Genomic DNA, 112,982 nt, shown 5'->3' on the forward strand with positions numbered 1-112,982 from the left:
GTTCCTCGACATTGACGAAGACGATGTCCAGGAACTGCTGGAAAATATCGAACAGCAGGCGCGCCAGCGCATCGCGGCGGCAGGCCGCCGCTGACAGCGCCCTCCCGGCCGCGGGTTAGAGATCGCCGGTAAGATACTGCGCGACCCCGCGGCCAAAACTCCAGTCGCCTTTCTGGTTGCTGATAATCGACACCATCACATCATCCCCGCTCAGGCCGCAGTGCTCCGCCAGCTCCTCCTGCAGAATGGCGAAGAAACGCTGCTTCTGCGCGTCGCTGCGCGGGCTGGTATAGACCCGCACCACCACCTGATCCCGCGTGCGGGTCAGTCCGAGGCCGGTGTCTTCAATCACCATATGGTGGGCTTTGTTTTCGTGAACAATCTGGTAGCGGTCGCGTTCCGGTACCTCGAAGGCGCGCAGCACGGCGCGATGAGCGGCATCCAGCAGGGTTCTGATCTCCTGTTCCGTACGGCCTTCAATCAGGTCAAATGTCAGTAATGGCATGCAGGTGGTCCTTATCGTTAGGGAATAATCGCTGTCTGATATGGATGCTAGCCGATGCCGTCGCGGGCAAAAACCGCTATAGTTGAATACATTGTTTTTACTGGTGAACAATCAATATGAGCGAGAGTCGTCCGGAGAGTTACTGGGCCCATCTCTACTGGCTGACGGTGCTGGAAGAGCAGAAAAGCTATACCCGGGCCGCGGAAAAGCTGGGGATCAGCAAGTCGGCCATCAGCCAGAAAATCAGCGAGCTGGAGCGGGTGACCGGTAAAACGCTGGTCCATCGCACCACCCGCAGCGTCAGCCTCAGCGACGACGGGCTGCGGCTGGTGGCGGAGCTCAGTGAGCCGTTTGGCCAGCTGCGGGATATTTTCACCGGCGCCTGCGATGAGGGCGGACCGCTGCGGGGGACGTTGCGCCTGACGGCGCCGGTGGCCTTTTCCCGTCAGCAGCTGGTGCCGGCGATCGCGCCCTTTTTACATCAACATCCCCAGCTGCATCTGCAGCTGGAGGTGACCGACCGGCTGGTCTCTCTCGGCAGCGAAGGGTTCGACCTCGCCATCCGCCACTGTCGGCGCGAGGCGCTCCCGGACACCCACGTCGCCTGGCCGCTGTGCCACACGGCCACGCTGATCGTCGCATCCGCCGACTATATTCGCCGCCATGGCCGCCCGGAGACACCTGACGATCTGCGTCAACACCAGTGCCTGACCTATCCCCGTGGGCCCCAGCGCCCGCAGTGGACGTTCGCCTCCCGCCAGACGCCCGATGAGCGGGTGACCATCAACGTGCAGGGGCCGTTCGCCACCAACAACAGCGAGTCGCTGCGCGATGCGGTGCTGGCGGGGTTGGGGGTGGCGCTGCTGCCGGATTTTAGCGCCCGGGAGGCTATCGGCCGCGGGCTGGTGCAGGAGCTGCTGGCGGCGTGGCAGCCGGTGGAGGTGTTCGCCGATCGGCTGTACGTCATCCGGCCCTATACTCCGCGGGTGTCGCGCGCGGTGGAGACCTTTAGCCGCTACCTGAAAGCGACCTTCAGCGAGCCGCGTCCAGCTCCCGGGCCAGCGCCTCGCTGAAGCGGGGGAGCAGATGGCGCTCGCCGGGAAGTAACTGCGCCAGGGTGACGGTTTTGTCGGCGCGGTAGACCCGCCCGCTGCCGAGCTGCGCTTCGAAGGCGTTCGCCGCCTGATGCGCCGCGCTAAGGTCGGCGTCAATAAGGATCACCGCATGGGCCAGCACCACATGGCCGCCGCTCGCCGTCTGCGGCCGCCAGTACTGGGCGGTACCGACAATCTTGCGCGCCTCCTCTCCCTCTCCGCAGGCGAGGTTATACCGGCCATCGCAAAAGGAACCGCTCACCGCCCGGGCGTGGCTGGCAACGCCGAAGCGCGCGAGGGTGCGCTGCAGCACAGCGCACAGCGAGTGATAGATGGGTTCGGCGGCCTCGCCGAGCGGCTGCTGCACCGGCCAGGCGAGGCTGAGGTTGATAATCCCCGGCCCCTGGGGCACCAGACCGCCCCCGGAGCGGCGCAGCCATACCGGCCAGCCCCGCGCGGCAAAATGCGCGCTGACCGCCGGCAGGTCCGCAAACTGACGATAGCTCCCCGGCACCACGAATCCCTGCGGCGCCTGCCAGAGCTGGGCGACGGCCTCGCCGGCGCCGGCTTTGGCAAACAGCGGTTGTTCCGCCTGGGTGGGGTCCTCGCAAAACTGCAGCGCCAGCGAGGCGGGGGTAAAGCGGCGTGGCCAGCAGTCGGCCAGGGGCAACAGAGACATGCGTTCTCCTTACCGGAGGGCGCGGGTCGCGCCCTCCGAAGGCTGGTCAGTCGACGGTATGCTTTTTCATCAACAGCGCGGTGAGCGCTGACAGCAGGCATCCCGCGGTCAGATAGAGGGCCACGCTGTGCCAGGAGCCCCCGGAGAAGGTGACCAGCGCCGCGGCGATAAAGGGCGTAAAGCCGCCGCCGACCACGCTCGCCACCTGGTAGCCGACGCCGGCGCCGCTGTAGCGATAGCTGGCGCCGAACAGCTCGGTAAACATCGGCTGCTGGACGCAGACCACCATATCATGGGCGATATTGGCCAGCATCAGGGCGAAGAACAGGATCCAGAAAACGGACTGACTCTCCAGCGCCATAAAGAACGGAAAACCGCTCAGCGTGCCGATCAGCGCCCCGGTAATATAGATCCGCCGACGGCCAAAGCGGTCTGCCAGCCAAGCGAAGCAGGGGATAGTCAGACAGCTGAGGCCGCCCACCAGCAGGCCGATGTTGAGGAACAGCTCGCGCGGCAGGCCGAGGTTTTGCGTCGAGTAGTTGAGGGCGAAGGCGGTGACGATGTACATGGTCAGCAGTTCGCACAACCGCAGGGCAATAATCAGTAAAAACGCCCCGGGATGGCGAAGCAGGGCTTCCACCACCGGCAGTCGCTTTTTCACCTGCGGCGCGTTGGCCTGGCTCTGCTGGGCTTCAAACTCCTGCGATTCGGCCATACCGTTACGGATCCACAGCGCAATCAGGACCAGCGCCACGCTGAACAGGAAGGGTAAGCGCCAGCCCCAGCTGAGGAACTGCTCGTCGGTGGTCAGGCTGCTGATCAGCGATACCAGCCCGGTGGAGAGCAGCAGGCCGACGCCGTAGCCCACCTGCACCCCGCTGCTGTAAAAGGCTTTTTTTCCCTTCGGCGCGTTCTCCACCGAGAGCAGCGCCGCGCCGCCCCATTCGCCGCCGACGGCAAAGCCCTGAACCGCCCGCAGGAACACCAGCAGCACCGGCGCCCACCAGCCGATCTGGCTGAATGAGGGGAGCAGGCCGATGCAGGCGGTGGCGATACCCATCATCCAGACGGTCATCATCAGCATCCGCTTGCGCCCGAGACGGTCGCCGAAGTGGCCAAAGATAATCCCGCCCAGCGGGCGAAAAAGAAACCCGACGCCGAAGGTGGCAAACGCGGCAAGGGTGCCCATCGCCGGGCTGATTTGCGGGAAAAATTCGCGGTTGAACACCAGCGCGGCGGTAATGCCATAGAGAAGAAAATCGTACCAGTCGACCACGGCGCCGGCAAAGCTGCCCCATGCCGCCCGCCGGGCCCGATGCAGCGAATCCGGCGCCTCGCCGGGCTGCACGCTTATTGTTGAATCCATACCCTGTCCTGTCAGTCACGTAATTCGTTGTTATTGGAATGAGACGCTTTTAGCGTAGCGTCTGCACTGAGACTACCGCGCAGCGGCCGTGGAGGAAAGTAGTTTGCCTGCTAAGCGGCGAGCTGGTGCAAAAATAAGCGACCGGAAAGGCGGGCGAAATCACACCCTTTACTCAACATTCTGGCAATTTGCCAGCAAGCTTATACTTTTAATTAAATCAACGGATAACAAAGAGGAGCACCTTTTAAGAATTGACGTAAATGGTTTACACTTAACATGTCTCCTTCTCTGGAATGGTGAGTTAAATGCGTCTACTTCTTGCAGTTTTATTTTGTTCTGTCATGTTGCCTTCTGCTTATGCTGAAAAACTGCCTGCGCCGACAGGAAAACCTGTACTGACCATTTCCGGCAAAATCGGAAATACGAACGTCGGTGACAAGGCGGTTTTTGATCTCGCGATGCTGGAAAAGCTGGGCATGAAGACGGTGGAAACCACCACCCCCTGGTACACCGGCAAGGTCCGTTTTGACGGCATTCCCCTTAATAAACTCATGGATTTAGTCGGCGCTAAAGGTCAATCCGTCCGCGTGCTGGCGCTCAACGACTACACCACCATTATCCCGATGGACGATTTTTATAAATTCCCGGTCATTATGGCGTTAAAAATGAACGGCCAATATATGCGCGTTCGGGATAAAGGCCCGTTATTTATCGTCTACCCTTACGACAGCAGCGCTGAATTACAGAACCAGATCTATTATTCCCGATCGGCCTGGCAAGTTTCTAAGATTATAATAGAGTAAGGGTCGGATCTTGAATCGAATACTCACGGCTATTATTTTGTCGTTGTTTATTGTGACTGGATATATTACTTATCTGGTGCATGAGCGACAAAGTGAGTTGCAAAAATTTACCCGCTATACGGACTCGTGGTCAATGTCGCAGATGGTATCGGAATATATGCGACTGGAGTCTCGTCTGGCGGGAATGGCGATTGGGGCCGAAGGGGCGGACCACGATGAGGTGCGCCTGCGCCTCGAGATCATGATGAGCCAGATCGAACTCCTGCAGGAGGGCGATCTGGGTCGCTTTATTAATAAAAGCGAACAGCGGAAGGCGGTGGTCGCCACGCTGATCCGCAATCTCCATTTGCTTGATAAACAAGTTGATACCATGACGCCGGCGCAGGTTAAAGCGATCCTGCCGGTGTTAAGCGAGCTGGATGGCCCCCTGACCTCAATGGCGGCCGCCACGCTGACGCAAGATATTAACATCGTTAATATCACCCATGATAAAATTCAGCATCTCTATTATATCTACTCGGTGATCTCCATTCTGCTGATCGCCATGTGTATTTCCCTCGGGCTGCTGATGCTGCGGCAGAATAATAACCTGCGGCGCGCCCACGTTCGTATGAAAACCCTGGCCAACGATCTGCAGGCCTCGAAAGAGAAGCTGCAGGTGCAGAACCGTCGACTGCAGTACGATGCCTACCATGATTCGCTGACCGGTATGCCAAACCGTCTCTCTTTCTGGCAGCGTCTGCAGGAGATCGTCAATCAGGTGCGCCCCTATAATGGCTGCGCCGTGGTGATGCTTTTCGACCTCGACAGCTTTAAGGATGTAAACGATACCCTCGGGCATGACGCCGGCGATAAGCTGCTGCAGGATCTGGCCAGCCGCCTCTCTTTTTTCCGTAAAACCTCAGAGACGCTGTATCGTCTCGGCGGCGATGAGTTCGCGATGCTCTCTTACGATCTGACCGAAGAGATGGCGCTCGAGCGGGCCAATGTTATCCGGGAGAAGATCAGCCAGCCCTATCTGATCTACGATGCGCAGATTAATATCGACGCCTGCATCGGGATCGTGATCTCTGATGGCGAAAGCCGGACCGATTATCTGTACAAGTGCGCCGACCTCGCCCTGTATGAGGCGAAAAAAGAGGGCAGCGGCCATGTGCAAATCTTCCGGCCGGGAATGCTGCAGCGTCTGCAGGAGAATAAATCGTTTGAAGACGATCTGCTGCAGGCCCTGGCCCATGACGAATTCAAAGTCTACTACCAGCCGATCGCCGATACCGTTACGCGCGAAATCTACGGTTATGAAGCGTTGGTTCGCTGGTTCCATCCGGTGCGCGGCGCCGTGCCGCCGACGGTGTTTATCCCGGTGGCAGAGAAAATCGGCCTTATCAATGCCCTCGGCGAGTGGGTGCTGAAAACCGCCTGTGCCGAAGCGGCCAGCTGGGCGACGCCGCTCAAGGTCTCGGTTAACGTTTCACCGATTCAGCTGATGAACACCTCGCTGACCGACACCATTATCAGCGTATTGCAGCAGACTGGACTCGATCCACGACGGCTGGATCTGGAGATCACCGAGTCGGATGTGTTCAATGAGAACACCCGTTCGCTGGAAATTCTCAGCCAGCTGCGCGAGCAGGGCATTCAAATCTCCATCGATGACTTTGGTACCGGCTATTCTTCGTTGTCGCGTTTAAGCTACTTCCCGTTCGATAAAATCAAAATCGACCGCTCGTTTGTTATCAATATTCCGGAGCAAAAAGACGATCTGGATATCGTGCGCCTGATTATCAGCATGGGAAAGAGCCTGCATATGCGCATTGTGGCTGAAGGCGTGGAGACCGAAGAGCAGTTGGCCTCGCTGCAGGCGCTGGGCTGCGACCTGGTGCAGGGCTATTTAATCGGCAAACCGAGTCCGCTGCGCTAAATGGAATATGAATGCCCTTAAAGATATTATTCCGGGCGATTTCAGCAAGCTGGAATCGCCTTTTTTATTTTCTCTTAGCGCTAATCCCAGAGGGGTATAAAAAGGAGTAGAGATAAAATTCGCCAGGAAAATAATATCCTTCACCTTTGAAAGAGGTATATGATATGCATCATATAGGCTATTTCTGACCGTATCCTTTGCGACGGTAAAGTGAGGCGCAATCATGCAGCGAATTATTATTCCCACCCATTACGTTCATACCCGCAGCACGCCGCTGTGGACTAAGGAGACCGCTCCGGCCTCTATCTGGCGCCGCCATCTGGACGCTGGCACCCGCCAGGGGGTCTATCCCCGGCTGTCGGTGATGCAGGGGGCGATCCGCTATCTCGGCTATGCCGATGAAACCAGCCCCGAACCGGTTGAAACGCTGACCATTGAAGCCGGCCAGTTTGGCGTTTTTCCGCCGGAAAAATGGCACTGCATTGAGGCCCTCTCGGAGGACACGGTATTTAATGTCGACTTCTATGTTGATCCGAAAATTCTCATCGAGGGATAAAATTATGAGCAGTGAAAATAAAGGTTATACCTTAGCGGTAAAGAATGGCCGGCTTCAGCGGAAACAAGAAAAAATATTCCTCAAACCGATGGTCTTGTATATTCCGCAGCAGGCGGTAGAGGCCGTTAATGGGCTGCTGAGCGCTCTGCCGGACGACAATTTAGAGGGGGAGTTTGTGCTGACGGTCACCAATAACAATAACGGCGTCTCGGTCGATAAAAGCTTTTCCTCGCTGGCGGCGCTGCGCGACCCGCTTACCGCGGCCGATGCGGTGAAGGAGCTGATCAATATCGTCCGCGGCTATGAGTCCGACGAAGAGACCAACGTTTGCGGCTGGTAAGGCCGCTATCCCGCTGCCGGCTGGCCGCTATCCCGCTGCCGGCTGGCCGCTGTCGCCCAGGGCCATCTGACCCACCAGCCACTCCCGCAGCGCGATAATATCCGCCCGCTGCGCTGCCGCTTCGGTGGTGACCAGATAGTAGCTGGCGCCCGGCAATGCGCCGCTGAATGGCGCGGATAATACCCCGCGCTGCAGCAGATCCCGCGCCAGCAGTTCGCTGGCGATCACCGCCCCCTGGCCGGCCACCGCCGCCTGCAGGGCATGGGTTTCATCGCTAAAGGTTAACCCCGCGTCAATATTCAGCGTCGGCGGTCCATAGCGGCGACGCCAGTTCTCCCAGCTCGGCGAATCGGCCGGTACGTGCCGGTTGGCGACGTGAAACAGCGTCACCTGCGCCAGATCGTCAGGCCGGCTGAGGGCCAGCGTCGGGCTGGCGACCACGATAAAGCGATCCTTATGCAGCAGGGTACAGCACAGATCCGGCTCGGGCGTTTCGCGATAGCGAATCGCGGCGTCCACCGTGCCCAGATGCAGATCCACCCGTTCGACGCTGGTGTGCAGACGCAGGTCGATAGCCGGAAAGCGGGCGGTGAAGTCCGCCAGTCGTGGCACCAGCCAGTGGGTGAGAAAATTGGAGGTGGTGGTGACGGTTAAGGATGGCGGCTGGCGGGCCTGGGCTATCTGGACGACGGCCTGCTCCAGGGCGCTGAAGGCGCGCTGGGTGGCGGCGTAGAGGATCTCGCCATCGGCGGTCAGGCTGACGCCCTGCGCGCTGCGTTCGCAGACCCGGCACTCCAGGACCGATTCCAGCAGTTTAATCTGATGGCTGACCGCCGTCGCGCTGACGCCGAGCGCCCCGGCGGCCAGTTTAAAACTACGCTGGCGGGCGACGGCGTGAAAGGCGCGCAGGGCGCCCAGCGGCGGCAGGCGGGGGGTTCTCATGGCTGATTTTTTCTCATCTATGGCTGAAAACTATGCGTTTGTGTGTCCCTGTATAGTGGCGATAGGCTACGGGCATGTAAAGACGATGACATGAGTTATTTTCATGCCGTTTAAAGTGTCAGGAGCTGAATATGCACGTTTTACACCACCATGCCGCCGCGAACGCGGGGGGAACCATCGACCCGCGCGGCCGCGCCATCGCCCTCAGCGTGGTCTTCGCCGCCGGGGCCTTGCTGTTTATCATGGCCCCCGTTATCGGGGCGAGCGGCACGCTGGGTCTGCTGGCGCTCCTGATCGCGGCCTTCGGCGCCGGATGGGGATTCGCGCGCGCGCAGCCCTGGCTCTATCGGGCGCCCCTGACGGCGACGCGCTGGGCCTTCCTGGTGTCGGCGGCCGGCTGGCTGCTGGCGCTGGTGGCCTGGTATGGCGGCCAGGCCTGGCCGTCGCTGCTCCCCGGCGTGATGTTCGGCAGCGCGGGGGCGGCTGTCGCCTGGCGCGTTGCCGCGGGACGGGCGGCCCTGTCGGGTCGCCGCGTCAGCGGCGCCACGGCGCTGAGCGTGGCTGTCGCTATCGCGGCGACGCTGCTGACCTGGCACACCGCCGGGGCAGGACGCGGCGGCGTGAACTTTGCCTTCGCCGTGCTGCTGGACTGGGCGCTGCTCGGCGCGCTGATTGTGCGCATCCGCCAGCAGGAGAGTGCGGCGTAGTAGCCGCCGCTTGCCGGGTTCAGGCGAGCCGATCAAGCGAAACGGGATAAGTCGTCCGGCGGGGTGATAAATTTCTTCTACACTGTTACTGGCATCACATTCCTGCGCGGCTGGCATCTCAGCCGGCCGCCGTCGGCATTCAGTCCAGGCACGGGCCTGCAGGCTGGTTATCCTGAAAGAGGAGTCTGTAACATGGCATTTGTCACCACCCAAGACGGCGTCAATATTTACTTCAAAGACTGGGGTCCAAAGGAAGCTCAGCCGATTGTTTTTCATCACGGCTGGCCGTTAAGCGCCGACGACTGGGATAACCAGATGTTGTTTTTCCTTGCCGAAGGCTTTCGGGTCATCGCCATCGACCGCCGGGGCCATGGCCGCTCCGATCAGGTCAGCGAGGGGCATGATATGGACCATTATGCGGCAGACGTCTCGGCGGTAGTGGAGCATCTGGATCTGCACAATGCGGTCCACGTCGGGCACTCCACCGGCGGCGGCCAGGTCGCCCGCTACGTGGCCCGCTACGGCCAGCCGCAGGGGCGGGTGGCGAAGGCGGTGCTCATCAGCGCCGTTCCGCCGCTGATGGTCAAAACCGAACAGAATCCTGGCGGCACGCCGATCGAGGTGTTTGACGGTTTCCGCAAAGCGCTGGCGGCTAACCGCGCCCAGTTCTATCTCGACGTCGCCTCTGGCCCGTTCTATGGCTTTAATCGTGACGGAGCGGAGGTGTCGCAGGGGACGATCCAGAACTGGTGGCGACAGGGGATGATCGGCAGCGCCAAAGCCCATTATGAAGGTATTAAGGCGTTTTCAGAAACGGATCAGACCGAAGATCTTAAGTCGATTACGCTGCCGGTGCTGGTCATGCAGGGCGATGACGATCAGGTGGTTCCCTATAAAAATGCCGCTATCCTGCAGGACCAGCTGCTGCCCAACAGCCAGCTGATCGTTTACCCTGGCTTCCCGCACGGGATGCACACTTCCCACGCCGATACCATCAACGCCGATCTGCTGGCGTTTATCCGCGCCTGATCTTCCCTTTCGCCGTGCGGAATGCCGCAATGGCCTTCCGCCAGCGCCCCGGCCGCCCGTCGCCGGGGCGCGCCGGTTGACGAGCAGGGGAAATCTGCTTAACTCATGGAATACCTGACGACTATTTTTCCCCTGGCAGGATAAAACGCCGGGTTTCCCGCGGGAAGCCCGGTGGAATTCTGCGCAAGAGACAAGAGAGAGACAATGAAATTAGCCGGACTTCATCCCGACGAGCAGCGTCGCCTGCAATCGCTTCGCTCTTCCGGGCTGTTGAATAGCGGAAAAGAAGAACGCTTTGATCGCCTGACCAGGCTTGCCCGTTCGCTGTATAACCTGCCGGTGGCGTCCATCAGCCTGGTAGGGGAAGATCTGCTGCATATCAAATCCTGTGCCGGTCTGGATGTGGACACGGTGCCGAGAGATATTTCATTTTGCGCCCATACCATTTTGCAAACCGACCCGCTTATCGTTAACGACATGCAGCAGGACGAGCGTTTTCACGACAACCCGCTGGTGATCCAGGCGCCGTTTATCCGCTTTTACGCCGGGTACCCGGTGCAGCTGCCGGATGGCGCGACGGTGGGGTCTTTTTGCCTGATGGACCATCAGCCGCGTTCGTTTTCCGCGCATGAAATGCAGATCTTAAGCGATCTGGCGGCGATCGTGGAGGATGAGTTCAAGGTGCTGGATGCGGCAACCTCTGATGAGCTGACGGGACTGTTTAACCGCCGGGGATTCCTCACCCTGGCCGAGTATGCCCTGCTGACGGCCCAGCGCCGTCATGAGCCGGTCAGCCTGGCGTTTGTCGACCTCGATCGCTTTAAGCACATCAACGATACCTGGGGGCATGAAGAGGGCGATCGCGCGCTGATCGCCATCGCCGATTTGATGAAAGCCGCCTTCCGTGAATCCGATATCCTCGCCAGGCAGGGGGGCGATGAGTTTATTATTCTGTTCGCCAATACCAGCCGCCACGATGCCGCGGCGGCGATGGAGACGCTCAGCCACAACGTGGCGCGTTTCAACCAGCAGGCGGCTCACCCCTGGCAGTTGGCGTTCTCCTGGGGCTGCGTGGAGTACGATCCCGCCAGCCACCCCAGTCTCAACGCGCTGGTGGCCACTGCCGACCGCCTGATGTATCAGGCGAAGCAGAAACAGGGGCGCGAGCGCCGTTAATCCTTTGCGGCGGCGGCATTCAGCAGGTACTCCTGCGCCTGCTGCCGCTTCTGCGCATAGTCACCGAGCAGCGCCTGCTGCGATTTCCCCGCGTTGTCATAAAACAGGCCGCCCTGATCGGCGATAAAGTCATAATGCTGTTCCAGCTGGCCTATCACCCAGTCGATACGTTGCAGGGTGAGCAAGGTGCAGGACTGGCCATGCAGGTCGTCTTCAATATCCAGCACGTGTGAGCGGAAGGCCTCCAGGGCAAATAACCGGCTCAGCGCGGCAGGGTCCGCCAGCGCCGTTTCCCAGCGCGCCGTTATCTGCTGAAAATGAGCCTGCACCTGCGGAGATGCCCGCCGGGCGCGAAGCCAGACCAGCTTGCGCCGGTAGCTTTCGACCGCCAGCCGCTTCATCTCGCGATACTGCGCCAGCTGCTGTTCGGCATCGGGCACCCGGGTCATCAGCCAGCTAAAAAAGAAGCGGGTCTCAAAGCGCTCGACAAAGTGAAACAGGGGATCGGCCAGACCGTTGCTGTTGAATTCTCTCAGCGGGTCGAAGGGATACATATAGCCAAAATCGAACAGCCACAGCTGCTCCTCCCGGTCCACCAGCAGGTTCCCGCTACAGAGATCCCACTCCATCAGCCCCTGCTCCTCACAGGCTTCCAGCGTGGTGAACAGCTGAGCGATCAGCGGCGGGGTGAGCTGGTGAATCGGCTCGCCATCGATCCAGGGGGAGAGGAGGATGCCGAGGCGATAATCGGCATACAGCGTCGGGACGATGTGGGTGAAGCGCGGCGCGGTATTTGGGTCATCCTTCAGCCGTTGCAACGCCTGCCGGCGCTGTACCTCGTTTAAAAACGACAGCTGGCCGTTAAGGTTGGCAACGCCGGCGACGGCGCGTCGTTTCTTTAAATTGTACTCCTTGCCGGCGATGCGCAGCCGGTAAACCTCGCCGGTCAGCCCCGAACCGTATACCTGCACCACATAGGGTGAATCCGCAGCCAGCGCGGCGAGGGTCTCCGGCGGCAGTGGACAGTGATTGACGTCGCCGACGATAAGAGGTTCTCCGCTGCGATCGAACGCCTGCTGCTGCTGTTGTCTGAGGTTCATGGCGCCTCCTTTAAAGACATGGGACAGAGTGATTTATCCACGCTATCTCACCCGCAAGCGTCAGCAAAATCATCCTACCGCCGGGCGCTTTTTCAGGCTGAGCGGTGGCGCGTTCATGGAGGATACCTGGGGCGTAGGGCGGCGGCCCTGACGCCGTTGTCAATGAGGTGTTTGCCAGGCTGGGTGCGATTCAGAGTTAACGACAGAGACGCAAGAAAGCAAAAAGCCTGCTCGAAAGCAGGCTTTTTAAATTTGGCTCCTCTGACTGGACTCGAACCAGTGACATACGGATTAACAGTCCGCCGTTCTACCGACTGAACTACAGAGGAATCGTGTGGAGTCGTATCTTAGCGGCGAAAAATCTTTTGTCAAACATCAATTCGCCCGTTCAGGTGCAACTGCCGCTTCCATCAACAATTTGTTGTCATTTCCGACAATGATTACGGAAAAATACTTTGCAGGATATCCATTTCTCGATCATCATTTGAAATGTTGTTTCAACATCTCTCACTAAGGTCTCTCTTGAACGTCACCTCCGCCGTACGCCAGGCCGTCGAACGGACATCCTGGTTTAAAAAACGTCAGCGTTATCGTGTGCTGTACTGGCGCGAAATCAGCCCTCTCGCTGTGCCCATTCTGCTGGAAAATGCCTGTGTGCTGTTGATGGGGGTGTTGAGCACCTTCCTTGTCAGCTGGCTGGGCAAAGAGGCCATGGCCGGGGTGGGCCTGGCCGATAGCTTTAACATGGTGATCATGTCGTTTTTTGCCGCTATCGATCTGGGTACCACAGTGGTGGTGGCCTTTAGCCTCGGCAAGCGAGATCGGCGGCGGGCGAGAGCGGCCGCACGCCAGTCGCTGGCCATTATGACCCTGTTTTCCATTGTGCTGGCGGGAGTGATCCACGCTTTTGGTCAGGAGATTATTAATTTTGTCGCCGGCGATGCCACCCCGCAGGTGAAGGACCTGGCGCTGACCTATCTCGAGTTGACGGTGCTGAGCTATCCGGCGGCGGCGATTGCGCTAATCGGCAGCGGGGCACTGCGCGGCGCCGGGACCACCAAAATCCCGCTGTTGATCAACGGCGGGATGAACATCCTCAATATCCTAATCAGCAGCGTGCTCATCTATGGCCTCTTCTCCTGGCCGGGGCTGGGCTTTGTCGGCGCCGGTCTCGGGCTGACCATTGCCCGCTATATTGGCGCCATCGCCACTATCTGGGTGCTGATGGTGGGCCTCAATCCCGCGCTGCGGCTGTCGCTGAAGGGCTACTTCAAACCCTTTAACTTCGCCATTATCTGGGAGGTGATGGGGATCGGCATCCCGGCCAGTATCGAATCGGTTCTGTTCAATGGCGGTAAGCTGCTGACCCAGATGTTTGTCGCCGGGATGGGCACCAACGTTATCGCCGGCAATTTCATTGCTTTTTCGGTGGCCTCGCTGATTAACCTGCCGGGCAACGCCCTCGGCTCCGCCTCGACGATCATTACCGGCAAGCGGCTGGGGAAAGGGCAGATTGGCCAGGCGGAATTCCAGGCCTGGCATGTGTTCTGGCTGTCGACCATTATTCTGACGCTGATTGCCTGGGGCAGCGCCCCGTTCGCGGGCTTTATCGCCTCGTTCTATACCCATGAAGAAGACGTAAAAGAGGTGGTGAAGCAGCTGCTGTGGCTCAACGCCCTGTTTATGCCGATCTGGTCGCTGTCGTGGACTTTACCCTGCGCCTTCAAAGGCGCCCGTGACGTACGTTATACCATGTGGGTGTCGATGCTCGGCATGTGGGGCTGCCGGGTGGTGGCGGGCTATACGCTGGGTATCGTGCTGGGGATGGGCGTGATCGGCGTATGGTTAGGGATGGTGCTCGACTGGGCAGTGCGCGGCGCGCTGTTTTACTTCCGCATGGTGAGCGGCCGCTGGCTGTGGAAGTACCCGCGGGTGAAGGCCTCAACGCCGGAAACCTGATCCGTTTGCCGGATAAACGCCATTTTTTGCGCAAAGTGAGGAATAATTCGGCAAACGATTCATTTTATTAAAAACAGGCTTTACAGCGTCCGGCGTCATCGTTAATATGCGCCCCGTTCACACGATTCCTCTGTAGTTCAGTCGGTAGAACGGCGGACTGTTAATCCGTATGTCACTGGTTCGAGTCCAGTCAGAGGAGCCAAATTTAAAAAAGCCTGCTTTCGAGCAGGCTTTTTGCTTTTCTGTCTGTCCGTTTCCTTGCGGACTCATAATCCGCAGCCACCGCCGGGACGTTTGTTTCGCTCACCCGGGCACTGACGCTCCCCTGCGGGGAACGCCAGCGTTTTCCTCTCTCTTCCCCCGTCGCCGGTTAGCGGAACGGCGGTTCGTTGAAGGTGCGTAGCTTACGCGAGTGCATATGATCCCCCTCGGCGCGCAGCAGGTCGATGGCCCGAATGCCGATCTGCAGATGCTCAGAGATGGCCCCCTCATAGAAGCGGTTGGCCTGACCGGGGAGCTTGATCTCACCGTGCAGCGGCTTGTCCGAGACGCAGAGCAGCGTGCCGTAGGGGACGCGGAAGCGATAACCCTGGGCGGCGATGGTCGCGCTCTCCATATCGATAGCCACCGCGCGGCTGAGATTAAAGCGCAGCGCGGAAGCGGAATAGCGCAGCTCCCAGTTACGGTCGTCGGTGGTGACCACCGTCCCGGTACGCAGCCGCTGCTTCACTTCCTCGCCCGGCATCCCGCTCACCTGCTTGGTGGCGTCGTACAGGGCGCGCTGCACTTCGGCAATGCTGGGGATGGGAATATCCGGCGGCAGCACCGCATCCAGTACATGGTCGTCGCGCAGATAGGCGTGGGCCAGCACATAGTCGCCGATGGCCTGGCTTTCACGCAGGCCGCCGCAGTGGCCGATCATCAGCCAGACATCCGGGCGCAGCACCGCCAGGTGGTCGCAGATGGTTTTGGCGTTGGCCGGGCCGACGCCAATGTTAATCAGGGTGATCCCTTTGCCGTCGTGGGTGATCAGATGCCAGGCTGGCATCTGGTGCTTCTTCCACGCCAGATCGGAAATGGCCTGCTCCGGCGCTTCGGTTTCGGCGGTGATCCAGATCCCGCCGGCGCAGGAGAGGGCGATATAGGGGCTGTCAGGATCGAGGATCTGGCTGCAGCCCCAGCTGACAAACTCATCCACGTAGCGGGTATAGTTGGTGAACAGCACGTAGGGCTGGAAGTGTTCCGCCGGGGTGCCGGTATAGTGCCGCAGACGCGCCAGCGAAAAATCGACGCGCCGGGCGTCAAAGTGCGACAGCGGATAGAACTCGGTAGGATGGAACAGGCCGTCCGCGGTCTCATCGCCAATCTGCGACAGCTCGGTGGTGGGGAAATAGCGCGTCAGACCAGCGCTCATCGAACGGTCAAGGGTCAGGGTGGAACCGTCTATCACGTAAGGGTAGGGGATTTCATGCTGCGACAGCTCGACGCTAATATGGGCGCCATAGTCCTGATAGAGCAGGGTCAGCTGTTCGAGTAAATAGTGGCGGAACAGTTTCGGGTTGGTGATAGTGGTGGTATAGCACCCGGCATGGGTGAAACGTCCCCAGGCGCGCGTTTTAAGGGCTTTATGATCGGCGCCGTCCCAGGAGACCGACAGCTGCGGATAGACAAAAAGGCCTTCCGCGCGGGCTTCGGTATCAGGGAGCGTATGATGGTCAATATAGTCGCCGATGGCTTTGCGCAACGCCGTGACCGAGGCTTCATAACGCGCTTCCAGCTCGGCAAGCGCTTGTTCCGGGGTCAGACTGGCGGCCTTGTTATTCATGATTCGCTCCTTGTTTCAGGTCTGCTGACATTCCCGATAGTATGTCACAGCGGGAAAAGGGCGAAGGGGAATTTATCTGTCAGTTGCGAAGATACTCAGATCAATACCGGCACAGGGGCCGGACTCGATTTATTTACCGGCGTTTGCCCAGCGCGCGCTGCTATAATGGCTGGCGTTGCGGATCTTCAATGTCTGCGCCGGATTATTATTCAGACAATAGCGCGCATCGGCCAGCGGTGTGAGTTTATCCCCTTCCCGCAGGCGGAGGCGACAGGCTTCAATCTCAGCGATCATCTCCAGTGCGCCGCTCTGGAGCACGACGCGGCAGGGGCTGGACGGAGAATTATCCTGGACTTTTTTTACCCACCACTCCATCTGTTTTTTTCCTCTCCTGGTGACACATCCGCCGATAATTCATGTTTCTTAAAAATCTGACAATAAGATTATCCCGCTGGTTTATGCAGTGTTTAAAAACAGGCGACCAAACGTTGATCTCAGCGGTAGGTTTTTTTTCGCCGGCAAGGAATGATCTGCCGGGTTTAATTTGCCGGAAGCGATGACTATGCTGAAAAGCAGACCGTGAGAAGCGCCTGTCAGGAATAGGGCAGAACGCGTTCGGCTACGCGATAAATATCAGAGAGAGCGTTATGAAGCATCTATTACGACACTGGCGAACGTCGGGCGCCGTTATCGGCTCACTGCTGAAAAAAGGGAGCATTGCGGTGCTGGCGCTGCTGGTGGTGTTTCTCGCCGGACGGATCTATGAGTCGCAGCGCGGCCCGGCGCTGCATCGCTGGCATACCTGGCGCGGCAATGAGATGGCGGCCAAAGAGATCGACCAGGCGACCTTTGCCCAATATCTGGCGCGGGAGAAGACCATTTTCGCCGATCTCCAGCGCGAGGTGACGGATGCTTTACCGGAGGAAGATAAAACCCCAGTCAACCGCTTTTATCGCCACAGCCGGGTCTGGCCGGGACAGTTTACGCAGGACTGGAACCGTTCTTTTATACTGTTGCCGCAGGGCAAGCCGCGCGGCAGCGTGGTGCTGCTCCATGGCCTGACCGATTCGCCCTACAGCGTGCGCTATCTGGCGCAACTCTGGCGGCAGCGGGGCTATGTGGCGGTGGCGCCGCGTTTGCCGGGCCACGGCACCGCGCCGGGGGCGTTAACCGCCGTTGACTGGGAGACCTGGCTGGCGGCAACGCGTCTGGCGGTGCGGGAAGCGACGCGTCTGGCCGGGGCGGACGTGCCGCTGCATCTGGTCGGCTACTCTAACGGCGGCGCGCTGGCGCTGAAGTATGCCCTCGATAGCCTGGAGGACAGCCACTTGCGCCAGCCGCAGCAGATTATCCTGCTGTCGCCGATGATCGGCGTGACGGCGTTTGCCCGTTTTGCCGGTCTCGCCGGGCTGCCATCCATCTTCCCGGCGTTTGCCCGCGCGGCCTGGCTGAACGTGGCGCCTGAGTTTAATCCGTTCAAGTACAACTCGTTTCCGGTAAAAGCGGCGAGACAGTCCTGGCTGTTGAGCCAGGCGCTGCAGCAGCAGATTATTCGCGCGTCCCGTCAGGGGGCGCTGAAAGCGCTGCCGCCGGTCCTCACCTTTCAGTCGGTAATGGATTCCACCGTCAGCACCCGGGCGGTGGTGGAGTCCCTGTATCGCTACCTGCCGGACAACGGCAGCGAGCTGGTGGTGTTCGACATAAATCAGGCGGCGGATCTCCGGGGCCTGTTCCGTCCCGCGCTCTATGCGGCGGTGAATACACTGTTGCCGCCAGCGCCGCGGGCCTATACCACGACGGTGGTGACCAACGCGACGGCGCACACCCTGCAGACCATCGCCCGTACGACGCTGGCGCAGGAGCGGGAAGAGCATCGTTATCCTTTACACCTTGCCTGGCCGGCGGATATGTACTCCCTGTCGCATGTGGCAGTGCCGTTTCCCCTGAGCGACTCGCTGTATGGTCGCGAGCCGGACGAGAAGAACCGCTACGGCATTAGCCTGGGCACCATTTCACTGCGCGGAGAGACCGGGACGCTGAGCGTGGGGCTGGAGACGTTAATGCGCGTCACCTCCAATCCTTTCTTTCCGTGGATGCTGGCCCGCGTCGATGAGCATATCGCCTGCGGCGAGCAGGCGGCGGTGGTGGCCTGCCTGAAGGCGCAGGCCAGCGCGGAGGCGTTAAAAGAGGATCAGGTGCAGGACGGTGCGCAGCAGAATGCCGACGATCGCCGCGGGAGCCACGAAGCGAAACAGGCGGACAAACCGTGAGCTGATGCCGAGGAAAATACCGATTCCGGGCAGATCGAAGGTTTGGATCAGCAGGCCTGCCGAGGTGTTGACCTGGCTGACGGTGACTTTGCCCTGCTGGATCAGCTCGGAAATGACGCCAAAATAAGCGGTGCCCCCGGCGACGCACTTCACCAGCGCCGGCAGGACAAAGTTCTGCGGAATATGCAGCCAGCCGAGCACCGGTTTCAGCAGCTGCTGCAGCAGGTCGATGACGCCAGCGCCCTGCAGCAGTCCGACGATGGTTAACGACAGGATCAGCATCGGCACCGCGCCGAGCGCCAGGCGGATGGCGTCGGAGCCGGCGCTATTGATCACCGCCAGAATGCCCTGACTGTTCTGCTCGGCGTTGGGCAGCGCTTCCGCGCGAGGGTTCTCGGCGACCGATAGGCGCCGTCCGGTGACGTGCCAGGCGACCGCCGCCGCGCACAGGCCGCCGACCACTGAGATAACGATCGAGGCCAGCCAGTGCAGGCCGAAAGGGGTGAGGGGATAAAAGACGTTGCCTTGCCCCATGGCGAAGACCATGGCCAGGGTGGCGGCCATTTGCCGGTCAGAAACGCCGCGTTTGTCCATAATCGACAGCGTGGCCAGCGGGGCGGCGAAGCTGACAAAGTTAATCTGGATCAGGGCGAAGGCGCTCATCCCGGTTAAGCCGAAGGGCTTCAGCAATGGCGCAACCCAGCGCACAATCACATCGAGGATGCCGCGGACCTCCAGATATTTCATGATAATCAGCATGATCACCATGATCGGCAACAGCGTATACAGCGCGACGTCAACGGACGATTTGCCCGCCGCCATAATGATGCTTATGACATCCATTTACGTTCTTTACCACTCGCAAAGCCATTCGTTCGCGTCATCATAATCCCGTGGGGAAGGAAATGATATGTCAGGATCGCCCCGGGGACCGGCGCCGTGGGGCGCCGGGAGGAGAGGATTACTGGCCGATATTGACCAGCGTGCGGCCATGAATATTGTTGCTGAGGAAATCTGCGGCATACGCTGGCGCCTGCTCCAGCGTGATTTCGGTGGCTGCCTGTTGATAGTAGCTTTCCGGCAGCAGCTGGGCCAGACGCTGCCACACCGCGTCGCGTTCTGCGGTGGGCACCATCACCGAATCCACCCCCTGCAGACGCACATTGCGCAGAATAAACGGCATCACGGTGGTTGGCAGATCGAAGCCCCCGGCCAGACCGCAGGCGGCGACGCAGCCGCGATAGTGCGTTTGCGCCAGCACTTTGGCCAGCATCGTGCCGCCAACGGTATCCACCGCGCCCGCCCACAGCTGTTTCTCCAGCGGGCGGGTCTCTGCAAAGTCGCTGCGCGGCAGGATGGCGTCGGCCCCGAGCTGGCGAAGGTAGTCGTGCGTCGACTCGCGGCCCGATACGGCCGTCACCCGGTAGCCGAGCGCTTTCAGCAGGACCACGGCGGTGCTGCCGACCCCGCCGCTGGCGCCGGTGACCAGGATATCACCGCTTTCCGGGGTGATGCCCGCGCTGACGAGGGCATCGACGCACAGCATCGCGGTGAAGCCGGCGGTGCCGATGATCATCGCCTGGCGCGCGCTGAGCGCCTCCGGCAGGGCTACCAGCCAGTCGCCTTTGACACAGGCCTCGGTGGCCAGACCGCCCCAGTGGTTTTCGCCCACGCCCCAGCCGGTGAGGATCACGTCCTGGCCGGGAACAAAGCGCGGATCGCGGCTTTCACTTACCCGGCCGGCAAAATCAATCCCCGGCACCATCGGGAACTGGCGGATGATTTTGCCTTTGCCGGTGATCGCCAGGGCATCTTTATAGTTGAGACTCGACCAGTCGATGGCGACCCGCACGTCGCCTTCGGTAAGGGCGGGCAGGTCAATCGCTTTGACGGTGGCCACGGTGCGGTTGTCAATCTGGTCCAGAACTAATGCTTTCATGACTGAGTATTCCTCGTCTGAAGGGAGTTATCGGCGCTATCGCCGTCCTGTGCAGGTGTTATTGTCATCATAGTGTGCGCAAAGAAATCCCAGTACTGGTTAAGGGGAGCGGCGGACTGGACCAGCCTGGCGCGCATCACCGCGCCTTCCCAGCCGATCCAGAACACCTGGGCCAGCGTCTCCGGTGAGGTGTCGCTGGCGATCGTCCCGGCAGCCCGCGCCTCGTGCAGGCAGCGGGCCACGCGCGCCTCCCATGCCGCCAGGATGGTCTGCAACCGCTGGGGAAATGCCTCGGGCAACAGGGGAGCTTCCTGCAGCAGGTTGCCTACCAGGCAGCCGCGACGAAACTGGTATTTCTCCATTCCCTGACCGGCATCACGCACGAAGGCCGCCATCCGTTCCAGCGGCGGCACGGCGTCGTCCAGCAGGAATTTATCTAATTTATGCGCAAAGTAGTCGCCATAGGCGGCAAGCACGGCGAGGCCAAAGGCCTCCTTGCTTTTGAAACAGTGGTAAAACGACCCCTTCGGCACGGCGATGTTCTTGATCACCGCATCAATACCCGCTGCGAGATAGCCCGTTTCGGTCAGCACCTCCAGGCCCGAGCGGATCAGCGCCTGTCGCGTGTCGACAAACTGGCGATCGGCCTTTGGCGGTCGGCCGCGGCGGGGCTTCTGGTTGGCGGAGGTAGCGGGATTCATCATTTAGACCGTATGGTTTAATTGTTTGTCAGGGTACCCCCAATCCCGGTGGGGGGCAAGCCATGTATGGCAGAGAAGGGCGGGATTTCGAGGCAGTCGGCTTATGAAGGCGACGCGGATTATCATCAATTATTAATGCGTGGTTCTCCGCGCGGCTGCTGCAAAGAATATCAATCCGCTGACCATATATCTCTCTGGTCGCCACGGAATGATAAGGATGAATGGTAGCGATTATATTGCCGGGCTGGCGATGATTGGCAGACCCTGGCGGATTGACAACTCCGGCATGATAAAACACATTGTCCCCTCTGAAGGGGCGCCGGTTGCCAGCTCAGTTTAAATAAAAACGCCGCAAGACAGGAAAGCCTGTCCTTTATTATCGGCGTCTGGATAAATAACCCGCCGCCGAAACCACACCTGCGAAAAAGGAATAACAGCCTGATGTACAGAATGAATATTGCCGTCAAAGGAGGGGATGAATGTCGCTAATCGCTATTGTGCTGGTCTTTATGATGGCCATCGTGGTGACGGTGTTCATTTCCCATCTTCTGCCCGTTAAAGTGCCGCTGCCGCTGATCCAGATCGCTGCGGGCGCCGCGCTGGCCGCCGGTGGTTTTCAGGTCGATTTCGATCCGCACATCTTTTTGCTGTTGTTTATCCCGCCGCTGCTTTTCCTTGATGGCTGGCGGATCCCGAAAGACGCGTTTTTCCGCGATATGAAGCCGATTCTGTCGCTGGCGATAGGCCTGGTGATGGTCACTATCCTCGGCATTGGCCTGTTTATTCACTGGCTTATTCCGGCGATCACCGTGGCGGCGGGGTTTGCCCTGGCGGCGATTCTGTCACCCACCGATCCGGTGGCGGTATCGGCAATGACCGCCAGCTCGCCGCTGCCTTCCCGGATGGCGCATATCCTCGAAGGGGAATCGCTGTTAAACGATGCTTCGGGCCTCGTCGCTTTTAATTTCGCCATCGCCGCGGTGCTGACCGGCAGCTTCTCCCCGGGAGAGGCGGTGATGAAGTTTTTCCTGATGGCGTTCGGGGGCATCCTCAGTGGGCTCGTGGTGGTGTGGGTCACCGGCAAATGTAATAACTTTCTGGTGCGGCGCACCCGCGAGGAGCCGGCCATCCAGATCCTGATCAGCCTGCTTATCCCCTTCGCCGCCTACCTGCTGGCCGAGGCGTTCCATGTCTCCGGCATTCTTGCCGCCGTCGCCGCCGGCATTGCGATGCACTATGAACAGCTGTCGGGGCCCCGGCTACCCGCGACGCGCATGAAAAGCAGCGCGGTGTGGTCCATGCTGCAGACTACCCTCAACGGGATGATCTTCCTGATGCTGGGCGAGCAGTTGCCCCGCATGCTCAGGACGTTGCCGGCGGTAGCCAGCCAGGCCGGCGTCCCTTCGCCCTGGTATCTGCTGCTGTACGCCGTGGCCATCACCCTCGCGCTCGGTCTGATGCGTTTCGCCTGGGTATGGCTGTCGATGACGCTGACCATTTTTCGCCGCAAACGCCGGGGCAAAGCCATCACCGTCCGTCCGCGATTCAGCATCCTCGCCGTCATGGCGCTGGCTGGGGTCAAAGGCTCCGTGACGCTCGCCGGTATTCTGACGCTGCCGGCGGTGCTGGCGGATGGTTCACCATTCCCGGGCCGCGAACTGCTGATCTTTCTCTCAATGGCGGTGATCCTGATGTCGCTGGTGGTGGCGGCTATCGGCCTGCCGTTCATGACCCGCTATCTTGCCGATGATTTACCCCATGACACCGGCAAAGACGATATTGGCGCCGTCATGACCGAAGTGGCTATCAACCGGCTGAATGCGCTACTCGACGAGCCGGTGGAAGATCCGACTGAGCAGGCTCTGCGGGCTGATGCCGGCAATATGCTGCTGGAAACCTACCAGCGACGACTGCACTATAACGACAATGACGAAGGGCAGGACGTCGGGCTGGAGCTGGCTAAGCGCGCCAGGCTGGAGAAATATATGCAAAGAGAGGTCATTATCGCCCAGCGTCAGGAGCTGTTCCGGCTGCGTCGCGCCCACAACATTAGCGATATCACCTTTTATGAGGTGCTGCGAGAGATAGACCTGAAGGAAGAGAGCTTGCGCTAGGGGCGCCATCGCCGGAGGGGGGATCCTTCGCCTTCCGGCAGCGCAGCTGGCGCGGAAAAGCAAAAAGCCTGCTCGAAAGCAGGCTTTTTAAATTTGGCTCCTCTGACTGGACTCGAACCAGTGACATACGGATTAACAGTCCGCCGTTCTACCGACTGAACTACAGAGGAATCGTGTGAACGGGGCGCATATTAACGATGCCACCCGGCCTTGTCAAAGCCTGATTCAAAGAATTGCGTTCGACTGCTGACAATTTCAGCAACCCCCGCGCATGCGCTGTTTTTTTCACCAGATTGCACCGTTGTAGTGCGAATGTACCCCTTATGGGGCATACCACAATCTGCTTACCGGGCAAATAAAAACCGGATTGCTATCACTATCCCTTATAACACCGCCTGTGGCGGGCAACGGCAGCGGAAATGAAAAGCTGGCAAGCAAATTGCAAAACCAGTTTCATCATACTTCCAGCGTCGACGCTGGCGTTCCTTACAGGAGGCAAAATGAACTTAAGACGACTGAAATATTTTGTGAAAATCGTCGATATCGGCAGTCTGACCCAGGCCGCTGAAGTCTTGCACATCGCCCAACCGGCCCTCAGCCAGCAGGTCGCGACCCTGGAAGGTGAAATGGACCAGCAGCTGCTGATACGCACCAAGCGAGGGGTCACGCCAACGGAAGCCGGTAAAATCCTTTATACCCATGCGCGGACCATCCTGCGCCAGTGTGAGCAGGCGCAGCTGGCGGTCAATAACGTCGGCCAGACGCTGCGTGGCCAGGTCTCGATCGGCCTGGCGCCGGGCACAGCGGCCTCCGCCATTACCATGCCGTTGCTGCAGACGGTGCGTAATGAACTGCCCGAGGTGATGGTCTATCTGCAGGAAAGCAGCGGCACTGCGCTGAATGACAAGCTGCTGGCGGGCCAGCTGGATATGGCGGTGCTGTATGAGCGTTCGCCGGTGGCCGGCATCGTCAGCCAGCCGCTGCTGAAAGAAGACCTCTACCTGGTCGGCACCCGCGACTGCCCGGGGCAGAGCGTGGACCTCACGGCGGTGGCGGAGATGAACCTGTTCCTGCCGCGAGATTACAGCGCGGTACGGGCGCGGGTCACCGAGGCGTTCACCCTGCGTCGTCTGTCGGCGAAAATTATCGGCGAGATCGAATCCATTACCACCCTGACCGCGGCCATCGCCAGCGGCATGGGGGCGACGGTCCTGCCGGAATCCGCTGCCCGCTCCCTGTGCGGCGCGGCGAACGGCTGGATGGCGCGGATTAGCACGCCGTCAATGAGCCTGTCGCTGTCGCTGAACATGTCGGCGCGCGGCGGTTTGTCGCCGCAGGCGCAGGCGGTGAAGGAGATCCTGCTGTCTCTGGTGAGCCGTCCGTCGCTGGAGAACCGCGAACTGCAGCTGGTTAGTTAAGCTATATTCTCTTAAGGAATAAGTTGCTGGTTTTTATTATTTGTTACCCGGGACAACAGACTTTAACAATAGCAGATACGTTAAGTCCATTGGCCCGGAGGAAAGGGTGAACTTCCAGCAACTGAAAATTATCCGTGAGGCGGCCCGTCAGGATTACAACCTGACGGAAGTCGCGAATATGCTCTATACCTCGCAGTCAGGCGTCAGCCGCCATATCCGGGAACTGGAAGAGGAGCTGGGGATTGAGATCTTTATCCGTCGCGGCAAACGCCTGTTAGGCATGACCGAGCCGGGTAAAGCGCTGTTATCCATTGCTGAGCGGATCCTCAATGAAGCCAGCAACGTCCGGCGGCTGGCGGATCTCTTTACTAACGATGCCTCCGGCGTCTTAACCATCGCCACCACCCATACCCAGGCGCGCTACAGCCTGCCGCCGGTGATTAAAGCTTTCCGCGAGCTGTTCTCCGACGTTCGCGTCGAGCTGGTGCAGGGCACCCCGCAGGAAATCGAAGCGCTGCTGCATAACGGCGGGGCGGATATCGGCATCGCCAGCGAGCGTCTGAGCAACGACCCGACGCTGGCGGCTTTCCCCTGGTTCCGCTGGCATCACAGCCTGCTGGTACCCAAAGACCATCCCCTGACCCAGGTGTCTCCTCTGACGCTGGAGGCGATTGCCCGCTGGCCGTTAATCACCTATCGCCAGGGGATCACCGGCCGTTCGCGGATCGATGAGGCCTTCAACCGCAAAGGGCTGATGCCGGATATTGTGCTGAGCGCCCAGGATTCCGATGTGATCAAGACCTACGTCGAGCTGGGGCTGGGCGTCGGGCTGGTTGCCGAGCAGTCCGGGGATGCCCGCGAAGCGGACACCTTTACGCGGCTCGATACCCGCCATCTGTTTGATGCCAATACCGTATGGCTGGGACTGAAGCGGGGTCAGCTGCAGCGTAATTACGTCTGGCGCTTTATCGAATTGTGCAATGCCGGACTGTCGCTGGATGAGATCAAGCGCCAGGCGATGGAGCCGGAAGAGGCCGCTATCGACTATCAGATTTAAGGAAATGCTCGCCAGCGGATCGGGGAGAGGAAATGCCGCTATAATTCACACACGAGAGTCGCGACTGAGGAAGGGAAAATGACGATGCGGCGTGTGACATTACTCTGTTCGGCGCTGATGCTGTTCGCCAGCCACAGCGCGCTGGCCGTCAGCTATCCGCTGCCGCCGGAGGGGAGCCGTCTGGTGGGCAGCGCTTTTACCATTGCCGTGCCGGAGAACAACACTCAACCACTGGAAAGCTTTGCCGCCCAGTACGGCCAGGGGTTGAGCAATATGCTGGAGGCTAACCCCGGCGTCGATGTCTATTTGCCGCACTCCGGTTCGACGCTGACCATTCCGCAGCAGCTGATCCTGCCTGACACCGTGCGTGAGGGGATCGTTATTAACGTCGCCGAGATGCGCCTCTATTATTACCCGCCGCTGGGCAATAGCGTGGAAGTCCTGCCAATCGGCATTGGCCAGGCGGGACGCGAAACGCCGCGTAACTGGGTGACGGCGGTAGAGCGCAAGCAGGAAGGGCCCACCTGGGTACCGACCGCCAATACCCGCCGTGAATATGCGAAAGAGGGCAAAACCCTGCCGGCGATGGTACCGCCCGGCCCCGATAATCCGATGGGGCTGTATGCGATCTATATCGGCAGGCTGTACGCCATCCACGGCACCAATGCCAACTTTGGCATCGGGCTGCGCGTCAGCCAGGGATGCATCCGCCTGCGCAATGACGACATTAAATTCCTGTTTGATAACGTGCCGGTGGGGACGCGCGTCCAGCTGATCGATCAGCCGGTGAAGTACACCGTGGAACCGGATGGCAGCCACTGGCTGGAGGTGCACGAGCCGCTGTCGCGCAACCGGGCGGAATTTGAATCCGACAGAAAAGTCCCCTTGCCGATGACCTCGGCGCTGCGCGAATTTACTCAGGGGCCGGGAGTGAGTCCTTCGCAGGCCGAGCAAACCCTGCAGCGCCGCTCCGGAATGCCGGTGAATATCAGCGCCACAGCGGCGCAGGGGAGTTTGTAGGGGGTCGTTTAGCCTGATTAACGGCTATTGTAAGAAGGCTCTTTTGCTGTCGATTCATTCAACGTTGTTGGGGATAAGGATCGGGAAACCGATCCTTAACTTATCAACAGTGGCGGTGATGGCGTGTTAATGAGGGCGCCAGGAGAGGCTCAGGCGGAGATGATAAAGTCTGCAAATATATCTATGGACTTAATATTGTTACTGAGGATCTTTTTTTTGGCTGCCATTGTCCATGAAAGCGAAGATCCCCGTTATGATAGCCATTATCCAGAATATAAGACGGATGAGTTCTGCTGAATCCCTATTGTCAAAACACGCCTGACCACAGTCACTACTACTGACCCACATCGTCGTTGGTAAGCGAATCAGGGGGCTGGGATGTCGTTATTTATTGTTGGCAATCGGGACATGCTGCTGCATCACTTCAACGATCCAGTCAATAAAAACGCGCAGCTTGGCGTTGACATGGCGGTTCGGTGGAAACGCCAGGTACAGAGGCATTGGGCTAATCCGCCATTGTGTAAATAACGGAATCAAAGCGCCAACGGCCTGATGCGCTGCCGCCATATAGTTGGGCAGCGCAATCACGCCTAAGCCAGCTAACCCAGCTTCGAGGTAAGCATTGCCATCATCCACGGCAAGGACGTAGTTGCCCGTGATTTCAATACGTTCATTCTCACAGCGCAGTACCAAAGGATCAATCTTACTGGTGCGTGAGGACAAGAATCCCACTATGCAATGGTCAGTATTTTGCAGCTCTCGCGGGTGTGCGGGAGCGCCAAGGCGTTCCACATAACGGGGGGCGACGTAGACGCCGATTGGCAAATCGCCGACATGGCGTGCGATTAGGGACTGGTCGGTGATTTCGCCCCCGCGCAGGACGCAATCCACGTTGTCGCCGATCAGATCTACCTTCCGGTCGCTCACGCCCATGTCGAACTGAATATCAGGGTAGCGGGCGTGGAAAGCCGGTAGCGCCGGCACCAGGATGAGGCGGGCTAGCGGACTGGGCACATCCACCCGTAGCCGTCCCCTGGGCGTCATCGCCGCACTGGACAGGCTGTTTTCAGCATCCTCCATGTCCGCCAGCAGGCGGATGACGCGCTCGTAGTAGACCGCGCCATCGGGAGTCACTCCAAGCTTGCGGGTGGTGCGATGGAGCAATTTGACGCGCAGTCGCGCTTCCAGTTGCTGAATGAGTTGCGTCACCGTGGTTTTGCTCATATGAAGCGTTTGGGCAGCCTTCGTGAAGCTCCCTGCCTCCACCACCCGAGCAAAGGCGCGCATCGCATCGAAACGATCCATTTCTTATCCTGTCTTTCATCGATTGTTTGGATACTACAAACAATGAGGGACAAAGTCGCTTGTTTATCCGCCCGATCTGGCCGTTGTACAGTGTCTTTACATTCACCGGGCTGAATTCGCCCCAGCATAAAGGTACAAACATGACAGCACGCGAAGCCGTTTTTCCCCTCGGTCGGCAGGCGCTCTATGAGCGCAATCGTTATTCACCGGCCATCAAATCCAATGGTTTCTTGTTTGTTTCTGGGCAGGTGGGTAGCCACGAGGATGGTTCGCCTGAGCACGATCTGAAAGCACAGGTCAGGCTGGCGTTCAAAAATCTTAATGCTGTGCTCGCAGCGGCGGGCTGCACGTTTGGGGACGTGGTTGACGTTACCCTCTTTGTCGTCGATCCTGAGTCAAATCTCGACGCTATCTGGAGTATCCTGCCAGAATATTGGGGAGAAGCGCCTTACCCTACGCTGACCGGGATCGGCGTGACGTGGCTTTATGGATTTAAGTTCGAGATTAAGGTTATTGCCAGGCTACCCTAAGCGTTACGGGTCTTTCCGCCAGTTGGGCAGCCCGCGCTGTCTGTAGCGGTAACTGGCGAATCGGGATCGTCTGCTACCCAGCGCCAGACCCAGTGGATACCGTCGGATCGAAAGTCGGTAGCCATAAGGTTGGGAGCAGCGGCGCTGCTTTTCACCTGCGGGGATCGCATACGGAACGTTGGACGGTACCTACGGTACGATGCTGCTTATACCCGCTGGCGGGGGGCTCACGGAAAGCAAAAAGCCCGCTCAGGTTTCCCTGAGCGGGCTTTTTAAATTTGGCTCCTCTGACTGGACTCGAACCAGTGACATACGGATTAACAGTCCGCCGTTCTACCGACTGAACTACAGAGGAATCGTGTGAACGAGGCGCATACTACTGGCCCGGCATTTTTGTGTCAACACTAAAATTAACTTGCTGATTCAAATGGCTAAATTTAGCTCAACACGTTGTTTTAGTGAACAATGCGCCGCTCGTCTTCGTCCTGCAGGCCATTTTCACGTCTGCGCGCCAGCGGATCCTGGCGGTAAAAATGGCAAAAACGCTGCCACAGGGCCGGGAAGCGGGGCGCGAACAGTTCAGGCGCGCTGAAAAAATATTCCGAAAGGACGGCGAAGCACTCCGCAGGATCGGTGGCGGCATAGGCGTCAATGCTGGCGGCGCTTTCCCCTACCAGATCTATCTCATCCTGAATGTTGTTCATCGCCGCGTGGAGATCGTGCTCCCAGCCGGCGACTTCGCGCAGTGGGATCAGCGGCACCCCGCTGGCCCGATCGCCATTCCGCGCATCAAGCTTATGCGCCACCTCATGCACCACAAGGTTAAAGCCTGACGCATCAAAGGAGTCCTGAATATCCAGCCAGTTCAGCACTACGGGACCCTGCTGCCAGCTTTGCCCCGACTGCACCACCCGCTGGTTGTGGACCAGACCAATATCATCCTCCCATTCATCATCCACGACAAACGGGGCAGGGTAGATCAGCACTTCATGAAAACCGTCCAGCCACTCAATCCCCAGCTCAAGTACCGGCAGGCAAAAGAGCATAGCTATCCGCGCCTGGTGCAACGGAGTCAGCTCCAGCCCCTGAAGCGCCACCAGACGTTTTTGCTGTAAGAAACGGGCAGCCATCTGCGTCAGCTTGTGTTGCTCAGCGGGCGAAAGGTGGGCTAAAACCGGAATGGCAAGCGCTTGCTCCCAGGGCATCTCTGCGTTGCCGGACTCATCATCTGCTTTCCAGGGCCATTTAAACATCATATTGCTCGCAAAGTCGTCACTTGAACACGATTACCGAAACGGGAGCTATTAAAATGCCAAAGATCCTGGCATTATAGCAACCACAACAGCGGAGAGATGCCGGAGCGGCTGAACGGACCGGTCTCGAAAACCGGAGTAGGGGCAACTCTACCGGGGGTTCAAATCCCCCTCTCTCCGCCAACTATTCTTTCTCTGACCATTCCCCTTCAATAACACCGTTAGCTTCAGGTATAACGCCTGCGCTGGGGTATCGCCATCATCATCGTCCTGGTTTCAGCGTAAAGACGCGGTAGTGCGCCTTGTCCTTTTGTGGTCTTACCGCCGCAATTTGCCCGAACGAGCTTAAACGCATCATAAAGAGGGAAGGTACGCCTGGAAAGCGGCAATGTTGAAAAGAGTGATCTCAACGGAGCGGGAACAAGAAAAAGCCCGCTGAGCGCGGGCTTTGATGGGGATCAGAACTGGTAAACCAGACCGAGGGCCACGATATCATCGGTCGAGATACCGTTGTTGCGGTAGAAGCGGTCGTCTTCATCCAGCAGGTTGATTTTGTAATCCACATAGGTGGACATATTTTTATTGAAGTAGTAGGTCATGCCGATGTCGACATACTTGACCAGATCCTTGTCGCCATAGCGAGAATAGTTGTAAAGATCTTTCCCCTTCGATTGCAGATAGGCCACGGATGGACGCAGCGGTAAATTATACTCATCGAACTGGTACTGGGCGACGACTTCAAAGTTCTGCGTCTTGTTGGCAATAGCGCCGTTGCCGTAGAAGGTCATGTTGCGGGTTTCCGCATACATGGCGGCCAGATAGATGTTGTTGGCGTCATATTTTGCGCCGACGGTCCAGGCCTCGGCTTTATCACCGTTAGCGTAAATATGGCTGCTGCGTGCTGCCGCCAGCTGGTTATGGGTACGGTCGGAAGCCGAGTAGGCGGCCCCGAAGCTGATGCCCATATCGAGATCGTAGTAGCTGGAGATACCAAACCCGTCGCCATTTTCCCGCGCCAGTTTACGAGCGCCGCCGTTGTTTGTGCCTTCGCCAGAACCGGCGTTTTCATTATTCCCCTGATACTGCAGGGCGAAATGCAGGCCGTCGACGAGGCCGAAGAAATCGCTGTTACGGTAGGTGGCCACCCCGTTGGTGCGGCCGGTCATGTAAACGTCGGTCTGTGTGTAGGTATCGCCGCCGAATTCCGGCAGCATATCAGTCCAGGATTCGATGTCGTACACAACGCCGTAGTTACGGCCATAGTCCAGTGAGCCATAGTCAGCAAACTTCAGACCGGCGAAGGCCAGACGAGTCCATGAATTCGCGCCTTCCCCTTCGCTGGTGTTCGCCTTGACATTGTATTCCCACTGACCGTAGCCGGTTAACTCGGAAGCGATCTGCGTTTCGCCTTTGATGCCTAAGCGAGCATAGGTCTGGTCGCCGTCCTCGCTGGTGTCGTCAGAGAAGTAACGCAGGCCGTCGACCTTCCCATAAAGGTCCAGTTTGTTGGCGTTGTTGTTATAAATTTCTGCAGCATTAACGGCATTGACCATGAGTAATGCCGGTACCATGAGTGCCAGTACTTTTCTTTTCATTATATATTCCCTTTTAATAATAATTTCTGTGAATTATGACAATCCCTCCGGAATGCCTGTCAGATACTAACGACTAAGTTCATTTTTATTTAAAATAAAATATGTAAATAAATAATGTAAGATATTACAAAATATTTCTATGTGGTTCATTATATTAAATTTAAATGAATCTGTTTTAATGATTATTTTGTTGTATAGCAATAGGTTATGTTGCTGTGTTGCGATCGTGGTTAACTGAATGAAATTATTTGTATTAATTTACAGTGAGCTGGTCATTCAGCCTTTAAATATAATTTATTAGTCAATTCCGCCGGCGGAGGGATAATTTAAATACACGGCATGGCTGGGTGTCGTTAATGTTTAAGCCCGTGGGTAAAGAATAAAAAAAACCACCCCTGCGTATTTCCATTGGCAGAATAAGTGATAAGTGGGTGCAGAAGACAAGGATGAAACTGCTGCCTGTGGCGCAGCATGGCGGTATAATGTGATGAGTGTCACGTTTTTGAGTGGCGGTAGTATGATTTGTCACGGAGAGGAATGAGATGGAAGAGCAGGCAAAACGCAGCCCGGGCGGCAAACTCGCGCTATGGGCGTTGTATGCCTTTTGCGGATATTGTGTCTGGGTCATTGTGCGTTACTGGTGGGTGGTGGGAAAAATTCACAGCGTCCCCGGCGCCAGCGCAGAGGGCGACTTTGGCACCATGGCAGGGAAATGGCTTGGCGCCCTGTTGGGAATGCTGGTGCTCGCCGGCATTGGCGCGATCCTCGGCGCTGTCGTCTGGTATACACGGCCCTCCGGAAGCGGGCGGGATCATCGGTCGTAAAGTTGCTATGCTCGAGGCTGACCTACAGATAAAGGAACGCCTATGAACCTGGTTGACTGGCAGCAGCGATTTGAGCACTGGATACTGACGCACCACGCCCGGGAGGATGCGGCGCACGATCTGTCCCATTTTCGTCGCGTCTGGGCCACCGCCACCCGGCTGGCCGCCGGGGAGGAGGAGGTCGACGGGCTGGTGCTTCTCACGGCCTGCTATTTTCATGACATTGTCAGTCTGCCTAAAAATCATCCGGAGCGAAGCCGCTCCTCGATGATGGCTGCCGAGAAAACCCTGGCTATTTTGCAGTCGTCGTTTGCCGATTTTCCCGCAGACCGGTATGCGGCGGTCAGCCACGCTATTGAGGCGCACAGCTTCAGCGCGGCGATCCCGCCGCGCACGCTGGAGGCGAAAATCGTCCAGGACGCCGACCGTCTCGAGTCGCTGGGGGCGATAGGCCTGGCGCGGGTCTTCGCCGTCGCCGGCGCCCTGAATACCATTCTGTTTGATGCCGACGATCCTTTCGCCGACCGGCGAGCGCTGGATGACAGAAAATATGCCCTCGACCATTTCCAGTGCAAGCTCCTGCGCCTGCCGGAAACCATGCAGACCGCCGGGGGAAGGGCTATGGCGCAGCATAATGCGCGCTTCCTCGTCGAGTTTATGGCCAAGATCAGCGCGGAGCTGAAGGGGGAACCCCTGGCGCTGGATGAGGCGGTTTTACGCCGCTTTGCACCGCAGCCGTCAACCGACCAGTGATTTATGGTACTCTCTGCAAAAATCGTCCGCGCTGGTTGAGGATATGCCACAAAAGTTAAGCAAGGAAAACAGGTCGTTGTCATTGACGGAACAGGCCGGTGAAGAGGCTCAGGCGCTGCTGCGCCAGCTGATGACGATCTACGATGTAAAAACGCTGGTCGCCGAACTGGTGAGCGTCGGGGAGCAGCACTGGAGCGCGGCGATCCTCAAGCGCGTGGCGGCCCTCAGCCGCGCGGCAGCGCGTTTGCGTCCGCAGGAGGTCGCTCATCTGGCGACGCTGCTGCCGTCGCCGCCGGCCCATCATCCGTACTATGGATTCCGTTTTGTCGATCTGTTTGCCGGTATCGGCGGGATCCGCAGCGGTTTTGAAGCTATCGGCGGGCAGTGCGTCTTTACCAGCGAGTGGAACAAGCATGCGGTGCGCACCTATAAGGCCAACTGGTATTGTGATCCGCAGCAACACCGTTTCAATGAAGATATTCGCGATATCACCCTCAGCCATCGCCCCGACGTTAGCGATGACGAGGCGGCGCAGCATATCCGCGAGACTATCCCGCAGCATGATGTGCTGCTGGCCGGCTTTCCCTGCCAGCCTTTCTCACTCGCCGGCGTGTCGAAAAAAAATGCCATGGGTCGCGCCCACGGCTTTGCCTGCGAAACCCAGGGGACGCTGTTTTTTGATGTGGTGAGAATTATCGCTGCCCGTCAGCCGGCGATCTTTGTGCTGGAGAATGTTAAAAATCTCAAAAGCCACGATCAGGGGCGGACCTTCCGCATCATCATGCAGACGCTGGATGAGCTGGGGTATGAGGTCGCTGACGCCGCGCATAGCGGGCCGGACGATCCGAAGGTGATCGACGGGCGCCATTTCTTACCGCAGCACCGGGAGCGCATCGTGCTGGTGGGCTTCCGTCGCGATCTGCAACTGCACGAGGGGTTTACGCTGCGCGATATCGCGGCGCTGTACCCGACGGTTCGGCCAACATTTGGCGAGCTGCTGGAGCCGACGGTGGATGCCAAATTTATCCTCACGCCGGTACTGTGGAAATATCTTTATCGATATGCCCGCAAGCATCAGGCGCGGGGCAATGGCTTTGGTTATGGCCTGGTGGACCCCGCCAATCCCCACAGCGTGGCCCGGACGCTCTCCGCCCGCTACTATAAAGATGGCGCCGAAATTCTCGTCGATCGCGGCTGGGACCGGCCGCTGGGCGAGACGCATTTTGACGATCCGCAGAATCAACAGCGGCGTCCTCGTCGGCTGACGCCGCGGGAGTGCGCCCGGTTGATGGGTTTCGAATCGCCTCAGGGGGCGCGTTTCCGCATCCCGGTGTCGGATACCCAGGCCTATCGTCAGTTCGGCAACTCGGTGGTGGTTCCGGTCTTCGCCGCGGTGGCGAAGCTCCTGGCCCCGCGCATCGCTCAGGCGGTGGCGCGTCGCGAAGCGGGTGATAACGATGGCGGATGTTCACGATAAAGCCACGCGCAGTAAAAATATGCGGGCTATCGCCACGCGCGATACGGCGATCGAGAAGCGGATAGCGGCGCTGTTGACTCAGGCGGGATTCACCTTTGTTGCCCAGGAGCGCGAGCTGCCGGGACGCCCTGATTTCGCTTTACCCGATTACCGTTGCGTCATCTTTACCCACGGCTGTTTCTGGCATCACCATGACTGTTACCTGTTTAAGGTGCCGGCCACCCGGACCGCGTTCTGGCTGGACAAGATCGCCGGCAACGTGGCGCGCGATGCCCGTGACCGGCAAAAGCTGGCCGAGCAGGGCTGGCGGGTGCTTATCGTCTGGGAATGCGCCCTGCGCGGTCGGCTGAAGCTGAATGACGAGGCGCTCACCGAGCGTCTGGAAGAGTGGATCTGCGGCGCCGGACACGACGCGCAGATCGACACCCAGGGTATCCGCGAACTGGCGCTTATTTCGACGCCTTACAAGGGGTAGCTTCGCTGCGAACCGGGAAAAGGTATTTCCCCAGCGTCACCAGCACGACGGCAAAAATAATCACCGCCAGCGCCAGCCACTCGATCAGGGACAGGCTTTCGCCACCGAATCCGGTACCAAGCAGAACCGCCACCACCGGGTTGACATAGGCGTAGCTGGTGGCCACCGCCGGGGTGACATTGCGGATCAAAAACATATAGGCGTTGATGGCAATCAGCGAGCCAAAAATAGCCAGGTAGGCCACAGCGGCGATCCCGGACCACGACGGAACACGGGTTAAGGTTTCGCCGCTTAGCCATGACGCGGCCAGCAGGACGATCCCGGCGGCGAGCATCTCGATTGCCCCCGCCATCATGCCGGTCGGCAGCTCGATCCGCGAGCCGTAAACCGAGCCGAAGGCCCAGCTCAGGGAGCCAATCAGGATCAGCAGCGCGCCCCAGGGGTTGCCGTTCAGGTTGCCTCCGCTGTTAAGCATCACAATACCCGCGAGTCCAATGGCAATCCCCAGCCATTCCAGTTTACGAGTGGCGATGCCGAAAAAGCGGCTGAAGCACAGGGTGAACAGCGGAACGGTGGCGACCATGACCGCGGCGATCCCGGAGGGAACGTGCTGATGTTCGGCCAGGGTGACAAAGCCGTTGCCGACGGCCAGCAGCAAAACCCCGATCAGCGCGGCGTTAAGCAACGGTCCGCGGGCCGGCAGTTTATGGCCGGTGGCCAACAGCCATCCCAGTAGCAGCACGCCGGCAGAGAGAAAGCGAATTCCGGCCATCATCAGCGGCGGCCAGCTGGCGACGCCGACGGCGATGGCGAAATAGGTAGAGCCCCAAATGATATACAGCGCAAACAGCGCCCCGATAAGCGGTAACAGCTGACGGGTAGACATACTTCCTCACGACGGTGCAGAGATAGAAAGGGGACATATAGTAAACGTGAAAACTATCCTGCTGGCGAGCGCTTAATTTGCGTCAGGTTGTTAAATTTATATTGACTAATTGTAACTTGGGCAGCGGCCGTTTTTTAACGCATACTCGAGGGAGACATTGATGAAAAGAGAAGGAAAATCATTTTGGCAGGAAGTAGTCTTTTAACATTACTCGATGATATCGCCACGCTGCTGGACGATATTTCCATGATGGGCAAGCTGGCGGCGAAAAAAACGGCGGGGGTGCTGGGCGACGATCTCTCCCTCAACGCCCAACAGGTGACCGGCGTGCGGGCAAATCGTGAGCTGCCTGTGGTCTGGGGCGTGGCGAAAGGGTCGTTCGTCAATAAAATCATCCTCGTGCCGCTGGCCCTGCTAATCAGCGCCTTCATTCCCTGGGCGATTACGCCGCTGCTGATGTTGGGCGGCGCGTTTCTCTGTTTTGAAGGGGTGGAAAAGGTGCTCCACAGTCTGGAAGCGCGTAAGCACAAAGAGGACCCAGCGCAACGGCAGCAGCGTCTTCAGGCACTGGCGGATCGTGATCCGCTGGCCTTTGAGCGTGACAAAGTCAAAGGGGCGATCCGCACCGACTTTATTTTGTCCGCGGAAATTGTCGCCATCACCCTCGGCATTGTCGCGGAAGCGCCGCTGCTGAATCAGATCCTCATTCTGTCGGGGATCGCGATTCTGGTCACCGTCGGGGTCTATGGCCTGGTGGGGGTGATCGTCAAACTGGATGACATGGGCTACTGGCTGGCAGAGAAACGCAGTACCCTGGCGCAGTGGCTGGGCAAAGGGTTATTGACCGTGGCCCCCTGGCTGATGAAAGTGCTCTCTATCGTCGGGACGCTGGCCATGTTCCTCGTGGGCGGCGGGATTGTGGTTCACGGTATTGCGCCGCTGCACCATGCCATTGAGCACTGGAGCGCGGGGCTGGGCGGCATGTTGGCCGCCTTGCTGCCGATGGTGGCTAATCTGGTGCTGGGTTTTATCATCGGTGCGGTGGTGCTGGCGGGCGTCAAGGCGGTCAGTCGCCTGCGTGGCGCGGTGAAGTAGTCAGGTGCGGCGCCGCATGACGGCGCCGCGTGGTCTACGCTAAAAGCGCCTCCGGTATCGACAGAGACCGGGCGTGCTGACGACGTCAGATTTGCGCAACGTACTGCGAGAGAAAGATGGAAAAGCCACTACGGTTGAAGTTGAAAAAACTCTACCACCTGACTCGCCCGGCGCATGTGGTTAACATTTGTTTTATCGTGGTGCTGTTTTTCTCCACGCTGCTGATCTGGCGCGAAATCAATGTCCTGGAAGAGGCCTACGTGGCGAACCAGCGCAATAATCTGGCTAACGTCGCGCATGAAATGGATGGCCTGCTGCAGTTCAACATCGACAGGATGATGTTTTTTCGCCACGGTATGCAGTCCGCGCTTGAACGCCCGCTCGACGTCGATGTGTTGCACGAAGCCAGCCAGCGCTATCTGAGCCAACGCCACCAGGAGACCTGGCGGGTGGCGCTCCCCAACCGCCGGACGCTGCCGGTGTTTGGCGTCTCGGAGGGCGTCGTCAGGGATCACCCGCTGCTCTTGCCGGACGATCCGCTGGTGGTCAATGAACTGATGGCGACGCTGGAGCTGGGTTATCTGTTAAACCTGACGCAGCATGACCGCGATTTTGCCGAGCGGATGCAATATATCTCCCGCAGCGGTTTTTTCACCTCGACCCTGCCGCTGCGCGATGAATCGCAGGTGAAGACCTACTATTCGCGCGCCATCAGCGCCCTCTGGTTTACCCGGCAGACCCAGCGGAACAATCCGCACCGCGGCGTTATCTGGCAAACCTTTCCTGACGATGACCCGCAGCTGGAAGAGCAGGTGGTCACCGCCTCGATACCGCTGGATTTTGCCGGTTACTGGCGCGGCGTGCTGGCGATGGATTTCTCAGTCAGCGAAATAAAAGCATTTTTAATCAGCGCGATGCAGGGCGGGCAGGAGGGGGAATACCAGCTTTACGACAGCCATCTTAGCCTGCTGGCCTCTTCTGCGCCGGGGAATGTCCTGACGCTGCTGTCGCCGCGCGAACAGGAACTGCTCAGCCGCGCGTTTGCCCATGATAATCAGGGCGGTCTGCGTCTGCTGACGCGCTATATCAGCTGGGCCAAACTGCGCAATTTTGATGGCGTGCTGCTGCGGATCCATACTCTGCGGGAAGGCGTACGCGGCAACTTTGGCACCATCACCATCGCCCTGACCCTGATGTGGATCCTCTTCACCTTAATGCTGCTGCTCTCCTGGCTGGTGATCCGCCGTATGGTCCGCAATATGAGCGTTCTCCAGACCTCCCTGGAGTGGCAGGCCTGGCACGATGCCTTAACCCGCCTGCTCAATCGCGGGGCGCTGTTTGAGAAGGCGATGGCGGTAGCCAGCGACTGCCAGCGCAGCGGACGACCGCTGGCGGTCATCCAGCTCGATTTGGATCACTTTAAGGGCATTAACGATCGCTATGGCCATCAGGCGGGTGACAGAGTGCTGTCGATGGTGGCCAGTACGCTTGCCGGCACCGTCCGGGACGGTGATTTGCTGGGCCGCGTGGGCGGAGAGGAGTTTTGTGTCGTGCTGCCGAATACCACGCTGCAGGAAGCGGCGGCGGTAGCGGAGCGGCTACGCCTGCGTATTCATGGCCGGGAGGTCTTTTTGCATAACAACGTGACGCTGCGGGTCAGCGCGTCGTTAGGGGTGAGCGGCAGCGAAGAGCGAGGGGAGTATCACTTTGAAGCTCTGCAGTCGGTCGCCGATGGTCGACTGTATCTGGCCAAGCAAAATGGCCGCAACCAGGTCTGGTATCGCAGCGAAGCGTGAGCAAAACGTTTCGCCCGAATCAGGCAAAATGAGATTTTTCTTAAAGTGTTCGACGGGGATCGCGCTAACGAATGAAACCGGTTTGCGGCTAAGCCTTATCGCATCAGCCCTGCAGCCCTTTCTGCTGCGAAGCGCCAACTTTCTCAATATTTTGCGCCATGAATATCGCTTGTCATGCAAAATAATTGAGGATAATGTTTCAACGCATCGGATTTCCCGGTGTAACGAATTTTCAAGTGCTTCTTGCATTAGCAAGTTTGATCCCGACTCCTGCGAGTCGGGATTTTTTTCGCCCATCGCTAGCGGTTGGCTTCACTGGCGCTGAAATCATGAATATCGAGTTCAAATGCCTCCGCCAGTTCACGCCAGGTATGCGCCCCGCGGCCATCGATACTGGCGCGCTGTGGGTCATCGAGGATGCGATGGACTTCGCTTTCGCTGATCTCATTAATCGCCGCCAGCAGAGCATCAACGTTGACATCAACGTCGTTCCCGGTCTGGTCTGTCAATCGGTTCTTCATCATTACCCCCCCTCGCTGAGCGTCGCTCAAGCCTCTTTAAGTATAGTCGGTCTAAAAAAACGCCAGTCACTGCCCGCGACGCTGCGAGCGGCGTGGTTTTGTTCTACACTGGCTGGAAATAGAGAGGAGATGGATTATGCAGGTGAACGATCGTGTCACGGTGAAGACCGACGGTGGCCCACGTCGATCGGGCGTAGTGCTGGCAATTGAGTCGTTTAGTGAAGGGACGATGTATCTGGTTTCGCTGGAAGACTATCCCCTGGGGATCTGGTTTTTCAATGAAATAGGGCACCCGGATGGGATCTTCGTGGAAAAAGAAATCTCGTAAAACCGAACTGGCGGGACCACCGCCAGTTTGTTTCAGCGTAGATTCACCTGAATACCGCTGGTAATGTTTTCGGTCAGCCGAACGATGTGGTAAATCACCTGCTTATTATGCGTCTGTATTTTCTTTTTAATATTGCCTTTATGCGATGATACCGTTTTCGCTTTGATGTTCATTTGCGTTGAAATTTGCGAAGTACCATGCCCGGCCATCCACATTTGCAGCATATTTGATTCTGTTTTGCTCAGCGACAACGTCGGTAAATTTAACTGCCCCAGACTCGTGTTCTTGTATTTAAGATAATTAACCAGAATGACATCAAGGTCTTTTGGAGTGATCGATTTTGAGCTGATTAGCAGGTTCTTACGCACCCGTAGATAGCGGTCAAAATGGATGTTCGCCAGCGACATAAAAATCACAAACAACGTCGCCGGATTTTGCGTGATGATCTGGCGAATAATGCCATTACTTTCATCATCATGCACAAAGCAATCTTCATTCAGAAACACCACCGCCGGGCAACATGACGCACAATGCCTGTGCAGATCCTCAGCGCAGTTGACCTCAACGATTTCCTGTTTTTTAATTCCCCGACTGGTCAGATATCCCGTTAGTCCCAACCGGGTATAACTGCACAAATCCATAATCATCGTTGACATGACCCATCCTCAATCAACACGTAACGATATACACTTCACACTGGCTGTGCGAAGCAGTCCTTGCAGGCGGTGATAATAGTAGGTTTAAGAAAGAACCCATTAGTTCCATTAAACTATTCCGCATCTCTGTATATAATTTGCCAGGAAAACTCTTAAAGTAAAGTCAAGAACCGGTAGTGTGAGCGAATTAAAAACAAAAAGTGCCCGCGGATGCTATGGTTAGGCCCCAAAGATTCTTTTACTTTCAGAATTTCCTTATTTCAAATGAAGGCTGCGATGCCTGGCCGTGTTTTGCCCGACTTCTCCGCCTGCGGCGGGGGTGGAAGGCTTAACGCTTTAATGCCACAATACTTTTTTATCAGCTTGTGGGATGAATGATGAAACAGTTAGTTTTTGCTGGCATGGTGCTGGCGCTGGCCGGATGCGTGCAGGTTGATCGTTACGAAGACGTTGTTAAAGCGCCAGCGCCGGCAGGCCTGGAAGGCTACTGGCAGACGAAAGGGCCGCAGAGTGAGATGATGAGTCCGGACGCCATCGCCAGCCTGATCGTCACCAAAGAAGGGGACACCTTCGACTGCCGCCAGTGGCAGCGTGTGATCGCCCAGCCGGGGAAACTGATGAACCGCGATAGCGATATCTACAACGTGACCGCTTCCCTGGATATCTACCCGATCGAGCGCGAGGGCAACACCCTTTCCTACGATCGTATGACGTTGACCCGCGTTGAACGTCTCACCCCGGAGTGCGAGAAGGCGTGGGCTAAAGCGCGTGCCGCCGCTCCAGTCAGCGCGCCGACCACCGCGCGCTAAGGTTCCGGCGGGCCACTGCTGGCCCGTCCGGCGTCAGATGACTACAGCACCGCCTCCAGCACCCACACGCTGACGCTTCCCCCGTTACAGGTAAAGGTTGCGCAGCCTTCGTCGTCGGTTTCGACAATCTCTTCCCGGTTGCCCAGGAAATCCCGCCAGCGTTTGTTGCCATAGTTCTCGCCCAGCGTCAGGGTCTTTTCTCCCTCATCACCATTGGACATCACCACCACGCAGCCGGGATCCTCGTCGGTGCCGCTGCGGCTGAAGGCAATGCAGTTGGGGTGATCGAACCAGAGAGTCTGCACGCCGTGGGCAAAGCGCTGACGGGCGTCGATCAGTTCGTGTAGCTGCTCGATGACGGGCATTTCTATGGCGTAGGTTTGTCCGTCGCCGCCGGTATCTTCATAGGAAGCGCCGAAGAGATCGGCATAGAAGACCGAGGGCACGCCATTTTCACGCAACAGGATCAGCGCATAGGCCAGCGGTTTAAACCATGGCTCAACCGGCGCCTCGAGCGCCTGCAGCGGCTGGGTATCATGGTTGGTGACCAGGGTGACGGCATGGAAGGGGTCGGCTTCCACCAACGTCCCGCTGAAAATCTGGCTCATGTCGTAATCGCGCCCCTGGCGGGACGCTTCATGAAATTTCATCTGCAGCGGGGCATCGAACAGCATCGTCTTGCCCTCGACGAGGTCGATATACTGCTGGAGCTTTTCCACTTCATGGGACCAGTATTCCGCGACAATAAACAGCGGCTGCGGGGCCACCTCCTGAACATGTTCGATCCATGCTTTGTAAAACCAGGCGGGGATATGCTTCACGGCGTCAAGGCGAAAACCGTCGCAGCCGGTCTGCTCCATCACCCAGCGCGCCCAGTATTTGATCTCTTCGGTGACGGCGTGATTACGAAAATCGATATTGGCGCCCATCAGGTAGTCGAAGTTGCCAAGCTCATCATCGACTTGCTCATTCCAGCCTTCGCCGGTGTAGTCGTTGACGATTTTAAATACACCGTCTTCCGTCGGATTCTCGATGTGGTCAATGCCGCTAAAACACTTGTAGTCCCAGACAAACTGCGAATACTGCCCGGCGCGCACCGGGAAGGTATAGCGAGTCCATGCCTCGCACTCTATGATCGCCTCGTCAATTTGCGTGCGATCCTGCTCATCGACGCGCTGCACGCGCAAGGCCTCTTTTTCATCGGCGCCCATTTTATGGTTCACCACCACGTCCAGCAGCACGGCGATGTCGTGCTCCTTCAGGGCGTTGACCGCCGCCAGCAGTTGGGTTTTATCGCCATATTTGGTGGCGACAGAGCCCTTTTGATCGAACTCGCCGAGGTCGAAGAGATCGTAGGTGTCATAGCCGACGGAATAACCGCCCGAGGCGCCTTTGTAGGCGGGTGGCAACCAGACCATATTGATGCCGATTTCGTTAAGACTGGGGGCCAGCGCTTCGACTTCACGCCACAGTTCGCCGCCGGCGGGGTAGTACCAGTGAAAACATTGCAACAAGGTGGGGTTTTTCATCTTCCATGCTCCAGACGTCAACAGGCTGACCTTTGCAGTATGGGAGATATCCCGCAAAACGGGTGAGGAAAGCCCTGAATTTCGCTATACCCTAAAGCGGATCATATATAATAAATTTGCATAAGATGTAGCGTAACGATGTTGGTGTCGGGCCGTTAAGCGCCTTACACTACAGGAAAATCCTAATCTTCGGGGTATCTATGAAATTAGCACTTCTGGGTCGTCAGGCGCTGATGGGCGCAATGGCCGTTGTTTTGATGGCTGGCGTTAGCGTGAAAACTTTTGCGGCGGAAAACCTGCTCAATCAGATTAAAGAGCGCGGCACGCTGCGCGTGGGCCTCGAAGGCACCTATCCTCCCTTTAGCTTCCAGGGCGATGACGGCAAGCTGACCGGCTTTGAAGTGGAGTTCGCCAACGAGCTGGCGAAACATCTGGGCGTGAAGGCCGACCTCAAACCGACCAAGTGGGACGGTATGCTGGCCTCGCTGGACTCCAAACGCATTGACGTGGTGATTAACCAGGTCACTATCTCCGATGAGCGTAAGAAGAAATACGATTTCTCTACCCCGTACACGATCTCCGGTGTGCAGGCGCTGGTGAAGAAAGGCAACGAAGGCGCGATTAAAACCGCGGCGGATCTGAAAGGCAAGAAAGTGGGCGTCGGGCTGGGCACTAACTATGAAGAGTGGCTGCGTCAGAACGTCCAGGGCGTGGATGTCCGCACCTATGACGACGACCCGACCAAATACCAGGATCTGCGCGTAGGCCGTATTGACGCCATTCTGGTTGACCGTCTGGCGGCGCTGGATCTGGTGAAGAAAACCAACAATACGCTGGCGGTCACCGGCGAAGCGTTCTCCCGTCAGGAAGCTGGCGTTGCGCTGCGTAAAGGCAACGATGACCTGCTGAAAGCGGTAGATGGCGCGATTGCGGATATGCAGAAAGATGGCAGCCTGAAGGCGCTGTCCGAGAAATGGTTTGGCGCTGACGTGACAAAATAACGGCCAGCGGTGAAAAAAGGCGCTCCTGGAAGCGCCTTTTTTTATTTAGCGCGTAACTGTGTGCATAATGAAGCATAACTGAGTCAGGAGGGGCCATGTCACTGCAAAATTTAACCCGCTTTCCGCGTCTGGAACTGATCGGCGCGCCGACGCCGCTGGAGTATCTGCCGCGTCTGTCCGATCACCTCGGGCGCGAAATTTTTATCAAACGTGATGATACGACGCCGCTGGCGATGGGGGGCAACAAACTGCGTAAGCTGGAGTTTCTCGCCGCCGATGCGCTGCGCGAAGGGGCGGATACCTTAATCACCGCCGGCGCGATCCAGTCTAACCATGTGCGCCAGACGGCGGCGGTCGCCGCCAAACTGGGCCTGCACTGCGTAGCGCTGCTGGAAAATCCCATCGGCACCCGGGCGGAGAACTATCTGAGCAATGGCAACCGCGTGCTGCTGGATCTGTTTAATACCCAGATTGAGATGTGCGATGCCCTGACCGATCCCGCGGCCCAGCTCGACGAGCTGGCGACCCGTATCGAAGCGCAGGGGTACCGCCCGTATGTCATTCCGGTCGGCGGCTCTAACGCACTTGGGGCGCTAGGCTATGTGGAAAGCGCGCTGGAAATCGCCCAGCAGTGCGAAGACGCAGTGGAGATTTCGTCGGTGGTGGTCGCCTCCGGGAGCGCCGGCACCCATGCCGGACTGGCGGTCGGCCTTGAACAGCTGATGCCGCAGGCGGAACTGATCGGGGTGACGGTGTCGCGCGCTGTTGCCGACCAGCTGCCGAAAGTGGTGGCGCTGCAGCAGGCCGTGGCCAACAGCCTTGAGCTGCAGGCGAAAGCCGACATCATCCTGTGGGATGATTACTTTGCACCGGGCTACGGGACGCCAAACGAGGAAGGGATGGCCGCCGTGAAGCTGCTGGCGCAACTGGAAGGTATTTTGCTTGACCCGGTCTATACCGGCAAAGCGATGGCCGGACTTATCGATGGCATTACGCAGAAGCGCTTTAAGGATGAAGGGCCGATTTTGTTCGTCCACACCGGCGGAGCACCGGCGCTGTTTGCCTATCATCCTCACGTCTAATATAGAAACCACAGCATGCAAGAAAGTATCCAACTGGTCATCGATTCCGCGCCTTTTCTGCTGAAAGGCGCCGTCTTTACGCTGCAGCTGAGCATTGGCGGGATGTTTTTCGGCCTGATGCTGGGCTTTATCCTGGCGCTGATGCGCATGTCGCCCCTCTGGCCGGTAAAATGGCTGGCGCGCATGTATATCTCCATTTTTCGCGGGACACCGCTTATCGCCCAGCTGTTCATGATCTACTACGGTTTGCCGCAATTTGGCATTGAACTTGACCCGATCCCGGCGGCGATGATCGGCCTGTCGCTGAACACGGCGGCCTACGCGGCGGAAACCCTGCGCGCGGCCATCGCCTCGATTGACAAAGGGCAATGGGAAGCGGCGGCCAGTATCGGTATGACCCCGTGGCAGACAATGCGTCGGGCTATTTTACCCCAGGCGGCGCGGGTCGCTTTGCCGCCGCTCTCTAACAGTTTTATCAGCCTGGTAAAAGATACCTCGCTGGCGGCGACGATCCAGGTGCCGGAGCTGTTCCGTCAGGCGCAGCTTATCACCTCGCGTACGCTGGAGGTCTTCACCATGTATCTGGCAGCCTCTCTGGTCTACTGGGTGATGGCGACGGTGCTCTCCTCGCTGCAGAACTATTTTGAAAACCAGCTGAACCGCCAGGAGCGTGATCCGAAATGAGTGCGATTGAAGTAAAAAGCCTGGTGAAAAAATTCCATGGCCAGACGGTGCTCCACGGTATCGACCTGGAGGTGCAGGAAGGCGAAGTGGTGGCGATCATCGGTCCCAGCGGCTCGGGGAAGACTACCCTGCTGCGCAGCATTAATCTGCTGGAGCAACCGGAGAGCGGCACTATCCGCGTCGGCGATGTGACGATCGACGCCGGTCGCAGCCTCGGGCCGCAAAAAGGGCTTATTCGGCGGCTGCGCCAGCACGTGGGTTTTGTCTTCCAGAACTTTAACCTGTTTCCCCACCGGACGGTGCTGGAGAACATTATTGAAGGGCCGGTCATCGTAAAAGGCGAAGACAAGCAGGAGTCGATGGCGCGGGCGCGCGATCTGCTGGCGAAGGTAGGCCTCAGCGGCAAAGAGAACAGCTATCCGCGCCGCCTCTCCGGCGGTCAGCAGCAGCGGGTCGCCATTGCTCGCGCGCTGGCCATGCGTCCGGACGTGATCCTGTTTGATGAACCGACCTCGGCCCTTGATCCTGAGCTGGTAGGGGAGGTGCTCAATACCATCCGCCAGCTGGCGCAGGAGAAACGCACCATGGTTATCGTGACCCATGAAATGAGCTTCGCTCGCGACGTTGCCGATCGGGCGATTTTTATGGATCAGGGACGCATCGTTGAACAAGGCGAGGCCAAAGCGCTGTTCGCCTCGCCTCAGCAGCCGCGTACCCGCCAGTTCCTCGAAAAATTCCTGATGCAGTAGAGCAGGCGCTGGCGCGGCGGCGCTCCATCGCGAGGGCCGCCGCGTTCAGCCCGCTTCCACGCCGGGGGAACGCCCCATCATCACATTTTCGTGCTATTGACTCCCCTGGCCGTATACACCGCTTCCCATCCCCCCGTGTAGGGTGTAGAAAATGAAGGGAGGGCCTTAGTTTCAGCGCAGCGAGCGGAAAAAAGGCAAGCCTTCAGGCTAATAAATGCGACAGCTACGATATTTTATACATATAAATAAGATTTATGTGTTAGTTTTCTGTATTTATAATAATGATTATCAATCAGGAGTTATTTGCACAGCTATGAGGGACAATGATTTTTTCAGCTGGCGGCGGGATATGCTGCATCAATTTCAGTCCATGGCCGCCGGTGAGGAGGTTTATAATCTCCTGCAACGAGAAACAGAAACGCTGGAATATGATTACTACACGCTTTGTGTGCGTCACCCGGTGCCTTTCACTCGCCCCCGCGTCACGTTTCAGTCGACCTATCCCCGCGCATGGATGTCTCATTACCAGGCAGAGAATTATTTCACGATAGATCCCGTGTTACGCCCGGAGAATTTTATGCGTGGCCATCTGCCATGGGAAGATGGGCTGTTTCGCGATGCGCAGGCATTATGGGACGGGGCGCGCGACCATGGTTTGCAAAAAGGGGTGACACAGTGTCTGACGTTGCCGAATCATGCTCAGGGTTTTCTCTCCGTCTCCGCGAACAACCGTTTGCCGAACGCTTATCCTGATGATGAACTGGAGCTGCGTCTGCGAACGCTGACGGAGTTGAGCCTGTTGACGCTCTTGCGTCTGGAAGATGAGATGGTGATGCCGCCGGAGATGAAGTTCAGCCGGCGCGAACTGGAGATCCTCAAATGGACCGCGGAAGGAAAGACCTCGGCGGAGGTGGCGATGATTCTCTCGATTTCGGAAAATACGGTTAATTTCCATCAGAAGAATATGCAGCGGAAATTTAACGCGCCGAATAAAACGCAAATTGCCTGTTACGCCGTGGCGACAGGGCTAATCTGAATGCGCCTGCCGTTCTGCGTGCCAGACGTGATACCGGCTGTCAGTCATACTTTCAGCCGGTACAAGATTACTGCCGGTATGCTTGTTTAATTTGCTTAACGGTGCTGGAGAATACGGCGGCCTGAGCCTCATCTTCCATCTGCGCGATCTGCTTTTCCATTTTAATAATCACGCGACCCGCGTCTGCCTGACCCATCGCCTGCAGCATTAGCGTCATCAGCGCTTTCAGGCAGGAGACTTCCTGCGCCAGTTCTTGATTATTTTCTGCAGTGGAAAAATCTGGTGTGCTCATCGATATCCTCGTTTGCTCGCTGCGCTATTGCGCCTGTCTGAATGTGAAGGCCGCGCAGTATACCACAAGCGACAGAAAAAAAAGGAGTGCTTAATTTCTGTTCTCTCATCTGAGTTGTGAATGATTTTATGCATCAGATAAGACGTAATAGCTGTCAGCAGCGCAATAATTTCCCCTAATTATTTAGCACGTTAATAATTGTTACATATTTTGCCTCGTATTTATGCGCTACGTAATCTGTTGTGTTTTTTGTGCCTTCTGTATGAGGATTGTTAAAAAATAAGCCCCGGGCAACTGATTGTTCGCAATGACTTTCCACTCAGTGTGCACAGACATTGCCATAAATGAGAGCCAAATCGAGGGGACGGCATTTTTTTGCCTTTTAAATTAGCAATAAAACCCGGTAATATGTGGGAGATAAAGTATCAGTAGCGTTATCCCTCATTCTGGAGATTATTCCTTTGATCAACGTTCTTCTTGTTGATGACCACGAACTGGTGCGCGCAGGGATACGACGCATTCTGGAAGATATAAAAGGGATTAAAGTCGCTGGCGAAGCCTGCTGCGGCGAAGACGCCGTCAAGTGGTGCCGGGCTAATTCCGCTGATGTCGTCCTGATGGACATGAACATGCCCGGGATCGGTGGTCTGGAAGCGACGCGCAAAATCGCGCGCTCGGTAGCGGGCACGAAAGTGATCATGTTGACCGTGCATACCGAGAATCCTTTACCTGCCAAGGTCATGCAGGCAGGGGCGGCAGGGTATCTCAGTAAGGGCGCTGCGCCACAGGAAGTGGTGAATGCGATTCGCTGCGTCGCGTCCGGGCAACGTTACATTGCCTCCGATATTGCTCAGCAAATGGCGTTAAGTCAGATTGAACCGGAAAAAACAGAATCGCCGTTTGCCAGTTTGTCTGAACGCGAATTGCAGATTATGCTGATGATCACCAAAGGTCAGAAGGTGAATGAGATCTCAGAGCAGCTGAATCTGAGTCCTAAAACGGTTAACAGCTATCGCTATCGGATGTTCAGCAAATTGAACATTCATGGCGATGTCGAGCTGACCCACCTGGCAATTCGCCATGGCCTGTGTAATGCGGAGTCGTTAGCAAGCCAGTGAGTGATGTTTTTGACGCAAAAGCTTTCCTGAAAACGGTAACCAGCCAGCCCGGTGTGTATCGGATGTATGATGCTGGCGGAACCGTCATCTATGTTGGCAAAGCCAAAGATTTGAAAAAGCGGCTCAGCAGCTACTTCCGCAGCAACCTCGCGTCGCGTAAAACGGAAGCGCTGGTGGCGCTGATCGCGCAAATCGACGTGACCGTCACCCATACCGAGACGGAAGCGCTGCTGCTTGAACACAACTATATCAAGCTGTACCAGCCGCGGTACAACGTGCTGTTGCGCGACGATAAGTCGTATCCTTTTATCTTCCTCAGCGGCGATACCCATCCGCGTCTGGCGATGCATCGTGGCGCCAAACATGCGAAGGGCGAGTATTTTGGTCCTTTTCCCAACGGCTATGCCGTGCGCGAGACCCTGGCGCTGCTGCAGAAAATCTTTCCCATCCGTCAGTGTGAAAACAGCGTCTACCGCAATCGCTCCCGTCCCTGTCTACAGTATCAGATTGGCCGCTGCCTGGGGCCGTGCGTGGCGGGGCTGGTCAGTGAAGACGAGTATGCTCAGCAGGTGGAGTATGTGCGGCTGTTTCTCGCCGGCAAAGATGATCAGGTGCTGACTCAGCTCATCGCGAGGATGGAGAAGGCGAGTCAGAACCTCGAGTTTGAAGAGGCGGCGCGCATTCGCGACCAGATTCAGGCCGTCCGCCGCGTGACGGAGAAACAGTTTGTCTCTAACACCGGCGATGATCTTGACGTGATCGGGGTTGCCTTCGATGCCGGAATGGCCTGCGTCCATGTGCTGTTTATCCGCCAGGGTAAAGTGCTGGGCAGCCGCAGCTACTTCCCGAAAGTGCCGGGCGGCACCGAGCTGGGCGAGGTCGTGGAGACCTTTGTCGGCCAGTTCTACCTGCAGGGCAGCCAGATGCGCACGCTGCCGGGAGAGATTTTGCTCGACTTCAACCTCGGGGATAAGACGCTGCTGGCCGAGTCGTTGTCGGAGCTGGCGGGGCGCCGAATTCATGTGCAGACTAAACCGCGCGGCGACCGGGCGCGTTACCTTAAGCTGGCGCGCACCAATGCCGCCACGGCGTTAACCACGAAATTGTCTCAGCAATCGACCATTCATCAGCGTCTGCAGGCGCTGGCCACCGTGCTGGAGCTGCCGGCCGTGAAGCGGATGGAGTGCTTTGATATCAGCCACACCATGGGCGAACAGACCGTCGCCTCCTGCGTGGTATTTGACAGCAATGGCCCCCTGCGCGCGGAGTACCGGCGCTACAATATCGCCGGCATCACCCCGGGCGATGACTATGCGGCGATGAATCAGGTCCTGCGCCGTCGCTATGGTAAAGCGATTGATGACAACAAGATTCCGGATGTGATCCTGATAGACGGCGGCAAGGGGCAGCTGGCGCAGGCGAAAGCGGTGTTTGCCGAGCTGGACGTCCCCTGGGATAAACATCATCCGCTGCTGCTGGGCGTGGCGAAAGGTAGCGATCGTAAAGCTGGCCTGGAAACGTTATTCTTTGAACCAGAGGGCGAGGGGTTTAGCCTGCCGCCGGATTCGCCGGCCCTGCACGTGATCCAGCATATCCGCGATGAATCGCACGATCATGCGATCTCCGGACATCGCAAAAAACGGGCGAAAGTGAAGAGCACCAGCTCGCTTGAGACTATCGAGGGGGTGGGGCCGAAGCGTCGCCAGATGCTGCTGAAGTACATGGGGGGGCTGCAGGGGCTGCAGCAGGCCAGCGTCGAAGAAATTGCCAAAGTACCGGGCATCTCTCACGCTCTGGCAGAAAAGATCTTCTACTCGTTGAAACATTAGGGGCTCTGTAGCAACATAGGGCTAATTTTTACTTACAACAGATAGTTACCCGTCACTATGCAATTTAATATCCCTACGTTGCTTACTCTGTTCCGCGTCATCCTGATCCCGTTCTTTGTGCTGGCGTTTTATCTGCCTTTTAGCTGGGCGCCGTTTGCCTGCGCGCTGATTTTCTTTGTTGCCGCCGTGACCGACTGGTTTGATGGATTCCTCGCCCGTCGCTGGAACCAGAGTACCCGGTTCGGCGCCTTCCTCGATCCGGTGGCCGATAAAGTCATGGTGGCTATCGCCATGGTGCTGGTCGCTGAGCACTATCACACCTGGTGGGTCACGCTGCCGGCGGCGACGATGATTGCCCGTGAAATTATTATCTCCGCGCTGCGCGAGTGGATGGCGGAGCTGGGAAAACGCAGCAGCGTGGCGGTCTCGTGGATTGGCAAAGTGAAAACCACCGCACAGATGACTGCCCTGGTGTGGATGCTGTGGCGTCCTTATCCGTGGGTGGAATGGGCCGGGATCGCGCTTTTCCTCGTGGCGGCGGTGCTGACGCTGTGGTCGATGCTGCAATATTTGAACGCGGCGCGCGGCGATTTGCTTGATCAGTGATCGTTTCGCCGTTATTTTCAGCAAACGATGCAAAGTTGCGAAAAATACCGTTGACTCACCGCGAGAGATAAGTAGAATGCAACGCATCGAACGGCGGCACAGTCTTCCAGACGATAACAAAATCAAGTGATTAGCAAATAACTTGATGATGCGGGAATAGCTCAGTTGGTAGAGCACGACCTTGCCAAGGTCGGGGTCGCGAGTTCGAGTCTCGTTTCCCGCTCCAGATTAACAGCATCGGCAGTAGCGGGTGCTTCAGAATTAAAGGCGCGTTAGCAAAGCGGTTATGTAGCGGATTGCAAATCCGTCTAGTCCGGTTCGACTCCGGAACGCGCCTCCACTTTATATCCCGAGCCCGGATGGTGGAATCGGTAGACACAAGGGATTTAAAATCCCTCGGCGTTCGCGCTGTGTGGGTTCAAGTCCCACTCCGGGTACCATTGGGATAAAAGCAGAATAATCAAAGCAATAAGCAGTGTCGTGAAACCACCTACGGGTGGTTTTTTTGTTTCAAAACCACCCATTTCATAATATCACTTCATAATATTTTTCCTTTCCACCTGTCCATCTACAACCGGAACTACCGCGATCTTTCTGTCATACCGGGCAGTTTGCTCAACGTTCTTGTGCCCTGATATTGCCTGTTTCTCGTACAGATTGCCCTTGAGATCAGATATCCCTTTTGCTTTTAAATCGTGGAACGTGAAGTCAAAAGAAAGGTGAGGGTACAGCTCCTGCGCCTCAATTTTTGCTTTTCTCCAGCGACTGTTAAAGCCGTCCCGTGTGTATTTTCCACCTGCTGGTTGATGGATGACATACAGACTGCTCATGCCAGAGTTAAGAGGCAATTTTTTTGCCAACTCAAGTGCAGCGTTCAAGCGAGGGCTCCATGCTTTTATCTGAGCAACAGACGTTTTACTTTGCTTTATCAGGATACCTTCTTCCATAAATTGGCTTTTTTTCATCTCCAGTACATCGTTCTGTCTGGCACAGCAGAGGTAAGCGAGTTCCATGGCGATTTTCACAATGTCTGGAGCTACAGAGTACAGCGCTTGGTATTCCTCATTTGTAATATAGCGATCTCGGCTAACCTCTTTATATTGGCGAACACCCTTTGTTGGGTTCCCTTTAACGAATCCGCGTTCATAAGCCCAGCGATACACGCGTGACATAAAAGCTTTTTCTCTATTAGCTTGTGTCCTGCTTTTTATTCCCCGCTTGTCCATATAACGCCGAATATGTTCAGGTTTGATAGCGTCCGGCGGCATTTTCCCAAATACATCAATAATTTTTTTTGAATACTTTCTATAGTCTTTCTGGGTTTCCAGAGCCAGTTCGAAAAATTCACCAGATTTAAAGAAGCGTTCAATAAGCCCTTCCAGCATGGAGTAGTCCGGGCGATCGTTCATTAGCGCTTCCCATGCACTCCATACCTGAGCCTTTGTACTGGTTTTGTCACAGAGGCGGATATTGCCGCCTCCTTTGGGATGATATTCATATGCTGACCTCCCGAGGTAAACCCTCGGTGGCATCCAAGCATCGTCTTTATTTTTTCTCGGACGTGGCATTAATCAAGCGCTCCAAAATTGGGCTGCAGCAAATTATCGACGTTATTCTGTCGTAATCTCTGAGCTAAAGGATTATTGAAATGCGCCCAGGTTGTGCGTGGTCTTCCGTCTCGCCCTTCAACAAAGAAAATCCCGGCATCACGTAAACACTGTGATTGCTTTGAGGGGATCTTGTATCCAGTAATTCGTTCGAGGTCTGCGTTTGAAATGATCTCGTTATCAAGATTCATAGTGTATCTCCACAAGTCCGGCTGCAACCGGCTTAACTTCTACAATTCTTTTCTCCGGGCCAGTCGTCACTCGATAGGCTTGATGGTGTCGAGCAGCAGCCGGCGGCGCGTATTTTCTGCAAAATGACGGCATCCGGTCGCTTTGTGGTAAAACTCGTTTTTGCCAACGACCCACATCCGCTCTGTCTGATGCAGTTTTTTAACCTTCGGACCGTCTTTGGTGATCACGGTACCGGTATGGGTTTTTATGATTGTCATACGGACTCCCCAAGTACCCAACGGAGTGCGCTTGCATACTCACCTTCGGCAGATTCCAGGGCTTTAGTAATTTCTTTGCGGGTTTTCAGACGCGGCTTTTGCTCGCCGAGAATCTTACGCTGACGCCGGGCTTTTTCATGGCCGGTTGTGCCAGCTGTCGCCAGCTCGATTGCTGACACTTTTGCACGCTGTTCTTCAGGTGGGAGCGCACCAAGCTGACGCGCCTGGGTAACGGTGACCGTTCCGGACTCCACTGCATCGCGAACAGCCTGGGTGGCATCCAGCAGTGACAGCGTTGCACGTACGGTCTGAACGCTGCAGCCAAACAACACCGCAATGTCGTCCTCATCGAGCCCGCGGTCGAGCGCGTCTGACATTTTTTTAGCCCGGCCCAGCGGCGTATCGGGTCGGCGAATTTCGTTTTCGCTGACCATGTATTTAGCCATCTGATTTGCCGAACCACGCTTAACGACTCCGGGAACAAGCAGTGGGTCTTTGCCCTCTTTCAAAAGAAGCTTATTTGCCTCCAGCGTATGTTTAACGCGCTGACGGCCTGCAACTACGCAGGTGAGTCCAATTTCAGGGTCTTTCCAGACAATAATCGGCTCCAGTACACCCAGCTCCTTGATGTTCAGTAGCATCCCTTCGTCGATCGGCAGGTTGATACGTTCATCGTAGAGAAGATGGGTTTTGTCGGTAACAAGATGCAGCTTTTCCGGTTCGAACATCAGAACGTTGGTTTTGCCGTTGGCGCCGTATACAAGCTTTGAGTCTTTAGCCATCAGAGAGCCTCCACGTTACGGAAGCTGGTGGGGCAAATTGCTTTCAAATCGCGCATTGCTTCGAGGACATGCAGATTTGTGCGTTTCTTGGTATGTCGCTCAGTAATACGATCACACTCCTTCGCCCATGATTTGACTTCGATGAGAAGAGCGTCTCGTTCGATACGAACCTGGCGAAGAGCTACGTTCGAAACATCGAGGATAGCCGCCAGTTCTTTGACGATCGTTCCCTGAGCTGGTGGCATATCTCTGGCAATTTCGTATGCCTCTTTAATTAGTTGATTTGCTGTCTTAGCCATCTCTTATTCTCCATCTGACGCGCTGCAACGCGTGAATTTAGGGTGCAGCAACCCAACCCATGAAAGTGGGTGAATAGCTGGTTAGAATTTCTTGCTGATGGGTTAGCCGCCACTGCAATGGCGGCACGTTAGTTCTCCACACAACTGGAAGCGCACTCCTTCAGTTACAAACCGATCCCCACCGGAAGAAGAGGAATGCGCTTCCGTGTTGTGTGCTATTCACCTATTCCTTACGACATTAATGTAGGATAACTTACCTTTTGGTGTCAATGCTGTTTGTAGGAAAACTTACATTCAGGTGTAAAAAAAACCGGCTTTGATGCCGGTTTCATTGTTCTTCAAAAATCAGAGGTCCGTGACAACCTGCCTGACAACACCAACGATCTTACAGTTGCCATTTACTTCCATCACACGATAGTTCGGATTAAGAGGAACCAAATATTTTATAGGTCCATCAATTACAAATTTTTTCAGCGTTGCCTCTGCTGAGCCCATCACTTGGGCAACGACAATCTTACCGTTTACTTCGTAAATACTGCCGTAGTCTGGGTCAACAACAACGATTGAGCCCTCAGGTATGCTTGGGGCACCGTTAGGGTTAGTCATTGAATCACCACGTACTTTCAGAGCGAATCCTTCATCACAAAGATTTGCGGTTGTGTAAATCCATTCTGAAACATCATTTTCGGTAACTGGCGCGCCGCTTTCGGTCCATTCACCAGCCTGAACCCAAGATAAGACTGGAATCCTTTTCACGCCAAAACGTTCGGTAGGCTTATAGGTTGGTGCCTCCGATACAGGATCTCCAATACCATGAATTATCCATTGAGGATTCGTTTTTAACGCAGCAGCAAGCGCCTGAAGGTTAGAACCCCCTGGCTCATAATCTCCTGACTCCCACCCAGTAACAGTCACACGGTTAACGCCCACTAATTTGGCTAAGACCGCTTGGGTTAGTTTCAGCTCTTTACGTCTTGCACGGATGCGTTCATTCATTTTCATGTAGGCAATCCTACCATTTTGTAATGTAGGAATCCTTGACCTTTGAGTGTAAGATATCCTACCATTTGTTTGTCTGCTTCCCTTACATATGAGGAAAAAATGAAAAAAGTTGACGTGATTACTTACTTTGGCTCCGTCGGTAATGTGGCAAAAGCGCTGGGTATATCTCATGCCTCTGTATCCGGTTGGGGGGAGGTCATTCCAAAAGGGCGAGCATTTGAAATCCAAGCTCTAACAGAAATGAAGCTGAAAGTTAACCCGGAGTTGTATTTAAAGGCTAATCAAACAGCAGCTTAACCGTTACTACTAATTGTAAGCAAAAAGGGTAGGTATGAACTTGAAAGAAGTCGTGAAAGGTATGTGCAAATCATATCCGGGTGGCCGCGAAGCAATGGCTGGCGCCTTGGGTATGACCGTGACGCAGTTCAACAACAACCTCTACGAGAAAAACGGCTGTCGATTTTTTGAAGTATCGGAGCTGGAAGCGATGGAAGACATTTCCAACACGTCGCTGCTGGCAGACTACTTCGCCCGCCGTCGTGGCGCCCTGCTGGTGGATGTGCCGCACCTGGAAGAACTCGATCGCGTGGACCTGTTTAGTCGTGCAATGCGTACCTCTGCTGCCAGGGGACAGGTTGATCAGATTATCGAACAGGCGCTTGAAGATGGCGTTATTGAAAGGCATGAGGCCGAAGAAATCATGGTGCATCACCGCCGCCATCTGGCAGCTCGGGAAGAAGAGATTGCCGCAATTATCACGTTATTTTCACGCAAAAAGAAGTGACGCCAGCGAGTTGCAGCTCCTGGCGTCGTGGCGTGTCGTTATCAGTGGAGATTACTAACGCATGAACAGTCTACCAACACAGTACCGCAGGTCGCAACTTGTGGCGCGGCCGGTCCCTGGAGGAGAGGGGCCGGTGCAGTTCGTGTATGGGGTAAGAGTACCCGGTGGGATAGAACCTGTCTGCTACCAGTTTGCTCAATGGGCGGTAGATGACTTTAGAAGTCAGGCGGAAAGCGTATGCGAGAACTTAACCGATGGTTCAGAGATCACTACGGCGTCCCGGTCAGGGTCATACGCTGGGAGCCCCAAACACAGCGCGTTATATACCTGCGCGAAGGGTATCAGCATGAGTGTTTCAGCCCACTTGAACAGTTCAAACGAAAATTCAGGGAAATAGAGGGGTCTTATGAGCCTGTTAATGCCATCAAGGCCGATAGTCATTAATCCCGACCTTGCGTACAGCATTGGCCTGAATGAAGCCATTGCGCTGCAGCAGGTTAACTACTGGCTGCAGGAAACTAACTCAGGGCTGGAGCGTGACGGCGTACGCTGGATCTACAACACAACAGAGCAATGGCTGGAACAATTCCCGTTCTGGTCTGAGTCCACTCTGAAGCGCACCTTCACCCGGCTGAAGAGCCTGGGCGTGCTTAAAGTTGAGCAGCTTAACAAGTCGCAGCGTGACATGACGAACTACTACACGATCAACTACGAGAGCGAGCTTTTAGATGAGGTCAAAGTGACCAAATCGAAGAAGTCAAAATGCGCCGTTCCATCAGTTCAAAATGACACGATGGAAGAGGTCAATGTGAAACGCTCCACTAGGTCAAAACGAACCGCTGTCATCAGGTCAAATTGGCACGATGATCTTACAGAGAATACAACAGAGAGTACTACAGAGATTACAGGTAAAGACTCTTGTCCGGTTGCGCTGCAACCAGACCAGACCGTTCCGGCTGCACTCGTTCTGGATCATTTTAATCGAGTAACTAATTCGACCTATGGCAAGGGGGGACGAACCAAAACGACGCTGGGTTATATCCGGGGACGGCTGGCCGAAGATTACAGCCCTGAAGACCTGATGCTGGTGGTTGACTACCTGAACGAGAAATGGGCTCAGGATCCGAAGATGAGCGACTACCTGCGGCCCAAAACGCTGTTTGCTCCCGAGAACTGCGTCGAGTATTTCGACAAGGCCAAAAAATGGGAAGCAGCCGGACGCCCAGCCTGGACTGGCGGAAAGTGGGTGAAACAAGACACGGCGTTCAAGTCCAGTTATTCCGACGTGGATTATTCAGTGCCAGCGGGGTTCCGTTCATGAGCAAGCCATTTCTGAAATGGGCTGGTGGAAAGTATACCCAGCTGGCTGACCTGTTCGTGCATATCCCGGCAGGGAAACGCCTGATAGAGCCATTCGTTGGTGGTGGGGCGGTATTCCTGAACAGCGATAAGCACGCAGATTACCTGCTGGCGGACATTAACCCGGACCTGATTAATCTGTATCAGATGTTAGCGGTGGTGCCGGATGAAGTGGAATTAAAGGCCCGCTGGATGTTTGAGCACATGCGGTCACCAGATGGCTATGAGCTGATCCGTTCCGAGTTCAACGCTCAGACACTGGATGCTACAGAACGCGCAGCTGCATTCCTGTATCTCAACCGGCATTGTTTCAATGGCCTGATGCGCTACAACCAGGCGAACAAGTTCAATGTGGGCTGGGGAGGCTACAAGGCCCCGTATTACCCGATGGATGAGATGAAAGCCTTCGCGGCTATGACGCATAACTGCGTCTTCATGACTGCTGACTATCGCCGAACTATCAGCCTGGCCGGGAAAGGGGATGTGGTTTACTGCGATCCACCTTACGAACCGATGCCGGGAACAGCCGGATTCACCGCCTACGCCGCTGGTGGTTTTAGCTGGGAGAACCAGGTAGACCTGGCGAAGCAATGCGTATCAGCCTTTCACCGTGGGGCTCGGGTAGTGATTTCTAACTCATCTGCACCGAAGGTTCTCGGCCTGTACCGTGAGCATGGTTTTAACCTGCAATTCATCAAAGCGCTCCGTTCGATTTCCTGCAAAAGCAGTACGCGGGAAGTCGCAAAAGATGTCGTGGCTATCCTGTGAGTTACCTGCAGTGGAGAAAATGACATGAGAGCATTACTGACTCCTGAAATTGCCCCACGCATGGGCATTGTTCTGCTTCGCCCTGGCACCGATCTGATGCCGATGTTCAGGAGAGGGCGGGTATTGATTGAGCCGGCACCGGAAAAATACAGTGACTATGCAACCGGCGCTGTCCCTCCTGCCAAACAGCCACTGGAAGAAGACCCGGTTTTGAAACCAGTCTTCGAAAACAAAGACGTCATTCTGCGCGCTGGTGGTATCAGCGCGCTGGAGGCCGAGCTGGAGCGTCGTTTTGAATGCCAGTATCCGCACGGCTCGTGGCACAGCGAAAATTTTACGCTGTTCCGGCATGAGCCTGGCAGCATCCGCCTTTGCTGGGCCTGCGATAACCTGCTGCGTGATCAGTACACAGAGACGCTGGCAGGCATTGCGCGTGAGAACTTGGTATCCTGGCTGATAAAGGTCATCCGCTCACAGCTGGGGTTCAACGAAGACCATCAACTGACAATCCCGGAGTTATGCTGGTGGCTGGTTATAAACAATCTGGCGCACGTCATCCCTGAATCGCTGGCCCGGAAAGCCTTGAGATTGCCGGAGATAAAGCATCAACCGGTGATGAAGGAGAGCGATATTGTGCCGGAGCCAGCGGCGAGCGAAGTGGTGTAGAAAAAGATTCTCGGTCTTCGCGTAGATCCTGAAACGCCGGAATCATTCATGCTGCGGCCAAAGCGCCGCCGCTGGGTAAACGAGAGCTGGACGCGCTGGGTTAAGTCTCAGACGTGTGTCTGCTGTAACAAACAAGCAGATGATCCCCATCACCTGATAGGCCACGGACAAGGTGGAATGGGAACAAAAGCGCATGACCTGTTTGTGCTGCCGCTTTGCAGAGCGCATCACGACGAGTTGCACGCTGACACCGTGGCATTTGAGGAGAAGCACGGCTCACAGCTGGAGCTACTGTTTCGATTTCTGGATCGTTCGCTGGCAATTGGCGTGCTGGCTTAATTCAGTGGAGATGAGTTAATGCGTGATATGTATGAAGTTTTAGACCGGTGGGGCGCATGGGCCGCAGCTGATAGTAGTGGCGTTGACTGGCAACCTATTGCAGCCGGGTTTAAAGGTCTGTTGCCACGAGGTAAAAAGTCGCGCCTGCAATGTGATGATGATGAGGGAATCTTAATTGATGGTTGTGTGGCACGCCTAAGGAAATATAAGCCGGAAGAATATGAGCTGGTTATAGCTCACTTTGTTATAGGTATCTCGTTACGTACTATTTCAAAGAAGAGAAAGTGTTCTGATGGCACTATAAGAAAGGATCTTCAGACGGCTCTTGGTTTCATTGATGGTGTTCTCTCTATGCTGTGATGATGGGGGAGGATTACTCCCCTTATTTTTTATTTTGCTTGAGAAGGATTTTGATGTTTTGTCTAATAATGATTAGACAGTGCAACAATAGGAAGACGGTAAGAATCGCAATCCATACGCAAAACAAACAAGCATAAAGATTCGTTGAAAGTCCGATGGTGAACTGGGCGATAGCGGTGGTTAGAGAAAATAAAATCGAAGTATTAATAAATGATGAAAGATTATCTAATGGTTTATAAAGATCCTCATCCGCTACTTTTTCTAAAGGTGTCTGTGTTGCTTTGCTGTATATTTCTTTATATTCAGCAGTAGCGAAAACTTTATCTCGTAAATTTATAATCACGAAAGTATGCAGGCTTAATAAAAAAGAGCCTACTGATATGAAGCCAGAGAAAAGATAGCCACGAAGATTTTTATGATAAAAATCAAAGAATTTGACGCTTACGTCAGGGGTGTTCCTGTAGAGAAGGTACAGCCCCAGCAAAACTAGGGCTGACAGGCCGAGCAGGGTAATGTACTGGCACCTTAACCTTTTGTTTATAAGCCATTCATACAAAGGCATTTTTATTAGTCCCGTTCAACATTTCATTCTTGATTATATCAAAGACCGGGTTAGATGTATAATTGTCATTTGTCAAGCCATTGATTTTTTCTGCAATTTCATCAAAATCATAAGATTCAAAGAAGGTGGGACAGTCCATAAAATCAATAATTTTTTCTAACCCAGCATGGTCAACGGCTGTAACTCTGGCTTTAGAAATCCCACCTTGCATTGCATGATAAATTTTATCCAGTGTTTCTGAAAGTGCTTGAACTTTTGTTTTATCCTCTGGATTAACACTCATGTCTATTGTTGTTGAGTTAGCAAATGGTTCTAATGCTGTCATTGGACCACCTTTAAAATCGATGTAATCAAATTTAAAGGATGTCTTTTTAATTTCTCGGAACTGTCCAAGGATTGTTTTGATGTCCTCCTTAGTAGTCATGATGCTAAATGAAAAACGCTTCTTGTATTTTTTGTTTACAGCGGTGATTTCTTTTTGCTTAGGTTTGTCACCTAATCCTGCAATTTCATTAGCGTTCTGTTTCCTGATAAATTCATTGCTGATGGTTTGGAGATGGCTGAAAAGGGTGTTAATACTACAGGAACCATGGTGGGACATATACAGACCACGGAGATTATCCTTGTTAAGGACAAATAGATTGAAATTCGCTAGTTTTTCGTCCCCCTGAAGGTCTTCAACTTTGATCCGAAATTTCCCGTCGATGAACTGAGATCTGCAATTTTTCTTTTGGTTTTTGAAGGTGACGACTAACCCATAATAATAATCATTCATATCTGACATGAGTATTCTTCGAGTATAATCAACCCGAACATATTCACGAGACGATGCCTCAATAAATGCGTTCATGACATCGGCAGAATTGATATGTTCATTCTCATTTGTTATTGAAAAACCTAAGCTTTTAACTTGCATGTGCGCGCGCCCTAAATGAAACAATAAGTTAATGCTGAGTAGTCTAGCCCAACGGCGGTATGAAAACACTAACGCGTACGCAAAAACTATCGTAATCTGTTAGGAGTGGTCACTTCGACACACAGCCTAATCATTGAAACCCTGCTCCGGCGGGGTTTTTACTTTCCGGCGATATGGCAGGGTATTAGCGAGATGCATTGCATCTGTGCCCCTGTCACATTGTCGTAAAGCGATACACATAATTCCCAAGCCTTGTTAATCGCCGGGGCTTTGTCATTTCTGCACTCCGGTCAGGGCTCTTGGGTTGAGATGTGCTGCACGACACATCGTAAGTAAGCATCTTCTGGTGCCTTTGACAGCGTGTTACATATTGACTAACACAAAGTTTACAAATTAGATTATCGACATGGTGAATCCCCCTATGCGGTGGGGCGACCAGTCACTTACAGTGATCTGTAAATGCAGCGCGGGCCATGTCGACTGGGACATGCTCACCGGGAGGCACCCGGCACCATGCAATGCTACTAAGCTATTTTGTAGCGGAGTTGCCGTTTCGGCTTCTCCAGCTATGTTTAAAAGGTAGTAACGGAAAACGAGAGATCTCCTGGTAAATCGGTAGCTCGGACTATTAGGTGCGCCTCGTTCCGTTGAAGAATCAGTATTGCCTACCTTCTGCCCGCCCCTCTGAGCGGGCTTTTTTTCGCCATGAATAAGTCTCCCCGGCAAGCTGAGGAACAAATCATTTGAGGCTGCGCATTCGCGGGCCTTTTTCGTTTCAGGCTCACGGGAATCATCATCGATACGGCTCGTTGTTAAATCAGCCCGATGAGCCTGACCCCTACACGCACAAAGCACCCCGTTAACCCGGAGGTGGAGTATGTATCGAATGGACAAGCTAACAACAGGTATTGCCTACGGAACGTCCGCAGGTAACGCGGGGTTCTGGATGTTGCAATTGCTCGACAAAGTATCCCCATCTCAGTGGGCCGCGATCGGTGTTCTGGGAAGTCTGGTATTTGGCTTGCTGACATACCTGACGAATCTGTATTTCAAAATTAAAGAAGACCGGCGAAAAGCTGTGCGAGGTGAATAATGTCTCCGACACTACGTAAAAGTGTTCTTGCGGCAGTCGGCGGCGGGGCCCTGGCGATTGCCTCTGCACTCATCACTGGCCCTATGGGTAATGATGGGCTTGAGGGAGTGCGATACGACCCTTATCAGGATGTGGTAGGTGTCTGGACGGTTTGTTACGGCCACACAGGTAAAGACATCATGCTCGGCAAAACCTATACCGAGGCAGAGTGTCGGGCGCTACTAAATAAAGACCTGAATACCGTCGCCAGGCAGATCAACCCTTACATCAAAAAACCGATCCCAGAAACAATGCGTGGGGCTCTGTACTCATTCGCCTATAACGTTGGAGCCGGGAACTTCCAGACCTCTACTCTGCTTCGCAAAATCAACCAGGGTGACCAGAAAGGTGCGTGTGATCAGCTGCGCCGCTGGACCTATGCCAAAGGTAAGCAGTGGAAAGGACTTATTACCCGGAGGGAAATTGAGCGTGAAGTGTGTTTATGGGAGCAAAGATGAGTCGCTTAACCGCCGTTATCATCGCAATAGCAATCCTGCTAATGTCCTGTGCCATTTCATGGCGTATGGGATGGAGTTCCCACGCTGATCACATCAATGCTCAGGCTGCGAAGAAGAGAGAGAAGGCCGAGAATGCCATTAAGCCTGTAGAGGAAAAGGCCGCTACTGCTAACGAAGCGGGTAAGGTCATCTACAAAACAATAACCCGCGACGTGGTGAAATATGTTCAGTCTCCGAATCGTACTGTGTGTAGGTTTGATGATGCTGCTGTGCAGTTGCGTCAGCGCGCCATCGATGCTGCCAACTCCATCCCCGGATTTGATGAGTCCGCCGTGCAAAGCAAGTGACGCAGGGAATGACAGCGATGAAGATTTACAGTCTGATGTAGAAACCGCTCAATGCCTGCGCCAGCTCCGTTTGGATAAGTATCGCTGGCAGGCGTACTATCGGGCGGTGAGTAAGTAACAGGCATAGCACATGAAATAAGTGGCCTTAAGTGAACAAAAAATCTGAAAACAAGACATTCAAGCTTTCAGCATCGAAATGTTTGTATCTAATTCAGGGGGAGTCATGCACTATAGGATCTCAAACCACTCTTAACTAAGTAGCCACTCATGACAGTAAACTTACTACCACAACTACCATGCGGTTATCGTTACGGCATTGAGCGCTCGATCCGGCCCCAGACTGGTGCGGAATTTTTTCCGCCACAAGGGTGTGTTATCAAATCTGTTAACTTTGGGGATGGTGTGGTTATTTGTGTGCCCATCCAATGGTACATTAAACAATTAGATTTATGGGTCACTGTCTAAGGAACCATCGAATAATATGTTAGTTACTGGTGACTAACGGATCATTGCGCTAAAAAAATAAGCACAGACGTCTGTTGTTCTGGTTAATGTTCTTGAGAATCGCGAATTACTAGTCTAATAAGCTATTCATCCATTTAAATGATATCGATGGCTGAAATGAAGCTATCCTCACGTTACCACTGCCAGCCAACACCGAAACGGCAGAGGTCATTTAGCAAGCAGAAAATCTCTCCTGGGTGGCTCCTGAGAGATTTTAGGTTTCTAACTGTTACTAACCAAAGGTCGCATACCTATGCGGCCTTTTTTTAGTCGGTTTAATGGTTTGAGGACATCCTGGACGAAAATATTTGATAAAACCAATCAGGGGAAACAGGAATGACCTGTGAGCGGATTTACGAATCGGCGCGAACGTCTATCCCCGATAAGGGATAAAATAACCGATATCCCTTGTCGGGGATAAAAATGAGGAACAACAACATGAAAACGCTAAAACTTACATTTTCAAGATTTGAATCTGTCTCAGGCGAAAGGGATGAATCCACTATTACGCCTGAGACCCAACCCAATCATTCACAAGGTTGGAAAATTAATATAGTAGGTTTGGCAATTTTTAAAGGAACTGAGTAAATTCCTTGGCTGAATCATTTAGTCCAAATTCTTTCAAGTTATCAATGACAGCCTGCCTGGAATCAGGTGTTAATTGAGTCATCAAAAAACCAACGACACATTTCAATTGCCCAATTTCCTTGTTCAATTCGTCGATTGTTTGGGCGTTTGATTCCATTTCTAGGCGTATATGCTTCTTGATCATATCTATTCCTTAAGCAGAGCTAATCAGCCATTCCTCTGCAAGTACAATGTTTAACTGTGTCCCACCACAGATAGGCTGAGCCGCAACCTTACACTCTGAGCTTTCACAGTAACACCCTGATATTTAACCAGTAGCCTCGCATCTGCGGGGCTTTTTTATTCGCAAAGGTACATGATGAAGAGCTTAAAAATTGAATACGTAGACGGGAAGCTGGTGGCCCTCGAGCGGGATGGTAAATCCTACATGGATTTGCCGGTAAGCGCGGTTCACTTCACACACAGTATGAAAACTAACCCGTATCTCAAGGTTGAGATTGAGGCTGGTGGTGAGCCATATGTCCCGGCAGAACCGGCGCAGCCACCAGCGGCCGCCGAAAAAACGGTGACAGTGAAGGAAGGAGAGCTTATGCCTCCTGATGATAGTGCCCCCAGGGCAGAACGCCGTTCCCGTCATCGCAATTGTAACCGTAACAGGAGCCAGTAATGTTTAACCGTAATGATCTAACCCTCACACTGTTCTATGCATCCAGCACGAGTGATGAGGGGAGTAAAGTCGCAATGTTCACTGTGCAGGTAAACAATACAGACATGGTGTCTGTGCAGAGCAATACGCTGCAATGCATTACTGACAAGTCCGGTAAGAAGGGTTATTCCGTTGGTGAACAAACGATAAGCAATGGCTCAGATCCATTGTTGATTGCCCTCGAAAACTACTGGCGAGTGAATACCGATGCCGTCGTTAATGGATTGATGGCAGATGTGAGCGACTTTATCGCGGGTAACGTCAGCCAGTCCTCTACATACCTTGGATTCAGTGGTTTGAAGATCTTCAACAATGTGCCGTTGGCGGAGCGTATCCCTGAAAGTGTATTGCAGGCCGACGGTGGCGCATCTGCAGGCTGAGTATTCACAGAGGCTGTTCAATGAGCGGCCTCGATAATTGCCCAGCAATTACAAACGATAATCATTATCTAATGGGTCCTCCCGGCGGGGTGGCCTTCCACGGGGCGGCGCGCTCGCGGGAATCGGCTGGTTTTCTGGATCCATGGTCATCATCATCATTTGCACAGGTTATTGATTTTATTGAGTCCTGTTTTGCAATGATGTCGAATCGGTTAAAAAGTGCTCACCATCATGGATCAGGAAATCGCTTCTCTAAAGCTGAATATCAATCAGCTGGCGGGCATAACCAATGTCCATCGTCAGACGGTGGCCGCCAGGTTGAAAAATGTTGAGCCTGCGCTGGGCAGCAACAGCAAACTAAAACTGTATTTAGTTACCGACGTTCTGGCTGAGTTAATGATCCCCACGGTTTCAACAAATCTTGAGGACATGCCGCCGGCTGACAGGCTGGCGCACTGGAAAGCAGAGAACGAGCGGATCAAGTTTGAGCAGGATACGGGGCAACTGATCCCGGCAGATGAAGTTGCCAGGGAGTTTTCAGTCATGGCAAAAGCTGTAGTGATGGTGCTGGAAACCCTCCCTGATGTACTCGAGCGCGATTGTGCGCTTTCCCCTGCAGCGGTTGCCCGGGTGCAGAGTGTGATTGACGATTTGCGCGACCAGATGGCCCAGAAGGTCATGGAAGCCGAAGCAGAGGAGGAAGAGCCAGAGGAGGACTGATGGCAAAGCGGGCATCCGCCAGGGGGATCCGTCGGGATGTCTCCGGAATTTTACGCGCGCCACGCCGCATGCTGGTTGCCGACGCGGTGGCCGAGTATATGCGTGTGCCAATGGGCGCCGGTAACTCGGTCCCGTGGGATCCTAATCTGGCCCCTTATGTTATCGAGCCAATGAATTGCCTGGCGTCACGCGAGTATGATGCTGTGGTGTTTGTCGGCCCGGCACGAACGGGTAAGACTATTGGCCTGATTGATGGCTGGATTGTATACAGCATCGTTTGTGATCCGGCGGATATGCTGGTTATTCAGGTCTCCGAAGAGAAAGCGCGTGAACACTCGAAAAAACGTCTTGACCGGACATTCAGATGTAGCCCTGAAGTAAAAACCAGATTGAGTCCGCGTCGTAACGATAACAACGTTCACGATCGTACTTTCCGCGCTGGTAACTATCTGAAACTTGGCTGGCCCTCAGTCAATATTATGTCCTCGTCGGACTATAAATTTGTTGCGCTGACCGACTACGACCGCTTCCCGGAAGACATCGACGGGGAGGGGGACGGATTCTCGCTTGCCTCCAAGCGTACTACTACGTTTATGTCTTCGGGTATGACCCTGGTCGAAAGCTCACCGGGCCGCGACATTCTCGATACGAAATGGCGGCAGAGTTCACCCCATGAAGCACCTCCCACGACGGGCGTGTTGTCGCTGTATAACCGCGGCGACCGCCGGCGGCTTTACTGGCCTTGCCCGCATTGTGGGGAATATTTTCAGCCTGAAGTTGCCAACATGACGGGCTACCGTGACACGACAGACCTGGTCACAGCCAGCGAAGCGGCCTATCTGCAATGCCCGGCCTGCAAAGGAAAAGTGCTTCCTGCGATGAAGCGCGAGCTGAACATGAAAAGCGTCTGGTTACGTGACGGGCAGTCAATTGATCGGGAAGGAAACATTACAGGGGAGGGCCGGCGGTCACGCATTGCTTCTTTCTGGATGGAAGGGCCAGCAGCTGCTTACCAGACCTGGTCACAGCTAATTTATAAATATCTGGCGGCTGAGCAGGAATACGAAAAAACCCAAAGCGAAGAGACACTAAAAACGGTCGTTAACACTGACTTTGGTCGCCCTTATCTTCCGCGCGCCAGTACCGAACAGCGTAAAAGCGAATTGCTCGAACAGCGGGCCGAGGATGTCCCGAAACGTTGTGTGCCTGATGGTGTTTGTTTCCTGGTGGCGACTGTCGACGTGCAGGGGGGACGTAATCGCCGCTTTGTCGTTCAGGTTACTGGCTACGGAAGCATGGGCGAACGGTGGCTGGTGGACCGTTACAACATTCGCCAGTCACTCCGGTGCGACGCGAACGGTGAAAGCCTGCCTATCGACCCAGCCAGTTACCCGGAGGACTGGGATCTGCTGCTGACTGATGTCTTTTACAAGACGTGGCGAATGGCATCCGATCCCCGCCGGTGTATGCGCCTGATGGCAATGGCAGTCGATTCCGGCGGTGAAGATGGTGTCACCGATAATGCCTATCGATTCTGGCGTAAATGCCGTCGGGAGGGAATTGGCCGGAATGTTTGCCTGTTTAAAGGTGACGGTCATCGACGCGAAAAGCTGATCACCCAATCCCTGCCAGATAACACCGGCCGTTCAGCGCGCCGGGCGAAAGCCGCCGGGGATGTTCCTCTTTATCTGCTGCAAACCAATGACCTCAAAGACCGGGTAAACAACGCCTTATGGCGCGATACCCCCGGACCGAACTACATCCATTTCCCGAAGTGGCTGGGAAGCTGGTTTTACGACGAACTGACTTATGAGGAGCGTGATTCTGATGGCAAATGGAGCAAGCCGGGTCGCGGCGCCAACGAAGCTTTTGACCTGCTGGTTTACGCTGATGCGCTGGTTATCCTTCGCGGATACGAAAAAATTAAATGGCCTGATGCGCCTGACTGGGCGCGGCGCGAAACGTGGATGGAGAACGTGCCGCCGGAAACTGGCGAAGAAGCACCCCCGGCGCCAGCGCCGGTCCAGGCCAAAAAGCGCAAACGCAAAAAAACCGTAACTGATGATGCTAACCCATGGGCCACCTCAGGAGGCTGGTTATGAATAAAAGTGATATTGAGGCCATGATCCAGCGCTATGCCGAAGCGGAGATGGCGGTACTTGATGGCAAATCCATCAAATTTAACGGTCAGGAAATGACCATGGAAAACCTGTCCGAAATCCGTAAAGGGCGGCAGGAGTGGGAGCGGCGTCTTACTTCCCTGAATAATCAGCGCCGGGGGCGGCCTGGCTACAAACTGGCGAGGTTTTAATGTCTTTACTTGATGATGCGATAGGTGTCATTTCTCCTGGCTGGAAGGCTGCGAGGCTAAGATCCCGCGCCATGATACAGGCATATGAAGCCGTTAAGCCCACCCGCACCCACAAAGCCCGAAGAGAGAATCGTTCCGCTGACCAGCTCAGCAAGATGGGGGCCGTCTCTCTCCGTGAGCAGGCGAGGTGGCTTGATAATAACCACGATTTAGTGATTGGCATTTTCGATAAGCTTGAAGAGCGGGTGGTAGGTAAGAGCGGGATTATCGTGGAGCCGCATCCGAAGCTCAAGAATGGCAAGATCGCTAAAAAGCTGGCGGCGGATATCCGGCAGAAATGGGGGGAATGGTCTATTCGACCGGAAGTGACCCATCAGTTTACCCGCCCCATGCTGGAGCGCCTGATGTTACGCAGCTGGTTGCGCGACGGGGAGGTTTTTGCACAGATCGTCAGCGGCACAGGCAATGGCCTGACGCCTACCGCCGGGGTGCCGTTCTGGCTGGAAGCGCTTGAGGCTGATTTTGTTCCCCAGACCAGCAACGAGTCAGACAAGCTAAATCAGGGGGTATATACCGATAACTGGGGCAGGCCAAAGGGCTATCTGGTTTATAAAAGCCTGCCGGTCTCTGGCAGGCAACTGGAAACGAAACGGGTTGATGCGGAAAACATGCTCCACCTGAAGTTTGTCCGCCGGCTGCATCAGACGCGCGGAACGTCGCTTTTGTCCGGCGTTCTTATGCGACTCAGTGCTCTGAAAGAGTACGAAGATGCTGAACTGACTGCAGCACGCATCGCCGCCGCCCTTGGGATGTATATCAAAAAAGGGGATGGGCAAAGCTGGGATGAAAACGCCGGTAAGGATGATGATCGTGAGCTGAATATTCAGCCCGGCATTATCTACGACGACCTGCTGCCCGGCGAGGATATCGGCATGGTCAAATCCGATCGCCCGAATCCCAATCTTGAAACCTTCCGCAACGGCCAGCTGCGAGCTGTGTCCGCGGGCAGCCGTCTGAGTTTTTCCAGTACCGCCAGAAACTATAACGGCACTTACAGTGCTCAGCGGCAGGAGCTGGTGGAATCGACAGACGGATATCTCATTCTCCAAGACTGGTTTATTGGCGCCGTGACACGTCCGATGTATCGCGCCTGGCTGAAGATGGCTGTCGCCAGCGGCCAAATCACGTTACCACGCGGGCTGGATAATGAGTCCTTATACACCGCTGTGTATTCCGGCCCGGTCATGCCATGGATTGATCCCGTCAAGGAGGCTAATGCCTGGAAGGCTCAAATACGCGGTGGCGCTGCGACGGAATCAGACTGGGTTCGTGCCAGCGGGCGTCATCCCGATGATGTGAAAGCACGCCGGAAGGCCGAAATCGATGAAAACCGTGAGCAGGGGCTGATATTTGATACTGATCCTGCCAATGACAGAGGAGGCACCAGTGCCGATGCCAAAGACCTGGACGCTTCAACGTCCGAAAGCCAGCGTAAAAAGTAATACGTGGTTCCGTATGAAGGCGAGCGCCAACAACGAAGCGGATATCTATATCTATGATGAAATTGGTTATTGGGGAGTGACGGCCAAACAGTTTGTTAACGACCTTAAAGCGCTGGGTGATGTCAGCCATATTAATCTTCACATTAACTCGCCTGGTGGCGATGTCTTTGATGGCATCGCCATTTTTAATGCCCTGAAACATCACGGCGCCGCAATCACCGTTCACATCGATGGCCTGGCTGCCTCCATGGCTTCTGTCATCGCAATGGTGGGTAATCCGGTCATCATGCCGGAAAACACCATGATGATGATCCATAAGCCATGGGGCTTTGCCGGCGGCGATGCCAACGACATGCGCGACTACGCTGATTTGCTGGATAAAGTTGAATCGGTCTTAATCCCCGCCTATGCAGCAAAAACCGGAAAAACCTCTGATGAGATTGCCGCAATGCTGGAAGACGAAACCTGGCTGGATGGCGCTGAATGCCTTGCCATGGGTTTTGCTGACCAGGTGATCCCATCCCTTCAGGCAATGGCCTGTATTCATTCAAAACGTATTGAGGAATTTGAAAAAATGCCAAACAGCATTCGTAATATGGTCACCCCGCCGCGTAATTCCACCCAGCGCGAACCGCAGCAGCCTGTACCACAACCTCAGGCACACCAACCTACCGCCCCTCAGCCTGCCGCTGTGGATGAGAATGCTATCCGGGCGCAGGTTTATGCCGAACAGCGTAACCGTGTGAACGGGATTAATGATCTGTTTGCTATGTTCAGCGGTAAGCACCAGGAGCTGCAAAACCAGTGTATTGCGGACCCCGATTGCACTGTGGAGCAGGCGAAAGATGTTCTGCTGGCTGCTCTGGGCAAGGCTGCTACTCCATCGAACAAAAGCGAACAGCCGCACATTTATGCCGGGAACGGGAATTTTGTTGGCGATGGCATCCGCCAGGCGCTGATGGCCCGTGCAGGGTATGAAAATCAGGAGCGCGATAACGTGTACAACGGGATGACGCTACGTGAGTATGCGCGTATGGCACTGACGGAACGCGGTATCGGGGTCGCCAGTTACAATCCGATGCAGATGGTTGGCCTGGCATTGACTCACAGCACCTCTGATTTTGGCAATATTCTGCTCGACGTGGCGAATAAGGCGCTTCTGCAGGGGTGGGATGAGGCAGCAGAGACCTTTGATCTGTGGACGAAGAAAGGTCAGTTGTCTGATTTTAAAACTGCTCACCGCGTGGGAATGGGCGGTTTTAACTCCCTCCGCAAGGTTCGCGAAGGGGCTGAATATAAATATGTGACCACGGGCGATAAAGGCGAAACGATCGCACTGGCTACCTATGGGGAAATTTTCTCAATTACCCGCCAGGCGATTATCAACGATGATCTGAACGCATTGACTGACGTCCCGGCGAAAATGGGACGTGCTGCGAAAGCTACCATTGGTGATTTGGTATATGCGATTCTGCTGGATAACCCGAAACTGTCCGACGGCAAATCGCTGTTCCATGCGGATCACAAAAACCTCTCCTCTGGCGCCATTTCTGTTTCGAGCATTGATGATGCCCGCAAACTGATGCGCCTGCAGAAAGAAGGGGAACGATCGCTGAATATTCGTCCAGCTTACATGCTGGTGCCGGTAGGGCTCGAAACGATTGCCAGTCAGACCATTAAATCGGCAAGCGTTAAGGGCGCAGATATTAACGCCGGGATCATTAACCCTATCCAGAACTTTGCCGAAGTGATTGCTGAAGCACGGCTGGATGACAAGGATCCGAACGCCTGGTACCTGGCCGCTGCGAAAGGCACCGATACCATCGAAGTAGCTTATCTGAATGGTGTTGACACGCCTTACATTGACCAGCAGGAAGGTTTCAATACCGACGGGATCGCCACGAAGGTGCGTATCGATGCGGGTGTTGCGCCGTTAGACTTCCGCGGCCTGGCGAAATCAACTGGCAAGTAATTCTCTGCCAACTCAAATCTCATTAGCCCATCAGGGCTTTTTTTATACCTGAAATCAGCCCTGCGGGGCTGCCAGGAGATGTTATGGCTAAAAACTTTGTGCAGGAAGGAAAGACGATTCATCTGGTTAATGCCGGACAGGAACCGATTCTGAGTGGGGCAGCTGTTGTTGTCGGTGAGCTGATTGCTATCGCGATCACTGATATTCCCGGCGGCGACACTGGCGATGGTCTTACTGAAGGGGTATTCCAGCTGCCGAAGCTGCCCGCTGATGAAATTGAAGCGGGAAAGAAGGTGTATTTCAAGGCGGGCAAGGTACAGCTGGAAGCAACAGACGCAGTTTTTGCTGGGGTTGCCTGGGAAGATGCGGGCGCAAACAGTACCGTCATTGACGTCAAGATCAATGCCTAACCCTTTCGACAAGATGGCGGCCCGGATGGATGCCGCCACCCTCAAAAAAATGGGCAAGGAAGCGGTCATTAACGGCATAAGCGTTGACGTCGTGCCTGCTGAGTTGCTGGAGGAGATGGGCGCACTTTCCGGAGCCGCCACGGTGCTGGTCGTGTTTGCTGCTGGTTATCGGCCCGCCAGAAACGATGCCGTGGAATATGACGGTAAAGACTGGATCGTTACCCGCTATCAGCTTTTTAACGGGAAGCCTCAAATCTGGCTGGAGTGAATCATGTCTCTGAAAGGTCTTGAGCGTGCTATCCAGAATCTGAACAGTCTGAGCCGACTGATGGTACCGACGGCTACCGCGCAGGCGCTTAACCGGGTTGCCGGGCGGACGATTACGCAAGGTAGCCGCAAGGTGGCGAAAGAGGCAACGGTTGGTGATAACCGCAAAAAAGGGTTACCGGTGAGGCTGGTCCGGCAGCGGTCACGTCTTAAGCGCGCGAAACCTGATCGTCTGGTGGCAGCCATTCGTATTAACAGAGGGAACCTGCCTGCAATCAAACTGGGTGCTGCACGGGTGCAGCTTTCGAGGCGAAAAGGCGAAAAACGCGGGCGCGGGAGCGTGCTTCGTGTTGGACCGTACATTTTCAAAAATGCATTTATCCAGCAGCTTGCGAACGGGCGGTGGCAGGTGATGCACCGTCTGGGCAAATCCCGCTATCCGATTGATGTTGTAAAAGTTCCTCTCGAAACCCCGTTAACCCAAAACTTCACCGCTATATCAAAGCAGCTTATCGACAGTGACATGCCGAAGGAGCTGTCGTCCGCGCTGAAAAATCAACTGAGGATCCACCTGAAGCGATGAGCAAACACACCGCTATTCGTCTTGCTGTTCTGGACCAGTTAAAGACGTCCATTCCGGACCGCGTGACATGGTTTGACGGACGCCCTGTCTTTCTGGAAGAGCAGGATCTACCGGCGCTCGCAGTCTATCTGACGGATGCCGAATACACGGGAGAAAGCCTGGATGAGGATAGCTGGCAAGCAGTCCTTCATATCGAGGTATTTCTGAAATCCACCACGCCGGATAGCGCGCTGGATGCGTGGATGGAAGAGAAGGTGTATCCGGCCCTCGAAACTATTCCGGCGCTATTCCCCTTAATCGAAACGATGATCCCCATGGGCTACGACTACCAGCGGGATGACGAAATGGCCACCTGGGGATCGGTCGATCTGACCTATACCCTCACTTATTTTAGATAAGGAATTTTATGGCAACTCCTAATCCAATGGCCCCGGTAAAAGGGGCCGGTACCACGCTCTGGCTGTATACCGGAACGGGAAATCCCTACGCTAACCCGCTTTCAGATGCTGACTGGCAACATCTGGCGAAAATTAAGGAACTGACGCCGGGCGAAATGACGGCGGAATCCTACGATGACACATACCTTGACGATGAAAACGCAGACTGGACTGCGACAGCGCAGGGGGCAAAATCGGCAGGTGAAACGTCTTTAACCCTGGCCTGGAAGCTAGGGGAAGAGGGGCAAAAGTCGCTGGTGGCCTGGTTTGTCGATGGCGATGTGCGGGCCTACAAAATTAAATACCCGAATGGCACCGTTGATGTGTTCAAAGGGTGGTGCAGTAGCTTGGGTAAAGCCATTCCCGCGAAGGAAGTGATCACCCGTACAGCCAAAATCACCAATACCGGGAAACCTGAACTGGCGGAAGAAAGCGGTAATCCGCCGATCGCGGTGACCGGGATCAAACTCGATAAGGCAACGGCCAGCGTGGCAGTCGGCGCCACCACAACGCTAAATGTTACTTTCCTGCCTGCCAGCGCGTCGATGCAGTCGTTCCGCGCAGCGACCTCGGATAGCTCGAAAGCGACGGTGGCCGTGAGTGGCAAATCTCTGATCGTCACCGGCGTGGCAGCTGGTGCTGCCGACATTATTGTCATGAGTAATGACGGTAATTTTGTGGCGACCTGCAAAACCACCGTGACGGCTTCCTGATAACAGAGGAATGAGCATGTTTCTGAAAAAAGACGAATTTACCCATAACGGCGCTACGGTGCCGATCACCGAATTGTCGGCATTGCAGCGCATTACTTATCTCGAATATCTGGCCGCAGAAGAAAAAGCCTTATCCGCCATTTCTGATGACGTGGATGACCAGAAAATGTCCGCCGGGCTGGTCAGTATGAGTATTCGCGCAGGCGCGCGCCTGATTGCGCTCTCGCTCTGGCATAACGATCCTAAAGGGCCATCTGAAGAGGAACTCCACCAGCAGGTGATGAGTACCTGGCCGCCGGAAGCGATTGGCAAAGCGGAAATGCAGATCAAGCTGCTCTCCGGCATGCTGGCGCCGGTTGCCGAAGAAGAGCAATCCACGGATGAAGATATTGATACCACCGCGCTGGGTGATGAACCTGTTACAGCGGAAAAGCCCTAGCCAGCGAGCTTGATTTTGTCCTGAAGCTGGCGCGTGAGTTCGGGCGACCTGACTGGCGCGCCATGCTTGCTGGCATGACGTCCTCCGAGCTGGGCGACTGGCATCACTTTTACCGGGAGCGTTTTTTTCAGGACGCGCAGCTCGATGCCCACTTCTCCGGGCTGCTTTACACCATTTCAACCTTCTTATACCGGGATCCGGACATCACCCCTGCACACTTCAGCCTGCTGTCTCCCTCCGCTGAGGCTGCAGCGGATAATGTTCAGGACGATGAAGCCATGATGCTGGCCGCGGAGGGAATTACAGGAGGCACCAGATATGGCCCAGCAGATTAGCGACCTTGTCATTAACCTGGATGTCGACAATGCCACGTTCACCGAACAGATCGCCAGGATTAGGGGGCAACTGTCCGGTATGGCGGATGAATCGGACAAAGTGCAGACGCGCATGCGTAGTGCGGCAGAGTCGCAAATTAGCGCGCTGAAAACCACCAGCGCCGCCAGCGCAGGCGCCGTGTCCGATATGCATAAGCGACAGGCGGATGCCGCCGCCGGGCTTCAGAGCGAACTGCAACGGGTCTCCAAATCGGTCGATGAGACTTACCAGCGCGTCACCGGGTTAAACCAGCGTTATCGGGAGAACGATGCGCAGGCAGAGGCGCTGGCGCGGCGGCAGGATGCGCTGGCGGAATCGTTCTTTCGGCAGATAGATGGCGTTCGATCCCTCAGTGGTGAAACGCGGTCGCTGGCCAGTGTCCAGGAACAATTCCGCAAGGCCCGCGCACAGGGAAACATCACTCAGGGTGATTATCTCTCCCTGATTTCCCGCACCACGGCCCGGCAGAAAGAACTTCAGCAGGTTGAGGAAAAAGCGAACCAGGCGCGCGAGAAATTTCTTCGCCAGCTGAAGGCGCAGGTTGTCGAGCAAAAGCTATCTGGTACAGAGCTCCTGAGAATGAAAGCGGCGCAGGTGGGCGCCGGCGATGCCGCTGAAGTTTATATCCGCAAACTGGAAGCGGCAAAGGTCGCCACGCACAGCCTTGGTCTCGAGAGCGCTGGCGCACGTCGGGAACTTGGCGTGCTGGCGGGGGAATTATTGCGTGGTAATTTCGGCGCGTTGCGTGGCTCCGGGATAACCCTGGCGAACCAGGCCGGGTGGCTCGAAAAAATGATGACGCTACGCGGACTGGGGATCGCCGGCGTGGTCGGTGGCATAGCGGCATCCGTCGTTCTGCTGGGAAAGGCATGGTACGAGGGCGGGAAGGAAGCCGAAGAGTTTAACAAACAGCTTATTCTCACCGGGAACTATGCCGGGAAAACATCGGGACAACTGCAGGCGCTGGCGCGGAACATCTCAGGAAATGGAGTCACTCAGCACGCCGCGGCAGCCGTATTAGCGCAGGTTGTCGGAAGTGGGGCATTCGGTGGCGCCGACGTCGAGCGCGTTGCCAACGTGGCTGCAAGGCTCCAGCAGGCGACCGGCCAGGCGGTGGATGAAACTATTAACCAGTTCAAACGGCTGAAAGAGGATCCGGTTAATGCGGTTGCAACGCTGAATGAGTCGCTGCATTTTCTGACCGCAAGCCAGTTTGAACAGATTTCAGCTGCTCAGGCGTTGGGGGATTCACAGCGCGCTGCAGAGCTCGCGATGCGGGCCTATTCCGACAGCGTTATCCAGCGCGCAAATGCGGTGAAGGAAAATCTGGGGACACTGGAAACTGCATGGAACTGGGTGAAAAATGCCGCCAGCGGCGCCTGGGATGCCATGATGGGCATTGGTCGGAATCCTGATACTGCCATGAAGCGGCAGGGGGCTTTTGCAGACTGGCAGGCCGCGGAAAAAGAACGCCGGCAACTGGCCGCCAACCTGAACGTCGATCCCAACTATTCCGGTAATAACCCCCTCATTAAGGCTGATGCAGAACGTTTGCGTATTGCCACTCAACGTGCTGAGTTGCTGAAACAAACTTATGATGAGGCCGATAAAGCATACGCTAAGGAAGGTTTAGCCGCGGCACGTGAGAAGCTGCGTAACGAACAACAACAGCAAGCCATCAGGAACCAGCAGCAGTTTAATCAACTTCTGGAAGCAGGCCTCAAGCCGGCAGAAAGACGGGCTCGCGCCCAGGCCGAATTTAATAAGCTCGTTGAGAAAAACAAGCAAGATGCGATCGATGGGATTGCCACCCGCTGGACAGCCAGTGATATAGAAAAAATCCGCGCAAGTATTGATGCCAAGTACAAAGACCCTAAAACACCGAAAGGGAGGCAGTACACAACACCCGCCGGGAGTAAAGCAGAGGAAGGGGCTCAGGCCGAATTACTGACCCTGCAAGCTCAGTTGAAAACCCTCCAGCAGCATACAGACGTCAACGACGTGATCAGTAAGCAACGTCGGGATCTCTGGCAGGCAGAAAATCAGTATGCTGTTTTGCAGGAAGCTGCCGGCCGCCGCCAGCTCTCCGCCCAGGAAAAATCCCTGCTGGCCCATAAAAACGAAACCCTGGAATACAAACGTCAGCTGGCAGATCTAGGTGATAAGGTCGCCCTGCAGCAGAAGCTGAATAATCTGGCAGATCAGGCCAATAAATTCGCTCAGCAGCAGAGTGCGATCCGGGCGGGGATCAAGGCTCAGGCCGAAGGGCTTTCCGGCAGGGAAGCGAACAGAAGGAGCACGCTTGAAAAGCTGAGTGAAACGTATGCTTTCAACCCTGATGCGCAGCGCAAGGTGCTGGCGGAACAGCAAGCCACCTATGAAGCCGAGGACGCATTGCGCGGTAACTGGCTGGCCGGCGCTAAACAGGGCTGGGCTGAGTATCAGGATTCTGCCACTAACGTATTTTCCTCTGTTCAACAAATTTCGCAGGCCACTTTTGGGGGGCTGGTAAATCAGCTGACATTGCTCAATACCACCGGCAAAGCGAGTTTTAAGGAATTCACCACATCCATTCTGAAGATGATCGCTCAGGTCATCGATCAGCTTATTGTGGCCTACACCTTTCAGGCTGCAATGGGGTGGATCAGCGGCGGGAGCAGTTCTTCAAATTCTGGTCAGTCTTTTGCCGTTCCTTCCTATCGTCCCTCTGGCTTTGATGGTGGCGGTTATACCGGGCATGGGGGGAAATACGAGCCCGCTGGGGTTGTCCACCGCGGCGAATTCGTTTTCACCAAAGAGGCAACCAGCCGCATCGGCGTTAGCAACCTTTACCGGATGATGCGCGGTTATGCCTCCGGCGGGTATGTCGGCAACGCTGCCAGTCCGGCAAGTGTGTCCTCTGGTGGTGTGATGGTCAACATGGGCGGCGTCTATATCAGTAGCAGCAACGATCAGCAGTCTACGCAGCGGTCAGCGATTGACAGTAACGGTATCCTCAAGCAACTGAAACCCGCCATTATTAGTGTCGTCAGTGAACAGGCCCAACGGCCCGGAACGCCACTCTGGAAGGCAATAAAAGAAGGGCGTTAATACCTGAAGCCGCTTTGCGGCCTTTTTACTGGCTGAGATAAAGGCTATTTATGACTATTGAAACATTTTCCTGGAGAATTCAGGCCGCCAGTCAGCCCGCAATAACGAGTAAGGATAATATTCGAAAGGCGCAATTTGGCGACGGCTATGCGCAGGTTTCAGGGGAGGGAATAAACCCGGAAACCTTAAATTATGCATTTTCATTTACCGGAGATCTGCAAACAGGCCTGGATATATATAAATTCCTGCGACGGCATAAAACAAAATCCTTTGCGTTTAAACCACCCTATGACGAGCTGGCGCTATGGCGGGTTCAGGCCGACAGCCTGCAAAAAGCCGTTCTGAATAACAGAGTCATGACAGTCACTGCAACATTTGAACAGGCATTCGTACCATGAGTCTTCACGCTGATTATCAGAAACTGGAGCCGGGAGATGAAGTCCGGCTTTTTGAAATTGATGGTAGTGCTTTTAACATGGGGGATGTTTTATATTTCCACGGATATAACATTCCCCATACTGAAGCGGAAATTTTAGCCGCTGGTGGCGATGAATCGAAATTGCCCGCTAAAAGTATCTGGTGGCAGGGAACCGAATATAAAGCGTGGCCGTGTGAATTAGAGGGGATCGAATCCTCGACTTCAGGAAGCGACGCGCAGCCGACACTGAGGGTGGGCAACATTGATGGTTCGATTTCCGCGTTGTGTTTGCATTATGACGATCTGGCGATGGCTCGGGTCATTATCCATGAGACACAAAAGCAGTATCTGGATGCGCGAAACTTCCCTGAAGGTAATGCCACAACGGACCCGACGCAGGAAAAACGTCATCTGTATTTTATCGACACCAAAAGTCTTGAAACCGATGAAACAGTGGAGTTCACGCTTTCCAGCCCGATGGACCTACAGGGGATGATGATTCCGACCCGGCAATATCATTCGGTTTGCACCTGGTGTATTCGCAATAAATACCGTAGTGGCGATGGCTGCGATTATGCAGGGACAAAGTATTTCGACAAGAATAACAAGCCGGTTGATGACCCATCGAAAGACGTCTGCAACGGAACACTCACAGCCTGCAAACTGCGTTTTGGTGAGCATAACGAGTTGCCGTTTGGCGGATTTCCTGGCACGTCGCTGATAAGGAGCTGATATGCGCCAGAAAACGATTATGGCGATACAGGCCCATGCTGCCGCTGATTACCCGCGTGAGGCATGCGGCCTGATTGCCCAAAAGGGGCGAGTGGAGCGCTATTTCCCCTGCAGAAATATGGCCAGTGAGTCGAATGATAATTTTGTAATGGCGCCAGAAGATTACGCAGCGGTAGAAGACTGGGGGACGATCATCGGCATTGTTCACAGCCATCCTGATGCGACCACTCAACCCAGTGAGCTGGATAAGGCGCAGTGCGATGCCACTCTGCTCCCCTGGCATATTATCAGCTGGCCGGAAGGCGATCTGCGTACCATCCACCCACGCGGAGAGTTGCCCCTCCTTGAGCGTCCGTTCGTGCTTGGTCATTATGATTGCTGGGGCCTGGTGATGAGCTATTTTAGGCAAACCCACGGCATCGAGCTGCACGATTACCGCGTCGATTATCCGTGGTGGGAAAAGGAGTATTCGGACAATTTTTATCAGGACTGCTGGTATGAATGCGGGTTCCGGGAGTTTGATGGTCCGCCGCAACCGGGTGATATGGTGATCATGCAGGTGCAGGCGGATAAGTGGAACCATGCCGGGATTCTGCTGGAAGGCAACATGCTGTTGCACCACCTTTATGGTCATCTCAGCAAGCGCGTGCCGTATGGTGGATACTGGTTAGACAGGACGATGAAAATCGTCCGATATCGTTCTCTGTGTTAATCTTTTGTGGAGTTTTAACTATAAAGCAAAAGGGACACCGAGATGAAAAAAATTGCACTGGCGTTAGTGATCGTGGGAATTACAGGATGCGCGACTAAGCCTGTAACTAATGAGCAGGCAAAAAACATACCTTCTAAACAAATTTTAAATCCATCGCTTTTCACTAAAAAAGAAGGTACGGGCGAAGTCATCATAAAAAGAGATTCAGGCTTTATGGGAAGTGCTTGTATGACTCGAATTTATATTGATGGTAAAGAAATTGCTGATTTGGATACGGCGGAAAAAGCAGTTATTTATCCTGTAATAGGTACTCATATCTTCAGTGCCTGGCCTAAAGGAATGTGTGGTGGGGGTATGAGTGAACAATCAGGAGAAGTTACCGAAGGGAAAACGTTAATGTATCGTGTAGGTTATGGGACCAACGGTGATTTTGGTATATACCCTACAGCTTTTTAATTTTTTACGGGAAAAGCCGCCGTCAGGCGGTTTTTTTAAGAGAAAACATGAAAGAAGTCATGACGCGTATTGAACTAAGTGGAACGCTCGGTAAAAAGTTTGGGAAAACTCATTATCGCCTTATTTCATGCCCCCATGAAGCAGGAATAGCACTGGCGAGTACCATTCCTGGATTTGAAAAATTCATGATTACCAGCGAAGAGCGTGGACTAACCTATGCGGTATTTAAAGGAGAAAAAAACATAGGGGTAGACGACCTAGGATTTCCAATAGCAGGAGAGGTAATTCGGATTGTGCCTATAATTATTGGCAGCAAAAAAGCTGGTTTCCTTCAAACTATTTTAGGCGCGGTTATTGTCGCAGTTGGAGCCATAGCCTCTATCGGATTTGGCCAGGCATGGGGGGCTAATGTAATGATGGCAGGGGCAGCAATGTCGATAGGTGGTGTAGCTCAGATGCTTTCCCCTCAGCCTGGGGGGCTGGCACGAAAAGAATCCCCCGACAATAAAGCCAGCTATGCCTTTGGTAGCGTAACCAATACCGCCTCACAGGGTTATCCTGTTGGTTGGCTATATGGTAAGCGGCGAATTGGCGGGGCGATTATTTCCGCCGGTATCTATGTCGAAGACCAGCAATAAATAATTAGTAAGTTATACCATCCAATTCAGGCCACCTCGCGGTGGCTTTTTTTATGGACGTAATATGGCAAATAACATCATTAAAGGGCGCAAAGGTGGCAGTTCAAGCCAACGTACACCTACAGAACAGCCGGACGATTTACAGTCTGTAGCAAAAGCCAAAATTCTTATCGCATTGGGTGAGGGTGAATTTGCGGGTGGTTTAACCGGGAAAGATATTTATCTCGACGGTACTCCTCTTGAGAATGCCGATGGTTCTCAAAACTTCAGCGGAGTAGCCTGGGAGTTTCGTCCTGGCACGCAGGCGCAGAGTTATATTCAGGGTATTCCCGGTACCGAGAATGAAATTAGCGTAGGGACGGAAGTTTCCAGCCAGACCGCCTGGACCCACACGTTTACGAATACCCAGCTTTCTGCCGTTCGCGTCCGCCTGAAATGGCCCTCCCTGATGAAGCAGGAAGACGACGGCGATGTGGTGGGGAATACCGTTAAATACGCCATCGATTTACAGACGGATGGCGGAGCCTGGCAGACCGTACTCGAGACCGCCGTCTCCGGCAAAACTACTTCCGGGTATGAACGTAGCCACCGCATCGATTTACCGCAGGCAGGCAGCACCTGGACGCTGCGTCTTCGCAAGATATCGCCGGACGCGAACAGCGTGAAAATCGGCGACGTCATGACGCTGCAGAGCTACACCGAGGTTATTGACGCGAAGCTGCGTTACCCACACACCGCGCTGCTGTACATCGAATTCGACTCCAGCCAGTTCAATGGTTCCATCCCGCAAATCTCCTGCGAGCCGCGTGGGCGTGTTATCCGTGTCCCGGATAACTACAACCCGGAAACGCGCGAATATACCGGCACATGGACAGGGGGCTTCAAATGGGCATGGACTGATAACCCGGCATGGATTTATTACGACATTGTTGTCTCTGATCGTTTCGGTCTTGGCGATCGTCTGACCAGCGCGAATATCTCCAAATGGGCGCTCTACCCGATTGCGCAGTATTGTGATCAGTTGGTTCCCGATGGCAGGGGCGGCGATGGCATGGAGCCTCGTTATATCTGCAATGTCTATGTTCAGGAGCGTAACGACGCCTACACCGTACTGCGCGATTTCGCTGCTATTTTCCGGGGGATGACCTGCTGGAGTGGTGAGCAGATTATCGTTCAGGCCGATATGCCGCGTGATGTCGATTTCAACTATACGCGCGCGAATATTCTTGGTAGCCCGCGATATTCCAGCAGCACCAGTAAGGCCCGCTACACCAACGCGCTGGTTTCCTGGTCTGATCCGGATAACGCCTATGCCGATGCGATGGAGCCCGCATTTATCCCGGAACTGGTTTCCCGATACAGTTTTAACCAGCTGGAAGTCACGGCCATTGGTTGTACGCGGCAGAGTGAAGCCCATCGTAAAGGGTTGTGGGGGATCCTGACCAACAATAAGGACCGCATGGTCGAAATTGATGTCGGGCTGGACGGCAGGATCCCGCAGCCGGGTTACATCATTGGGCTGGGCGACGAACGGTTGGCCAGGCGAGTTAATGGTGGTCGTATCAGCGCGGTGAATGGACGCGTAATCACGCTTGATCGTGATATCGATGCAAAAGAGGGCGACCGCCTGCATCTGAACCTGCCATCGGGTATTTCGCAGGCACGGACCATTCAGTCGGTAAACGGTCGTCGGCAGGTGACGGTTACAACGGCATACAGTGAGACACCAGAGGCGGAGTGCGTCTGGATCGTCGAATATACTGACCTGGTGCCGCAGCAGTACCGCGTCATTGGTGTAAAGGACAACAATAACGGCACGCTCACCATCACCGGCGTGGCACATGACCCGGATAAATTTCCCCGCATCGATACCGGCGCTATTATCGACCAGCGTCCGGTTAGCGTATTGCCGGCGGGCAACCAGTCACCTCCTGACGATATTGTCATCACATCCCGCTCGGTCGTGAATCAGGGGATCAGCGTCGAAACGATGCAGGTCAACTGGTCAGCGGTCAGCGGTGCGATTTCCTATGAGGCGCAGTGGCGACGAAATGAGGGAAACTGGATCAGCGTGCCACGTAACTCAACCACTTCGTTCGAGGTTAGCGGTATTTATGCCGGCCGCTATCTGGTGCGTGTCCGCGCGATCAATGCGGCGGAGATTTCGAGCGGCTGGGCGTATTCCGAAGAGAAGACCCTGACCGGGAAAGTTGGTGAACCGCTGCCGCCGCTGGCGTTAACGACGGCATCACTGACCGCGGGAATTGAGATCCGCTGGGAGTTCCCTGAGGGGGCGGAGGATACCCAGCGCACTGAGCTGCAGTACAGCCCTGATCAGGACGGTAAAGGCGCGCTGCCGCTGACCGATTTAGCGTATCCTGGTAAAAAGTACCAGCAGATGGGGCTGAAGATTGCCACACAGTTCTGGTATCGCGCACGCCTGATCGACCGCCTCGGTAATGCCTCGCCATGGACCGGCTGGGTGCATGGAATGTCCAGCGATAACGTCGATGACTATTACCAGCAACTCGATGATGCGATTAAAGACACGGATACCTACGAAGAGCTAACTGGCGGTATTAAAGAGGTTTCAGACAGCGCGCAGGCTGCTAAGGATGCCGCACAGGCTGCACAGGTGACTGCTGACGGCGCTGTAGCAACCAACAAGCAGCAACAGCAGCAGCTGAACGACCAGCTTGCTGATATCCGGCAGAACGCGAAGGACATCACCGACGCTGCGAACGCTGGGGCCGCTAACGCCGGGGCTATTGCTCAGGAGATCCTCGATCGTAAAGCTGGCGATATCGCCACCGCCAATAAGGCGGCCAGTGACGTCGCGGACGCTATCGCCAAAGCTGAGACTGACGATGCAGCGGTTGCGGCGCAGGCTGCGGCCAATCTGCTGACGGCGAAGAACGAAGTTGAAGCGCAGATCAGCACCACGAACACCACGATGCAGGACGGTTTCGACAGCCTGGCGCAGCAGATGGCCTCCATCTCCGCTGGCACTGGCGAGCAGTTCGACAGTATCGCGATCTGGTACTTCGACAACGGTCCTGAAGGCTGGGCATCGAACGACAACAACACCAACCTGTTGCCGGTCGATCAAGACGGCTGGATCTACCCGGCTGGCGCAACGTCAACGATGCGCTCACCGAACCCGCTTGCGATCGATGCGCGCAGCTACAAGTACATGCGGCTTCGCATGAAGCGCACAGGCAATCCTGCATGGGCTGGCAAACTGTACTGGATCGGAGCTGAGGAAACAGGCTGGACTGACGCCCGTTCACTGACCATCCCGGCACCTGACTTTGACCCGGCAACCGGCGTGACTGTTCTATCGCTTCCCGATCTGCTGTGGGCGACATCCGGCACCCTGCGCCGCCTGCGTCTGGACTTTTCTACCAACCAGGATGCCAATAACTACTACGCCGTTGACTGGTTGGCAGTAGGCCGTCCGACACCTGGCGCTTCGCAGGCGCAGATACAGGATCTCAAGACTGCCATGACCGCTGCGGATTCTGCAGAGGCTGCGGAACGTAACACGCTGGCTGTTCAGCTACGCGGCAACTATGAGGGAACCGACCCGGCGAAGCTGGTAACTGGCATCATTTACAACGAGCGCCAGACACGCGTTACCGCAGAACAGGCGATCGCCAGCGACGTCAACACCCTGCGCACCGACTACAACGCGAACAAGGCGGTAGTGACCCAGCGCCTCGACACGCTGACCAGTGAGAATCAGGCGCAGGCGCAGGCACTCACCCAACTGCAAAGCGGTCTGACCGACGCGAACGGCAGGATCACGGCGAACGCCACCGCCATCACCCAGCTCAAGACTGATGTGACAAACATTGACGGGCGCGTGACGGCGAACAGCCAGCTTATCACCGGGCTTGAGAGCACGCTGAACGGCGACGCTATCGCACTGGCCGCTAACCCGAATAACCTCCTGACGAACACCGGCTTCGAGCGCAAAACGGCAGCGTGGACTGGCTTTAACGCCTATTCCGACGTGTACGCAGCACAGGTGCCTAAATCCGGCTCTATGATCCTTCGCGGGAAGGCTGGCGGCATTGCCTCCATCGGCCAGAACGTCGCCAACGTTCAGAAAGGGCGAACCTATCGCTACGGTGGCTGGGTCAAGCGCTCCGGCGACATGGCGATGAGTCCGAACACCACCGGGAATAACAAGTTCCGGTTAGGCAACGCTGATACTGGTACCGGCCCGCTGTCCGAACTCCTGTACAACGCCACCAACGTCGGCACTAACTGGACGCTGTTCACCAAGGACTTCACCGCTTCCAGCGACATGACGATTTTGTATAGCGTCAACTGGATCCTCACCGCTGGTGAAATCTACTTCGACGACGTCTTTTTCATCGACGTGACAGAAGAAATCAGGAATAACGCCAACGCCAGCGCGATCACCGGGCTGACTACCCGCGTCACCGCCGCAGAGGGTGCCATCACCACCAACAGCCAGGCGATCACCCAGCTCAAAGGCGACGTGAGCACCTTGCAGGGTCAGATGGCGACCAAGGCCGAAGCGAGCGCATTGCAGCAGCTGGCAACCACTGTTATCCAGCAGGGGAATACGCTGGCGTCGCAGGGGCAGGCTATCACCGATTTGCAGAACACTGCGCAGAACGGGAAAGCGAAGTACTGGCTGACCAAGGTCTTCGACATCAAGGTGAGCGGTAGCGGGTACATCCCGAAACTGTCCGACCTGTCTGGCGTTCCGCCGCTGGCCGTGTCTGAGATGGCCGACGCTGCAAAACTGGACTTCCTGACTTACGGCGACTACAAAATCGCGTATGCGAAGTCGCTGGTGTATGTCGCAGCTGACAAGACTATCGCAATTGCTCCTGGCTCACGCATCGTGGACGACACCGCGCGCCTGTACATCAACGGGGCAGAGGTAGCCACCTTCGGTGCAGGGACTATCACCTATAGTCTGGTGCTCAAGAAGGGCTGGAACACGCTGGAATTTGTGGTTGCACAGATCACCGGCCAGTTCTTTATCAACTTCGGGCTCAAACTCTCCGACAACGTTGATCAGCTGTTCAGTGGTGCCGGTCAACTGGCGGCTGCATCCGCATCGCAGATCCTCTCCTCTCAGGTTGAGCAGACCTCCGGGAAGGTTGACGCGAACAGCGCCGCGATTGTCACGCTGAACAACTCAGTGCAGGACATCAACACCGCGCTGAACAACAAGGCCGATGCGAACGCGTTGCAGTCACTGACCACCCGTGTCACCTCTGCCGAAGGGAAGATCACCGCGCAGGGTAACGCCATCACCCAGCTGACCAGCGACTTGTCGACGGCGAACGGGAAGATCACCGCGAACTCCACGGCGATCACGAACCTGACCACCCGCGTCACCACCGCAGAAGGGAAGATTGATTCACAGGCTGAGTCCATCACCACAATCAACTCCTCTCTCAAGGGGGTGCTGACTCAGGCCGCGAACCTTATCCCGAACCCGACGGTAGACCCGGCATACCCGCAAATGGGGATGACCGTAGTTTCCACTGCATCCGAAGGCGTTCCGGGGGGATGCCCTTACGCGTGGGCGATCAAGTGTCAGTACCGCGATCACGTCCCGGTAATGAATAACATCCCGTGCCGCGAAGGACAGGTGTTTGAAATCTCTGTACTGGCTGCATGTGGCACCGGCACCGCGCCGTTCCAGCACTACATCGGGACAGCGTCTAGCGTGGCCTCTGGTATCGGCTCACCGCAGGCGAATGGCGGCCAGATCTCCGCAGCAACCGGCGCACAGTGGACGCGCACCACCTGGCGCTTCAAGGCTAACGCCACGCATGCTGCGAAGGGTTATTTCCGCCCGTTCCTGCAAATTGCGCAGACTGGCCCGGACTTCGGCTCTGTCTGGTACGCCACTGACTGGAGCGTTCGGGACGTCACCGCAGCAGCGACCGCAGAAGGCAAGGCAGACGCCAATGCCACAGCGATCACCCAGCTGACCACCCGTATCACCACGGCGGAAGGCTCGATCACGTCTCAGGGCCAGGCCATCACGAAACTGACCAGCGACCTCAACACGCTGACCGGCATCGTCAACACTAAAGCCGACGCTGCGGCGCTGATTGCGCTCACCACCCGGGTCACGACTGCCGAAGGCAAGATTGATTCTCAGGGGACGGCGATCACCCAGCTCAACAACAGCATTGCGGCTACTGATTCCTCGATCGACGCACAAGGCAAGATCCCGGGGAACCTGCTGGCGAACGCCTCGTTCGAACGCGGAACCGCATCGTTCAGCGGCTGGAACTCGCTGTCTACTGTCGTCACCCTCAGCATCCCACACAGCGGAACCAAGGCTCTCAAAGCTGCATCAGGCGGGAATACTGGCGTGGGTCAGAACGTGGAGATCACGCAGGGCCGCCGGTACCGCTTCGGTGTGTTCGCGAAACAGGATGCAGGCACAACCATCCAAGATCCGGGCAATACGAAATTCCGTATCTCCGACTCTACCGGCCTGCTGATTGGCACGAATTACGGCCCGTTTACGGCTGACTGGCAACACGTCTTCATGGACTGGACAGCCACGAAGACCACCACCGCGCTGTTCCAGCTGACCACTGCACTGAGCGCCGGGGCGATGTACTTCGACGACGTCTACGTGGTCGACATCACCAACGACACCAGGATCCAGGCGAACGCTGACGCCATCACCTCGCTGAACACTAAAGTGACCCAGCAGGGAAATGACATCACGTCGCAGGGTAGTGCGATCACCCAGCTGAATAACTCGCTTAAAACTGTGCAGTACAGCAACAGCAACCCGTGGGTGGATGGCTCGTTTGAGTCCTACGCGGACGGCCAGATCATCGGCGGCGCGAACGGCTCAGTGACTACCGAGTTCTTTTTCAGCGGTGAGAAGTCGCTCAAGTGTCGCCGTGCTGACGGTGAATCCGGCAACGCTGACAAGACTTTCGGCAACGAGACGGCCATTCGCGAAAGCGCTGTATACCGCTTCGAATGCTGGGCGATGATGCCGGAAACTGAGACGCCGCCGGAAGGCTGGAGCTGTCTTGTCGGCTTGATGGTTCGCACCTCAGCTGGTCAAGCCGCATGGCCTACCGCGCTCAATATCAACGAGACGACGCTTGCAGCTGGTGGCGGACGTGGTAAGTGGGTCAAGTTCTCCGGCAAGATCGGTGCCGGTGGCGCACAGAAGACACGCGGCCGCCTGTGGATCTCCTGCCGTGGCACATCCGGCGGCCCGGGGTATCGCGTCTACATCGACGATCTGGTGATCACCGACGTTACCGACGCGCACGCAGCGCAGACCACTGCCGACGCGAACGCCAGCGCCATCACCGGGCTGACTTCTCGCGTGACCAGTGCGGAAGGCAAGATCACTTCTCAGGCCGATGCGATCACCAAGCTGAACGGTGACGTGAGCACCATCAACGGCACGCTGAGCCAGAAGGCGGACGCCAGCGCAGTCACCGCACTGCAAACGCGTGTGACCACCGCAGAAGGCCAGATTGCGAGCCAGGGCACGGCTATCACCAACCTGAACAACGGTCTGGAAGCATTCCGCCGCACCGGCGAGAACTTGATCCAGAACTATGACTTCCTGCAACTGGGTACCGCATTCAGCGTGCAGCAGGACAGCGTCAGTACCGTGACCTTCGGCGCGTATGGCGCCGGGAAGAACGGTGTCCGCATGGTTCGCGCTAACGGTACATCTCCGGGCCTGTTCGCGAACAACAAAAAGCCGGTACCGCAGAACGGACAGCGTCGTTATCGCTATGTCGTGCGTGCGAAGGGCGTAAGTGGGGCAATGAACCTCCTCATGCGTCGCTGGAACTTCAACGGCACCGTGGAAGGCTCTTACGCTGACAAGAACAACACGCTGACAACCGACTGGCAGACCCTGACCTGGGAAACCGATCTCAATCAGGCAAGCGGCGTCGACGGCGCGGCGTTCGGCATCTATTGCCACCCGTCCAACGCTGAGATCCTGATCGACTCCTTCAAGGTGTACGACATCACCGAAGAGGTGACGATCAAGGCGAACAGCACGGCAATCACCAGCCTGACCACAACCGTCACCCAGCAGGGCCAGGACATCACCGCTCAGTCGAACGCGCTCACTCAGCTGAAATCCAGCCTGACGAATGACGCGGTAGCACTGGCGGCGAACCCGGATAACATGCTGACGAACACCGGCTTCGAGCGCGGAACGGACAACTGGGGCGGCTGGAGTTCACGCGCTGACGTCTACGCTGCGCAAGCTCCCAAGTCTGGCGCGTACATCCTGCGCGGTAAGGCTGGTGGCAACACGGCGGTTACTCAGAACGTCCTGAACGCGAAAGCAGGCCGCACCTACCGCTTCGGTGGTTATGCGAAGCGCACCGCTGATATGGCGATCGGTGCCAACACTGTCGGGAACAACAAGTTCCGCTTGGGTAATGCGACTACCGGCGCTGGCCCGCTGTCTGAGCTGAACTTCTCAGAAGCGAACATCGGTACCAACTGGACGCTGCTCACAAAAGACTTTGTTCCGGCGACAGATATGGACGTTGCCTACTCGATCAACTGGAACCTCGCCACCGGTGAAGTCTACTTTGACGACGTTTTCTTTGTGGACGTCACCGACGAGATCAACAACGCAGCGAACGCGACGGCTATCACCAACCTGACCACCCGCGTCACGTCGGCAGAAGGCAAAATCACGTCGCAGGGTACGGCGATCACTCAACTGACCGCAGACCTCAGCACCGCGAACGGGAAGATCACGGCGAACGCCAACGCCATCACCAGCTTGCAAAGCACGGTCATGCAGCAGGGCAACACCCTGACCACTCAGGGCCAAGCTATCACCAAGCTGAACAGCGATCTGTCTGACCTGTCCGGCGTTGTCGACACGAAGGCCAGCGCAGTAGCTGTTAGCGAGCTGACCACCCGCGTCACCAATGCGGAAGGGAAGCTCATGGCGAACTCAACCGCGCTGAACAGCATCACCTCACGCGTTGATGATGCTGAAGCGTCGATTGATAGCCTGAACGAAACCACCGCAGCGAACGGGCTGGCGATGGCAAACGGCTTCCAGCAGCTGCGCGCGCAGATTGGTGACAATCAGGCAGCCATCACGCAGACCAACAAGGTCGTAGCTGATGTGGAAAAAGCGACAGCTGAGCAGATAAATACCGTTCAGTCGTCGGTAAACGGTATGTCGGCAACTGTTCAGGAAGTATCCAGCACCGTTGCGGACATTAATGGCAAGCTGGGCGCGCAGTGGGGCGTCAAAGTGGCTACTGATACCGGTGGTGCAAACCCTCGCGTAGCAGGTATTCAACTGGGTATTGATGCAACCGGTAGCTCACAGTTCCTGGTACAGGCCGACACTTTCGCGGTGTATACCGGCGGCACAGGGAAAGCCTATCCGTTCATTGTGCAGGGCGGTGTGGCCTACATGCAGGAAGCGTTGATTCGTGATGGTTCGATCTCCAACGCGAAGATCGGCAACGTCATCCAGTCGAACAACTACGTCGACGGTTACAGCGGCTGGAGTATCAACAAGGACGGTAGCGCGCAGTTAAATAATGTGGTCATTCGCGGCACGGTATACGCAACTAATGGTCGATTTGATGGAACGGTGTATGCCAACAGAATTGAGGGGGATATTGGCTCATTTGCCATCAATATCGCTCAGCACCGCACACGCAAGGTACCTAAAGCAACGTGGCAGTGGTTCGAGCTTGCTCGCTTCCGTAGGCAGAACTTTGACCAGGTAATCAACATCCGTGGCGGCCTGCTACAAACAGACCGCATCAGCATTGACGGCGGCGGCACGCTTCGCGCGGGCATGTCCTACGCGCCTGGCTCAGATGGTGGTCTCGATCCTGGCTACCTGTCGTATGCAATGTTACTCCGTGGAACCGGCGCAACTTCCGGCGGTGGCAGCATGGAGATCGGCATTGAGCTTATGTACGAAACAGGTGGGGCGGACCGCCTGTTAACAGCACAAGAATCAATGAACGTAGACAACATGTCGTTCGTCGTTCCTGCTGGTACCGGTGATGCTGTTCTGCGATATGGCTGCTACCTGGATCGTAACGGTCAGATGGTGTTGACCATCCTCTCAAGGTTTGACGCCTTTGCCGCGCGCAATAACAACGTAATCCGTGGTTCGTCCACACCATAGAATGGAGGCGGCCCCTTTGGGGGCCGGTATTAAATGGCAATAATTAGCGACCAACTCGCGGCGGACATCCACAACGCTTTCAGCAAATACTACACAGACCTGGCCAATCAGGATCAAATTTTCTTTGGCGTCGGTGACGTGACAATCACGAAGCAGGACGGCACCACCGCCACCGTGCGCTCGTGGAACAAGGTTATTGGCGCTGTGGACACTGCCGCGCAGCGCGGAACGGTGAACACGTTCACCGCCCTGCAAACGTTCAGCGCCGGGATTAACGTGTCGGCTGGAAACATCAACGTCATGAACGACAACAGCATGATCATTCTCGGGAAGAACAGCGATCTTGCGCTCCTGAAAAAATCAGGGCAGGGCGGAACCATCGCCGTCGGCAGCGGGACGCCGTTTAAGGTGCAGCGGGCCAGCACTGCAACCGTAGCACCCGGCTCGACGTATGAGGATATTTTCGTCATTGGCGTGGATAAGCAGACGACGCTACCCGGCCCGCTGTCGGCTGGCGGAAACATCAACAACACGTCGAAGGGTAAGGTACTGACGCAGGCGATCGAGCTGTCGATGAGCACGCCATACATTGACTTTCATTTCAACGGCAGCGCAGCGGACTACACAACAAGGCTTATCGAAGCGACATCCGGCGAGCTTACGCTTGAAGGTGCTTTCATGTGTAAAAAGCACCTTTACACTTGGGGCGAGGTAATGGCACGTAACATTGCGCCAAGCTCACCCGCTAACGGCACACTTGTCACTGCGGCACCGTTAAAGTCTATGCTTCAAGGACGTGGTGGCAACGGGGATTCACGCGGAGCTTACGCTGGTTTCTACTTGGAGGAATTAGTCGGGTCTGAGCACCGGGCAGTTATCTACCTTGATGGTTACTCCCGGACTGACGCATGGATTTTCCACGCTGGCGGCACAATCTCCACCGGGAAAGGTGACGTCATGACCACTGGATCAGACATGCGGCTGAAAGAAGGTTTTACGGAAGCTCCTGAGAATGCGCTGCAGCGCATTGAAAGGTTAGGGGTGTGCGAGTATCAGATGAAAGGGGAAAACCGGCGACGCCGGGGATTTATCGCGCAGCAGGCTGATACTGTGGACACAACTTACACCTTCATGGGATGTGAGCAGGAGATCGATGGGGTAAAGTTTCAGGTAATGAACGTGGACTATGTAGCTATCATTGCTGATCTTGTGTCGTCAGTTCAAGAGCTAAGAATGCAACTTACTGATTTGGCTGAAATGAATAAGTCGAATTAGTTATGGTAGTGCCGGTGCGTTTAATTACTATATATAACCAGACTTAATCAGGACCTCAATTTATGGGAATGGATTTTATCACTCTGTATGATAAGGCAAAAGATATAGAGTTGCTCAACGAAGTTGTAGTGGGAATCGTGACATTCGTCGTAAATCATGCTTGGCCTATTGATTACGAACGTTCCATATATTAGGAAGTTGAAAATTTCATTATTCTTATAACTTGTGATGATGCAATACGTAACCTGCAACGCATATAATCCCTGACAAACCTGTTACTTGCTTCGAACCTCGTGCTAATTCCTAATGATAGATATTCACTTTGAATCTTAAAGATAGCATCCCACATGTAATTTCAGAGAATAATTGGTGACAGATGAAATTTCTGGTGGTTTAATTGATTCATATTCAAAAGCTTGAAAGAGGAATTATGGGTACGGAAATTTCACTTAAGGTCTCAGGTGCACCGATAGACTGGAGTAAAAATAGCTTAGGTGTTGATCATGGGAAATTGTTCCAGTCAGCTGACCACATAATGATACCTCAGTATGAACTCTATGGTTTGGAAGACACTGCTGAAATTGATGATGAAAGACGCCTTCAGTGGACCGTACTCAGAAAGCCTCTTGTAGCGGTGGCTGAACGGGTTGAATTACTTGGGTTTTCTCTTAATGCTATTCGTGCGGAATATGAAAATATTGTAAAGCATGAGATCAACCGAAGAAACGAAATGATTGAAGCCTACCCAGATAATATTGAACCTCTAGAGAATCTTTTTAGTTTTGATGAGTTTATGAGCTTAATTAAAAGTTATGATCTAGGGAGGTTAGACAATGAATACATCGAGTTTGATTATTCAAATAAAGAAGAAAATTTAATTTTAAAACTATTCCCTAAAAACATTTTAAAAAGAATACCCCTCTATGATCATTATAACGACTCCTTCTGGTCAGAAAAAACCGCATTTTTCAGTGTTATAAACATACTTCATCCGTACTCAATAATCAAACTTTTAAGTGAAAACAAAAATAATCATAATGAATATGTCGAGTGGGATTATGGGGAGATAGTCGCTAACGGATGGGTGCACATTAACCACATAAAAACTGATATTAGTCGTGAAAATTCTTTTCTCATAGCAACTGAAGGTTCGTCGGACTCACATATATTACAAAAGGCATTCAGGTTAATTAAGCCTAGCGTTTGTGACTTTTTCCGTTTCATTGATGTAACATCCGGTCACCCATTCCCCGGCACTGGAGGATTATCAAAGTTTGCAGAGGGGCTAGTAAAAATTGATGTACAAAACCAAATCATTTTTGTGCTTGACAACGATAGTGAAGGGGTCGAAGCCTACAATAAAATAATGAAGATGAAACTTCCTTATAATATAAGTTGCATGTGTCTTCCAGATCTTAAGGAGTTTGAGAGTTTCCCTACTTGCGGTCCGGGTGGCTTAAGTTTCTCCAATATTAATAGAACAGCTGCCGCTATAGAGTGTTACTTGGATTTAACATATAGTGAATATGATTCGTATACAGTTAGATGGACTAATTATAAAAAAGATACTGGGATGTATCAAGGTGCACTTGAGTTTAAAGAGTATTATGCTAAGAGATATCTTGATACACCAGAAGCTAAGCTTATCAATAGTAAATATAACACATTCAAACTTGAGGCTGTACTTAATTCGATCATTGATACATGTTCCAAATTGTCTGGAGCTATGCGTATCGAAAAAATAAAAACCCACTATCCAAATATATGGACTGAAGAAAAAATTTAATGCCATTGAAAATTTATATGGTTTTAATAAGCTGAAAAAATTTTATATTAAGTTACCTGAATATTTCAGGCGGCATGTTGGGGTTACGATTCCAGCACGAATAGGGCTGTTTTGGCCCTGCAGATCGCTTTGGGCATGAATTCAATTTAGCCTAACGAGCAGAGAGCCTCACCTCACATGCTGAATTCAAGATATTCGACCGGTATCTATGACTGTGATTAGACCTCAAAACAAATTTTTTTCAAGTTTAATGAGTAAAAGGATAATTATGTTTCTTTAAAAAGCACAAGCTGAATTTATATAGCATGTGCTTTTTGAATAAAAATCAGGATAACAATAAAATTGACTGCAACTTATCTTTCAAAACCTTAGCTCTGCCTTTGGGTATGTATGAAACATCTAGTCGCTTGCATATTTCTTCAACTTCAGCATTATCATGCACTGAGTAAACTATAATTTTCCTTCCACTAATACCTTTGGTTCTGGCTTGTTGCGCAATAAATAAACCTCTAAATTCCTGGAAAACGTTTTGCTTTTGCTTCAATAAAGCTTCAAGTTCGGGTGAAACAGGAACGTTTAAGTCTAAAACTAAGGCCGAGTATTCATCGATTTTAGCATTGTTGATCTCTTCATATGCATCATTAACGGATGTTATAAATTTTACTGAAAAACCTAATGAGTTGGTAAAGTCCTCAATCCAATCGAGAAACATAGGTTCATCATCAAGTATTAATATTTTTTTCATTTCAAAAACCCATTTGGTATTCTGATTTCGAATTTTGTCATCCCTGCTAATGAATGATGAGCTGAGATTGACCCGTTAAACGCATTCTCTACAATTAATTTACATATGTGGAGTCCCAGGCCTGAACCAGATGATGTTCTTTGTTTTGCACTTTTAGCCCTATATCCAATCTCAAATAAATCTTCATCATTAGAAAAAGGCTCGCTGTAACCCTCAAAGGTAATAATAAGATCATTGGTTTTCTTTTGTATGTTGTTTTTTATCACTAGTATACTACCAGGTTTTCCATATTTTACACCGTTATCAATTAAGTTCATGAACACTTGCTTTAATAAATTGGGATCGCCACTAACACAATTCTGAATTGTTCTGTTTTCTAATTCAATTTTAATATGATCATGCTGTCCTTGATCTTGGAAAAATTGAGCGGACTCAATAATTGCTTGAGGTATCACTGTGGTTTTGATAGAAGAGTGTGATATTGATGCTGTATTTCCTGAAGCATATTCTGCAAAATAAGATAGATTTCGTATTAATGAGACTGTATATTCTAGTTGTGACCTGGCTCGGCGTAAGCGTTGCTCTCTTTTATGTTCTGGAACAACCCCATCGATAAGATTGTCGAGCGCACCAATAACCCCACTCATTGGATTAATAGCTTGATGAGTAATGTTTTGAATTAAAAATAATGTTTCTTTATTGTCCATATATTGACCTTTTAAGTTAGCTCTAAAACAATCTCTTCGTCTATGGTACTTATGGTAAAATTGGATAAGTGAGATATTATCTTAATGTGGTTTACCTCTGATTCTCTTAGCTCTCTGGGAATCAGGAGATGGATTAAAGATGGAGATTTTTGAACGATTGTTGGCGCCTCTTTAAGTATAAAAAATAGATAAGCTAGAAGCGCTCTGGTAGAATATTTATCAAAATATAGTAAGTTCACTTTTTTTACATCAACCCAATCAAAGTAATCAATTTCAGTATGTTCCCTAAAACAAAATCCATAACCTAAATTCACATCCAATATTCTTCGGGAAATTAGTTCACTAAACGAGTGTAATAACCATAGTTTTGTTTGTGATACTTCGCCAATTTCAGGTGATAAAGAATTTGTTATTCTAAGAAGAAGATCGATTGATGGCATGAAAGCTTCGATATTCGATTCGCTCTCAGGCTTTAAACCATATTTTTTTGCTATTTGTGGGTATAGGTTTAGTTTTGCGCAAAGATCTACTGCGCCCCAAAATCTAATAATTGGTTTTTTGTTTGAGTCGTTCCAAAGTCTAACTTGATCTATAGCTTGTGGTGAAAGTGATGAGCTTGTTATAAATAAAAGTATATCTGCGACATGAGTTTCAGCATAAGCAATTTTATTCCAAATAGTAGGCCAATCAACTGATGAAGTGTAACGTTTGCACTCTATGTACCATTTTTGTCTTTGATACTGCCCAGATAAATCACATATAAAATAATCACCTTCTATATCACGACCTGAATCACTACCAGGGGTTCTCCACACAGCATTTCTTAATCCTAAGGCCGTAACAATATCAAAAGTTAAATTTTCGAATTTCGTTGGGGATAAGTTCAGAAGTTCCATTTTTAAATCCTCTAAGGCAGATATAATTATATCTTATCATCTTAGTTATCATAAAATTTTATCTAACCCTACTAACCTTAAATTGCATGTTTTTTCAATTTTGCCTTAACGAAGTTGATCTTCATTAGCAATTTTCTCATTCTTTACCTTGAATACGATCTCATTATTTATGTGCCCCTAGAATTATGTATTTCTGCACTTTGCACTTTGCACTTTGCACTTTGCACTTTGTAGTCAATAATAGTAACTAATGTAATCCTGTAAATTAAATTTGGCAAGTATCTACATCGCTTGTTATGGCATACGCACTGTAGTTTAAGGATCAATATCTTCATAATTAAGTAGTTTAAACGTTTTCAACTAGTTGATAATTAAGTGAATTCATATTTATCTTTGTTATGAAATTCGGTGATATGTCTATGATAATATGGCTAAACGCGCACGATTTAAAATCCCTCGGCGTTCGCGCTGTGTGGGTTCAAGTCCCACTCCGGGTACCATTGGGATAAAAGCAGAATAATCAAAGCAATAAGCAGTGTCGTGAAACCACCTACGGGTGGTTTTTTTGTTTTTAAACCCCGCTTTATCACGACATGTCATCCTGTTTTTCTTCTCCACCTTGTCCTGCACCCGAAACATTGTTACTGGCTAAGCCTGCGCCTGATGATACGGGATGCCGTTCTGACTCCGGGCAAGGAGAGGCCTGAAGTCATGGTCTGTGATCGGCACAGACCTCTGGCGTAGAGGCTTACCGTAGTGAAGCCGGTCCGGGTCGCGGCGGATAATAGGCTTAGCGGGTGGGGGATTATATGATCGGAACGATCTCGCTCCCCCAGGCCAGCAGGGGGAGGCAAGCGGGTACACAGCGAACCGGCGTTGAAACCGTCTCTATAGTTCGAGGTTGAAAGAAAGTACTTTCGATATAAATACCATCTCATCCGTAAGCGAGGGGAATTTGCCGGTAAATCTTTCTTCAGACTCAGGGGTAAAACGATATAGCGAATTAATGACACAATGTGCTTCACAGCCCATTGTCCTTGAGTTTCAATCCCTGATACAGGATGTGGCGGGATACATACATTCTCGAATGCCATTCTGGATGGTGTTAATCCCTTGAACTCGTCACTATTGATCAGCGATGCGTTAAGAAGTTGTGCTGATTCTGCAAGCGACTTGTCAGAAATTGCATGGTAATAATTTTTAAGACCGTCAGGATCTGCGGGGCGACCCAGTAATGTTTTATACGTAGACTTTATTAACAATATTTTGAGATATTTTTTCTGGATGTCATCTGCCATTTTTTATCCGCTTGAAGCCATAGTGTTGCTTTATTTAATTGCTGCTTAAATATATAGCCATATAAATTGCGCGGGATTATGACAAGTTGATTTAAGATTGGCAATCCAGCAAAAAATAGCGACTGCAGGGCACGGCGTCGTTGAATATCCTCGGCAGAATCTGGTGGCTATCGATGACTGGGCTGACGGCGGCAATCTCGCGAACGGGATCACCACGTAGTGGGAAACAATCCATTGTCACCGGCAATCGCTCATTTGTCCCAGGACAAAACGAACTCTCCCTGCTACTATCGACCGGACACTTCATCCAGCCTGCCGGAGGCATCATGTTCACAGGGCTTTGCGCGTTTCCGCTGACGCCGCTGCATCAGCAAACTATCGATGAAAAAGCGTTTATTCGTCTTCTTGCTCGTCTTACCGATGCCGGAGTCGACTCCCTGGGCATCTTAGGCTCAACCGGCAGCTACGCCTATCTCAGTCGTGAACAGCGCAAGCGGGTGGTGCAGGTGGCGAAGGCGCATGCCGGGTCGACCCCGATGATGGTCGGCGTCGGCGCCATCGCCACCAGCGAGGTGCTCCGGCTGGTGGAGGATGCCCAGCAGGCCGGGGCGGATGCATTGCTCCTGCCGATGATGTCCTATCAGCCGCTCTTTGCGGAGGAGATCTACGCTTTTTACGAGGAGGTCTGCAGGCATGCCTCGGTGCCGGTTTGCCTGTATGACAACCCCCGTACCACCCACGTGACGTTATCGGATGAGCTGCAGGGGCAGATTGCTGCCTTACCGGCCATCGCCTCGATAAAAATTCCCGGTCTGCCCGCGCCGCAGGCGAGCGAACGGGTGGCGGCTCTGCGTCGTCATCTGCCTGGCGGCGTGACGCTTGGCGTTAGCGGTGACGTTCGCGCGACAGCGGGCTTGCAGGCCGGCTGCGAGGTCTGGTACTCGGTCTGCGGCGGCCTCTTTCCACGTATCTCTCTGGCGCTGGTGAAAGCCATCCGTCACGGCGATGCGGCACAGGTGGCGGCGCTGAATAAGCAACTTGCGCCCCTCTGGCGGTGCTTTGACCGCTACGGCGGCAGCCTGCGGGTGGTGGTCGCCGCTGCGGCCATTCTGGGATTGTGTGATCCTGACTCGCTTCCCCGCCCCTTGCTGCCGTTAGGGGAGGAGGCCTGTCGCGACGTGGCGGCGGCGCTGCACGGGCTGGCCTGATTGTGTCGGGTCGACGCAGGCGCAATGGGCGCTGCCGGGTGGCTTTCTGCCGGCATTTCGGCTACTGTAGGCCCGATTTTTCCATGCGAGCCTGTGAATGAATACCGGACCTTTAAACGAAAACGAACTGGAATGGCTGGACGAGACGCTGGCGAAATACGCCACCGAAGGCGCTATTCTGGATGTCTCTGAACTGGATGGCCTGTTGACGGCGATCCTCTCGGCGCCCACCGCTATCGAACCCGCCCAGTGGCTGCTGGCTATCTGGGGTGGTGCCGATAATGTGCCACGCTGGGCCAACGACCGCGAGCGCGATCGCTTTGTCAATCTGACGCTGCAGCATATGAGCGATATCGCCGAACGGCTGGAGTCTTATCCCGATCAGTTCGAACCGCTGTTCGGCACCCGTGAAGCGGAAGGTCAGGAGCTGACCATCGTTGAAGAGTGGTGTTTTGGCTATCTGCGCGGCGTGGCGCTGAGCGACTGGTCGACGCTGCCTGCTGAACTTCAGCCTGAGCTGGAGGCGATTGCGCTCCACGGTAGCGAAGAACAGTTTTCCGCGCTGGATAATCTGACGGCGGAAGAATTTATCGCCAGCATCGAGCGCATCACCCCGGCGGCGCTGGCGCTTTACCAGTACTGGATGGCGAATCCGCAGCCGGAGGTGGTCCCGCAGCCGGTAAGAAATGAGACGAAAGTCGGACGTAACGATCCCTGCCCGTGCGGCAGCGGTAAAAAGTATAAGCAGTGTTGCTTAGCGAAATGAAAAAGGGGCCAGCTGGCCCCTTCTTTTATCCCACCGCCGGTAACAGCCCGGCGACGATGCAGAACTGGATCGCTACGATGCCGATCCCGCACAGCAGGACCAGCCACAGTGCCGGGGCGCCGCCGGCCACCCGCCAGGCGGCCTGCGGATGCAGTCGGCGGCTCTTCATGACCAGCATGGCCGGTAACATCAGGGCCAGCACGGCCAACGCCACCCCGGCGTAGCCCAGGGCCATGACGAAGCCGCGGGGATAGAACAGGGCGAACGCCAGCGGCGGCAGAAAGGTGATCATCCCGCTCTGCAGACGCCCGCTGACGCTGTTTTTGCGCTGAAACATATCGGCCAGATAATCAAACAGCCCGAGCGAGACGCCGAGGAAGGAGGTCGCCAGCGCAAGGTCGGCAAACAGGTGTACGGCCAGCTCCACGTGCGGTGACGCTACCACTTCGCGGATCGCCTCCAGCAGACCGTTCAGACCGGCATGTTGCGCCAGCAGGGCGGTAAAGGCCGGAGCGTCGATACTGCCCAGCGTCGCCAGCTGCCAGAAAATATAGGCCACCAGCGGAATAAAACTGCCGATAATAAACACCCGGCGCAGCTTACGGATATCGCCCTCCAGATAGCTGACGACGCTCGGCACGCTGCCGTGAAAGCCAAAAGAGGTAAAGATCACCGGAATGGCCGACAGCGCCAGGCCTTGCTCAACCGGCAGCGTGAGCAGGTTCACCTGATGAATGTGCGGCATCAGCAGAGCCAGCATAATCACCAGGAAGACGATTTTGGCGCTAAACAGGAAGCGATTAAACAGGTCGACCAGCGCGGTGCCAATGCACACCACCGCCCCGCCGAGCAGGGAGAAGATCAGTACGCCGGCAGCCGGCGGCAGCTGCCAGTCCAGCCACTGGTTGAGGCTGGAAGCGAGTAATTCGCCGGCGCCACTGATGTAGGCCGCCGTGAGGGCATACAGCAGAAACAGCATGCAGAACCCGGTGATCCATTGTCCATAACGGCCCAGATAGCGCGCCGCCAGGGAACCGAGCCCCATATCGGCAGGGACATGCTGGTAGACTTCCAGCAGCAAAAGGGCGGTATAGCACATCAATGCCCACAGGGTGAAAAGTAAACCCAGCGTGACGGTAAAGCCGACGCCTGCGGCGGCCAATGGCATCGCCAACATACCTGCACCGATTGTGGTGCCGGCTACGATTAAAATACTGCCCAGAGTGCGGTTCTTCACGCTTTTCGCTATCCCTACAGCAAATCACAATAATTTATGCCGCGCAGAGTAGGGGATATTGCGTCTTTCGTCAAATCAGGGTTACAAGCTCTGTAATTAAAACTTTACAAGGTCGAAAGGATGAAAGCCTGCGCTGGCGCAAGGCGCGGGCCGTCGGTCTGGCCTAAGCTGGCGTTTTTTTCCGGAGGGGTTATGTCTTCTATTCATGGTCATGAAGTGCTGCAGATGATGCTGGCGTCGAAGGAGTGCTGGACGGTGGCTTCGCTGGAGGCGGCCATTCACCGTCGCTTTGGCGCAGAGGCGCGCTTTCACACCTGTTCGGCGGAAAATCTGAGCGCTGCGGAGCTGGTGGCGTTTTTAGAGCAGAAAGGCAAATTTATTGCCAGAGAGGCAGGATTTACCACCGCAGAAAACAAGATTTGTCAGCATTGAAAATGCCGCGACGGAGAAGCGTCGCGGCGCGGGCAATTAATTCTGCGTATCGAGGGTGGCCAGCTCTTTGTCGATAAAGTACAGACCTTCACCGCTTTTCCCGGCGAGGGTCAGTTTATCAATTACCGATTTAAATAATTTCTCTTCTTCATGCTGTTCGGCGACATACCACTGCAGGAAATTAAAGGTCGGGTAATCCTGACTGGTCATAGCCGCGTGCGCCAGTTCATTAATTTTTTGCGTGATCAACTGCTCGTGCTCATAGGTCTGGCGGAACAGTTCATCCAGTGACGCATACTCGGCAAACGGGGAGGCGATAGCGTTGATGCGCGGCAGGCTGCCGGTGTCGGTCAGGTAGTCGAACAGGCGCTGCATATGGGTCATCTCTTCCTGGGCATGGCGACGCAGGAAGGCCGCAGCCCCTTCAAAACTATGATAACTGCACCAGGCGCTCATCTGCTGATAAAGAAGAGAAGAATAGAGTTCAAGATTCATCTGTTCATTCAGTTTGTCGATCATTTCCGTTTTCAGCATCGTCGCGCTCCTGGAATTAAAATATAGATGTTATCGGCTGCCACTATAATTTGTTATTTAATTATTTGCAAAAAGTAAATTTAAAAAGATTTTATTTAAAATGCTAATGGGAATAACACGCATTGGCAGTTTAATAATAAATGAGAATGGTTTTAATTTATTATTAGTTTTTTGCGGAGGCGAAATGACTGCCTCTGCGGATTGCGAGGCGGGGAGCGCCAGGCGGAGTCGTCCTGATGAGGAGGCGACACGCTAACCTGAGCGACAGAGGCGGCGAAAGTGTGAAGCGATGCGTAATTTTTAAAACAACTTTTCATAAAATTTGAAAGTTTGTTTTCCAGGTAGTAGAGTGCAGTCAACGCCAATGACATTCTGCGGGCAGGCCCGCACAGCATTCAGGAGAGTAAACCATGAAGATTGCACTGATGATGGAGAACAGCCAGGCGAACAAAAACGCCATCATCCTCAAGGAGCTTAACGCGGTTGCCGACGAAAAAGGATTTCCGGTCTATAACGTCGGTATGAGCGATGAGAACGATCATCATCTGACCTATATTCACCTCGGGATCATGGCCAGCATCCTGCTGAATTCGAAGGCGGTCGACTTCGTGGTCACCGGATGCGGTACCGGCCAGGGAGCGCTGATGTCGCTGAACATCCATCCTGGCGTGGTCTGCGGCTACTGTATCGACCCGGCGGATGCGTTCCTGTTTGCCCAGATCAACAATGGTAACGCGCTGTCGCTGCCGTTTGCCAAAGGTTTCGGCTGGGGCGCCGAGCTGAACGTGCGGTTTATCTTTGAAAAAGCCTTTACCGGTCGTAACGGCGAAGGCTATCCGCCGGAGCGCAAAGAACCGCAGGTGCGTAATGCCGGGATCCTCAACCAGGTCAAAGCGGCAGTAGTCAAAGAAAATTATCTCGATACCCTGCGCGCCATCGATCCGGAACTGGTGAAAACCGCGGTCTCTGGCCCTCGCTTCCAGCAGTGCTTCTTCGAAAACTGCCAGGATAAAGCGATCGAAGCGTTTGTCCGCCAGATCGTCGGGTAATCGTTATCAGGGCCAGCGCCGCTGGCCCTTCCATCCTCTACGATTTCTTCGCCGACACGCTGCTGCCTGCCGTTTTGGCCAGATGCAGGCTGTCGATCATCCCCACCAGACAAATCACCGCGATAAACATAAACGCCAGGCGAAAGCTGATCCCCGGTACGGCGGAAAGGTGCAGCCAGTCGCCGACCTGTTCACCCAGGCGAATGCCGATTGCCCCAAGCGTGATCCCCAGCCCCACCGCCAGCTGCGACGCGGTACTGAACAGAGTATTGGCATCGCTCATCTGCGCGGCGGGGACATCGGCAAAGGCCAGCGTGCTCACGCCCGTGAACTGGACTGAGCGAAACACCCCGCCGAGATAAAGGATCAGCATGATCGCCCAGACCGGAGTTTGCGGCGTGAGCAGCGCGCAGGCCAGCAGCGAACAGACGTTCAGCGCGCCGTTGATCAACAGCAGGCGACGAAAGCCCAGCCAGCGGATCAGCGGCGTGGTGGCGGGTTTAATCGTTAAATTGCCGACAAATACCGCCAGCACCAGCAGACCGGAGTGAAAGGGATCCATGCCGAACCCCACCTGAAACAGCAGCGGCAGGAGAAAGGGGACCGCGCTGATGGAGGCCCGGAACAGCGAGCCGCCGTACATCGTCACGCGGAACGTCGGCACCTGCAACGCCGTCAGACGAACCATAGGCGCTGTCGCCCGGCGGAAGTGGCGAATAGCATACGCCAGACAGCCGAAGCCAAGCGCGGCGAGGGCCAGCGTCGGCCAGATCTGCGGCTGACGATCGCCGAGCCGTTCCATCGCTGTGACCAGGCTGACCATCGCCACCGCGGTCGTGATAAACCCTGTCATATCAAAGGCGCGCCGCTCTGCTTCGCGGATATCAGGAATGATGCGCAGCGACAGGATAATCGCCGCGACGCCCAGCGGGACATTGATAAAGAAGATCCAGTGCCAACTGGCGTAGCGGGTAATAAAGCCTCCCAAAGGCGGGCCGATAATAGGGGCCACCAGTGCCGGCCAGGTGAGGGTGGCGATGGCCTTTATCAGCAGGTGTTTCGGCGTGGTGCGCAGTACCGCCAGACGACCGACGGGGACCATCAGCGCGCCGCCGATCCCCTGCAGGATACGCATGGCGACAAAGATATGCATCTCGCTGGAGAGGCCGCAAAAGATCGAAGCAAGGGTAAAAATGGCCAGGGCGAGGGTGAAGATAGCCCGGGCGCCGAAGCGATCGGCGATCCAGCCGCTGGCGGGGATCAGCACCGCGAGGGTAATCAGATAGGCGCTGATGCCGATATTCAGCTCGACGGCGGTAACGCCAAAATCTCTCGCCATGTCGGGCAGGGCGGTAGCGATCACCGTCCCGTCGAGAAACTCCATAAAAAAGGCGCCAGCCACCAGCAGCGCCGGGGCTGAAAAAGCACGTTCGTTCCCGGAAGAGATCGCGGTATTCATGTTGTCGCTGCCATCAAGGGGATCCTCGGCAAAGCGGCAGCAAAGGTGCCGCCAGCCACTCGGGTGGCGAAAAAACCTGCCACGGCAGGTTTTATTATCGTTAACGATTTAGGGTACTATTACGCTCCTGAAAAAAGGAGTAATTAATGTCTCAACATCTTACCGAACACGACGAGCTGGTTTCCGATGTGGTTGCCTGCCAGCTGGTTATCAAGCAGATCCTCGACGTGATTGACGTCATCGCGCCGGTGGAAGTGCGTGAAAAAATGACCAGCCAGCTGAAAGCCATTGACTTCGCCAGCCACCCGGCCTCTGCCGATCCGGTGACGCTTCGCGCGGTGCAAAAAGCGATTGCCCTGATTGAGCTGAAGTTTACCCCGCAGGAAGAAACGCATTAATAACCGGCCCCGCGGGTGACCGACGGGGCCTTTTCCTTTAATGGGAAACCACGGTCTGCGTTGGCGCAGCCTCAGCGGTTTTAAACAATTTGCTGTTGCCCCAGCACTCTTCGTAGCGATGGCCAACCAGATCCTCAACGATTGCCCGCACCTCCGGCGCAATATCACTGATTTTACCGCCCGCTTTAATCCGCGCGACTTCCTGCAGGACCACCAGATGGGCTTTACGGTCCAGTTTCATCTGCTTACTGAAGACGATGGCGGCCAGGGCTAAGGCGACGACACCGACGCAGAATACCACCGCGATGGCGGTCACGGCGCTTTCCGGTTGGCTGTGCGCTTTTGACTGGAAACCGTAAAAGCTCAGGATGGCCCCCATCGAAAACACCACAATCGAGCGCAGAATTTTCCCTGAAAAGGTCATGGCGCCGGCATAGATGCCTTCCCGGCGGCGTCCGGTGTAGATCTCGTCGACATCGGCGAGGAAGGTGTAAACGGTCCAGGGAATATAGTAAACCCCGCCGGTCCCCAGGCCGAACAGCACGGTAATACCGAACATCAGCACGGTCGCCAGGCCTGACGGCAGATGGAAGAACCACAGCGAGGTATACAGCAGGACTGCGAAAATCACGATCCCCAGCGCGAGGATATAGGGTTTGCTGAAGCCCTTTTTCACACACAGGCCGATAAACAGCGCGGTGGAGATCAGCTGCAGAATCGAGTTCAGGCTGTTCAGCCCGGCCACCATTGCCGGATCGTGCTGCAGAACGAATATCACGAAATAGGTGAAGATGGAGGCAAACAGCCATTCCGCGCCAAACCCGCACAGGTACATACCGAGATGTTTGCGGAACACGCGCAGATAAAAGGTGGAACGCATGTCTTTCGCCAGCGACAGCAAGGTGCTCAGCAGCCCCTTTTTCGCGCTGGTATCCACGGCTTCCGCACGCTCGCGCTCCCAGCTGCACAGCCACAGGCAGGTAATCGCGACGATCAGGATCGCGCCGTAGGTCAGGCCGGTGAGGAAGAAAGGGGTGGCGGAATCTTTGCCGTACAGCAGAATGAACTGTCCGGGAATAAACGCGGCGAGGAAGTTGGCCAGCTTGCCGAAGATGGCTTTATAGCCGGTGAGCTTTGAGCGTAGCGAGAAATCATCGGTCATCTCTGTCGCCAGCGTTTCATAGGGCACCATGATGGAGGTGTAGATGATCTCAAATACCACGTAGGTGCACAGGTAGTACCAGAAACTCAGGCCCTCTACCCACAGCAGCGGGTAGAACAGCATCAGCGGAATGCCGATCAGCAAAAAGAAGCGCCGACGGCCAAAGCGTTTGCCTAACCGTGTTTTGCCAAAGTTATCCGTCAGATAGCCCATCAGCGGGTTGCTGATGGCGTCGATGATGCTGGCGACGGAGAAGATAAATGAGGCCTCGATCAGCGTCAGGCCGCAAAAGGTCGTATAAAAATAGAGTAGCCATGCCCCGCTTATCGCCAGTGCGCCACTCCCTAACAGATTACCGCCGCCGTAGGCTAACTGATGGCGTAACAAGATCGGTCTTCCCTGCAGCCCTTCAGAGGCTGAAGCCGTGTATCGAGCCATAAAAAATAAACCTCGTGTTTTATATTTTTGAAACACTGTTTTTATATTTCTTTGTGGCTCAACAAAAAGTGACCGCGCTCACTAATCCCCCCAAAGGGGTAACGGTGAGGAGGGAATGGGATCAAGTTAAAACTTTTTTATTCTTTTGAGGAATAAATGGCAGGGAAGTATAGCGATAACGGATTAATAAACAGGGCGGGGCAGCGCGAACGCGCTCCCCCCTGATCGGCCGAGAAAGGCCCGACACCTCTGATTAATGGGGTTTCTGTGACGCTCCGACGAGGGCCATCAGACGGCGATCGGTCTGTTCCATACCGATCCCGGCTTTGTCGGCATTGCGAATTTCCTCGAGCACGCTTTGCAGCAGCAGCCCATCCTGCTGCTGCTCTTCCGCCAGCCGGGTCAGAAAACGCCAGGTGTTGTCATCGCTCTGCGCTTTGGCTTCCTCGGCGAGACCGCTCAGCATACTGCTACGCTGGCGGTAATCGACCAGGGTTTGGGTAAAGAGATCTTCCAGCGAGGTACATTCGGGATTACAGGCGCGGTCGGGATTCACTATCGGCCAGCTGCCGGCTTTTTTCAGATAGTCAAATACGCGCATGGTGAGGGTGATGCTGCATTGCGCGCGGTTGCGCAAAAATGTCGCGGCGCCGTCGAAGCGATGCCGGGCGCACCACTCGCTTAAGTTCAGGTAAACGTTAGAGGCGTGGAACTCAAGGTTCATCTGGGTGTTTAGCTTTTGTGCCATTCCTGGAACTGCCATAAAAATATCCTTATTAACCGGGAAGGGGTTACTGGTGCGCGTCAGCGGTTCCTGCGGTAAACAACAGGATAAAAGAGTGGCGCGCTGCACTGTTGCAGAATAATAAAACTCTACACATTCCGTATGAGTCGGGTAATTTTTCCTCTTGCCGACAATTTTAGAATACTCGCTGAATGGAATTAAGAAAACTCTCAAGATGGATAATTTACGTTTTGTTACACGATTATTCCTGAATGACTACTGGCGGGGGATTGGCGGCGTAGACCGGGGCGCTAGCGCGGTGTGCCAGGTATAAGTTATAGGTATTTGACTACGAGATTCGTCGTATAACGCAAAGCTATAAGTTATTTCAGAGAGCAATGTTTCATGGTGATGATAATTATTTTTATTTTTTGTTGCAGGCTTTTTTATGCAGCGGGAATATCTTTTTTCAATTCGGAATAAATTACGCAAAAGATCCGTTTTATCGCGATATAAAACGGCCGATACCGGACTGGCGACGCGCGTCTGCTGATCTTCAGCGCCGGCAGGCAGTTGACCGCCGCTGCGACCCCGTTAGCCGCTGGATATAACAGTGCCGTAACCCTCTGTTAAACACCCTCTGACATCACAGGGATAACCCTGCTGGTGGTATAGATGATCCTGCTATTCGCCGGTTAAATTGTATGACAATTATGTCTTTTTTTATGTCTTTTTTTGCTAAATCTATGTACGCAATTACTGTAATTCCGCGATGTGATAATGCTCTCGTATGGAGAAATAATTTCCGGGTATTACTACTCTAACAACGGCAGTAGGGAATGTGATTTTTCTAATGCCTTGTTTTGATGCTGATAAAAAAGTTAATTCCGATTTTTCCCTACATGAAAGCGAATTAAAGCTGGAGTTTACCATGCACAAATTTACTAAAGCGCTGGCGGCCATTGGTCTCGCAGCGGTTATGTCACAATCAGCTATGGCGGAAAACCTGAAATTGGGTTTTCTGGTGAAACAGCCGGAAGAGCCATGGTTCCAGACCGAGTGGAAATTTGCTGATAAAGCAGGAAAAGATTTAGGCTTTGACGTCATTAAAATTGCGGTGCCGGATGGTGAGAAAACCCTGAACGCCATCGATAGCCTGGCGGCCAGCGGCGCGAAGGGCTTTGTCATCTGTACCCCCGATCCTAAGCTCGGCTCGGCGATTGTCGCTAAGGCGCGCGGCTATGACATGAAGGTGATTACCGTCGATGACCAGTTCGTCAACGCCAAAGGTAAACCGATGGAGAGCGTGCCGCTGGTGATGATGGCGGCCAGCGAAATCGGCGCCCGCCAGGGGCAGGAGCTGTATAAAGAGATGCAGAAACGCGGCTGGGATGTCAAAGACACCGCGGTGATGGCCATCACCGCCGATGAGCTGGACACCGCCCGCCGTCGTACCACTGGCTCCATCGATGCCCTGAAGGCGGCCGGTTTCCCGGAAGCGCAAATCTACCGCGTTCCGACAAAATCTAACGATATCCCGGGGGCGTTTGACGCCGGTAACTCAATGCTGGTCCAGCACCCGCAGGTTAAACACTGGCTGATCGTTGGGATGAACGACAACACCGTGCTCGGCGGCGTGCGTGCCACTGAAGGCCAGGGCTTTAAAGCGCCGGATGTGATTGGCATTGGCATCAACGGCGTGGATGCCGTCAACGAACTGTCGAAGGCGCAGCCGACCGGTTTCTATGGCTCCCTGCTGCCAAGCCCGGATATTCATGGCTATAAAACCAGCGAAATGCTCTACAACTGGGTCACCAAGGGCGTTGAGCCGCCGAAGTTCACTGCGGTGACCGATGTGGTGCTGATTACCCGCGATAACTTCAAAGAAGAGCTGGCGAAAAAAGGGCTGTAACAGCCCGGTTGAACTGGCCCCCGCCGCGGCGGGGGCTGAGTGCAGAAGAGCGGAGTCGTTATGCAACAGTCTACCCCTTATCTCTCATTTCGCGGCATCACCATGACGTTCCCTGGCGTAAAGGCCTTGTCCGATATCAGTTTTGACTGCTACCCAGGACAGATCCACGCGCTGATGGGCGAAAATGGCGCAGGCAAATCGACGCTGCTGAAAATCCTCAGCGGTAACTACATCCCCACCGCGGGCCACCTGCAGATCGGCGGTCAGCAGATGACCTTCACCAATACGATGGCGGCGCTCAACGCCGGCGTGGCGATTATCTATCAGGAACTGCATCTGATCCCGGAGATGACCGTCGCCGAAAATATCTATCTTGGCCAGCTGCCGCACAGAGGCGGCATCGTCAACCGCTCGCTGCTCAACTACGAGGCCCGCCTGCAGCTTGAGCATCTGGGGCTGGATATCGACCCGGAGACGCCGCTGAAGTATCTCTCCATTGGCCAGTGGCAGATGGTGGAGATTGCCAAAGCGCTGGCGCGTAACGCCAAAATTATCGCCTTCGATGAACCGACCAGTTCGCTCTCCGCCCGGGAGATCGACAACCTGTTTCGCGTTATCCGCGAGCTACGGGAGGAGGGGCGCGTCATCATCTATGTTTCACACCGGATGGAAGAAATTTTTGCCCTCAGCGATGCCATCACCGTCTTTAAAGATGGCCGCTACGTCTGCACCTTTGACGATATGCCGAGCGTCAGCCACGACGCGCTGGTTCAGGCGATGGTGGGACGCAATCTGGGGGATATTTACGGCTGGAAACCTCGCCCCTATGGCGAAGAGCGGCTGCGTCTGGAGGAGGTGAAGGCCCCGGGCGTGCGCACGCCGGTCAGCCTCTCGGTGCGCAGTGGCGAAATCGTCGGCCTGTTTGGGCTGGTGGGCGCCGGGCGCAGCGAACTGATGAAAGGTCTGTTCGGCGGGACGCGGATCACCAGCGGTCAGGTGTATATCGATGGCCAGCCCGTCGACATACGCAAACCGGCCCAGGCCATCCAGGCCGGGATGATGCTGTGCCCGGAAGATCGGAAAGCGGAGGGGATTATTCCGGTTCACTCCGTGCGCGACAACATCAATATCAGCGCCCGGCGCAAGCATATCCACGCCGGGTGCCTGATCAACAACGCCTGGGAGGCGGACAACGCCGATCAGCATATCCAGTCGCTGAACATTAAAACGCCGGGCCCGGAACAGCTGATCATGAACCTGTCTGGCGGCAACCAGCAGAAAGCGATCCTGGGCCGCTGGCTGTCGGAAGAGATGAAGGTGATCCTGCTCGATGAGCCCACCCGCGGTATCGATGTCGGCGCCAAACATGAAATTTACAACGTGATATATGGCCTCGCCGCCTCCGGTGTCGCCGTGGTATTTGCCTCCAGCGACCTGCCGGAAGTGCTGGGCGTCGCCGACCGCATCGTGGTGATGCGTGAAGGGCAAGTCGCCGGCGAACTGCTGCATGAAGAAGCCAATGAACAGCAGGCGTTAAGCCTTGCGATGCCAAAAGTGAGTCAGGCTGTCGCCTGAGTAAGGAGTAAATGATGTCATCAGTGACTACGTCCGGCGCTACCCGCTCTGCCTTTAGCTTTGCCCGTATCTGGGATCAGTTTGGCATGCTGGTGGTGTTTGCGGTGCTGTTTATCGGCTGCGTAATTTTTGTGCCTAACTTTGCCTCATTCGTCAATATGAAGGGGCTGGGGCTGGCGATCTCGATGTCCGGGATGGTGGCCTGCGGTATGCTCTTCTGCCTGGCCTCCGGCGATTTCGACCTGTCGGTGGCGTCGGTTATCGCCTGTGCCGGGGTCACTACCGCGGTGGTGATTAACCTGAGCGAAAGCCTGTGGCTGGGGATTGCCGCCGGTCTGCTGCTGGGGGCGATCAGTGGCCTGGTCAACGGCTTTGTCATTGCCCGCCTGAAGATCAATGCCCTGATCACCACACTGGCCACTATGCAGATTGTCCGCGGTCTGGCCTACATTATCTCCGACGGTAAAGCGGTGGGGATCGAAGATGAACGCTTCTTCACCCTCGGTTACGCCAACTGGTTTGGTCTGCCGGCGCCGATCTGGCTGACGGTCGCCTGCCTGGTGGTTTTCGGATTATTACTAAACAAAACCACCTTTGGCCGTAATACGCTGGCTATAGGCGGCAATGAAGAGGCGGCGCGTCTGGCCGGTGTTCCGGTGGTGCGCACCAAGATTATTATCTTTGTGCTCTCCGGTCTGGTATCGGCCGCGGCGGGAATTATCCTGGCGTCGCGGATGACCAGCGGCCAGCCGATGACCTCGATTGGCTATGAGCTGATTGTTATTTCGGCCTGTGTGCTGGGCGGGGTATCGCTGAAGGGCGGGATCGGCAAGATCTCCTACGTGGTGGCCGGGATCCTGATCCTCGGGACCGTGGAGAACGCGATGAACCTGCTGAACATCTCGCCGTTCTCACAATACGTCGTGCGCGGGGTCATCCTACTGGCGGCGGTAATTTTTGACCGCTACAAACAAAAAGCCAAACGTGCGGCCTGATTTCAGGCATAACTTTTAAGTCTACAGAGTAATTACCGTCAGCGCCCGTTTCGCTGGCGGTAACTATCAAAAATGGCGAGGTTGGTCACACTGTCTATACTTACATGGCTAACATATAATTAACAACCAGCTTCGGCTGGCCATGATAAGGAGGAAACAGGGTGGATAACCAGATATCTGTACCGCCTGCGCTAACCGGAAACTACGCTTTTTTCTTTGACCTCGACGGTACTCTTGCCGATATCCAGCCGCACCCCGATCAGGTGGTGATACCCGACAACACGCTGCAGGCGCTCAACGCGCTGGCCCGGCAGCAGGGCGGGGCGGTGGCATTGATTTCAGGGCGCTCAATGTCTGAACTTGACGCGCTAACACATCCCTGGCGGCTACCGCTGGCCGGTGTTCACGGGGCTGAACGCCGTGATATCAATGGTAAAACCTATATTGTCTCTCTTCCGTCGGCTCTGCGCGATGAAATCGCGGCTGAGCTGACCTCGGCGTTGCAGGCGCTCCCCGGGTGCGAGCTGGAGAGTAAAGAGATGGCCTTCGCGCTCCACTACCGCCAGGCGCCGCAACAGCAGAGCGCGGTGCTGGAGCTGGCGCAGCGCATCGTTCAGCGCTACCCGCTGCTGGCGCTACAGCTTGGCAAGTGCGTAGTGGAGATTAAACCCCGCGGTGTCAACAAAGGGGAGGCGATCACCGCCTTCATGCAGGAAGCACCGTTTGCCGGTCGCGAACCGGTTTTTGTCGGCGATGATTTGACCGACGAAGCGGGATTCAGCGTGGTTAATCAACTGCAGGGAATGTCGATAAAAGTGGGCGCCGGGGAAACCCAGGCGCACTGGCGGTTGGCGGATGCCGCCGCCGTAAGGACGTGGTTGCAACATCTGGCGTATGACGCGCAAACCGAAAGGAGGGATGACCATGAGTCGTTTAGTCGTAGTCTCTAACCGTATCGCCTTACCGGACGATAAAAAATCGAGCGCTGGCGGTCTGGCCGTCGGCATCCTGGGGGCACTGAAAGCGGCAGGGGGTCTGTGGTTTGGCTGGAGCGGCGAAATTGGCGATGACCAGCAACCGCTGAAGCAGGTCTCCCGCGGAAATATTTCATGGGCGTCGTTCAACCTTAATGAACGTGACCATGATGAATACTACAACCAGTTCTCTAATGCCGTGCTGTGGCCGGCCTTCCATTATCGTCTTGATCTGGTCAGCTTCCAGCGCGAAGCCTGGGAGGGATATCAGCGAGTTAACGCCATGCTGGCGGACAAGCTTCTGCCGCTGATCGAACCAGACGATACGCTGTGGATCCATGATTACCATCTGCTGCCCTTCGCCAGCGAACTGCGCAAGCGTGGGGTCAACAACCGGATCGGCTTCTTTTTGCATATTCCGTTCCCGACGCCGGAGATTTTTAACGCGCTACCGCCGCACGCTGAGCTGCTGGAGCAACTGTGCGATTACGACCTGTTGGGCTTCCAGACTGAAAGCGACAGAACCGCGTTTCTTGACAGCATTGCCATGCAGACCCGACTCTCCGACCTCGGAGACAAACGCTATCAGGCGTGGGGTAAGGCGTTCAGCACTGAGGTTTATCCGATAGGGATCGATCCGGACGAGATTACGCGCAACGCCAAAGGTCCGCTGCCGCCGAAGCTGGTCCAGCTGAA

Annotated in this window: 113 protein-coding genes, 8 tRNA genes and 4 pseudogenes (2 of these 125 cut by a window edge); 84 read left to right on the forward strand and 41 right to left on the reverse strand. The window is 54.7% G+C overall.

Annotated features, from left to right (window positions below; genetic code table 11):
• Positions 1-94, forward strand: the 3' portion of a protein-coding gene (locus tag MKR05_RS05685) for an HPP family protein (RefSeq protein ID WP_023290328.1). The gene continues 638 nt to the left of window position 1, outside the view; 94 of the gene's 732 nt are visible here — the last part of the coding sequence; the start codon falls outside the window, past its left edge; the stop codon is at positions 92-94.
• 21 nt (positions 95-115) lie between these two features.
• On the opposite strand, the gene MKR05_RS05690 is transcribed toward MKR05_RS05685, so the two are convergent.
• Complete coding sequence (locus tag MKR05_RS05690) at positions 116-505, reverse strand: tautomerase family protein (RefSeq protein ID WP_023290327.1); 390 nt, start codon at positions 503-505, stop codon at positions 116-118.
• Between the two features lie 116 nt (positions 506-621).
• On the opposite strand from MKR05_RS05690, the gene MKR05_RS05695 reads away from it, so the two are divergent.
• A complete protein-coding gene (locus tag MKR05_RS05695; RefSeq protein ID WP_284118188.1) occupies positions 622-1,578 on the forward strand; it encodes a LysR family transcriptional regulator in 957 nt (318 codons plus the stop codon).
• Here MKR05_RS05695 and MKR05_RS05700 read toward each other — a convergent pair.
• The gene (locus MKR05_RS05700) at positions 1,538-2,278 is read right to left on the reverse strand and encodes a lipoyl protein ligase domain-containing protein (protein ID WP_107112719.1); all 741 of its coding nucleotides are present in this window, start codon (positions 2,276-2,278) and stop codon (positions 1,538-1,540) included. The genes MKR05_RS05695 and MKR05_RS05700 overlap by 41 nt on opposite strands.
• Positions 2,279-2,324: 46 nt before the next feature.
• Entirely contained in the window at positions 2,325-3,644 is a 1,320-nt protein-coding gene (gene shiA / locus MKR05_RS05705) for a shikimate transporter (RefSeq protein ID WP_023290324.1), read from the reverse strand.
• A gap of 305 nt (positions 3,645-3,949) precedes the next feature.
• Here shiA and MKR05_RS05710 point away from each other — a divergent pair, with 305 nt between their 5' ends.
• Together MKR05_RS05710 and MKR05_RS05715 are read left to right on the forward strand one after the other, a co-directional pair.
• Entirely contained in the window at positions 3,950-4,447 is a 498-nt protein-coding gene (locus tag MKR05_RS05710) for a molybdopterin-dependent oxidoreductase (RefSeq protein ID WP_032428930.1), read from the forward strand.
• Between the two features lie 10 nt (positions 4,448-4,457).
• Entirely contained in the window at positions 4,458-6,368 is a 1,911-nt protein-coding gene (locus MKR05_RS05715) for a bifunctional diguanylate cyclase/phosphodiesterase (RefSeq protein WP_072422157.1), read from the forward strand.
• On the opposite strand, the gene MKR05_RS26960 is transcribed toward MKR05_RS05715, so the two are convergent.
• Complete coding sequence (locus MKR05_RS26960; protein WP_048297843.1) at positions 6,339-6,593, reverse strand: hypothetical protein; 255 nt, start codon at positions 6,591-6,593, stop codon at positions 6,339-6,341. The two genes, MKR05_RS05715 and MKR05_RS26960, sit on opposite strands and share 30 nt — an antisense overlap.
• On the opposite strand from MKR05_RS26960, the gene MKR05_RS05720 reads away from it, so the two are divergent.
• Together MKR05_RS05720 and MKR05_RS05725 are read left to right on the forward strand one after the other, a co-directional pair.
• Positions 6,592-6,924 (forward strand): DUF1971 domain-containing protein, encoded by a 333-nt coding sequence (locus tag MKR05_RS05720; RefSeq protein WP_002911866.1) that lies wholly within the window; start codon positions 6,592-6,594, stop codon positions 6,922-6,924. The genes MKR05_RS26960 and MKR05_RS05720 overlap by 2 nt on opposite strands.
• A 4-nt stretch (positions 6,925-6,928) precedes the next feature.
• Positions 6,929-7,264 carry a DUF1869 domain-containing protein gene (locus tag MKR05_RS05725; RefSeq protein ID WP_284118187.1) on the forward strand — a complete coding sequence of 112 codons (336 nt, stop codon included), beginning with the start codon at positions 6,929-6,931 and terminating at the stop codon, positions 7,262-7,264.
• A 27-nt stretch (positions 7,265-7,291) separates the two neighbouring features.
• Here the strand turns inward: MKR05_RS05725 and MKR05_RS05730 are convergent, their stop codons facing one another.
• Positions 7,292-8,206: a LysR substrate-binding domain-containing protein gene (locus MKR05_RS05730; RefSeq protein WP_049013775.1), complete on the reverse strand. Its 915-nt coding sequence runs from the start codon at positions 8,204-8,206 to the stop codon at positions 7,292-7,294.
• A gap of 131 nt (positions 8,207-8,337) precedes the next feature.
• On the opposite strand from MKR05_RS05730, the gene MKR05_RS05735 reads away from it, so the two are divergent.
• The 3 genes from MKR05_RS05735 to MKR05_RS05745 all read left to right on the forward strand — a co-directional run bounded on the left by MKR05_RS05735 (position 8,338) and on the right by MKR05_RS05745 (position 11,118).
• Positions 8,338-8,913 carry a hypothetical protein gene (locus MKR05_RS05735; protein ID WP_284118186.1) on the forward strand — a complete coding sequence of 192 codons (576 nt, stop codon included), beginning with the start codon at positions 8,338-8,340 and terminating at the stop codon, positions 8,911-8,913.
• 192 nt (positions 8,914-9,105) lie between these two features.
• A complete protein-coding gene (locus MKR05_RS05740) occupies positions 9,106-9,942 on the forward strand; it encodes an alpha/beta fold hydrolase (protein ID WP_023290318.1) in 837 nt (278 codons plus the stop codon).
• A 204-nt stretch (positions 9,943-10,146) separates the two neighbouring features.
• Positions 10,147-11,118 carry a sensor domain-containing diguanylate cyclase gene (locus MKR05_RS05745; protein ID WP_023290317.1) on the forward strand — a complete coding sequence of 324 codons (972 nt, stop codon included), beginning with the start codon at positions 10,147-10,149 and terminating at the stop codon, positions 11,116-11,118.
• Here the strand turns inward: MKR05_RS05745 and MKR05_RS05750 are convergent.
• Both MKR05_RS05750 and MKR05_RS05755 read right to left on the reverse strand, forming a co-directional pair.
• Positions 11,115-12,218: an AarF/UbiB family protein gene (locus MKR05_RS05750; protein ID WP_023290316.1), complete on the reverse strand. Its 1,104-nt coding sequence runs from the start codon at positions 12,216-12,218 to the stop codon at positions 11,115-11,117. The genes MKR05_RS05745 and MKR05_RS05750 overlap by 4 nt on opposite strands.
• Before the next feature lie 253 nt (positions 12,219-12,471).
• Positions 12,472-12,547, reverse strand: a tRNA-Asn gene (locus tag MKR05_RS05755).
• 5 nt (positions 12,548-12,552) lie between these two features.
• Here MKR05_RS05755 and MKR05_RS27030 point away from each other — a divergent pair.
• The 3 genes and pseudogenes from MKR05_RS27030 to MKR05_RS05765 form a co-directional block, all read left to right on the forward strand.
• Positions 12,553-12,651: pseudogene (locus tag MKR05_RS27030) on the forward strand (DUF5951 family protein); the annotation flags it as partial.
• Between the two features lie 89 nt (positions 12,652-12,740).
• The gene (locus tag MKR05_RS05760) at positions 12,741-14,177 is read left to right on the forward strand and encodes an EmmdR/YeeO family multidrug/toxin efflux MATE transporter (RefSeq protein WP_032456343.1); all 1,437 of its coding nucleotides are present in this window, start codon (positions 12,741-12,743) and stop codon (positions 14,175-14,177) included.
• A 126-nt stretch (positions 14,178-14,303) separates the two neighbouring features.
• Positions 14,304-14,379: transfer RNA gene (locus tag MKR05_RS05765), tRNA-Asn, on the forward strand.
• 168 nt (positions 14,380-14,547) lie between these two features.
• On the opposite strand, the gene MKR05_RS05770 is transcribed toward MKR05_RS05765, so the two are convergent.
• Positions 14,548-16,002, reverse strand: coding sequence for an AMP nucleosidase (locus tag MKR05_RS05770; RefSeq protein WP_023290306.1), 1,455 nt, complete (start codon positions 16,000-16,002; stop codon positions 14,548-14,550).
• A 129-nt stretch (positions 16,003-16,131) separates the two neighbouring features.
• Complete coding sequence (gene pmrD, locus MKR05_RS05775) at positions 16,132-16,377, reverse strand: signal transduction protein PmrD (protein ID WP_023290305.1); 246 nt, start codon at positions 16,375-16,377, stop codon at positions 16,132-16,134.
• 272 nt (positions 16,378-16,649) lie between these two features.
• Here pmrD and MKR05_RS05780 point away from each other — a divergent pair, with 272 nt between their 5' ends.
• The gene (locus MKR05_RS05780; protein ID WP_238874765.1) at positions 16,650-18,272 is read left to right on the forward strand and encodes a carboxylesterase; all 1,623 of its coding nucleotides are present in this window, start codon (positions 16,650-16,652) and stop codon (positions 18,270-18,272) included.
• Here the strand turns inward: MKR05_RS05780 and MKR05_RS05785 are convergent.
• The 3 genes and pseudogenes from MKR05_RS05785 to MKR05_RS05795 form a co-directional block, all read right to left on the reverse strand.
• On the reverse strand, positions 18,183-19,115 hold the full coding sequence (locus MKR05_RS05785) for a nucleoside recognition domain-containing protein (protein ID WP_023290303.1): 933 nt from the start codon (positions 19,113-19,115) through the stop codon (positions 18,183-18,185). The two genes, MKR05_RS05780 and MKR05_RS05785, sit on opposite strands and share 90 nt — an antisense overlap.
• Before the next feature lie 118 nt (positions 19,116-19,233).
• A complete protein-coding gene (locus tag MKR05_RS05790) occupies positions 19,234-20,148 on the reverse strand; it encodes an MDR family oxidoreductase (RefSeq protein WP_074442563.1) in 915 nt (304 codons plus the stop codon).
• Positions 20,087-20,912: pseudogene (locus MKR05_RS05795) on the reverse strand (TetR/AcrR family transcriptional regulator). The gene MKR05_RS05790 and the pseudogene MKR05_RS05795 overlap by 62 nt, the downstream one beginning before the upstream one ends.
• A gap of 217 nt (positions 20,913-21,129) precedes the next feature.
• Here MKR05_RS05795 and MKR05_RS05800 point away from each other — a divergent pair.
• A complete protein-coding gene (locus MKR05_RS05800) occupies positions 21,130-21,252 on the forward strand; it encodes a hypothetical protein (RefSeq protein ID WP_255299197.1) in 123 nt (40 codons plus the stop codon).
• 139 nt (positions 21,253-21,391) lie between these two features.
• Positions 21,392-23,026: a Na+/H+ antiporter gene (locus tag MKR05_RS05805; RefSeq protein WP_023290300.1), complete on the forward strand. Its 1,635-nt coding sequence runs from the start codon at positions 21,392-21,394 to the stop codon at positions 23,024-23,026.
• Positions 23,027-23,120: 94 nt separating this feature from the next.
• On the opposite strand, the gene MKR05_RS05810 is transcribed toward MKR05_RS05805, so the two are convergent.
• Positions 23,121-23,196, reverse strand: a tRNA-Asn gene (locus tag MKR05_RS05810).
• 330 nt (positions 23,197-23,526) lie between these two features.
• Between MKR05_RS05810 and nac the strand changes: the two genes are divergently transcribed.
• From nac to ldtA, 3 genes are all read left to right on the forward strand, one after another.
• Positions 23,527-24,444, forward strand: a complete 918-nt coding sequence (gene nac, locus MKR05_RS05815; RefSeq protein WP_004203498.1) for a nitrogen assimilation transcriptional regulator NAC — start codon at positions 23,527-23,529, stop codon at positions 24,442-24,444.
• A gap of 106 nt (positions 24,445-24,550) precedes the next feature.
• Entirely contained in the window at positions 24,551-25,501 is a 951-nt protein-coding gene (gene cbl / locus MKR05_RS05820) for an HTH-type transcriptional regulator Cbl (RefSeq protein ID WP_004180456.1), read from the forward strand.
• Between the two features lie 78 nt (positions 25,502-25,579).
• A complete protein-coding gene (gene ldtA / locus MKR05_RS05825) occupies positions 25,580-26,521 on the forward strand; it encodes a L,D-transpeptidase (RefSeq protein ID WP_023290298.1) in 942 nt (313 codons plus the stop codon).
• A 384-nt stretch (positions 26,522-26,905) separates the two neighbouring features.
• Here the strand turns inward: ldtA and MKR05_RS05830 are convergent, their stop codons facing one another.
• Positions 26,906-27,826, reverse strand: coding sequence for a LysR family transcriptional regulator (locus MKR05_RS05830; RefSeq protein WP_112201418.1), 921 nt, complete (start codon positions 27,824-27,826; stop codon positions 26,906-26,908).
• A 140-nt stretch (positions 27,827-27,966) separates the two neighbouring features.
• Here MKR05_RS05830 and MKR05_RS05835 point away from each other — a divergent pair, with 140 nt between their 5' ends.
• Positions 27,967-28,356, forward strand: a complete 390-nt coding sequence (locus MKR05_RS05835) for a RidA family protein (protein ID WP_101994561.1) — start codon at positions 27,967-27,969, stop codon at positions 28,354-28,356.
• A 279-nt stretch (positions 28,357-28,635) separates the two neighbouring features.
• Here MKR05_RS05835 and MKR05_RS05840 read toward each other — a convergent pair.
• Both MKR05_RS05840 and mtfA read right to left on the reverse strand, forming a co-directional pair.
• Positions 28,636-28,711: transfer RNA gene (locus MKR05_RS05840), tRNA-Asn, on the reverse strand.
• 100 nt (positions 28,712-28,811) lie between these two features.
• A complete protein-coding gene (gene mtfA / locus MKR05_RS05845) occupies positions 28,812-29,612 on the reverse strand; it encodes a DgsA anti-repressor MtfA (RefSeq protein WP_072096628.1) in 801 nt (266 codons plus the stop codon).
• 90 nt (positions 29,613-29,702) lie between these two features.
• On the opposite strand from mtfA, the gene MKR05_RS05850 reads away from it, so the two are divergent.
• Positions 29,703-29,792, forward strand: a tRNA-Ser gene (locus MKR05_RS05850).
• 275 nt (positions 29,793-30,067) lie between these two features.
• Here the strand turns inward: MKR05_RS05850 and ompC are convergent.
• Positions 30,068-31,204, reverse strand: coding sequence for a porin OmpC (gene ompC, locus MKR05_RS05855; protein WP_064157391.1), 1,137 nt, complete (start codon positions 31,202-31,204; stop codon positions 30,068-30,070).
• Between the two features lie 542 nt (positions 31,205-31,746).
• Here ompC and drpB point away from each other — a divergent pair.
• From drpB to MKR05_RS05875, 4 genes are all read left to right on the forward strand, one after another.
• On the forward strand, positions 31,747-32,028 hold the full coding sequence (drpB, locus tag MKR05_RS05860) for a cell division protein DrpB (protein WP_023290293.1): 282 nt from the start codon (positions 31,747-31,749) through the stop codon (positions 32,026-32,028).
• Between the two features lie 42 nt (positions 32,029-32,070).
• Positions 32,071-32,781, forward strand: coding sequence for a phosphohydrolase (locus MKR05_RS05865; protein WP_023290292.1), 711 nt, complete (start codon positions 32,071-32,073; stop codon positions 32,779-32,781).
• Positions 32,782-32,857: 76 nt separating this feature from the next.
• Positions 32,858-34,258: a DNA cytosine methyltransferase gene (locus MKR05_RS05870; RefSeq protein WP_165476256.1), complete on the forward strand. Its 1,401-nt coding sequence runs from the start codon at positions 32,858-32,860 to the stop codon at positions 34,256-34,258.
• A complete protein-coding gene (locus MKR05_RS05875) occupies positions 34,239-34,733 on the forward strand; it encodes a very short patch repair endonuclease (protein ID WP_101866323.1) in 495 nt (164 codons plus the stop codon). The genes MKR05_RS05870 and MKR05_RS05875 overlap by 20 nt, the downstream gene beginning before the upstream one ends.
• Here MKR05_RS05875 and yedA read toward each other — a convergent pair.
• Positions 34,708-35,619: a drug/metabolite exporter YedA gene (gene yedA, locus MKR05_RS05880; protein ID WP_023290289.1), complete on the reverse strand. Its 912-nt coding sequence runs from the start codon at positions 35,617-35,619 to the stop codon at positions 34,708-34,710. The two genes, MKR05_RS05875 and yedA, sit on opposite strands and share 26 nt — an antisense overlap.
• Positions 35,620-35,802: 183 nt before the next feature.
• Here yedA and MKR05_RS05885 point away from each other — a divergent pair, with 183 nt between their 5' ends.
• Together MKR05_RS05885 and dgcQ are read left to right on the forward strand one after the other, a co-directional pair.
• Positions 35,803-36,714, forward strand: a complete 912-nt coding sequence (locus MKR05_RS05885; RefSeq protein ID WP_044524012.1) for a DUF808 domain-containing protein — start codon at positions 35,803-35,805, stop codon at positions 36,712-36,714.
• A 116-nt stretch (positions 36,715-36,830) separates the two neighbouring features.
• Positions 36,831-38,510: a cellulose biosynthesis regulator diguanylate cyclase DgcQ gene (gene dgcQ / locus MKR05_RS05890; RefSeq protein WP_023290287.1), complete on the forward strand. Its 1,680-nt coding sequence runs from the start codon at positions 36,831-36,833 to the stop codon at positions 38,508-38,510.
• Positions 38,511-38,809: 299 nt separating this feature from the next.
• Here dgcQ and yodD read toward each other — a convergent pair whose 3' ends face one another.
• Complete coding sequence (gene yodD / locus MKR05_RS05895) at positions 38,810-39,031, reverse strand: YodD family peroxide/acid resistance protein (RefSeq protein WP_004203478.1); 222 nt, start codon at positions 39,029-39,031, stop codon at positions 38,810-38,812.
• Between the two features lie 136 nt (positions 39,032-39,167).
• On the opposite strand from yodD, the gene dsrB reads away from it, so the two are divergent.
• On the forward strand, positions 39,168-39,359 hold the full coding sequence (gene dsrB, locus MKR05_RS05900) for a protein DsrB (RefSeq protein WP_004203477.1): 192 nt from the start codon (positions 39,168-39,170) through the stop codon (positions 39,357-39,359).
• Positions 39,360-39,391: 32 nt separating this feature from the next.
• Here the strand turns inward: dsrB and rcsA are convergent, their stop codons facing one another.
• Positions 39,392-40,015 (reverse strand): transcriptional regulator RcsA, encoded by a 624-nt coding sequence (gene rcsA / locus MKR05_RS05905; RefSeq protein ID WP_023290286.1) that lies wholly within the window; start codon positions 40,013-40,015, stop codon positions 39,392-39,394.
• Between the two features lie 374 nt (positions 40,016-40,389).
• Here rcsA and yedD point away from each other — a divergent pair, with 374 nt between their 5' ends.
• Entirely contained in the window at positions 40,390-40,824 is a 435-nt protein-coding gene (gene yedD / locus MKR05_RS05910) for a lipoprotein YedD (RefSeq protein ID WP_072096626.1), read from the forward strand.
• Positions 40,825-40,865: 41 nt separating this feature from the next.
• On the opposite strand, the gene amyA is transcribed toward yedD, so the two are convergent.
• Positions 40,866-42,353 (reverse strand): alpha-amylase, encoded by a 1,488-nt coding sequence (gene amyA, locus MKR05_RS05915; RefSeq protein ID WP_023290284.1) that lies wholly within the window; start codon positions 42,351-42,353, stop codon positions 40,866-40,868.
• 200 nt (positions 42,354-42,553) lie between these two features.
• On the opposite strand from amyA, the gene tcyJ reads away from it, so the two are divergent.
• From tcyJ to sdiA, 5 genes are all read left to right on the forward strand, one after another.
• Positions 42,554-43,354: a cystine ABC transporter substrate-binding protein gene (tcyJ, locus tag MKR05_RS05920; protein ID WP_004203468.1), complete on the forward strand. Its 801-nt coding sequence runs from the start codon at positions 42,554-42,556 to the stop codon at positions 43,352-43,354.
• A gap of 95 nt (positions 43,355-43,449) precedes the next feature.
• Complete coding sequence (gene dcyD / locus MKR05_RS05925) at positions 43,450-44,436, forward strand: D-cysteine desulfhydrase (protein ID WP_131096038.1); 987 nt, start codon at positions 43,450-43,452, stop codon at positions 44,434-44,436.
• 15 nt (positions 44,437-44,451) lie between these two features.
• Positions 44,452-45,120, forward strand: a complete 669-nt coding sequence (gene tcyL, locus MKR05_RS05930) for a cystine ABC transporter permease (RefSeq protein WP_131096037.1) — start codon at positions 44,452-44,454, stop codon at positions 45,118-45,120.
• Positions 45,117-45,869 carry an L-cystine ABC transporter ATP-binding protein TcyN gene (gene tcyN, locus MKR05_RS05935; protein WP_004203465.1) on the forward strand — a complete coding sequence of 251 codons (753 nt, stop codon included), beginning with the start codon at positions 45,117-45,119 and terminating at the stop codon, positions 45,867-45,869. The genes tcyL and tcyN overlap by 4 nt, the downstream gene beginning before the upstream one ends.
• 313 nt (positions 45,870-46,182) lie before the next feature.
• A complete protein-coding gene (gene sdiA, locus MKR05_RS05940; protein WP_044524003.1) occupies positions 46,183-46,905 on the forward strand; it encodes a transcriptional regulator SdiA in 723 nt (240 codons plus the stop codon).
• Positions 46,906-46,972: 67 nt separating this feature from the next.
• On the opposite strand, the gene MKR05_RS05945 is transcribed toward sdiA, so the two are convergent.
• A complete protein-coding gene (locus MKR05_RS05945) occupies positions 46,973-47,197 on the reverse strand; it encodes a DUF2594 family protein (RefSeq protein WP_023290279.1) in 225 nt (74 codons plus the stop codon).
• Positions 47,198-47,658: 461 nt separating this feature from the next.
• On the opposite strand from MKR05_RS05945, the gene uvrY reads away from it, so the two are divergent.
• The 6 genes from uvrY to MKR05_RS05975 all read left to right on the forward strand — a co-directional run bounded on the left by uvrY (position 47,659) and on the right by MKR05_RS05975 (position 51,190).
• A complete protein-coding gene (uvrY, locus tag MKR05_RS05950) occupies positions 47,659-48,315 on the forward strand; it encodes a UvrY/SirA/GacA family response regulator transcription factor (protein ID WP_002911539.1) in 657 nt (218 codons plus the stop codon).
• Positions 48,312-50,144: an excinuclease ABC subunit UvrC gene (gene uvrC / locus MKR05_RS05955; RefSeq protein WP_023290278.1), complete on the forward strand. Its 1,833-nt coding sequence runs from the start codon at positions 48,312-48,314 to the stop codon at positions 50,142-50,144. The genes uvrY and uvrC overlap by 4 nt, the downstream gene beginning before the upstream one ends.
• A 57-nt stretch (positions 50,145-50,201) precedes the next feature.
• A complete protein-coding gene (gene pgsA, locus MKR05_RS05960) occupies positions 50,202-50,750 on the forward strand; it encodes a CDP-diacylglycerol--glycerol-3-phosphate 3-phosphatidyltransferase (protein WP_004141115.1) in 549 nt (182 codons plus the stop codon).
• A gap of 150 nt (positions 50,751-50,900) precedes the next feature.
• Positions 50,901-50,976, forward strand: a tRNA-Gly gene (locus MKR05_RS05965).
• Positions 50,977-51,016: 40 nt separating this feature from the next.
• Positions 51,017-51,090: transfer RNA gene (locus tag MKR05_RS05970), tRNA-Cys, on the forward strand.
• A 13-nt stretch (positions 51,091-51,103) separates the two neighbouring features.
• A tRNA-Leu gene (locus MKR05_RS05975) sits at positions 51,104-51,190 on the forward strand.
• A 93-nt stretch (positions 51,191-51,283) separates the two neighbouring features.
• On the opposite strand, the gene MKR05_RS05980 is transcribed toward MKR05_RS05975, so the two are convergent.
• The 6 genes from MKR05_RS05980 to MKR05_RS06005 form a co-directional block, all read right to left on the reverse strand.
• Positions 51,284-52,318, reverse strand: a complete 1,035-nt coding sequence (locus MKR05_RS05980) for a tyrosine-type recombinase/integrase (RefSeq protein ID WP_048324946.1) — start codon at positions 52,316-52,318, stop codon at positions 51,284-51,286.
• Positions 52,318-52,548, reverse strand: coding sequence for a DUF4224 domain-containing protein (locus MKR05_RS05985; protein WP_071925326.1), 231 nt, complete (start codon positions 52,546-52,548; stop codon positions 52,318-52,320). The genes MKR05_RS05980 and MKR05_RS05985 overlap by 1 nt, the downstream gene beginning before the upstream one ends.
• 66 nt (positions 52,549-52,614) lie before the next feature.
• On the reverse strand, positions 52,615-52,806 hold the full coding sequence (locus MKR05_RS05990; RefSeq protein WP_040188683.1) for a hypothetical protein: 192 nt from the start codon (positions 52,804-52,806) through the stop codon (positions 52,615-52,617).
• Positions 52,803-53,588, reverse strand: a complete 786-nt coding sequence (locus MKR05_RS05995; RefSeq protein WP_284118185.1) for a ParB/RepB/Spo0J family partition protein — start codon at positions 53,586-53,588, stop codon at positions 52,803-52,805. The genes MKR05_RS05990 and MKR05_RS05995 overlap by 4 nt, the downstream gene beginning before the upstream one ends.
• Positions 53,588-53,887 carry a hypothetical protein gene (locus tag MKR05_RS06000; RefSeq protein WP_017880281.1) on the reverse strand — a complete coding sequence of 100 codons (300 nt, stop codon included), beginning with the start codon at positions 53,885-53,887 and terminating at the stop codon, positions 53,588-53,590. The genes MKR05_RS05995 and MKR05_RS06000 overlap by 1 nt, the downstream gene beginning before the upstream one ends.
• Before the next feature lie 345 nt (positions 53,888-54,232).
• The gene (locus tag MKR05_RS06005; RefSeq protein ID WP_040188688.1) at positions 54,233-54,889 is read right to left on the reverse strand and encodes a LexA family transcriptional regulator; all 657 of its coding nucleotides are present in this window, start codon (positions 54,887-54,889) and stop codon (positions 54,233-54,235) included.
• A 99-nt stretch (positions 54,890-54,988) separates the two neighbouring features.
• Between MKR05_RS06005 and MKR05_RS06010 the strand changes: the two genes are divergently transcribed.
• From MKR05_RS06010 to MKR05_RS06040, 7 genes and pseudogenes are all read left to right on the forward strand, one after another.
• Positions 54,989-55,186, forward strand: coding sequence for a Cro/CI family transcriptional regulator (locus tag MKR05_RS06010; protein WP_040188689.1), 198 nt, complete (start codon positions 54,989-54,991; stop codon positions 55,184-55,186).
• A gap of 34 nt (positions 55,187-55,220) precedes the next feature.
• Positions 55,221-55,673, forward strand: coding sequence for a YmfL family putative regulatory protein (locus MKR05_RS06015; RefSeq protein ID WP_040188690.1), 453 nt, complete (start codon positions 55,221-55,223; stop codon positions 55,671-55,673).
• A gap of 237 nt (positions 55,674-55,910) precedes the next feature.
• Complete coding sequence (locus MKR05_RS06020; RefSeq protein ID WP_072040503.1) at positions 55,911-56,117, forward strand: DUF4222 domain-containing protein; 207 nt, start codon at positions 55,911-55,913, stop codon at positions 56,115-56,117.
• Entirely contained in the window at positions 56,080-56,994 is a 915-nt protein-coding gene (locus tag MKR05_RS06025; protein WP_284118183.1) for a conserved phage C-terminal domain-containing protein, read from the forward strand. Before MKR05_RS06020 ends, MKR05_RS06025 begins: the two co-directional genes overlap by 38 nt.
• Positions 56,991-57,800: a Dam family site-specific DNA-(adenine-N6)-methyltransferase gene (locus tag MKR05_RS06030; RefSeq protein WP_284118182.1), complete on the forward strand. Its 810-nt coding sequence runs from the start codon at positions 56,991-56,993 to the stop codon at positions 57,798-57,800. The genes MKR05_RS06025 and MKR05_RS06030 overlap by 4 nt, the downstream gene beginning before the upstream one ends.
• A 24-nt stretch (positions 57,801-57,824) precedes the next feature.
• A pseudogene (locus MKR05_RS06035) lies at positions 57,825-58,805 on the forward strand (DUF968 domain-containing protein).
• Positions 58,806-58,823: 18 nt separating this feature from the next.
• Positions 58,824-59,165, forward strand: a complete 342-nt coding sequence (locus MKR05_RS06040) for an antiterminator Q family protein (protein ID WP_040196270.1) — start codon at positions 58,824-58,826, stop codon at positions 59,163-59,165.
• Between the two features lie 22 nt (positions 59,166-59,187).
• Here MKR05_RS06040 and MKR05_RS06045 read toward each other — a convergent pair whose 3' ends face one another.
• The gene (locus MKR05_RS06045; RefSeq protein ID WP_040196267.1) at positions 59,188-59,727 is read right to left on the reverse strand and encodes a hypothetical protein; all 540 of its coding nucleotides are present in this window, start codon (positions 59,725-59,727) and stop codon (positions 59,188-59,190) included.
• The gene (locus MKR05_RS06050) at positions 59,714-60,643 is read right to left on the reverse strand and encodes a hypothetical protein (RefSeq protein ID WP_040196265.1); all 930 of its coding nucleotides are present in this window, start codon (positions 60,641-60,643) and stop codon (positions 59,714-59,716) included. Before MKR05_RS06050 ends, MKR05_RS06045 begins: the two co-directional genes overlap by 14 nt.
• An 877-nt stretch (positions 60,644-61,520) precedes the next feature.
• Here MKR05_RS06050 and MKR05_RS06055 point away from each other — a divergent pair.
• The 4 genes from MKR05_RS06055 (at position 61,521) to MKR05_RS06070 (ending at position 63,672) form a co-directional block, all read left to right on the forward strand.
• The gene (locus MKR05_RS06055; protein WP_017880269.1) at positions 61,521-61,736 is read left to right on the forward strand and encodes a class II holin family protein; all 216 of its coding nucleotides are present in this window, start codon (positions 61,521-61,523) and stop codon (positions 61,734-61,736) included.
• Complete coding sequence (locus MKR05_RS06060) at positions 61,736-62,233, forward strand: lysozyme (RefSeq protein WP_048289200.1); 498 nt, start codon at positions 61,736-61,738, stop codon at positions 62,231-62,233. The genes MKR05_RS06055 and MKR05_RS06060 overlap by 1 nt, the downstream gene beginning before the upstream one ends.
• Complete coding sequence (locus tag MKR05_RS06065; RefSeq protein ID WP_016160650.1) at positions 62,230-62,580, forward strand: hypothetical protein; 351 nt, start codon at positions 62,230-62,232, stop codon at positions 62,578-62,580. The genes MKR05_RS06060 and MKR05_RS06065 overlap by 4 nt, the downstream gene beginning before the upstream one ends.
• A 942-nt stretch (positions 62,581-63,522) precedes the next feature.
• A complete protein-coding gene (locus MKR05_RS06070) occupies positions 63,523-63,672 on the forward strand; it encodes a hypothetical protein (protein WP_156732021.1) in 150 nt (49 codons plus the stop codon).
• Here the strand turns inward: MKR05_RS06070 and MKR05_RS06075 are convergent.
• Positions 63,656-63,856 (reverse strand): hypothetical protein, encoded by a 201-nt coding sequence (locus MKR05_RS06075; protein WP_016160651.1) that lies wholly within the window; start codon positions 63,854-63,856, stop codon positions 63,656-63,658. The genes MKR05_RS06070 and MKR05_RS06075 overlap by 17 nt on opposite strands.
• 174 nt (positions 63,857-64,030) lie before the next feature.
• On the opposite strand from MKR05_RS06075, the gene MKR05_RS06080 reads away from it, so the two are divergent.
• The 23 genes from MKR05_RS06080 to MKR05_RS06190 all read left to right on the forward strand — a co-directional run bounded on the left by MKR05_RS06080 (position 64,031) and on the right by MKR05_RS06190 (position 93,777).
• Entirely contained in the window at positions 64,031-64,339 is a 309-nt protein-coding gene (locus MKR05_RS06080) for a hypothetical protein (protein WP_284118180.1), read from the forward strand.
• Positions 64,339-64,758 (forward strand): hypothetical protein, encoded by a 420-nt coding sequence (locus tag MKR05_RS06085; protein WP_284118179.1) that lies wholly within the window; start codon positions 64,339-64,341, stop codon positions 64,756-64,758. Before MKR05_RS06080 ends, MKR05_RS06085 begins: the two co-directional genes overlap by 1 nt.
• A gap of 231 nt (positions 64,759-64,989) precedes the next feature.
• Complete coding sequence (locus MKR05_RS06090; RefSeq protein ID WP_284118178.1) at positions 64,990-65,478, forward strand: DUF1441 family protein; 489 nt, start codon at positions 64,990-64,992, stop codon at positions 65,476-65,478.
• Positions 65,478-67,580: a phage terminase large subunit family protein gene (locus tag MKR05_RS06095; RefSeq protein WP_284118177.1), complete on the forward strand. Its 2,103-nt coding sequence runs from the start codon at positions 65,478-65,480 to the stop codon at positions 67,578-67,580. Before MKR05_RS06090 ends, MKR05_RS06095 begins: the two co-directional genes overlap by 1 nt.
• On the forward strand, positions 67,577-67,789 hold the full coding sequence (locus MKR05_RS06100) for a hypothetical protein (protein ID WP_023342890.1): 213 nt from the start codon (positions 67,577-67,579) through the stop codon (positions 67,787-67,789). The genes MKR05_RS06095 and MKR05_RS06100 overlap by 4 nt, the downstream gene beginning before the upstream one ends.
• A complete protein-coding gene (locus MKR05_RS06105; protein ID WP_284118175.1) occupies positions 67,789-69,291 on the forward strand; it encodes a phage portal protein in 1,503 nt (500 codons plus the stop codon). The genes MKR05_RS06100 and MKR05_RS06105 overlap by 1 nt, the downstream gene beginning before the upstream one ends.
• The gene (locus MKR05_RS06110; protein WP_409254877.1) at positions 69,242-71,263 is read left to right on the forward strand and encodes a ClpP-like prohead protease/major capsid protein fusion protein; all 2,022 of its coding nucleotides are present in this window, start codon (positions 69,242-69,244) and stop codon (positions 71,261-71,263) included. The genes MKR05_RS06105 and MKR05_RS06110 overlap by 50 nt, the downstream gene beginning before the upstream one ends.
• 83 nt (positions 71,264-71,346) lie before the next feature.
• Entirely contained in the window at positions 71,347-71,673 is a 327-nt protein-coding gene (locus MKR05_RS06115; RefSeq protein WP_075647422.1) for a DUF2190 family protein, read from the forward strand.
• Between the two features lie 25 nt (positions 71,674-71,698).
• Entirely contained in the window at positions 71,699-71,941 is a 243-nt protein-coding gene (locus tag MKR05_RS06120; RefSeq protein WP_232555608.1) for a DNA breaking-rejoining protein, read from the forward strand.
• Between the two features lie 3 nt (positions 71,942-71,944).
• A complete protein-coding gene (locus MKR05_RS06125; protein WP_064149688.1) occupies positions 71,945-72,523 on the forward strand; it encodes a phage tail protein in 579 nt (192 codons plus the stop codon).
• A complete protein-coding gene (locus MKR05_RS06130; protein ID WP_016530350.1) occupies positions 72,520-72,921 on the forward strand; it encodes a phage minor tail U family protein in 402 nt (133 codons plus the stop codon). The genes MKR05_RS06125 and MKR05_RS06130 overlap by 4 nt, the downstream gene beginning before the upstream one ends.
• Positions 72,922-72,929: 8 nt before the next feature.
• Positions 72,930-73,673, forward strand: a complete 744-nt coding sequence (locus MKR05_RS06135) for a phage tail protein (RefSeq protein ID WP_284118174.1) — start codon at positions 72,930-72,932, stop codon at positions 73,671-73,673.
• A 10-nt stretch (positions 73,674-73,683) separates the two neighbouring features.
• Positions 73,684-74,112, forward strand: a complete 429-nt coding sequence (gpG, locus tag MKR05_RS06140) for a phage tail assembly chaperone G (RefSeq protein ID WP_075043163.1) — start codon at positions 73,684-73,686, stop codon at positions 74,110-74,112.
• Positions 74,113-74,174: 62 nt separating this feature from the next.
• Positions 74,175-74,447 (forward strand): phage tail assembly protein T, encoded by a 273-nt coding sequence (locus MKR05_RS06145; RefSeq protein ID WP_048324899.1) that lies wholly within the window; start codon positions 74,175-74,177, stop codon positions 74,445-74,447.
• The gene (locus MKR05_RS06150; protein WP_284118172.1) at positions 74,431-77,577 is read left to right on the forward strand and encodes a phage tail tape measure protein; all 3,147 of its coding nucleotides are present in this window, start codon (positions 74,431-74,433) and stop codon (positions 77,575-77,577) included. Before MKR05_RS06145 ends, MKR05_RS06150 begins: the two co-directional genes overlap by 17 nt.
• A 50-nt stretch (positions 77,578-77,627) precedes the next feature.
• Positions 77,628-77,975 carry a phage tail protein gene (locus tag MKR05_RS06155; RefSeq protein ID WP_020315047.1) on the forward strand — a complete coding sequence of 116 codons (348 nt, stop codon included), beginning with the start codon at positions 77,628-77,630 and terminating at the stop codon, positions 77,973-77,975.
• Entirely contained in the window at positions 77,972-78,727 is a 756-nt protein-coding gene (locus MKR05_RS06160; RefSeq protein ID WP_071080305.1) for a phage minor tail protein L, read from the forward strand. The genes MKR05_RS06155 and MKR05_RS06160 overlap by 4 nt, the downstream gene beginning before the upstream one ends.
• A 1-nt stretch (position 78,728) precedes the next feature.
• Complete coding sequence (locus MKR05_RS06165; RefSeq protein WP_131008530.1) at positions 78,729-79,439, forward strand: C40 family peptidase; 711 nt, start codon at positions 78,729-78,731, stop codon at positions 79,437-79,439.
• A 42-nt stretch (positions 79,440-79,481) separates the two neighbouring features.
• The gene (locus tag MKR05_RS06170; protein WP_074186500.1) at positions 79,482-79,895 is read left to right on the forward strand and encodes a hypothetical protein; all 414 of its coding nucleotides are present in this window, start codon (positions 79,482-79,484) and stop codon (positions 79,893-79,895) included.
• Positions 79,896-79,942: 47 nt separating this feature from the next.
• Positions 79,943-80,533 carry a tail assembly protein gene (locus MKR05_RS06175; protein WP_020315039.1) on the forward strand — a complete coding sequence of 197 codons (591 nt, stop codon included), beginning with the start codon at positions 79,943-79,945 and terminating at the stop codon, positions 80,531-80,533.
• Positions 80,534-80,597: 64 nt separating this feature from the next.
• On the forward strand, positions 80,598-90,716 hold the full coding sequence (locus MKR05_RS06180) for a carbohydrate binding domain-containing protein (protein WP_284118169.1): 10,119 nt from the start codon (positions 80,598-80,600) through the stop codon (positions 90,714-90,716).
• 33 nt (positions 90,717-90,749) lie between these two features.
• Positions 90,750-91,991: a tail fiber domain-containing protein gene (locus tag MKR05_RS06185; protein WP_284118168.1), complete on the forward strand. Its 1,242-nt coding sequence runs from the start codon at positions 90,750-90,752 to the stop codon at positions 91,989-91,991.
• 430 nt (positions 91,992-92,421) lie between these two features.
• The gene (locus MKR05_RS06190) at positions 92,422-93,777 is read left to right on the forward strand and encodes a HEPN/Toprim-associated domain-containing protein (protein WP_284118167.1); all 1,356 of its coding nucleotides are present in this window, start codon (positions 92,422-92,424) and stop codon (positions 93,775-93,777) included.
• 325 nt (positions 93,778-94,102) lie between these two features.
• On the opposite strand, the gene MKR05_RS06195 is transcribed toward MKR05_RS06190, so the two are convergent.
• From MKR05_RS06195 to MKR05_RS06210, 4 genes are all read right to left on the reverse strand, one after another.
• Entirely contained in the window at positions 94,103-94,522 is a 420-nt protein-coding gene (locus tag MKR05_RS06195) for a response regulator (protein ID WP_240822999.1), read from the reverse strand.
• Positions 94,519-95,229, reverse strand: coding sequence for a HAMP domain-containing sensor histidine kinase (locus MKR05_RS06200; RefSeq protein WP_240822998.1), 711 nt, complete (start codon positions 95,227-95,229; stop codon positions 94,519-94,521). The genes MKR05_RS06195 and MKR05_RS06200 overlap by 4 nt, the downstream gene beginning before the upstream one ends.
• Before the next feature lie 11 nt (positions 95,230-95,240).
• Positions 95,241-96,125: a restriction endonuclease gene (locus MKR05_RS06205; protein ID WP_240822997.1), complete on the reverse strand. Its 885-nt coding sequence runs from the start codon at positions 96,123-96,125 to the stop codon at positions 95,241-95,243.
• A 641-nt stretch (positions 96,126-96,766) separates the two neighbouring features.
• Positions 96,767-97,423, reverse strand: coding sequence for a hypothetical protein (locus tag MKR05_RS06210; protein ID WP_131096036.1), 657 nt, complete (start codon positions 97,421-97,423; stop codon positions 96,767-96,769).
• A 326-nt stretch (positions 97,424-97,749) separates the two neighbouring features.
• Between MKR05_RS06210 and MKR05_RS06215 the strand changes: the two genes are divergently transcribed.
• Together MKR05_RS06215 and MKR05_RS06220 are read left to right on the forward strand one after the other, a co-directional pair.
• The gene (locus MKR05_RS06215; RefSeq protein ID WP_110237399.1) at positions 97,750-98,631 is read left to right on the forward strand and encodes a dihydrodipicolinate synthase family protein; all 882 of its coding nucleotides are present in this window, start codon (positions 97,750-97,752) and stop codon (positions 98,629-98,631) included.
• A gap of 97 nt (positions 98,632-98,728) precedes the next feature.
• Positions 98,729-99,397, forward strand: coding sequence for a YecA family protein (locus MKR05_RS06220; protein WP_131096035.1), 669 nt, complete (start codon positions 98,729-98,731; stop codon positions 99,395-99,397).
• 25 nt (positions 99,398-99,422) lie between these two features.
• Here MKR05_RS06220 and tyrP read toward each other — a convergent pair whose 3' ends face one another.
• A complete protein-coding gene (tyrP, locus tag MKR05_RS06225) occupies positions 99,423-100,634 on the reverse strand; it encodes a tyrosine transporter TyrP (protein ID WP_131096034.1) in 1,212 nt (403 codons plus the stop codon).
• 192 nt (positions 100,635-100,826) lie between these two features.
• On the opposite strand from tyrP, the gene MKR05_RS06230 reads away from it, so the two are divergent.
• Positions 100,827-101,066: a YecH family metal-binding protein gene (locus tag MKR05_RS06230; protein ID WP_023290274.1), complete on the forward strand. Its 240-nt coding sequence runs from the start codon at positions 100,827-100,829 to the stop codon at positions 101,064-101,066.
• Positions 101,067-101,102: 36 nt separating this feature from the next.
• Here the strand turns inward: MKR05_RS06230 and ftnA are convergent, their stop codons facing one another.
• On the reverse strand, positions 101,103-101,600 hold the full coding sequence (gene ftnA / locus MKR05_RS06235; RefSeq protein WP_004203451.1) for a non-heme ferritin: 498 nt from the start codon (positions 101,598-101,600) through the stop codon (positions 101,103-101,105).
• A gap of 57 nt (positions 101,601-101,657) precedes the next feature.
• Positions 101,658-101,768 (reverse strand): annotated as a pseudogene (locus tag MKR05_RS06240) (hypothetical protein); the annotation flags it as partial.
• A 242-nt stretch (positions 101,769-102,010) separates the two neighbouring features.
• Between MKR05_RS06240 and MKR05_RS06245 the strand changes: the two are divergent.
• Positions 102,011-102,649 (forward strand): RpiB/LacA/LacB family sugar-phosphate isomerase, encoded by a 639-nt coding sequence (locus MKR05_RS06245; RefSeq protein ID WP_023290273.1) that lies wholly within the window; start codon positions 102,011-102,013, stop codon positions 102,647-102,649.
• Positions 102,650-102,686: 37 nt separating this feature from the next.
• On the opposite strand, the gene MKR05_RS06250 is transcribed toward MKR05_RS06245, so the two are convergent.
• Positions 102,687-104,108 (reverse strand): MFS transporter, encoded by a 1,422-nt coding sequence (locus tag MKR05_RS06250; RefSeq protein ID WP_131096033.1) that lies wholly within the window; start codon positions 104,106-104,108, stop codon positions 102,687-102,689.
• Positions 104,109-104,254: 146 nt separating this feature from the next.
• On the opposite strand from MKR05_RS06250, the gene MKR05_RS06255 reads away from it, so the two are divergent.
• Positions 104,255-104,506 carry a DUF2766 family protein gene (locus tag MKR05_RS06255; protein ID WP_004203448.1) on the forward strand — a complete coding sequence of 84 codons (252 nt, stop codon included), beginning with the start codon at positions 104,255-104,257 and terminating at the stop codon, positions 104,504-104,506.
• Between the two features lie 37 nt (positions 104,507-104,543).
• Here the strand turns inward: MKR05_RS06255 and MKR05_RS06260 are convergent, their stop codons facing one another.
• Positions 104,544-106,055 (reverse strand): MFS transporter, encoded by a 1,512-nt coding sequence (locus MKR05_RS06260; protein WP_032453400.1) that lies wholly within the window; start codon positions 106,053-106,055, stop codon positions 104,544-104,546.
• A gap of 65 nt (positions 106,056-106,120) precedes the next feature.
• Here MKR05_RS06260 and MKR05_RS06265 point away from each other — a divergent pair, with 65 nt between their 5' ends.
• Positions 106,121-106,255: a hypothetical protein gene (locus MKR05_RS06265; RefSeq protein ID WP_049013748.1), complete on the forward strand. Its 135-nt coding sequence runs from the start codon at positions 106,121-106,123 to the stop codon at positions 106,253-106,255.
• A gap of 104 nt (positions 106,256-106,359) precedes the next feature.
• On the opposite strand, the gene MKR05_RS06270 is transcribed toward MKR05_RS06265, so the two are convergent.
• Positions 106,360-106,869: a non-heme ferritin-like protein gene (locus MKR05_RS06270; protein WP_032453399.1), complete on the reverse strand. Its 510-nt coding sequence runs from the start codon at positions 106,867-106,869 to the stop codon at positions 106,360-106,362.
• An 892-nt stretch (positions 106,870-107,761) separates the two neighbouring features.
• On the opposite strand from MKR05_RS06270, the gene MKR05_RS06275 reads away from it, so the two are divergent.
• The 5 genes from MKR05_RS06275 to otsA all read left to right on the forward strand — a co-directional run.
• A complete protein-coding gene (locus MKR05_RS06275; RefSeq protein WP_004203441.1) occupies positions 107,762-108,742 on the forward strand; it encodes an arabinose ABC transporter substrate-binding protein in 981 nt (326 codons plus the stop codon).
• A gap of 60 nt (positions 108,743-108,802) precedes the next feature.
• Positions 108,803-110,317 carry an L-arabinose ABC transporter ATP-binding protein AraG gene (araG, locus tag MKR05_RS06280; RefSeq protein WP_049013747.1) on the forward strand — a complete coding sequence of 505 codons (1,515 nt, stop codon included), beginning with the start codon at positions 108,803-108,805 and terminating at the stop codon, positions 110,315-110,317.
• A gap of 14 nt (positions 110,318-110,331) precedes the next feature.
• A complete protein-coding gene (gene araH, locus MKR05_RS06285) occupies positions 110,332-111,312 on the forward strand; it encodes an L-arabinose ABC transporter permease AraH (protein ID WP_023290266.1) in 981 nt (326 codons plus the stop codon).
• A 161-nt stretch (positions 111,313-111,473) separates the two neighbouring features.
• Positions 111,474-112,262 (forward strand): trehalose-phosphatase, encoded by a 789-nt coding sequence (gene otsB, locus MKR05_RS06290; protein ID WP_023290265.1) that lies wholly within the window; start codon positions 111,474-111,476, stop codon positions 112,260-112,262.
• A protein-coding gene (gene otsA, locus MKR05_RS06295) for an alpha,alpha-trehalose-phosphate synthase (RefSeq protein ID WP_032453397.1) crosses the window boundary here: on the forward strand, positions 112,237-112,982 show its 5' portion. It continues 679 nt past the right edge of the window; only the first 746 of its 1,425 coding nucleotides appear in the window; it begins with the start codon at positions 112,237-112,239; the stop codon falls past the right edge of the window. The genes otsB and otsA overlap by 26 nt, the downstream gene beginning before the upstream one ends.

The organism is Klebsiella sp. K5-204 (genome assembly GCF_030128585.1).
GTDB lineage: Bacteria > Pseudomonadota > Gammaproteobacteria > Enterobacterales > Enterobacteriaceae > Klebsiella > Klebsiella quasipneumoniae.

Coding starts and splice junctions, on each gene's coding strand:
- MKR05_RS05690 (WP_023290327.1), bottom strand. CDS start 505: ATGCCATTACTGACATTTGACCTGATTGAAGGCCGTACGGAACAGGAG.
- MKR05_RS05695 (WP_284118188.1), top strand. CDS start 622: ATGAGCGAGAGTCGTCCGGAGAGTTACTGGGCCCATCTCTACTGGCTG.
- MKR05_RS05700 (WP_107112719.1), bottom strand. CDS start 2,278: ATGTCTCTGTTGCCCCTGGCCGACTGCTGGCCACGCCGCTTTACCCCC.
- shiA (WP_023290324.1), bottom strand. CDS start 3,644: ATGGATTCAACAATAAGCGTGCAGCCCGGCGAGGCGCCGGATTCGCTG.
- MKR05_RS05710 (WP_032428930.1), top strand. CDS start 3,950: ATGCGTCTACTTCTTGCAGTTTTATTTTGTTCTGTCATGTTGCCTTCT.
- MKR05_RS05720 (WP_002911866.1), top strand. CDS start 6,592: ATGCAGCGAATTATTATTCCCACCCATTACGTTCATACCCGCAGCACG.
- MKR05_RS26960 (WP_048297843.1), bottom strand. CDS start 6,593: ATGATTGCGCCTCACTTTACCGTCGCAAAGGATACGGTCAGAAATAGC.
- MKR05_RS05725 (WP_284118187.1), top strand. CDS start 6,929: ATGAGCAGTGAAAATAAAGGTTATACCTTAGCGGTAAAGAATGGCCGG.
- MKR05_RS05730 (WP_049013775.1), bottom strand. CDS start 8,206: ATGAGAACCCCCCGCCTGCCGCCGCTGGGCGCCCTGCGCGCCTTTCAC.
- MKR05_RS05735 (WP_284118186.1), top strand. CDS start 8,338: ATGCACGTTTTACACCACCATGCCGCCGCGAACGCGGGGGGAACCATC.
- MKR05_RS05740 (WP_023290318.1), top strand. CDS start 9,106: ATGGCATTTGTCACCACCCAAGACGGCGTCAATATTTACTTCAAAGAC.
- MKR05_RS05745 (WP_023290317.1), top strand. CDS start 10,147: ATGAAATTAGCCGGACTTCATCCCGACGAGCAGCGTCGCCTGCAATCG.
- MKR05_RS05750 (WP_023290316.1), bottom strand. CDS start 12,218: ATGAACCTCAGACAACAGCAGCAGCAGGCGTTCGATCGCAGCGGAGAA.
- MKR05_RS05770 (WP_023290306.1), bottom strand. CDS start 16,002: ATGAATAACAAGGCCGCCAGTCTGACCCCGGAACAAGCGCTTGCCGAG.
- pmrD (WP_023290305.1), bottom strand. CDS start 16,377: ATGGAGTGGTGGGTAAAAAAAGTCCAGGATAATTCTCCGTCCAGCCCC.
- MKR05_RS05780 (WP_238874765.1), top strand. CDS start 16,650: ATGAAGCATCTATTACGACACTGGCGAACGTCGGGCGCCGTTATCGGC.
- MKR05_RS05785 (WP_023290303.1), bottom strand. CDS start 19,115: ATGGATGTCATAAGCATCATTATGGCGGCGGGCAAATCGTCCGTTGAC.
- MKR05_RS05800 (WP_255299197.1), top strand. CDS start 21,130: ATGAATGGTAGCGATTATATTGCCGGGCTGGCGATGATTGGCAGACCC.
- MKR05_RS05805 (WP_023290300.1), top strand. CDS start 21,392: ATGTCGCTAATCGCTATTGTGCTGGTCTTTATGATGGCCATCGTGGTG.
- nac (WP_004203498.1), top strand. CDS start 23,527: ATGAACTTAAGACGACTGAAATATTTTGTGAAAATCGTCGATATCGGC.
- ldtA (WP_023290298.1), top strand. CDS start 25,580: ATGACGATGCGGCGTGTGACATTACTCTGTTCGGCGCTGATGCTGTTC.
- MKR05_RS05830 (WP_112201418.1), bottom strand. CDS start 27,826: ATGGATCGTTTCGATGCGATGCGCGCCTTTGCTCGGGTGGTGGAGGCA.
- MKR05_RS05835 (WP_101994561.1), top strand. CDS start 27,967: ATGACAGCACGCGAAGCCGTTTTTCCCCTCGGTCGGCAGGCGCTCTAT.
- mtfA (WP_072096628.1), bottom strand. CDS start 29,612: ATGATGTTTAAATGGCCCTGGAAAGCAGATGATGAGTCCGGCAACGCA.
- ompC (WP_064157391.1), bottom strand. CDS start 31,204: ATGAAAAGAAAAGTACTGGCACTCATGGTACCGGCATTACTCATGGTC.
- drpB (WP_023290293.1), top strand. CDS start 31,747: ATGGAAGAGCAGGCAAAACGCAGCCCGGGCGGCAAACTCGCGCTATGG.
- MKR05_RS05865 (WP_023290292.1), top strand. CDS start 32,071: ATGAACCTGGTTGACTGGCAGCAGCGATTTGAGCACTGGATACTGACG.
- MKR05_RS05875 (WP_101866323.1), top strand. CDS start 34,239: ATGGCGGATGTTCACGATAAAGCCACGCGCAGTAAAAATATGCGGGCT.
- yedA (WP_023290289.1), bottom strand. CDS start 35,619: ATGTCTACCCGTCAGCTGTTACCGCTTATCGGGGCGCTGTTTGCGCTG.
- dgcQ (WP_023290287.1), top strand. CDS start 36,831: ATGGAAAAGCCACTACGGTTGAAGTTGAAAAAACTCTACCACCTGACT.
- yodD (WP_004203478.1), bottom strand. CDS start 39,031: ATGAAGAACCGATTGACAGACCAGACCGGGAACGACGTTGATGTCAAC.
- dsrB (WP_004203477.1), top strand. CDS start 39,168: ATGCAGGTGAACGATCGTGTCACGGTGAAGACCGACGGTGGCCCACGT.
- rcsA (WP_023290286.1), bottom strand. CDS start 40,015: ATGTCAACGATGATTATGGATTTGTGCAGTTATACCCGGTTGGGACTA.
- yedD (WP_072096626.1), top strand. CDS start 40,390: ATGATGAAACAGTTAGTTTTTGCTGGCATGGTGCTGGCGCTGGCCGGA.
- amyA (WP_023290284.1), bottom strand. CDS start 42,353: ATGAAAAACCCCACCTTGTTGCAATGTTTTCACTGGTACTACCCCGCC.
- tcyJ (WP_004203468.1), top strand. CDS start 42,554: ATGAAATTAGCACTTCTGGGTCGTCAGGCGCTGATGGGCGCAATGGCC.
- dcyD (WP_131096038.1), top strand. CDS start 43,450: ATGTCACTGCAAAATTTAACCCGCTTTCCGCGTCTGGAACTGATCGGC.
- tcyL (WP_131096037.1), top strand. CDS start 44,452: ATGCAAGAAAGTATCCAACTGGTCATCGATTCCGCGCCTTTTCTGCTG.
- tcyN (WP_004203465.1), top strand. CDS start 45,117: ATGAGTGCGATTGAAGTAAAAAGCCTGGTGAAAAAATTCCATGGCCAG.
- sdiA (WP_044524003.1), top strand. CDS start 46,183: ATGAGGGACAATGATTTTTTCAGCTGGCGGCGGGATATGCTGCATCAA.
- MKR05_RS05945 (WP_023290279.1), bottom strand. CDS start 47,197: ATGAGCACACCAGATTTTTCCACTGCAGAAAATAATCAAGAACTGGCG.
- pgsA (WP_004141115.1), top strand. CDS start 50,202: ATGCAATTTAATATCCCTACGTTGCTTACTCTGTTCCGCGTCATCCTG.
- MKR05_RS05980 (WP_048324946.1), bottom strand. CDS start 52,318: ATGCCACGTCCGAGAAAAAATAAAGACGATGCTTGGATGCCACCGAGG.
- MKR05_RS05985 (WP_071925326.1), bottom strand. CDS start 52,548: ATGAATCTTGATAACGAGATCATTTCAAACGCAGACCTCGAACGAATT.
- MKR05_RS05990 (WP_040188683.1), bottom strand. CDS start 52,806: ATGACAATCATAAAAACCCATACCGGTACCGTGATCACCAAAGACGGT.
- MKR05_RS05995 (WP_284118185.1), bottom strand. CDS start 53,588: ATGGCTAAAGACTCAAAGCTTGTATACGGCGCCAACGGCAAAACCAAC.
- MKR05_RS06000 (WP_017880281.1), bottom strand. CDS start 53,887: ATGGCTAAGACAGCAAATCAACTAATTAAAGAGGCATACGAAATTGCC.
- MKR05_RS06005 (WP_040188688.1), bottom strand. CDS start 54,889: ATGAAAATGAATGAACGCATCCGTGCAAGACGTAAAGAGCTGAAACTA.
- MKR05_RS06010 (WP_040188689.1), top strand. CDS start 54,989: ATGAAAAAAGTTGACGTGATTACTTACTTTGGCTCCGTCGGTAATGTG.
- MKR05_RS06015 (WP_040188690.1), top strand. CDS start 55,221: ATGAACTTGAAAGAAGTCGTGAAAGGTATGTGCAAATCATATCCGGGT.
- MKR05_RS06020 (WP_072040503.1), top strand. CDS start 55,911: ATGCGAGAACTTAACCGATGGTTCAGAGATCACTACGGCGTCCCGGTC.
- MKR05_RS06025 (WP_284118183.1), top strand. CDS start 56,080: ATGAGCCTGTTAATGCCATCAAGGCCGATAGTCATTAATCCCGACCTT.
- MKR05_RS06030 (WP_284118182.1), top strand. CDS start 56,991: ATGAGCAAGCCATTTCTGAAATGGGCTGGTGGAAAGTATACCCAGCTG.
- MKR05_RS06040 (WP_040196270.1), top strand. CDS start 58,824: ATGCGTGATATGTATGAAGTTTTAGACCGGTGGGGCGCATGGGCCGCA.
- MKR05_RS06045 (WP_040196267.1), bottom strand. CDS start 59,727: ATGCCTTTGTATGAATGGCTTATAAACAAAAGGTTAAGGTGCCAGTAC.
- MKR05_RS06050 (WP_040196265.1), bottom strand. CDS start 60,643: ATGCAAGTTAAAAGCTTAGGTTTTTCAATAACAAATGAGAATGAACAT.
- MKR05_RS06055 (WP_017880269.1), top strand. CDS start 61,521: ATGTATCGAATGGACAAGCTAACAACAGGTATTGCCTACGGAACGTCC.
- MKR05_RS06060 (WP_048289200.1), top strand. CDS start 61,736: ATGTCTCCGACACTACGTAAAAGTGTTCTTGCGGCAGTCGGCGGCGGG.
- MKR05_RS06065 (WP_016160650.1), top strand. CDS start 62,230: ATGAGTCGCTTAACCGCCGTTATCATCGCAATAGCAATCCTGCTAATG.
- MKR05_RS06070 (WP_156732021.1), top strand. CDS start 63,523: ATGAAAACGCTAAAACTTACATTTTCAAGATTTGAATCTGTCTCAGGC.
- MKR05_RS06075 (WP_016160651.1), bottom strand. CDS start 63,856: ATGATCAAGAAGCATATACGCCTAGAAATGGAATCAAACGCCCAAACA.
- MKR05_RS06080 (WP_284118180.1), top strand. CDS start 64,031: ATGAAGAGCTTAAAAATTGAATACGTAGACGGGAAGCTGGTGGCCCTC.
- MKR05_RS06085 (WP_284118179.1), top strand. CDS start 64,339: ATGTTTAACCGTAATGATCTAACCCTCACACTGTTCTATGCATCCAGC.
- MKR05_RS06090 (WP_284118178.1), top strand. CDS start 64,990: ATGGATCAGGAAATCGCTTCTCTAAAGCTGAATATCAATCAGCTGGCG.
- MKR05_RS06095 (WP_284118177.1), top strand. CDS start 65,478: ATGGCAAAGCGGGCATCCGCCAGGGGGATCCGTCGGGATGTCTCCGGA.
- MKR05_RS06100 (WP_023342890.1), top strand. CDS start 67,577: ATGAATAAAAGTGATATTGAGGCCATGATCCAGCGCTATGCCGAAGCG.
- MKR05_RS06105 (WP_284118175.1), top strand. CDS start 67,789: ATGTCTTTACTTGATGATGCGATAGGTGTCATTTCTCCTGGCTGGAAG.
- MKR05_RS06110 (WP_409254877.1), top strand. CDS start 69,242: ATGCCAAAGACCTGGACGCTTCAACGTCCGAAAGCCAGCGTAAAAAGT.
- MKR05_RS06115 (WP_075647422.1), top strand. CDS start 71,347: ATGGCTAAAAACTTTGTGCAGGAAGGAAAGACGATTCATCTGGTTAAT.
- MKR05_RS06120 (WP_232555608.1), top strand. CDS start 71,699: ATGGATGCCGCCACCCTCAAAAAAATGGGCAAGGAAGCGGTCATTAAC.
- MKR05_RS06125 (WP_064149688.1), top strand. CDS start 71,945: ATGTCTCTGAAAGGTCTTGAGCGTGCTATCCAGAATCTGAACAGTCTG.
- MKR05_RS06130 (WP_016530350.1), top strand. CDS start 72,520: ATGAGCAAACACACCGCTATTCGTCTTGCTGTTCTGGACCAGTTAAAG.
- MKR05_RS06135 (WP_284118174.1), top strand. CDS start 72,930: ATGGCAACTCCTAATCCAATGGCCCCGGTAAAAGGGGCCGGTACCACG.
- gpG (WP_075043163.1), top strand. CDS start 73,684: ATGAGCATGTTTCTGAAAAAAGACGAATTTACCCATAACGGCGCTACG.
- MKR05_RS06145 (WP_048324899.1), top strand. CDS start 74,175: ATGCTTGCTGGCATGACGTCCTCCGAGCTGGGCGACTGGCATCACTTT.
- MKR05_RS06150 (WP_284118172.1), top strand. CDS start 74,431: ATGGCCCAGCAGATTAGCGACCTTGTCATTAACCTGGATGTCGACAAT.
- MKR05_RS06155 (WP_020315047.1), top strand. CDS start 77,628: ATGACTATTGAAACATTTTCCTGGAGAATTCAGGCCGCCAGTCAGCCC.
- MKR05_RS06160 (WP_071080305.1), top strand. CDS start 77,972: ATGAGTCTTCACGCTGATTATCAGAAACTGGAGCCGGGAGATGAAGTC.
- MKR05_RS06165 (WP_131008530.1), top strand. CDS start 78,729: ATGCGCCAGAAAACGATTATGGCGATACAGGCCCATGCTGCCGCTGAT.
- MKR05_RS06170 (WP_074186500.1), top strand. CDS start 79,482: ATGAAAAAAATTGCACTGGCGTTAGTGATCGTGGGAATTACAGGATGC.
- MKR05_RS06175 (WP_020315039.1), top strand. CDS start 79,943: ATGAAAGAAGTCATGACGCGTATTGAACTAAGTGGAACGCTCGGTAAA.
- MKR05_RS06180 (WP_284118169.1), top strand. CDS start 80,598: ATGGCAAATAACATCATTAAAGGGCGCAAAGGTGGCAGTTCAAGCCAA.
- MKR05_RS06185 (WP_284118168.1), top strand. CDS start 90,750: ATGGCAATAATTAGCGACCAACTCGCGGCGGACATCCACAACGCTTTC.
- MKR05_RS06190 (WP_284118167.1), top strand. CDS start 92,422: ATGGGTACGGAAATTTCACTTAAGGTCTCAGGTGCACCGATAGACTGG.
- MKR05_RS06195 (WP_240822999.1), bottom strand. CDS start 94,522: ATGAAAAAAATATTAATACTTGATGATGAACCTATGTTTCTCGATTGG.
- MKR05_RS06200 (WP_240822998.1), bottom strand. CDS start 95,229: ATGGACAATAAAGAAACATTATTTTTAATTCAAAACATTACTCATCAA.
- MKR05_RS06205 (WP_240822997.1), bottom strand. CDS start 96,125: ATGGAACTTCTGAACTTATCCCCAACGAAATTCGAAAATTTAACTTTT.
- MKR05_RS06210 (WP_131096036.1), bottom strand. CDS start 97,423: ATGGCAGATGACATCCAGAAAAAATATCTCAAAATATTGTTAATAAAG.
- MKR05_RS06215 (WP_110237399.1), top strand. CDS start 97,750: ATGTTCACAGGGCTTTGCGCGTTTCCGCTGACGCCGCTGCATCAGCAA.
- MKR05_RS06220 (WP_131096035.1), top strand. CDS start 98,729: ATGAATACCGGACCTTTAAACGAAAACGAACTGGAATGGCTGGACGAG.
- MKR05_RS06230 (WP_023290274.1), top strand. CDS start 100,827: ATGTCTTCTATTCATGGTCATGAAGTGCTGCAGATGATGCTGGCGTCG.
- ftnA (WP_004203451.1), bottom strand. CDS start 101,600: ATGCTGAAAACGGAAATGATCGACAAACTGAATGAACAGATGAATCTT.
- MKR05_RS06245 (WP_023290273.1), top strand. CDS start 102,011: ATGAAGATTGCACTGATGATGGAGAACAGCCAGGCGAACAAAAACGCC.
- MKR05_RS06250 (WP_131096033.1), bottom strand. CDS start 104,108: ATGAATACCGCGATCTCTTCCGGGAACGAACGTGCTTTTTCAGCCCCG.
- MKR05_RS06255 (WP_004203448.1), top strand. CDS start 104,255: ATGTCTCAACATCTTACCGAACACGACGAGCTGGTTTCCGATGTGGTT.
- MKR05_RS06270 (WP_032453399.1), bottom strand. CDS start 106,869: ATGGCAGTTCCAGGAATGGCACAAAAGCTAAACACCCAGATGAACCTT.
- MKR05_RS06275 (WP_004203441.1), top strand. CDS start 107,762: ATGCACAAATTTACTAAAGCGCTGGCGGCCATTGGTCTCGCAGCGGTT.
- araG (WP_049013747.1), top strand. CDS start 108,803: ATGCAACAGTCTACCCCTTATCTCTCATTTCGCGGCATCACCATGACG.
- araH (WP_023290266.1), top strand. CDS start 110,332: ATGTCATCAGTGACTACGTCCGGCGCTACCCGCTCTGCCTTTAGCTTT.